89 protein-coding genes and 1 riboswitch (1 of these 90 only partly in view) are annotated in these 86,749 nt (G+C 53.9%); of the genes, 32 read left to right on the forward strand and 57 right to left on the reverse strand.

Going from position 1 to position 86,749, the window contains the following annotated elements; all coding sequences use genetic code 11:
• Positions 1-1,356, forward strand: the 3' portion of a protein-coding gene (locus AC2VLR_RS07210) for a putative bifunctional diguanylate cyclase/phosphodiesterase (RefSeq protein ID WP_486881509.1). The gene continues 1,212 nt to the left of window position 1, outside the view; the window shows 1,356 of its 2,568 coding nt (coding positions 1,213-2,568); the start codon falls outside the window, past its left edge; it ends in the stop codon at positions 1,354-1,356.
• A gap of 5 nt (positions 1,357-1,361) precedes the next feature.
• Here AC2VLR_RS07210 and AC2VLR_RS07215 read toward each other — a convergent pair whose 3' ends face one another.
• The 3 genes from AC2VLR_RS07215 to AC2VLR_RS07225 form a co-directional block, all read right to left on the reverse strand.
• Complete coding sequence (locus AC2VLR_RS07215; RefSeq protein ID WP_486881510.1) at positions 1,362-3,311, reverse strand: lytic transglycosylase domain-containing protein; 1,950 nt, start codon at positions 3,309-3,311, stop codon at positions 1,362-1,364.
• Positions 3,308-3,679 (reverse strand): hypothetical protein, encoded by a 372-nt coding sequence (locus tag AC2VLR_RS07220; RefSeq protein ID WP_215843646.1) that lies wholly within the window; start codon positions 3,677-3,679, stop codon positions 3,308-3,310. The genes AC2VLR_RS07215 and AC2VLR_RS07220 overlap by 4 nt, the downstream gene beginning before the upstream one ends.
• 115 nt (positions 3,680-3,794) lie before the next feature.
• Positions 3,795-7,121, reverse strand: coding sequence for a DEAD/DEAH box helicase (locus AC2VLR_RS07225; RefSeq protein WP_486881511.1), 3,327 nt, complete (start codon positions 7,119-7,121; stop codon positions 3,795-3,797).
• Positions 7,122-7,297: 176 nt separating this feature from the next.
• Between AC2VLR_RS07225 and AC2VLR_RS07230 the strand changes: the two genes are divergently transcribed.
• Entirely contained in the window at positions 7,298-8,749 is a 1,452-nt protein-coding gene (locus tag AC2VLR_RS07230) for a phosphomannomutase (protein ID WP_486881512.1), read from the forward strand.
• Entirely contained in the window at positions 8,742-9,032 is a 291-nt protein-coding gene (locus AC2VLR_RS07235; protein WP_486881513.1) for a hypothetical protein, read from the forward strand. Before AC2VLR_RS07230 ends, AC2VLR_RS07235 begins: the two co-directional genes overlap by 8 nt.
• On the opposite strand, the gene AC2VLR_RS07240 is transcribed toward AC2VLR_RS07235, so the two are convergent.
• The 5 genes from AC2VLR_RS07240 to bcsA form a co-directional block, all read right to left on the reverse strand.
• The gene (locus AC2VLR_RS07240) at positions 8,995-10,620 is read right to left on the reverse strand and encodes an ABC-F family ATPase (RefSeq protein WP_486881514.1); all 1,626 of its coding nucleotides are present in this window, start codon (positions 10,618-10,620) and stop codon (positions 8,995-8,997) included. The genes AC2VLR_RS07235 and AC2VLR_RS07240 overlap by 38 nt on opposite strands.
• A gap of 89 nt (positions 10,621-10,709) precedes the next feature.
• Positions 10,710-11,933: a cellulose synthase complex periplasmic endoglucanase BcsZ gene (gene bcsZ / locus AC2VLR_RS07245; RefSeq protein WP_486881515.1), complete on the reverse strand. Its 1,224-nt coding sequence runs from the start codon at positions 11,931-11,933 to the stop codon at positions 10,710-10,712.
• Positions 11,934-11,989: 56 nt separating this feature from the next.
• The gene (gene bcsS / locus AC2VLR_RS07250; protein WP_486881516.1) at positions 11,990-12,721 is read right to left on the reverse strand and encodes a cellulose biosynthesis protein BcsS; all 732 of its coding nucleotides are present in this window, start codon (positions 12,719-12,721) and stop codon (positions 11,990-11,992) included.
• Positions 12,721-14,931 carry a cellulose biosynthesis cyclic di-GMP-binding regulatory protein BcsB gene (locus tag AC2VLR_RS07255; RefSeq protein ID WP_486881517.1) on the reverse strand — a complete coding sequence of 737 codons (2,211 nt, stop codon included), beginning with the start codon at positions 14,929-14,931 and terminating at the stop codon, positions 12,721-12,723. The genes bcsS and AC2VLR_RS07255 overlap by 1 nt, the downstream gene beginning before the upstream one ends.
• Positions 14,928-17,441, reverse strand: coding sequence for a UDP-forming cellulose synthase catalytic subunit (gene bcsA / locus AC2VLR_RS07260; RefSeq protein WP_486881518.1), 2,514 nt, complete (start codon positions 17,439-17,441; stop codon positions 14,928-14,930). Before bcsA ends, AC2VLR_RS07255 begins: the two co-directional genes overlap by 4 nt.
• A gap of 432 nt (positions 17,442-17,873) precedes the next feature.
• Positions 17,874-17,970, forward strand: a riboswitch (TPP riboswitch).
• A 62-nt stretch (positions 17,971-18,032) separates the two neighbouring features.
• Between bcsA and thiC the strand changes: the two genes are divergently transcribed.
• Positions 18,033-19,919, forward strand: a complete 1,887-nt coding sequence (gene thiC / locus AC2VLR_RS07265) for a phosphomethylpyrimidine synthase ThiC (RefSeq protein WP_486881519.1) — start codon at positions 18,033-18,035, stop codon at positions 19,917-19,919.
• Between the two features lie 193 nt (positions 19,920-20,112).
• Here thiC and AC2VLR_RS07270 read toward each other — a convergent pair whose 3' ends face one another.
• Genes AC2VLR_RS07270 through AC2VLR_RS07285 form a run of 4 tightly spaced genes read right to left on the reverse strand, consistent with a single transcriptional unit; the run spans position 20,113 to position 23,827 of the window.
• Positions 20,113-20,310 (reverse strand): cytochrome bd oxidase small subunit, CydX/CbdX family, encoded by a 198-nt coding sequence (locus AC2VLR_RS07270; RefSeq protein WP_101537451.1) that lies wholly within the window; start codon positions 20,308-20,310, stop codon positions 20,113-20,115.
• Between the two features lie 15 nt (positions 20,311-20,325).
• Positions 20,326-21,459, reverse strand: coding sequence for a cytochrome d ubiquinol oxidase subunit II (gene cydB, locus AC2VLR_RS07275; protein ID WP_486881520.1), 1,134 nt, complete (start codon positions 21,457-21,459; stop codon positions 20,326-20,328).
• A 12-nt stretch (positions 21,460-21,471) separates the two neighbouring features.
• Positions 21,472-23,106, reverse strand: coding sequence for a cytochrome ubiquinol oxidase subunit I (locus AC2VLR_RS07280; protein WP_486881521.1), 1,635 nt, complete (start codon positions 23,104-23,106; stop codon positions 21,472-21,474).
• Positions 23,107-23,116: 10 nt separating this feature from the next.
• Positions 23,117-23,827 (reverse strand): MBL fold metallo-hydrolase, encoded by a 711-nt coding sequence (locus tag AC2VLR_RS07285; RefSeq protein ID WP_486881522.1) that lies wholly within the window; start codon positions 23,825-23,827, stop codon positions 23,117-23,119.
• A 254-nt stretch (positions 23,828-24,081) separates the two neighbouring features.
• Between AC2VLR_RS07285 and AC2VLR_RS07290 the strand changes: the two genes are divergently transcribed.
• From AC2VLR_RS07290 to AC2VLR_RS07305, 4 genes are read left to right on the forward strand one after another with little or no spacing between them, the layout of a single operon-like run.
• Positions 24,082-24,501 (forward strand): hypothetical protein, encoded by a 420-nt coding sequence (locus AC2VLR_RS07290; protein WP_486881523.1) that lies wholly within the window; start codon positions 24,082-24,084, stop codon positions 24,499-24,501.
• Positions 24,405-25,409, forward strand: coding sequence for a sigma-54 interaction domain-containing protein (locus AC2VLR_RS07295; RefSeq protein WP_486881524.1), 1,005 nt, complete (start codon positions 24,405-24,407; stop codon positions 25,407-25,409). Before AC2VLR_RS07290 ends, AC2VLR_RS07295 begins: the two co-directional genes overlap by 97 nt.
• Positions 25,402-26,070, forward strand: a complete 669-nt coding sequence (locus tag AC2VLR_RS07300) for an alpha/beta hydrolase (protein ID WP_486881525.1) — start codon at positions 25,402-25,404, stop codon at positions 26,068-26,070. Before AC2VLR_RS07295 ends, AC2VLR_RS07300 begins: the two co-directional genes overlap by 8 nt.
• Positions 26,067-26,543: a DUF4149 domain-containing protein gene (locus AC2VLR_RS07305; RefSeq protein ID WP_486881526.1), complete on the forward strand. Its 477-nt coding sequence runs from the start codon at positions 26,067-26,069 to the stop codon at positions 26,541-26,543. Before AC2VLR_RS07300 ends, AC2VLR_RS07305 begins: the two co-directional genes overlap by 4 nt.
• A gap of 6 nt (positions 26,544-26,549) precedes the next feature.
• On the opposite strand, the gene AC2VLR_RS07310 is transcribed toward AC2VLR_RS07305, so the two are convergent.
• Positions 26,550-27,986 (reverse strand): dihydrolipoyl dehydrogenase family protein, encoded by a 1,437-nt coding sequence (locus AC2VLR_RS07310; protein WP_486881527.1) that lies wholly within the window; start codon positions 27,984-27,986, stop codon positions 26,550-26,552.
• Positions 27,987-28,343: 357 nt separating this feature from the next.
• Here AC2VLR_RS07310 and AC2VLR_RS07315 point away from each other — a divergent pair, with 357 nt between their 5' ends.
• The 4 genes from AC2VLR_RS07315 to AC2VLR_RS07330 are packed head-to-tail and all read left to right on the forward strand — an operon-like array spanning position 28,344 to position 32,901.
• Positions 28,344-29,879 carry an OpgD/OpgG family glucan biosynthesis protein gene (locus AC2VLR_RS07315; protein WP_486881599.1) on the forward strand — a complete coding sequence of 512 codons (1,536 nt, stop codon included), beginning with the start codon at positions 28,344-28,346 and terminating at the stop codon, positions 29,877-29,879.
• Between the two features lie 5 nt (positions 29,880-29,884).
• Positions 29,885-30,388 (forward strand): hypothetical protein, encoded by a 504-nt coding sequence (locus AC2VLR_RS07320; RefSeq protein ID WP_486881528.1) that lies wholly within the window; start codon positions 29,885-29,887, stop codon positions 30,386-30,388.
• Position 30,389: 1 nt separating this feature from the next.
• Positions 30,390-32,477 carry a glucans biosynthesis glucosyltransferase MdoH gene (gene mdoH / locus AC2VLR_RS07325; RefSeq protein WP_486881529.1) on the forward strand — a complete coding sequence of 696 codons (2,088 nt, stop codon included), beginning with the start codon at positions 30,390-30,392 and terminating at the stop codon, positions 32,475-32,477.
• Between the two features lie 4 nt (positions 32,478-32,481).
• A complete protein-coding gene (locus tag AC2VLR_RS07330; protein WP_486881530.1) occupies positions 32,482-32,901 on the forward strand; it encodes a tetratricopeptide repeat protein in 420 nt (139 codons plus the stop codon).
• Between the two features lie 50 nt (positions 32,902-32,951).
• On the opposite strand, the gene AC2VLR_RS07335 is transcribed toward AC2VLR_RS07330, so the two are convergent.
• Positions 32,952-33,995 (reverse strand): complex I NDUFA9 subunit family protein, encoded by a 1,044-nt coding sequence (locus tag AC2VLR_RS07335; protein WP_486881531.1) that lies wholly within the window; start codon positions 33,993-33,995, stop codon positions 32,952-32,954.
• Positions 33,996-34,120: 125 nt separating this feature from the next.
• On the opposite strand from AC2VLR_RS07335, the gene AC2VLR_RS07340 reads away from it, so the two are divergent.
• The 7 genes from AC2VLR_RS07340 to AC2VLR_RS07370 all read left to right on the forward strand — a co-directional run bounded on the left by AC2VLR_RS07340 (position 34,121) and on the right by AC2VLR_RS07370 (position 37,054).
• Positions 34,121-34,543 carry a DUF423 domain-containing protein gene (locus AC2VLR_RS07340; RefSeq protein ID WP_486881532.1) on the forward strand — a complete coding sequence of 141 codons (423 nt, stop codon included), beginning with the start codon at positions 34,121-34,123 and terminating at the stop codon, positions 34,541-34,543.
• Positions 34,544-34,547: 4 nt separating this feature from the next.
• Complete coding sequence (locus tag AC2VLR_RS07345) at positions 34,548-34,940, forward strand: hypothetical protein (protein WP_486881533.1); 393 nt, start codon at positions 34,548-34,550, stop codon at positions 34,938-34,940.
• Positions 34,941-35,428: 488 nt separating this feature from the next.
• Positions 35,429-35,575 (forward strand): DUF2283 domain-containing protein, encoded by a 147-nt coding sequence (locus AC2VLR_RS07350; protein ID WP_486881600.1) that lies wholly within the window; start codon positions 35,429-35,431, stop codon positions 35,573-35,575.
• Positions 35,576-35,656: 81 nt separating this feature from the next.
• Positions 35,657-35,893 (forward strand): AbrB/MazE/SpoVT family DNA-binding domain-containing protein, encoded by a 237-nt coding sequence (locus AC2VLR_RS07355; protein ID WP_486881534.1) that lies wholly within the window; start codon positions 35,657-35,659, stop codon positions 35,891-35,893.
• Positions 35,887-36,195, forward strand: coding sequence for a type II toxin-antitoxin system PemK/MazF family toxin (locus AC2VLR_RS07360; protein WP_486881535.1), 309 nt, complete (start codon positions 35,887-35,889; stop codon positions 36,193-36,195). Before AC2VLR_RS07355 ends, AC2VLR_RS07360 begins: the two co-directional genes overlap by 7 nt.
• Before the next feature lie 227 nt (positions 36,196-36,422).
• A complete protein-coding gene (locus tag AC2VLR_RS07365; protein ID WP_486881536.1) occupies positions 36,423-36,671 on the forward strand; it encodes a type II toxin-antitoxin system Phd/YefM family antitoxin in 249 nt (82 codons plus the stop codon).
• Positions 36,668-37,054: a type II toxin-antitoxin system VapC family toxin gene (locus AC2VLR_RS07370; protein WP_486881537.1), complete on the forward strand. Its 387-nt coding sequence runs from the start codon at positions 36,668-36,670 to the stop codon at positions 37,052-37,054. Before AC2VLR_RS07365 ends, AC2VLR_RS07370 begins: the two co-directional genes overlap by 4 nt.
• A 42-nt stretch (positions 37,055-37,096) precedes the next feature.
• On the opposite strand, the gene AC2VLR_RS07375 is transcribed toward AC2VLR_RS07370, so the two are convergent.
• Positions 37,097-37,219: a hypothetical protein gene (locus AC2VLR_RS07375; RefSeq protein ID WP_486881538.1), complete on the reverse strand. Its 123-nt coding sequence runs from the start codon at positions 37,217-37,219 to the stop codon at positions 37,097-37,099.
• 619 nt (positions 37,220-37,838) lie between these two features.
• Between AC2VLR_RS07375 and AC2VLR_RS07380 the strand changes: the two genes are divergently transcribed.
• Complete coding sequence (locus tag AC2VLR_RS07380) at positions 37,839-38,129, forward strand: type II toxin-antitoxin system RelE/ParE family toxin (protein ID WP_486881539.1); 291 nt, start codon at positions 37,839-37,841, stop codon at positions 38,127-38,129.
• A gap of 5 nt (positions 38,130-38,134) precedes the next feature.
• Positions 38,135-38,446, forward strand: a complete 312-nt coding sequence (locus AC2VLR_RS07385; protein ID WP_486881540.1) for an addiction module antidote protein — start codon at positions 38,135-38,137, stop codon at positions 38,444-38,446.
• A 61-nt stretch (positions 38,447-38,507) separates the two neighbouring features.
• Here the strand turns inward: AC2VLR_RS07385 and AC2VLR_RS07390 are convergent, their stop codons facing one another.
• Positions 38,508-38,654 (reverse strand): hypothetical protein, encoded by a 147-nt coding sequence (locus tag AC2VLR_RS07390; RefSeq protein WP_486881541.1) that lies wholly within the window; start codon positions 38,652-38,654, stop codon positions 38,508-38,510.
• On the reverse strand, positions 38,647-39,543 hold the full coding sequence (locus AC2VLR_RS07395; RefSeq protein WP_486881542.1) for an Rpn family recombination-promoting nuclease/putative transposase: 897 nt from the start codon (positions 39,541-39,543) through the stop codon (positions 38,647-38,649). Before AC2VLR_RS07395 ends, AC2VLR_RS07390 begins: the two co-directional genes overlap by 8 nt.
• Positions 39,544-39,676: 133 nt before the next feature.
• Between AC2VLR_RS07395 and AC2VLR_RS07400 the strand changes: the two genes are divergently transcribed.
• Positions 39,677-40,240, forward strand: a complete 564-nt coding sequence (locus AC2VLR_RS07400) for a CopG family antitoxin (RefSeq protein ID WP_486881543.1) — start codon at positions 39,677-39,679, stop codon at positions 40,238-40,240.
• Between the two features lie 280 nt (positions 40,241-40,520).
• On the opposite strand, the gene AC2VLR_RS07405 is transcribed toward AC2VLR_RS07400, so the two are convergent.
• The 6 genes from AC2VLR_RS07405 to AC2VLR_RS07430 form a co-directional block, all read right to left on the reverse strand.
• On the reverse strand, positions 40,521-44,054 hold the full coding sequence (locus AC2VLR_RS07405; RefSeq protein WP_486881544.1) for a pilus assembly protein: 3,534 nt from the start codon (positions 44,052-44,054) through the stop codon (positions 40,521-40,523).
• Positions 44,055-44,056: 2 nt separating this feature from the next.
• Positions 44,057-44,620, reverse strand: a complete 564-nt coding sequence (locus AC2VLR_RS07410; RefSeq protein ID WP_486881545.1) for a pilus assembly PilX family protein — start codon at positions 44,618-44,620, stop codon at positions 44,057-44,059.
• Entirely contained in the window at positions 44,621-45,943 is a 1,323-nt protein-coding gene (locus tag AC2VLR_RS07415) for a PilW family protein (protein WP_486881546.1), read from the reverse strand. It lies immediately after the preceding gene.
• Positions 45,903-46,364 carry a type IV pilus modification PilV family protein gene (locus AC2VLR_RS07420; protein ID WP_486881547.1) on the reverse strand — a complete coding sequence of 154 codons (462 nt, stop codon included), beginning with the start codon at positions 46,362-46,364 and terminating at the stop codon, positions 45,903-45,905. Before AC2VLR_RS07420 ends, AC2VLR_RS07415 begins: the two co-directional genes overlap by 41 nt.
• A gap of 119 nt (positions 46,365-46,483) precedes the next feature.
• Positions 46,484-47,023, reverse strand: coding sequence for a pilus assembly FimT family protein (locus AC2VLR_RS07425; protein ID WP_486881548.1), 540 nt, complete (start codon positions 47,021-47,023; stop codon positions 46,484-46,486).
• Positions 47,024-47,129: 106 nt separating this feature from the next.
• Positions 47,130-48,383 carry a type II secretion system F family protein gene (locus AC2VLR_RS07430; protein ID WP_486881549.1) on the reverse strand — a complete coding sequence of 418 codons (1,254 nt, stop codon included), beginning with the start codon at positions 48,381-48,383 and terminating at the stop codon, positions 47,130-47,132.
• A 153-nt stretch (positions 48,384-48,536) separates the two neighbouring features.
• On the opposite strand from AC2VLR_RS07430, the gene AC2VLR_RS07435 reads away from it, so the two are divergent.
• Positions 48,537-49,412, forward strand: a complete 876-nt coding sequence (locus AC2VLR_RS07435; protein ID WP_486881550.1) for a crotonase/enoyl-CoA hydratase family protein — start codon at positions 48,537-48,539, stop codon at positions 49,410-49,412.
• Positions 49,413-49,429: 17 nt separating this feature from the next.
• Here the strand turns inward: AC2VLR_RS07435 and AC2VLR_RS07440 are convergent, their stop codons facing one another.
• From AC2VLR_RS07440 to AC2VLR_RS07480, 9 genes are all read right to left on the reverse strand, one after another.
• On the reverse strand, positions 49,430-51,946 hold the full coding sequence (locus AC2VLR_RS07440; RefSeq protein WP_486881551.1) for an ATP-binding protein: 2,517 nt from the start codon (positions 51,944-51,946) through the stop codon (positions 49,430-49,432).
• Entirely contained in the window at positions 51,922-53,013 is a 1,092-nt protein-coding gene (locus tag AC2VLR_RS07445; RefSeq protein WP_486881552.1) for an HD domain-containing phosphohydrolase, read from the reverse strand. Before AC2VLR_RS07445 ends, AC2VLR_RS07440 begins: the two co-directional genes overlap by 25 nt.
• Entirely contained in the window at positions 53,003-54,598 is a 1,596-nt protein-coding gene (locus tag AC2VLR_RS07450; protein WP_486881553.1) for a sensor domain-containing diguanylate cyclase, read from the reverse strand. Before AC2VLR_RS07450 ends, AC2VLR_RS07445 begins: the two co-directional genes overlap by 11 nt.
• 78 nt (positions 54,599-54,676) lie before the next feature.
• Positions 54,677-54,937, reverse strand: coding sequence for a hypothetical protein (locus AC2VLR_RS07455; protein WP_486881554.1), 261 nt, complete (start codon positions 54,935-54,937; stop codon positions 54,677-54,679).
• A gap of 17 nt (positions 54,938-54,954) precedes the next feature.
• Positions 54,955-55,413: a prepilin-type cleavage/methylation domain-containing protein gene (locus AC2VLR_RS07460; protein WP_486881601.1), complete on the reverse strand. Its 459-nt coding sequence runs from the start codon at positions 55,411-55,413 to the stop codon at positions 54,955-54,957.
• 175 nt (positions 55,414-55,588) lie between these two features.
• On the reverse strand, positions 55,589-56,083 hold the full coding sequence (locus tag AC2VLR_RS07465) for a prepilin-type N-terminal cleavage/methylation domain-containing protein (protein WP_486881555.1): 495 nt from the start codon (positions 56,081-56,083) through the stop codon (positions 55,589-55,591).
• 795 nt (positions 56,084-56,878) lie between these two features.
• Positions 56,879-57,016, reverse strand: coding sequence for a hypothetical protein (locus AC2VLR_RS07470; RefSeq protein ID WP_486881556.1), 138 nt, complete (start codon positions 57,014-57,016; stop codon positions 56,879-56,881).
• A 4-nt stretch (positions 57,017-57,020) separates the two neighbouring features.
• Complete coding sequence (locus tag AC2VLR_RS07475; protein ID WP_486881557.1) at positions 57,021-57,365, reverse strand: hypothetical protein; 345 nt, start codon at positions 57,363-57,365, stop codon at positions 57,021-57,023.
• Positions 57,349-57,573, reverse strand: a complete 225-nt coding sequence (locus AC2VLR_RS07480; RefSeq protein WP_486881558.1) for a DUF433 domain-containing protein — start codon at positions 57,571-57,573, stop codon at positions 57,349-57,351. Before AC2VLR_RS07480 ends, AC2VLR_RS07475 begins: the two co-directional genes overlap by 17 nt.
• A gap of 157 nt (positions 57,574-57,730) precedes the next feature.
• On the opposite strand from AC2VLR_RS07480, the gene AC2VLR_RS07485 reads away from it, so the two are divergent.
• From AC2VLR_RS07485 to AC2VLR_RS07500, 4 genes are all read left to right on the forward strand, one after another.
• Entirely contained in the window at positions 57,731-58,042 is a 312-nt protein-coding gene (locus tag AC2VLR_RS07485; protein WP_486881559.1) for a type II toxin-antitoxin system RelE/ParE family toxin, read from the forward strand.
• 1 nt (position 58,043) lies between these two features.
• Entirely contained in the window at positions 58,044-58,334 is a 291-nt protein-coding gene (gene nadS, locus AC2VLR_RS07490; protein WP_486881560.1) for a NadS family protein, read from the forward strand.
• Between the two features lie 176 nt (positions 58,335-58,510).
• The gene (locus AC2VLR_RS07495) at positions 58,511-58,795 is read left to right on the forward strand and encodes a type II toxin-antitoxin system TacA family antitoxin (RefSeq protein WP_486881561.1); all 285 of its coding nucleotides are present in this window, start codon (positions 58,511-58,513) and stop codon (positions 58,793-58,795) included.
• Positions 58,792-59,289 (forward strand): GNAT family N-acetyltransferase, encoded by a 498-nt coding sequence (locus AC2VLR_RS07500; RefSeq protein ID WP_486881562.1) that lies wholly within the window; start codon positions 58,792-58,794, stop codon positions 59,287-59,289. The genes AC2VLR_RS07495 and AC2VLR_RS07500 overlap by 4 nt, the downstream gene beginning before the upstream one ends.
• A gap of 100 nt (positions 59,290-59,389) precedes the next feature.
• Here the strand turns inward: AC2VLR_RS07500 and AC2VLR_RS07505 are convergent, their stop codons facing one another.
• From AC2VLR_RS07505 to AC2VLR_RS07515, 3 genes are all read right to left on the reverse strand, one after another.
• Positions 59,390-59,695 (reverse strand): PIN domain-containing protein, encoded by a 306-nt coding sequence (locus tag AC2VLR_RS07505; protein WP_486881563.1) that lies wholly within the window; start codon positions 59,693-59,695, stop codon positions 59,390-59,392.
• 114 nt (positions 59,696-59,809) lie between these two features.
• Entirely contained in the window at positions 59,810-60,049 is a 240-nt protein-coding gene (locus tag AC2VLR_RS07510) for a ribbon-helix-helix domain-containing protein (RefSeq protein ID WP_486881564.1), read from the reverse strand.
• A 190-nt stretch (positions 60,050-60,239) separates the two neighbouring features.
• Positions 60,240-60,461, reverse strand: coding sequence for a toxin-antitoxin system HicB family antitoxin (locus AC2VLR_RS07515; protein WP_486881565.1), 222 nt, complete (start codon positions 60,459-60,461; stop codon positions 60,240-60,242).
• Positions 60,462-60,634: 173 nt separating this feature from the next.
• Between AC2VLR_RS07515 and AC2VLR_RS07520 the strand changes: the two genes are divergently transcribed.
• Positions 60,635-60,889, forward strand: coding sequence for a type II toxin-antitoxin system Phd/YefM family antitoxin (locus AC2VLR_RS07520; RefSeq protein WP_486881566.1), 255 nt, complete (start codon positions 60,635-60,637; stop codon positions 60,887-60,889).
• Positions 60,890-61,003: 114 nt separating this feature from the next.
• Here the strand turns inward: AC2VLR_RS07520 and AC2VLR_RS07525 are convergent, their stop codons facing one another.
• Together AC2VLR_RS07525 and AC2VLR_RS07530 are read right to left on the reverse strand one after the other, a co-directional pair.
• Positions 61,004-61,336, reverse strand: a complete 333-nt coding sequence (locus AC2VLR_RS07525; RefSeq protein ID WP_486881567.1) for a type II toxin-antitoxin system PemK/MazF family toxin — start codon at positions 61,334-61,336, stop codon at positions 61,004-61,006.
• A 2-nt stretch (positions 61,337-61,338) separates the two neighbouring features.
• Positions 61,339-61,623 (reverse strand): hypothetical protein, encoded by a 285-nt coding sequence (locus tag AC2VLR_RS07530; RefSeq protein WP_486881568.1) that lies wholly within the window; start codon positions 61,621-61,623, stop codon positions 61,339-61,341.
• A gap of 133 nt (positions 61,624-61,756) precedes the next feature.
• Between AC2VLR_RS07530 and AC2VLR_RS07535 the strand changes: the two genes are divergently transcribed.
• Together AC2VLR_RS07535 and AC2VLR_RS07540 are read left to right on the forward strand one after the other, a co-directional pair.
• A complete protein-coding gene (locus AC2VLR_RS07535; protein ID WP_486881569.1) occupies positions 61,757-62,077 on the forward strand; it encodes a toxin-antitoxin system TumE family protein in 321 nt (106 codons plus the stop codon).
• 426 nt (positions 62,078-62,503) lie between these two features.
• Entirely contained in the window at positions 62,504-62,983 is a 480-nt protein-coding gene (locus AC2VLR_RS07540) for a tetratricopeptide repeat protein (RefSeq protein WP_486881570.1), read from the forward strand.
• Positions 62,984-62,989: 6 nt separating this feature from the next.
• On the opposite strand, the gene purN is transcribed toward AC2VLR_RS07540, so the two are convergent.
• The 3 genes from purN to AC2VLR_RS07555 form a co-directional block, all read right to left on the reverse strand.
• Positions 62,990-63,655: a phosphoribosylglycinamide formyltransferase gene (gene purN / locus AC2VLR_RS07545; protein WP_486881571.1), complete on the reverse strand. Its 666-nt coding sequence runs from the start codon at positions 63,653-63,655 to the stop codon at positions 62,990-62,992.
• Positions 63,648-64,685, reverse strand: coding sequence for a phosphoribosylformylglycinamidine cyclo-ligase (purM, locus tag AC2VLR_RS07550; protein WP_486881572.1), 1,038 nt, complete (start codon positions 64,683-64,685; stop codon positions 63,648-63,650). The genes purN and purM overlap by 8 nt, the downstream gene beginning before the upstream one ends.
• Before the next feature lie 140 nt (positions 64,686-64,825).
• Complete coding sequence (locus AC2VLR_RS07555) at positions 64,826-65,443, reverse strand: superoxide dismutase (RefSeq protein ID WP_486881573.1); 618 nt, start codon at positions 65,441-65,443, stop codon at positions 64,826-64,828.
• A gap of 314 nt (positions 65,444-65,757) precedes the next feature.
• Between AC2VLR_RS07555 and AC2VLR_RS07560 the strand changes: the two genes are divergently transcribed.
• Both AC2VLR_RS07560 and AC2VLR_RS07565 read left to right on the forward strand, forming a co-directional pair.
• Positions 65,758-66,537, forward strand: coding sequence for an HdaA/DnaA family protein (locus AC2VLR_RS07560; protein WP_486881574.1), 780 nt, complete (start codon positions 65,758-65,760; stop codon positions 66,535-66,537).
• Positions 66,534-67,472: a YihY/virulence factor BrkB family protein gene (locus tag AC2VLR_RS07565; protein ID WP_486881575.1), complete on the forward strand. Its 939-nt coding sequence runs from the start codon at positions 66,534-66,536 to the stop codon at positions 67,470-67,472. Before AC2VLR_RS07560 ends, AC2VLR_RS07565 begins: the two co-directional genes overlap by 4 nt.
• Here the strand turns inward: AC2VLR_RS07565 and AC2VLR_RS07570 are convergent.
• From AC2VLR_RS07570 to AC2VLR_RS07650, 17 genes are all read right to left on the reverse strand, one after another.
• Positions 67,420-68,172 (reverse strand): GntR family transcriptional regulator, encoded by a 753-nt coding sequence (locus AC2VLR_RS07570; RefSeq protein ID WP_486881576.1) that lies wholly within the window; start codon positions 68,170-68,172, stop codon positions 67,420-67,422. The genes AC2VLR_RS07565 and AC2VLR_RS07570 overlap by 53 nt on opposite strands.
• Complete coding sequence (locus AC2VLR_RS07575) at positions 68,169-68,711, reverse strand: PhnN protein (protein ID WP_486881577.1); 543 nt, start codon at positions 68,709-68,711, stop codon at positions 68,169-68,171. The genes AC2VLR_RS07570 and AC2VLR_RS07575 overlap by 4 nt, the downstream gene beginning before the upstream one ends.
• Positions 68,708-69,421: a DUF1045 domain-containing protein gene (locus AC2VLR_RS07580; RefSeq protein ID WP_486881578.1), complete on the reverse strand. Its 714-nt coding sequence runs from the start codon at positions 69,419-69,421 to the stop codon at positions 68,708-68,710. Before AC2VLR_RS07580 ends, AC2VLR_RS07575 begins: the two co-directional genes overlap by 4 nt.
• A 4-nt stretch (positions 69,422-69,425) precedes the next feature.
• A complete protein-coding gene (locus AC2VLR_RS07585; protein WP_486881579.1) occupies positions 69,426-70,583 on the reverse strand; it encodes an alpha-D-ribose 1-methylphosphonate 5-triphosphate diphosphatase in 1,158 nt (385 codons plus the stop codon).
• The gene (gene phnL, locus AC2VLR_RS07590; RefSeq protein ID WP_486881580.1) at positions 70,561-71,277 is read right to left on the reverse strand and encodes a phosphonate C-P lyase system protein PhnL; all 717 of its coding nucleotides are present in this window, start codon (positions 71,275-71,277) and stop codon (positions 70,561-70,563) included. Before phnL ends, AC2VLR_RS07585 begins: the two co-directional genes overlap by 23 nt.
• Positions 71,274-72,107 carry an ATP-binding cassette domain-containing protein gene (locus AC2VLR_RS07595; protein WP_486881581.1) on the reverse strand — a complete coding sequence of 278 codons (834 nt, stop codon included), beginning with the start codon at positions 72,105-72,107 and terminating at the stop codon, positions 71,274-71,276. The genes phnL and AC2VLR_RS07595 overlap by 4 nt, the downstream gene beginning before the upstream one ends.
• Positions 72,101-72,922, reverse strand: a complete 822-nt coding sequence (locus AC2VLR_RS07600) for an alpha-D-ribose 1-methylphosphonate 5-phosphate C-P-lyase PhnJ (protein WP_486881582.1) — start codon at positions 72,920-72,922, stop codon at positions 72,101-72,103. The genes AC2VLR_RS07595 and AC2VLR_RS07600 overlap by 7 nt, the downstream gene beginning before the upstream one ends.
• Complete coding sequence (locus AC2VLR_RS07605) at positions 72,912-74,033, reverse strand: carbon-phosphorus lyase complex subunit (RefSeq protein WP_486881583.1); 1,122 nt, start codon at positions 74,031-74,033, stop codon at positions 72,912-72,914. Before AC2VLR_RS07605 ends, AC2VLR_RS07600 begins: the two co-directional genes overlap by 11 nt.
• Before the next feature lie 3 nt (positions 74,034-74,036).
• Complete coding sequence (gene phnH, locus AC2VLR_RS07610) at positions 74,037-74,594, reverse strand: phosphonate C-P lyase system protein PhnH (protein ID WP_486881584.1); 558 nt, start codon at positions 74,592-74,594, stop codon at positions 74,037-74,039.
• Positions 74,591-75,058 (reverse strand): phosphonate C-P lyase system protein PhnG, encoded by a 468-nt coding sequence (phnG, locus tag AC2VLR_RS07615; RefSeq protein WP_486881585.1) that lies wholly within the window; start codon positions 75,056-75,058, stop codon positions 74,591-74,593. The genes phnH and phnG overlap by 4 nt, the downstream gene beginning before the upstream one ends.
• Positions 75,059-75,238: 180 nt before the next feature.
• Positions 75,239-76,627: an MFS transporter gene (locus tag AC2VLR_RS07620; RefSeq protein WP_486881586.1), complete on the reverse strand. Its 1,389-nt coding sequence runs from the start codon at positions 76,625-76,627 to the stop codon at positions 75,239-75,241.
• A 91-nt stretch (positions 76,628-76,718) separates the two neighbouring features.
• On the reverse strand, positions 76,719-79,061 hold the full coding sequence (locus AC2VLR_RS07625; RefSeq protein ID WP_486881587.1) for a TonB-dependent receptor: 2,343 nt from the start codon (positions 79,059-79,061) through the stop codon (positions 76,719-76,721).
• A gap of 52 nt (positions 79,062-79,113) precedes the next feature.
• Entirely contained in the window at positions 79,114-81,183 is a 2,070-nt protein-coding gene (locus AC2VLR_RS07630) for a phosphocholine-specific phospholipase C (RefSeq protein WP_486881588.1), read from the reverse strand.
• Positions 81,184-81,270: 87 nt separating this feature from the next.
• On the reverse strand, positions 81,271-83,370 hold the full coding sequence (locus tag AC2VLR_RS07635) for a phosphocholine-specific phospholipase C (RefSeq protein ID WP_486881589.1): 2,100 nt from the start codon (positions 83,368-83,370) through the stop codon (positions 81,271-81,273).
• Positions 83,357-84,136, reverse strand: coding sequence for a tetratricopeptide repeat protein (locus tag AC2VLR_RS07640; RefSeq protein WP_486881590.1), 780 nt, complete (start codon positions 84,134-84,136; stop codon positions 83,357-83,359). The genes AC2VLR_RS07635 and AC2VLR_RS07640 overlap by 14 nt, the downstream gene beginning before the upstream one ends.
• A 13-nt stretch (positions 84,137-84,149) precedes the next feature.
• Positions 84,150-86,492, reverse strand: a complete 2,343-nt coding sequence (locus AC2VLR_RS07645) for a TonB-dependent receptor (protein WP_486881591.1) — start codon at positions 86,490-86,492, stop codon at positions 84,150-84,152.
• Between the two features lie 63 nt (positions 86,493-86,555).
• Positions 86,556-86,749 (reverse strand): ExbD/TolR family protein (locus tag AC2VLR_RS07650; RefSeq protein ID WP_486881592.1); only part of this gene is annotated, 194 nt, incomplete at its 5' end.

The raw sequence follows: 86,749 nt of genomic DNA on the forward strand, positions 1-86,749 counted from the left end.
CTGGTGTTTCATGATGTGTCGCAACGTCGGCAATTGGCAGAGCAACTTGCGCATCAAGCGGGTCATGATTATTTGACTCAATTACCCAATCGGCTACTGTTTCAACATGAGTTGGAAAAGATCTGTCAGCATGATGGTCGAGATCAGCGAAAATTTTATGTGGCCATCCTTGATCTGGATGGCTTTAAGCAAGTCAATGATCTATTTGGGCACAATAGTGGAGATTTGTTGCTGAAAGCCTTGGCGAAACGTATGAAAAGGCTTTTTGGTAAGGATAATATCATTGCCCGTCTAGGCGGCGATGAATTTGGTTTGATTCTTCTTTCCCCTCTCGATAAACCCGTCATCGAATCCATGTTGGCTCAGGCTTTAAGAAAAATTACTGATCCGGTAGAAGTGCTGGGCAGCCTGGTCACTGTGTCGGCAACCATTGGTTTATCAACTTTTCCCGAGGATGCAGACACTCCCGGGCAGTTGATGCGCCTGGCTGATCTGGCGATGTATGCAGCCAAGGCGGCGGGTCGCAATACTTTTGCTTTTTATGACGAGGTTCTGGAAGCGCGTCAGCAAGCCATTGCTGAGGGGGTTCGCCTTGCCGAACAAGCGCTGAAAGAAAGCGCCCTGGTGCTGTGGTATCAGCCCCTGGTGGCCTTGCACGGTCCGGTGCTCGGCGTGGAAGCCCTGTTACGCCTGGATAGGAGGGATGGTACGCTACTGAGCCCCGAAACTTTTTTCAGTGCGCTGGATCATCCGCTGCTGGCAGGGAAAATCGGGCGTTTTGTGCTGGATAGTGCCATCCATCAAGGACTACTTTGGTTGGAGCTAGGGATTCGGCTGCGGATAGGTATCAACATTAGTGCCCGGCATTTGCTGGATTCCAGCTTTATGCAGGATATGCATGCTGTTCTGGAACGTTACCCCGATTTTCCCCGTGAATTGATTGAACTCGAAGTGACGGAAAGTGCACCGATGCTGGATTTCCCTTCGGCTATCATGACCTTGCAGGCCATTAATGCGCTGGGTATCCACATTGCTCTGGATGATTTCGGGACGGGTAATGCCTCACTGACCTATTTGCAGAGATTACCGGCGCAAACCATTAAAATTGATCAGAGTTTTGTGCGCGATATTCTGGTGGATGATAAGGATTTGGCCATTGTCACTGGCGTCACCTCTACCGCCCAGGCGTTGGGGATGGAAATTGTGGCGGAGGGCGTGGAGACTCTGGAACATGCGCGCAAGCTGGAAAGGCTGGGGGTGAATCTGCTGCAAGGTTACGCCATCGCCAAACCGATGCCGGCTGCAGCCATTCCTGATTGGGTACGCTGCTACAAACCGGTACTTCTGGACAATTAACATGCCTATTGCGCGGGTGCCAGTTGCCAGTGAGGCCAGATATCCTGAGCCCGATGTTCGAGAATGGCGGCATAGATGATGGTGTTGGTGAGCACGCTCTGCACATAATGGCGGGTTTGCTGATAGGGGATGTTGGCGGTAAATATGGGGCCTGCCCAGGGGCCTTGGGTCGGTCCTGTCCAGCTTCTCAGCCAGCGTTTGGGGGCTCCGGGGCCGGCATTGTAGGCGGCTGCAGCCAGTAACTCCGAGCCGCCAAAGCTTTGTTGTTGCAGGCTGAGATAATTGGAACCCAGTACCAGATTCCCCCGGATGCTATGCAGATCCGCATTGGCCGCAGCGGGAATGTGGGATTGCAGCCAGGCGGCTGTAGCCGGCATGACCTGCATCAATCCTTGTGCGCCGACATCCGAACGGATCCCAAAAGCAAAACCGGATTCCTGGCGAATCAGTCCTGCCAGAAAAGCCCGATGCAGTCCGGTGCGTTGGGCGGCAGTACTGATTTCCCCGGCGTAGGGGAGCACATAACCCTGCCGCCAATCCCCGCCATCCGGGATGAGGCTGCTGGCATGAATGCCGAGAAGCCATGCCTGCTGCTGGAAAGCCATGCGCGCTGCCGCCTGAATCTGGGCAGGATCAGTAAGAGACTTCAAATAATGATCCCACGCGCTCAAGGCATCGTAATACAGTCCCAGCTGATAGAGTTTGATGGCGGCCCGCTCCGAATCATTTTCCGGCAATGCTACCAAGGCCACCGGCTCCAGCTCGGGAGTTGCCCGATCCAGGCGCAGGGATTGTCCCAGGGCGGCCATGGATAATTGTCCGTAATATGTCCAGGGTGAAGCGAGGGTGGAAAATTCTGCCTTGGCCTGAGCGATCTGCCCCATTTTTTGATGGGCTAGCGCATTCCAGAACTGCCACTGCCGATCCTGACGTTGCGCTGTATCCATGAGGGAGAGCGCCGAACTGACCATGGCCCAGCGCCCATCACGAATGGCGGTACGGATCATCCAGGCCAGCACCTCAGGGCGCGGGTGAAACTGCGGGTCTATTGTATAAGCCTGCTGATACCATTGACCGGCATCAGGGCGAAAAGATTGGGTTGCCTGAAAGGCAGACTGATAGAGAACCCCTGCTTTTTGGCGGGCATCCAGGGTCTGGAGTTGCGCGACATATTGCACGGCCTGATCGGGTTGCTGGGCTGCCAGACGCAATAAGGCCAGTTCCAGCAGCCGGGCGGGAGTTGCCGGCCAGGGGCCGCTGCCATATTGCTGGATTTGGGTTTGAATCCATTGCTCCGGTTGGTCAATGACGGACACGAGTTGTGCTCCGCCACGACCATTCAGGTAGGGCGCAAACTGGCGGGCGGCCGTAAAAGCCCTGGCTGTAAACATCTGTTGCAGGCGTTGCCAGAGCTGTTCCTGGGTAATCAGACCCTGCTGCAGGCTGTCGCGGGCCATGGCATTACAGGCATGGTTATTGGCCGGAGCGCTACTCCATAAAAAATAAGGAGAAACGACCGCTGTGCTTTGCAAGGCGGGGGCGCGGAAGGCGTCACAGCGCAATTCAATGAGATCCGGCTTGCTTCCCGACTGATAAACCGTGGTAAAGTCATTCCAGTCCTGACGATGGGCCAGTTGGAGCAGCCATTGCCGGCGCAGCAAGTGGTGAGCCACACCGTCAGGAAACTGCGCGGAATATTGCAGATATTGTTCCTGAGTCAGGGTGTTGAGACGGGGTTGCAGGGACCAGTAACCCACCCAGGCTCCCATATAGGTATTTGCCAGTGCCGGAAAAGCCGCTGCTGCAGGGAGATAATTGCCCTGGGCAAAGGCCTGAGCGGCGCTCTGCAGCAAGGACTCCTGGCTTGCCGAAAGAGGGATGTGATCAGCGATCGCGTTGCTGGACAGGGCCAGCATTCCTGTTGCCAGCAGCCAGGGAATCAAGCGATTTTTCATGATTGTTTTTTGATATGCAGCCAGCGGCCCAGATGTTTGGCCAGTGAATGAGAACGTTGCGGATGATCTTTGGCCAGCGGGCCTACATGCAGATTCAGGGGTTCGCAGTGATCCTTGCCGTGACAGATGACGCCGTGGGAGTCGCAGTTTTCACCGGCCTTTTTTAAAATCTGCACCATCTTGGCTTCAGCCTCGGCACCGCAGCGACCATCATACTGAATCAGCACCAGATGTTTATCCGGCAGCACCTCCACATGCCCGCCCATTTCCTCAAAAAATTTGAGTTCTGCCAGAGCCGAGTCGGTAACCCCATGCAGGGCACCGCTGATAATGAAGCGATCGCGACGATGTTCTTCTTGCTGGTTCATGTCTGTTTCCTGATATTTATGAGGGATGGATCACTATGAACAATCCCGGAAATAATGTACCTGCCCCCCATTATAGTGCCATGAGCGGATCTCGTCAGAAAGTTTTCATGGATTTTTAGCGGCTGTTTTCCGGCAAGGGGGCCAACAGTGAAGCCAGGTCTTCCGGACCAAACTGCAATTTCTCCTTGCGCGCCTTGTCCAGTACGCCGGATGCCAGAATCGCTTTGCGCTCCTGTAAAGCCAGGATTTTTTCTTCGATACTCCCCGCTACGATCAGCTTGTAGACAAATACCCGGCGCTGCTGACCAATGCGATGGGCGCGATCGGTGGCCTGATTTTCGGCGGCCGGATTCCACCAGGGATCATAATGAATCACGGTATCGGCGGCCGTCAGATTCAGACCCACGCCCCCCGCCTTGAGGCTGATGAGAAACAGGGAAACCTCGCCGCGCTGAAAGCGATCGATGGGTGTTTTGCGGTCCTGGGTGCTGCCGGTGAGTTGCACATAGGGAATATGTATTTTATCCAGACGCGCACTGATCAGAGCCAGCATTTCCGTAAACTGGGAAAACAGCAAAATCTGTCGGCCTTCGGCCAGGAGTTCGGGAATCATCTCCATGAGCAGGGTCAGTTTGGCGCTTTCCTGAACCTTGCGGGCTTTTTCACTTTTGAGCAGGCGCGGGTCGCAGCAGACCTGTCGTAATTTGAGCATGGCGTCGAGAATGACAATCTGACTGCGCTGGAAACCCTTGGCAGCAATTTCCTGGCGGATCCGTTCGTCCATGGCGCTGCGCACCGTTTCGTAGAGATCGCGCTGGGTACCTTCAATATCCACCGAACGGATAATGATGGTTTTTTCGGGTAGTTCCTGAGCAACTTCTTCTTTTTTGCGACGCAAAATGAAAGGACGGACGCGTTTGGCGAGCAAGCTCAAACGGTCAACATCTCCATGTCGTTCAATGGGATTACGCCAGATTTTCTGGAAGCTGGGCAAATCCCCCATGAATCCCGGCAGGAGAAAGTCAAACTGCGCCCAAAGTTCACCCAGGTGGTTTTCCAGGGGCGTGCCGGTCAGGGCCAGGCGGTGGTGAGTGGGTATTTCGCGGATAGCCTCAGCGGCACGGCTTTGGGCGTTTTTGACCATTTGCGCCTCATCCAGAATCAGCAGATGAAACTGCTGGGCTTTGAGCAGGTCAATATCCCGCCAGACCAGCGGGTAGGTGGTCAGAATCAAATCATGATGCCCCATTTCCCGAAAAAGTCCCAGCCGTTCCTTGCCGTGCAGGGAAAGCACCCGCAATGCCGGGGCAAAGCGTTCAGCTTCTTCCCGCCAGTTATGAATCAGCGAGGTGGGCATGATGATCAGGGCCGGATTTTGCAGGCGTCCACTTTCTTTTTCCAGCAGGATATGGGCGAGAGTCTGAGCCGTTTTGCCGAGGCCCATGTCGTCAGCAAGAATGCCGCCGAGATCGTGTTCTCGTAAAAACTGCAGCCAGGCCAGACCTTCCTGTTGATAGGGCCGCAAAGGCAGAGCAATACCCTGTGGTGCCTCGACGGGGGGGATTTCGCCACTCTGGGGTAGGCGCTGGCTCAGGCGGCGGATGGCTTCCATACCTTCACTGCGCCACTGATCCATATCCATGTGGGTCAGACGCGTAACATCATAGGCGGAAACCCTTAAAGGACCGGCAGTTCCCAGACTGAAAAGATCAATCAGGGTGCCGACCAGGGGTTTGAGACGATGCGCCTGGGTTTGAATGGGTACGCCCGAGGGGGTATGTAAGTGAATGCTTTCCGTATCCGGGATGCTGCTCAAGCCTCCGGGGCTGAGCCAGCGCCCGTCCCGGGCAAAGAGAGCGCCGAGCAGGGGGGCCAGCGCCAGTCTTTCTCCTTCAACCACAATACCGACATCCAGGCCCAGCCAACCCGCTTCTTCTCCGTCAACCTGCATGTCCCAGGCGTCAATCTGCAAAAAGTGATGACGAAAACCTTCCGGCCAGCGTACTTCCCAGCCGTACTCGCGCAGCATTTGCACCCCTTCCTGCATGAACTCTGTCCAGTCATCTTCGCTCGCCAGTCCGTATATGTTTTGCGGAAGTAAAGACAGACTATGAAAAAGACTGGCCTTGGCAGCTTTCATGCCGGTTTTGGCGAGGATTTTCAGAGCATTTTTTTCGCCTTCCCGATCCCGTTGAACCCGCACGGTTTCACCATTGTCCAGGGTCTGGATTTCACTGTCGTCATCCACGGCAATTTGGGCAGGGCCGTAAATAAAACTAGGTTGCCCATAATCAAAACGACAACTGGAACTCCACAGACTGGGGTACTGGCGATAGGACTGCATGCCCATCAACGACAGGGTGTCACAGTATAGCTGGGGCTGGAGCGGTGCATGAATGACCGGAAGATCTTTGATGGGGTCTACAACTGGCGCCGGCAGATCCGGGGCCGATTCTTCCAGGAGATTGCGGAGCAGGGCGGCTTCCTGGATATTGAGGGGAGGAGCCTGCAACAAGTCCTGCAAAACCGCCATCTTGATGGGCGTATCCACGGGCCCGATCTCCAGATTGTCACTGTCCAGATACCAGGGGGTATCCAGGGCCAGCAGTACCAGGGCGGGCGGCTCGGTGATCAGTACCGGAAATTGCTCGCTGTCTTTGGAGCCGGTTGCTTTGCCTGTTTTCCAGATGAGTTTAGCGCTGCGAAGATCCCCCATCCGTAGTGGTGAAGAACCGGGTTTATTCATGAACAGACGTTCGCTGGCGGCCAACATGCTCAGTGCCGCGCTGCCATGACGGGGCCCCAACATGAAATGACCGCTGCGACTGGCGTAAATGTCTTCGATGAGCAGGCGGCGGATGGCGGCCTGATCCGTTTCATCAAGAAAGCTGGGCGGACGCCGCAGGGCTGGCTCAAAGTTGCTCCACGGGGTGAGCTCATTACAAACGCCCTGTTTATTGAAGCGGGCCTTCAGACAATAGAGGATAGGGCCTTGCTGCAGATGTCCGCGTATTTCGAGAATCCAGTGCAGGCGATAGGTGGTACTCGGGATTTTGCGCGGTGGCGGATGCAGATGCGAACGCAAAGCGCCCAGCCATTGCATGACATGGGGCCTGGGACCATCGACGGGTTGCAGCGTACCGCGTTCCTGCAGGTAGGCCAGCAAAACGGCCGCCACATGTTTACAGTGCCTGCCGACCGGGCAGGTACACAAGCTGATGAGGGGGCCCTGGCTGAGGTGAATATCCACCCGATAGGGGATACGGGCGCTACCCTGAACCTGGGCACTGAGTTCCGTATCGGTAAGGCGTTGCAGATGCTGGACTGCCTGGCGGTAGGGGAGTGCCTTGCGGATCTCCTGCTCGCCCAGCCAGTGCCTGACGGTGTTTTGATCGTAAGTATCCAGGCTGGGAGCCATAGCAGGAGCATGGTGCCAGTTCATCCAGTCATCATTATGTGCCATGAGCGAAAGCGAAAATTTCTTGTGAAGGCGAAACCTTCATCATACACAGGCCGGACCGGTCTGGGGAGGGGGTGGTTATATCGTCATGGCCCTGAACTGGTTATCATGCCCATAAGTCGTGGAAATTTAGTCGCGGAAAAAGGAGCAGAGGGGATATGGCTGCATTTGGCACCAGCGGGTTGCGGGGATTGGTGAGCGATTTGACAGACCAGGTGGTTTACGTCCATGTGCGGGCCTTCCTGCGCTATCTCCGCGAGATCGGCGAGTATCACCAAGGTAATCAGGTCATTTTGGGCGGAGACTTGCGCCCCAGCACGCCCTGTATTCTTGCTGCCAGTTGGGCAGCGGTGCTGGCTGAGGGCGGGTTGCCGCAATTCGCTGGCTATTTGCCATCTCCGGCTCTGGCTTATGCCGGTTTGTCGGCCGGTGTTCCGGCACTGATGGTCACCGGCAGTCATATTCCTTTCGACCGCAACGGCATCAAGTTCAATCGTCCTCACGGCGAACTGATGAAAGCTGACGAAGCCGGTATTCTCGCTCAGGACATGCAGGTGGCTCCGGGATTGTTTACGGAGGCGGGGAGCTTGCTGCAGGCGCCGCATTTGCCGGAAGCGGATGCCCGTTATCTGCTGGCTTATCAGCAGCGTTATCGGGATTTTTTTGGCGAGGACAGTCTCGCAGGGCTGCGGCTCGGTGTTTATCAGCACTCCGGGGTGGCCCGGGATCTTCTGGTGGACTTGCTCGAGGATCTTGGCGCTGAAGTGCTTCCTCTGGGGCGTTCTGCGGACTTCGTGGCGTTGGATACGGAAGCCCTGCGCCCTGAGGATACGCTACTAGCCCGGCAAGCGGTGCTCGAACATCAACTGGATGCCTTGCTGACTACCGACGGAGATGCGGATCGTCCCATGATTGCCGATGCCAGTGGTCGCTGGTGGCGGGGGGACGTGCTGGGCGTGCTGACGGCCCAAGCCCTGGGTGCCCATAGTGTCGTCACGCCCGTCAGCAGCAACAGCGCATTGGAACGTGCGCAACTATTTGCCCGGATTCGCCGCACCCGCATTGGTTCACCCTACGTGATTGCGGCCATGCAGGAGGCGCTGGCTGCCGGGGAAGCGCCGGTGGTCGGTTATGAGGCCAACGGCGGGTTCCTGCTGGGTAGTCCCCTGCAGAGGCATGGTCATACCTTGCAGCCCCTACCGACCCGGGATGCCATTCTTCCCATGCTTACCGTGCTGACAGCGGCAAAGGAGCGCGGCGTGGCCCTTGCAACGCTGTTGGAGAGTCTGCCGCCGCGTTTTACGGCCAGTGACCGTCTCCAGAATTTTCCGGGCACTCTCAGCCAGCAACATCTGGATACCTTCAATGGCGACGATGAGAACCGCAATCGGTCAGCATTTAATCAGTCTTTTGGCGCAGTGGCCGGCCCTGCCCGGAGTATGGATCGCACCGATGGATTGCGGGTGACCCTGCAAAACGGGTCCATCATTCATCTGCGCCCCTCAGGTAATGCTCCGGAACTGCGTTGTTATACCGAAGCGGATTCTGCTGAGGAAGCCGAAAGAATGCTGCGTGCGGCTTTGCAGATCATGCAGGACTGGCGTGTTTAAGGCATGGCCGCGTTTTTCCCGGACCGGATGGGTGTATGCAGGGACCGGGTTGATTATTTTCGACCTGCTCCTGATGGTCGTTCGTTATCTGGGGGTGGTCTTCAAAACCAATGCCGTCGCCGTGCTGGCAGTACATCATGGGGTGGATGCTGAAGCCCAGAGCCTGTTGCATCTGGCCAATATCCTCAATATGGTCCGCTGGAAATGGATCGGCGGCATTTTCCTGCTGGGGATTTTTCTACTGGTTATCGGCTTTTCACGCCCTTTTTTCCGGCGTCACTGACACTGATCTGGCTCAGCAGATAATCCTCATAACTACCCTTGAAATCTTCAATCCCCCGTGGCGTAAATTCAATAATGCGGGTAGCCAGGGAAGAAACAAATTCCCGGTCATGGCTGACAAATATCAGGGTGCCGTCAAATTTTTCCAGCGCATTGTTCAGGGATTCGATGGATTCCATATCCAGATGATTGGTCGGTTCATCGAGAATCAACACATTGGGTTTTTGCAAGGTGAGCTTGCCGAAGAGCATCCGGCCCTTTTCGCCGCCGGATAGCACCTTGACCGAACGGCCCACCTGATCCTGGCCGAAAAGCAGGCGGCCGAGCACGCCGCGAATGGTCTGATCGTCGTCTTTCTCACTCCGCCATTGGCTCATCCAGTCGAAAAGGGTCATGTCCCGGGCAAATTCCGGGGCATAGTCCTGGGCAAAATAACCGATCTTGACATTCTCCGCCCATTTGATGACGCCGGCATCGGGTTGTAATTCGCCCATCAGGCAACGTAACAAGGTGGTTTTCCCCAGTCCATTGGCGCCGATGATGGCCACGCGTTCACCGGCCTCAATATGCAGGCGCATTTTATGGAAAAGATGCAATTCTTCAAAAGATTTGGATAAATCCTTGGCATCCAGGGCATAGCGATAGAGCTTGCGCTCCTGCTGGAAAACCAGATAGGGATTTTGCCGACTGGACGGTTTGACTTCTTCCAGCTGGATTTTTTCGAGCTGGCGGGCGCGGGAAGTGGCCTGTTTGGCCTTGGAGGCGTTGGCCGAAAAACGACTGACAAAGCTCTGCAGTTCCGCCATTTTTTCTTTTTTCTTGTCATTATCGGCCAGGAGTTGCTCCTTGACGAGGGTAGATGCACGCATGTATTCATCATAATTACCGGGATAAATGCGTAATTCGCCATAATCCAGATCAGCCATGTGGGTGCAGACACTGTTCAGAAAATGCCGATCATGGGAAATGATGATAATGGTGCTGGGGATGGTCGCCAGTAATTCTTCCAGCCACTGGATGGTATGAATATCCAGGTTATTGGTAGGCTCATCCAGCAGCAGAATATCAGGATCTGCAAACAATGCCTGAGCCAGAAGTACGCGCAACTTCCAGCCCGGAGCCACAGCCGACATCAGGCCGCTATGCTGTTCCAGAGGAATGCCTACTCCAGTCAGCAACTCACCAGCCCGGGCTTCTGCCGAATAACCCCCCAGTTCAGCAAAGTCACTTTCGATATGGGCGACCGCCATACCATCCTCTGCATTCATTTCGGTCAGGGAATAGAGGCGATCACGTTCCTGTTTGACTTTCCAGAATTCGGCGTGCCCCATCATCACGGTGTCGAGCACAGTAACATCCTCAAAAGCAAACTGATCCTGCCGCAGCTTGCCCAAGCGCTCGCCGCTGCTCAGGCTGACATTACCGGAGCTGGGCTCCAGATCGCCGCCGAGAATTTTCATGAGGGTAGTTTTACCGCTGCCGTTGGCGCCAATCAGGCCATAGCGATTGCCGTCACCAAAATCCACGGACACATTTTCAAACAAAGGCTTGGAACCAAACTGCATGGTCAGTTGATGGGTGCTGAGCACGGCAAACTCCAAAAAACGGTCATGAACGGGCGGGATGATAACACTGAATGGTTAGTCTATTGCTACTTCCTCAAGAAATGCCTTCAGATCTATTTGGCTGAAGTTTTTGGGTGAGACCACCAGGTACATAGAGCCCCATTCTTGCCGAAATCAAAACTATGGCTGAGATAGCCAAGCGCAAAAAGGGCCAGATTCTGATCGTAATAATAGCTAGGCGTACCTAATAATCCCGTGCCTGGATTTTGCGCTTCCTGTACTCGCTGCAGTTGTCGATTAAATGCGGACTGGTCATGCTCTGCTGCCAGATAAGGGAGCAGAGCGGCGGAAAAGCCGACTGGCCCTGTGCCCTGTGTTTTGCCGTTCGCAGCATCCACTGACAAGGGCGGAAGCCCATGTTGCTGTAAAAATGTGTGCATACCCGGCAAGGCGGCGAGTATTTCCGGTCCAAAAGGGGTTTCTTCTGTCGCCATGCCTGCCCATAGATAGACGCGGATGGCATTGTAACTGCCTTCACCACCTTGGGGCGGCACAAAGAAATGCCGGCCATTGTCGAGACCTATCCAATCCGGCGCAAACCCATGGGGAGAAATGGCATGTAAGAATTGCGGTAACTGCGAAGCCATCTGCTGCCAGGGTCCCTGCGGGTCCGCTTGGGCTAAGCCGAGCAAAAGGGGTAAGGGTAAGTAGCTGGGATTGAATACATATTGTTCTGCTGCTAGGTGGAAGCCAAAATAGCCAGGCAACAACATCGGCGTGTAACTCAGATGAACGCTGCGATCGTTAACACGACTGGAAAAAGAAATGGTGACTACTTCTTCCCTGACTATGGTCTGCGCCAAGGTCAGGCCTAAATCGGTATAATCTGACCGGTGCCAAAGTTTTCCGGCCTGTATCAAGGTATATGCCAGCCAAAGATCTGCATCGGCGGCGGAATGCGGGCTCAGCAGCATCCATTTCCCATCGGGATTCTTTCCCCATAACCAGCCGGGCAGTTTGGGTCCCAGTTGACCAGCGGCAAGATTATTGTTGGTCCACGAAAGAATTTTGGCAAACTGTGCAGGTTTATTGGCGACTAGAGCGAAGAACAACGCATAGGATTCCCCTTCCGAAGTGCTGTCGCCGTGCTGGTGGAAATCAATGACGCGGCCCTGATCGTCAATGAAAATATGCGAATAGTCTGACCAGAAGCTGCGCCAATGGGCCACTGAAATGGTTACCAAAGGTGTAGGCAAGATCATGGCTTGAGTACTACTGCTCATCAGTAAGCCCGCACAAAAAAGTCCAACGCCAATCCGGATCCATTTTTTATCCATTGCTACCTCCCGGATGGACTTGTCTTCCCTGTCAATCAATCCCTCCCCAATATCAGTTAAAAAGTTTTGCTTAATGATAGCGCTGCATAACCCACATCGGGCAGATTTTTTTGACGCTGCAGACCGCCTTCGAGTGTGACTCCCCATCCTGCGGGTAAACTGGCATCAACAAAGGCTCCATACTGCCTGATGCTGTAGGTTCTGCCCCCGGAAGGAATGAATTCTGGTCCCAGATGCAGCCAGGGTAGTGCGGGTATTCCCAGTCGCATTCGCGACCAGTAGGAGCCCTGACCAAAAGCATAACTACCTATTCCAGAAAAATAAAATCCGTTGCCCAGGGGTAAATGGACCTGCAATTGCGGTATGAAGGTGACGCTACTCTGGAAAGGACCACCCGCAGGAATGGCGGGGGTCAGGGAAAAGTACTGATAGGCAACGCTTCCAGAAACATTGAACTGCAGTGCTCCGGCGGCGAAGGCATAACCTAATCCTGCCGAAATGCCGGGGGCTTGCGCGTGAACCAGGACGCCGACTCCGTCAGCACTGCTCTGATATTGATATTGCAGATAACTGGCGAAACCCTGGACATAGAAGCCTTGACCGAGGCTTCCGCCAGCAATGGGTTGAATCCAACCCAGATAGTTGTAGGAGCTTTGTGCAGAGCGCTGTACGCCTCCCAGCAGCAAGCTTTGTGCTGCGGCGCTAGCCGGAGCCAGGACCGTGAGGGTGAACCCCATGATTAGGCACATCCGGAACAGGCGAGTACGAAAGGAGTTGGAGTTCGTCATTATCTACCCCCGGTTTTGGAGCCTTCTGACTGAATCGCAGACTCTTTAGGCAGACGATGATAGCGTCTACGCACCATTGCATAGATCAATGTCGAGGCCAATGCCGCGAGTATCAGCAATATGAGAATTGCCCACCAGAGGTGGCGGCTTGCCCAGACACCTATGCCCCCACTGGTCCCAAAGGCGTAAAAAGGATCGTTTTCCATAGCGATGGCATGGACAGTTCTTCCATGGTTTTGCCACCAATCCGTGAAACCCCGCAGTTGTGGCCAAAGTCCGAACTGAATGAGGGAATTGATGGCCTCATTCAGAGTATCATCATCCAATGCCGAAAAAACGATGAGGGGGTGCCCATCGTAGCTGGAACTGAAAGCCAGTCCCACGTTGGCCAGAGAAAAGTGATAATGATTTTGCTGATCTTCGCTGTTTCCCGGGATATCCTGCAAGGTACGGGTGAATCCCCAGTCGGGACCACCCTCGGCTGGATCGGTCAAGCCGAGATGTGTCAGAAAGGAATGGGGTAATTGGCGCAGAGGTGCCACAGCAAGAATCGGTCCCTGACGTAAATCATCCAGCCCTCCGGTATGCACGGAGAATGAAGTACCATAGCGTTGGGCGGTCTTGCCGATCAAAGTGGCCATGGCTGAGAGAACGCGGTCTTTGGCCATGGTAGGTACAAATAGATTGACTGTCTGGTCTTTGTTTGTGCCCAGAGTGCCTGCCGTGCTCAGCGCGGTCAGATCGAAATGCCGCAAGGTATTGCCTCCCTGCCAGGTAAAGCTGGAGTTGGCAAATACACTGAGTTGCAGATTGGCACGTTCGGCATTAAAAAGAAAATCATGTGTTGCTGCCGGTATCAGATTAGGAACAAGGGTAAGTGTGTTCCAACCGGATTTCACTTCAGTGCTGGGGATGCTGACGGCATACTTCAGATATTTGCCGCCGGTTAAATCATTCAGTGGAATCGAACCTTCCAGAGCGCCGTTGAAAAGCACATTGACATCCGAAGTGGGGGACATGCCGGCCGAATAAACCAGATTCAGACTTAATTCTCCATCCCGCTGCCAACCGCCATTCCAGATTTGCATACTCACTGGTCCACTGAACCCGTTCAGGGTGGTAGTCTTGAAACCTGCGGCCAGAAGTGGAAAGCTGGTTGCTGAAAAAGGAGCAGCCGTCAGGGGAGGAAATGCCGATCGCCCGGAATTCTGCGAGGTCTTTACGGCCAGTTCAGCGACGGATGGGTAATGCAACTGGATATTGGCAAAGTTTTTGGCTGCCATCAATACTTCTCCTGGATCTGTACCGGTCAGTATCAGGATATAGTGGTGGGAATGACCGGGAAAATGCCGAACCAGAATCGTAGCCTTGCGAATTGCTGGAGTGCCTAATTCCTGCAACACCTGCGCCAATTCAGATGAAGTACCAATGAGCAGGGCGCTGCGGCTTTTGGCAGGTAGGTCTTTAAACACGGCATCCAGAGGTTTTTGTGCGGTACCGAGGAAGGTTCGCAAGGAATTGACCTGAATGCGGGTGGGCAGAAACTGATAGCGAAGCCCAATACCCTGGGCGGCATAAGCCAGAGCCTCTATATAATCAGAAGAGTGCATGCCATAGATGGGAACGACCGGAGCATAATCGAGGGATGCGCGGTCAAACAGCCAATCCAAATGGTCGAGGCGGGGTTCAATACTCTTGGGTGTGCTCTGATAGCTGAACAGAGAGGTTCGTGGATCAATTTGTATCCAGTTGGATTCCGAATCCCCCGCTACGCCTACAAGTTTGAGGACCAGCGTATGAAAACCAGCATCCAGATGCTTGGTGGGAATGGCAAACTGGTTATCAAGCTCACTGTTAGGTTTAAGTACAACCTGTGCTATCACCTGGTCATGGGAGACTGCCTCCAGCAGAACCGAACCATTCATTCCCTGGGATATGCGTCCCTGCAGAGAGACCTGGATTTGACTGACATCTTCTCCATAAGGCACGGAGAAGGGGATTCGCACTGTCGCTCCATGACCCTGCAAGCGGATCGGTTCCTTGTTGCCGATAGTGGTTGCAAATGGCAATGCTACCGGCCTGTTCGCTGTGGCTGCATTAGTGGATGAGGTACTCGCAGTCGGTGCACCAGTGGCAGCCAAGACCGGCCATGACCCGACGGAGAAAAGCAGGAAACTGACTAGCCAACGTACAATGATCGGTTTGATCATACCAAGACCTCTTCGGGGAGATGGGATGGTTTGTTCCAGGTCGCTTGCTGCTCTGGCATATCGGGTTCAATTGTCTGGGTGGCAGGAAGTGATGGTGCGGGAAGTGCCAGCGTCGATGCCAATTGCTGCTGCCGGTTTTTCTGCCATGATGGCAGCCATTTGCGTGCGCGAAGTAACACTGAGGCCAAGCTTTGCCAGCGATCACCCAGTGACAGATTGCTCAGCAAATGCCAGAGGTGCCTGATGCCATAAATCATCGCCAGCCGGATGAAAAGTAATAATGCGCCAATGATACTGCGCGACCGACGCCGCGATTTGGCCAATTCGACCAGATCGTCGCTGGATCCGTAGGCAATGGCCACGGCGGTCATCGTATCTGCAGCAGAATTGGGTGTATAGCGCACTGAGATGAGCAGTTCCTTGCCGGCAACCGCATCTCGCAACCCGCTGATTTTTGCATGCAACTGTTGGCCCTCACCAAAGTCGAGTATGAGTGGAGCGCCCAGCTGAATGGTGCCGGTATGACGGTCGATAGCCAGTGCTGCACCACGCCAGGAGAGATCAACGGTATGCGCGGGAATTCTATTACCCGCAGCACACTCCAGGGTCAGGGATTTTCTCAGGGGTACCCGCGCCGAAGAGCGTCGTTGGGGCTTTTCATGAGTAACGCCCAGGACAGCAAGGAGAAACAGGGTATCTAGTACGGCCCAGAATAGGACGAATATGATGGCGTCAATACGTGCTCCTGGTTGCTGGAGGAGGTTTATTCCGCGAAAGATGGCAAGCATGTTGACGCCAAGCAACAGATAAAAAGGCCAGGATAGAACTGACAGAAAATGGCGATCCAGATACTCGCCTTTGGGCGTCACCTTGAAACTGGGTGATTTGGGCCGAAACAGCACTTTGCTCATTGACATTGCGATGAAAATGCTTTGCAAGGTCTCATAGACCTGGGATATGAATGGCCAACGTACCCGCCGATAATAATGCTGAGCAACCAACAACGAGCTGAGTAGATAGGGTGCCAGATAAACCATGAGCTGTGATGGTGTGGTATGACAAAGTGTTACCCCAAAAATCAAATAGGCTGGCGGTGCCAGTAACAGGGCCAGTCGAGAATAGGCAAACAACCAGTACACGATCAGGTTGGTGTACAGTAACTTTTGAATCGTGCTCAAGCCTTTTTGCAGCCAGGGATTCTTGAGTAAGAAAATCTGTAGCATGCCGGTGCCCCAGCGAACCCGCTGAACAATCATGCCGGTGACGGTCTCAGGCTGCAGACCACTGACCATGGCCTTGTTCAGGTACAAGGTCCGATAGCCGAGCCGCATCGCATCAATGGTGGTTTCGGCATCTTCAGTGATGGTCTGTCCGGCAATTCCTCCCAGGGATTTCAGCACAGGTGCTCGCAGGACCGCCGCCGATCCACAAAAATAGGAGGTTCCCCAGAAGTCCAGCCCAGGTTGCATCACCTCATAGAATAATTCGTTTTCACCAGGTCCCATCGGCAGATCCAGATTTTTTTCGATGGGATCCTGGCTAACGAAATTGTGAGGGGTTTGAACCAGAAATAGTTTGGCATCGCCCAGGAAAAAGGGAACGGTGTTACGCAGAAAATCCCGAGTGGGAATGTGGTCGCAATCGAGAATGGCCACCAGATCTCCATGGGACTGAGCCAAGGCATTATTAATGTTGCCTGCTTTGGCGTGTTCGTTAGCCACCCGGGTCAGATAACGGGCTCCATATTCAGCGGCCAGCCTTGCCAAATCGTTGCGCCTTTGTTGGGCGGCCTGGGCCTTTTGCGGATCATTCTGTTGGCACTTCTTATCGGTACCTCCGTCATCAAGTATCCAGACAGTGAAGCGGCTTTTGGGATAGTCCAGGTTGACCGCTGCTGCCAGAGTCGGAATGATCACTTCGTATTCTTCGTTGTAGGTCGGAATAAATACATCCACGCTCGGGCAGTCTTCGTCATGTACAGGCAAGGAGGGGATTTGGTGTTCGATGGGGTGAATGTTCACCAGATGATTGAACATCAGCATGATGAATCCGTAGGATTCGGCCAGCAGCAGGATCAGTCCTGCAACTTCACTGACTGCACCATAGCCTGTGGGCATGGTCTCCGTTGCCCGCCAGTAGAGATATCTCCAGCCAAAATAGGCACTGGTGAAGATGATTGCATAGCGGGCCAATATTTGGCTGGTCCTGCTCGGGTTCCAGAGGTCCCAATTGTAGAGCAGAAGCATGATGGCCACGAGAACCCCGGAAAGTATGAGTTGCTTATCGAGCTGAATCTGAATTTCAGCAAGGGATACGACCAACAACAGGATCATTCCAATCATTGCTGCGGAACCCCACTGAAACAGTTTTTCAAAACGGATCTGCTGCAAGTTGCTGTCACCAGGAAGCATCCATGAACGTACAGAACCAATCTGCGAAGCAATGCCGCGCCGAAGTTGTCGCAAAAGGCTTTGTAAAGGCTGAAACAGTAAGGAAACCTGTATTCGCATGATAACCATCTCCTCATTGGGGTGGGTTGGAAAACAGTAGCACAGCAATATTTCATTTGTATGACACTTGATAAAATGCAACCTTAATATCAATGTGAATCATGCAATCTATAGCAATAATCATGCCATAATATAAGATGCAAAAATAACGAAATGAAGTTAAATAAATATTACACAACATTGGTAATATTTTGATTAATAAAGATACGGTCTTGGATATGTGAGAACTTTAAGACGCACCAAATTGGTGATGCCATGAGATTTTGCACCAATAAAGCGCGAAGCGTGAAGGTATTTTGGGGATTGCTATTACGCCTTGGAAAAAACAATAAAACAAATTTCCAAAATACCTTTTGGTTGCTGACCGAGAAGCGTGAGTGCCGAGATGAATGCTTGACAGTCAGGCATGCCATCCTTTAGTTTGCACAATAGTATCAACGCTAGGGGCGTCTGCCAGGGGGCAGGCTGAGAGGAACCCTTGGAACCTGATCCGGGTCATGCCGGCGTAGGGAAGCGCAGCAGGGCAGTGTGCCCGCGTTTTCTGTCCGGATCAGATTTCATGCAGCAAAGTGGAACATGGAGGAATACGCAATGGCTACACGTCCTACGGATATGAGCAATACCTTACAGGAAGCATCCATCACCCTTGGCCCCATTCCGGGCTCCCGCAAAACCTATCTGCAGGGTGAATTATATCCGGAATTGCGTATCCCTTTGCGGGAAATCCAGCAGACCGACTCCCGTAACCGCGATGGCAGTGTTGTGCATAATCCCGCCATTCCTGTTTATGATTGTAGCGGCCCCTATACGGACCCCGATACATCCATTGATATTCATGCCGGGCTTCCGGCTACCCGCTGGCAGTGGACGGCGATGGATACCCCTCTGGAGCATCGGCCCGAACCCAGTTCTGCCTATGGTCGTGCCCGTCTGGCAGATGCCAGAACAGCTGATCTGCGCTTCCAGCAGCGTCGGGAAATCCGCCGCGCAGCCGAAGGCGCCAATGTTTCCCAGATGCACTATGCCCGGCGCGGTATCATCACGCCCGAAATGGAGTTCGTCGCCATTCGCGAAAATCAGGGCCTGGAAAAATTACGGGCTAGTCATCCTGAACTGTTTCGCGCCCATCGTGGAGAGTCCTTTGGTGCCCAGTTACCAGAGCGGGTGACCCCGGAATTTGTGCGCGATGAAATTGCCCGGGGTCGGGCCATCATTCCTGCCAATATCAATCACCCGGAACTGGAGCCCATGATTATTGGCCGTAATTTTCTGGTCAAGATCAATGCCAATATCGGTAATTCGGCGGTGACTTCCTCCATTGCCGAAGAAGTGGAAAAAATGGTCTGGTCCATTCGCTGGGGTGCAGATACAGTCATGGATTTGTCCACCGGCAAGCATATTCACGAAACCCGCGAATGGATCATCCGTAACAGCCCGGTACCCATTGGCACAGTGCCCATTTATCAGGCCCTGGAAAAGGTCGATGGCAAGGCCGAGGATCTCACCTGGGAATTATATCGGGATACCCTCATTGAACAGGCCGAACAGGGTGTGGATTATTTCACCATCCATGCCGGTGTGCTGCTGCGTTATGTGCCGCTGACGGCGAATCGCCTGACCGGTATCGTGTCGCGTGGCGGTTCCATCATGGCCAAATGGTGCCTGGCCCATCATCAGGAAAGTTTCCTCTATACGCACTTTGAGGAAATCTGCGCAATCATGAAAGCCTATGATGTCAGTTTTTCCCTGGGCGATGGCCTGCGTCCCGGTTCCCTGGCCGATGCCAATGACGAAGCCCAGTTTGCCGAATTGCATACTCTGGGAGAATTGACCCAAATCGCCTGGAAACATGACGTGCAGGTGATGATTGAGGGCCCTGGTCATGTGCCCATGCAGATGATTCGCGCCAATATGGACGAAGAGTTGCAGCATTGCTACGAAGCACCTTTTTACACCTTGGGGCCGCTGACCACCGATATTGCCCCCGGTTATGATCACATCACCAGTGCCATTGGTGCGGCCCAAATCGGCTGGTACGGTACCGCCATGCTCTGCTACGTCACCCCCAAGGAGCATCTCGGTCTGCCCGATAAAAATGATGTACGGGAAGGCGCCATCACCTACAAGATTGCTGCCCATGCCGCCGATCTGGCCAAGGGACATCCCGGTGCCCAGGTGCGGGATAATGCCCTGTCCAAGGCACGTTTTGAGTTTCGTTGGGAGGACCAGTTTCATCTCGGTCTCGATCCGGAAAAAGCCCGGGAATACCACGACGAAACTCTACCCCAGGAAGGCGCCAAGGCCGCCCACTTCTGTTCCATGTGTGGGCCGCATTTCTGTTCTATGAAAATTACCCAGGATTTGCAGGAATATGCCCGTGGTCAGGGGGCAGAAGATCTGGAAAAAGCCCGTGCCCAGGGTTTGCAGGAAAAAGCCGAAGACTTCCGGAAGTTGGGGAAAAATATTTATCTGCGCTGATTGTGAGGGCTTTCTCAACAGCAAAGGCCCGGAATATCCGGGCCTTTTGTATAGGGGGCCGGACAGATTCCGGCCCACAGCAAGTCTCAGAACCGCTTGCGTGTATAAAAATACGCGATAACGGTGATTAAAAAATAGACCACAGGTAAAAAGAATATATAGTCTTCCAGATGCATCTGCAGGCTCCTTAGTGTCAATGGCCGGTTTTACCCTGGCGCTCCCCATCCTGTTTTTCGTACATGACCGCGCCGGCGACGGCAATCAGCACAATCATGGTTGTCCCTACCAGCCAGGCAAAGTACCAGGGGCCGTAGTCACCGGTAATCACTGCCAGAAACAGGGATAAGGCCAAAATCAGCGCCATCCCGGCAAAAGTAAACAGATTTTTCATGGTGCAATACCTCCCTTAATAGGCATGATCATCAGCGGGATCCGGTTTGATGACCTTGCCGCGCATGACCCGAAAACACCAGGTGGTGTAGGAGAGAATGGTCGGTACAAAAATGACCGTAAATATGGTCATCCAGATCAGGTTGTAACGACTGCCCGAAGCATTCCAGATGGTCAGACTCTGATTGAGATTGTCTGATGAAGGCATCAGGAAAGGGAACATGGAAGCAGCCACCGTGCCCAGAATACCAATCCAGGCAATGGCGCCCAGCCACCAGCCGATGATCGGCTTGTTGGCGCGCAGCATCAGGGCACCCAGAAGCATCCCGGCAATGGCTATTAAAGGCACAAGCCACAAAATCGGCTGGGCCGCGTAATTATCCAACCAGGCACCGGATACCAGATGCACGACCTGACCACTCACCGCATTGGCGGGCATGCCCGGATCACCACTGATCAGGCGATAACCAGGCATACCGGCAATCATGAAACCACCGATCACAAAAAGCACAATCGCCACCAGCCCGGCCGTGCTGGCATAGTTGCGCGCACGGCTGGAGATGGGGTCGGTACCTCGCAGCATCAGCATGGCTCCACCCTGATAGATAGACATGCTGACTGCCAGCAGACCACTGAGAATGGCAAAGGGATTGAGCAGATACCAGATAAATGACTCAGTCTGATAATACTGGCCGTCCCAGCCAAAATGAAAACCGACGCCTTCGAGAATGTTGCCGATGGCCGCGCCATAAACAAACATGGGCAGAAAGCCGGAGACCAGAAACACCCAGTCCCAGGAGTCCCGCCATTTGCTGGTTGCCACTTTGGAGCGATATTCAAAAGCCACCGGCCGGAGAATCATGCTGAACAGCAGCAGGATCATGACAATGTAAAACACCGAAAAAGAAGTGGCATAGAGCGTAGGCCAGGCGGCAAAAATCGCCCCGCCCCCGAGAATGAACCAGACCTGATTGCCATCCCAGTGCGGGCCGACCACATTCAGGGCCTGGCGGCGTTCGCCGTCATTTTTGCCGACAAAGCGCAGCAGGGTGCCGACGCCCATATCCATGCCCACCATGATGGCAAGCCCCATGAGCAGCACGCCCAGCAGCACCCACCACAATACTTTGAGTCCGATATAAAGATCCATAATGTTGACTCCTTATTGCTTGTTCAGGCTGGGTTTGGCGAAAGCAGGCTGAGCTGCCATACCACCACCGGCCGGAGCCTTGTCATGCCCGTGATGCGAACTTTGCGGGCCGAGCCGGGCATATTTGAACATCAGATACATCTCGGCGGCGATGAAGGAGCTATAGAGCAGCACAAAGCCGATCAAGGAAAAAATCATGTAGCCGACGCTATGACTGGAGGCAGAAACAAAGGTCGGTAGCATGTTGTACACCGTCCACGGTTGCCGGCCATTTTCGGCGGTAATCCAGCCGAACTCGCAGGCGAACCAGGGCAGGGGAATGCTCCACATGGCCACTTTCAGCAACAGGGGATGTTTTTCGATATCATTCTTGAGGCTGAAATAAGCCGCAAAGGCGAAAATGGCGAGCATGATGAAACCAAAAGCCACCATGATGCGGAAAGCCCAGAATTCTACCCAGACATTGGGAACGGTTTCCTGCGCGGTTTTGTCCACCACGCTGGTCATATTGCCGGCATCGACCTTTTTCAGATCCTGATCGGGAGCGTACTGCATGGCCAGGAAGCCGTAGCCCATATCGGCCTGATATTGTTTGAAGGTCGCCAAAGCCTGCAGGTTGCTGTGGTCATGATTGTATTCCTTCAGCGCCACCATGGCCTTGATGCCATTGACCACCTTGGGTTTGGCTTCATCCACCAGTTGATGAATGCCGGGAATGACCGTGTCTTCGGAATGGGTCAGCAAAGGCGTCAATACATAGGGAATACCTATTTCGAACAGGTTTTTCCCAGCCGTCTTGTCTGGAAAGGCAATCAGATTCCAGGAAGCGGATGCCGTGTTGTAATCGGTGTTCCAGATGGCTTCCATGGCCGCCACTTTCATGGGTTGGGCCTTGGCATCAATAAAGCCCAGGGCGTCACCCAGGGTGACTACACCAATGGTGGAAATCACGCCGAAAACAGCCGCAATACGGAAGGAGCGCAGGGCGATGTCCTTGCGCTTGTTGGTGAGCAGGTAAAAGGCACTGATCCCCATGACGAACATGGAGCCGGTCACAAAACCCGCGATGGAAGTATGGACAAACTTGGCCTGGGCATCTTCATTGAATATCAGTTGCACAAAGCTGCTGAATTCCAGGCGCATGGTGTTGGGATCAAAGGTGCCGCCCCGGGGATCCTGCATGAAACCATTGGCAATCAGAATCCATAAGGCGGAGAGATTGGAGCCCAGTGCCACCAGATAGGTGACGACCAGGTGAGCCTTGGCACTGATCCGATCCCAGCCGAAAAACATGATGCCCACAAAAGTGGATTCCATGAAAAAGGCCATCAGCCCTTCAATGGCCAGGGGTGTACCAAAAATATCGCCCACGAAATGCGAGTACATGGACCAGTTGGTGCCGAACTCAAATTCCATGGTGAGGCCGGTAGCCACACCCAGGGCAAAGTTGATTCCGAACAGCTTGCCCCAGAACTGGGTCATTTCCTTATAAATGGGCTTTCCGGTGATGACATACACTGATTCCATAGTGGCCAGGATAAAGGTCAGGCCCAGAGTCAGGGGAACAAACAAAAAGTGGTACAGAGCGGTAAGCGCAAATTGCAGGCGCGAAAGCTCGACCACCGTGGGATTGATTAACATATCCATGAACATCCTCCTACAAAGAAACCGGAGCGTTACGATCCGGACTATAACGGTGCACCTCTTCATCCGGTGCCCCGGGGTTTTTTACAGCTTGACTGGTGCTGAACAGTCGGGAGTATTTTTCAAACATTTCCCGATGCCCACGTTTGTTATGGAACCAGTGGTCTTTGCGGCGGATTTCTTCAACGCTGGTCAGGCGTCTTCCTTTATTTTCCAGACCGGGATAAACCAGAGTTTCTCCCGGGAGAGTCATCAATTGCTGAGTAATGCTTTGATATAAGATGCGTGCGGCATCGCTGCTGGGACAGGGCAGGGTACTGTTGACCAGCAGGGTCTTGCCGGTGAACAGGCGGTCTTCCCAGTAGTAAGTCACTGCGCAAGGGCTGTGTCCCGGCGTATGCAATACCTGCAGGCTTTGCTCGCCAAAATAGAGAATGTCCTTGTGGCGCAGACGCAGATCCAGAGCCGCATCCTTAGTGCTTTCGTGGGCGACCATGCGGGCAGCGCTGCCCGATTTCAACTGCTCACCGGCAATAAGCTGCTCCGCATCGTAATGGGTTTGCAGGATATAGGTCAGGATTAACCCCCGTTCATCGATGAAACGGGTCATGCTGTCCAGAAGTTCTGGCACCGGATCAATGATAACGGCCTCCCTGGTGACGGGATCGCCCAGCAGATAACTGAGTGTGCCTTTGTGCGTATGGCAGAGTTGTCTGAAAATCATGGGTTCCATCCTGAGTGGTTCACGAACACGCAGTATCAGCAAAGTCCGTGCCATTTTCAGATGTGTATATGCCAATATTTTTATAATTTAAAAGTATATACTATTCAAATGGTTAATTATTTTCAAAAACTTTGAAGGTGAAGCCGGCGGAGATCAGCAGGCAGCCATGGCTTGGCCAACTGTCAAAATTGACATAGACGATCTGGCAGAGACTGCTACAATTGTCAGGGCACACACCGGATTGTTGAGGGTTCATGACCGATTTGCTCAAGCAATTACGACCGGAAATGACTTCATTACTGGATTGTTTTAGTACCCCGGCAGTCCTCTTATGCAGTGATTACACGGTCCTGGCCGCCAATCAGGCCTATCGACGGACTTTTGGGGATGGCAAACCCCTGCAAGGACGGCGTTGTGCCGAAATCATGGCGGAGGCAGGATTTTCCTGTCAGCAGAGTGGCAATCATTGTCCTCTGGATACCTGTCAGCAGACGGGTGTGGACCAGCATGTGGTGCATACCCACAATGTCGGTAACACCCGGATTGATTTATATCCCATCCGCAAGAGCGGGCCGAAGTGGTTTACTTTCTGGAACTGCTCAATGTCGTCCCGGGTGATGCCGCCCGCGTCGCACCGGCCATGGTCGGACAATCACCAGCCTGGCGGGAAATGATACGCCTGATCAGGCGGGTAGCACCCGGCGAAGCGGCTGTGCTGCTGCTCGGGGAATCCGGAACCGGTAAGGAACTGGCCGCAGCGGCTGTCCATGAGGCCAGCACCCGGCATCGCGGTCCTTTCATTACGGTAGACTGCTCCGGTTTGCCGGAGACACTTTTTGAAAGTGAACTATTCGGCCATGAAAAAGGGGCATTTACGGGGGCACACACACGAAAAACCGGTCTGGTGGAGGCAGCCAACGGGGGTACTTTGTTTCTCGACGAAGTGGGTGACATTCCCCTGAGCCTGCAGGTGAAGCTGCTGCGCCTCCTGGAAACCGGGACGTTCCGCCGGGTCGGGGGAGTAGAGCCGCTACGCTCCCAATTCCGGCTGATTTCCGCCACCCACCGCAACCTCGAAAAAATGGTGGCTGAAGAACGCTTCCGGCAGGACCTTTACTATCGCATCAACACGTTTCCCATCACTTTGCCGGCTTTGCGTGAACGTCTGGACGACATTCCCCTGTTGGCCGAAGCTATCCTTCAGCGCATTCCGGTGGCCAAGGGCTTGCAGTTGCATCCGGAAACCCTGCAGTTACTGGAGCGGTATGCTTTTCCGGGAAACATCCGGGAGTTGCGCAATATTCTCGAAAGAGCCGCATTGCTGGCCGAGGAGCAGTGGATTCTTCCCCGGCATTTACCCCCGGCTTTGCAGCCGGCGCCATCCCTCCCCCAAGAGGGCGCGCAGAAACTGCCCGGAGTGGACGCGCTGGTGCCTCTGGCAGAGCTGGAAGCGCAATATTTGCGCTGGGCACGGGGTACTTTTCCGGGCGATCGACGCAGTCTGGCCGAGCGTCTGGGTGTCAGTGAACGCACCCTGTATCGTAAACTGGATGCTTTGAAGGAGGCTCATCCCCATGAGTGAACACATCTGGCCGGAAGGCTTGTGGATTCGTCCCGCCCGTGAGGAAATGGCACCCTGCATTGTGTTGCTGCATGGTCTGGGAGCTTGCAAAGAGGATTTGCTGCCTCTCGCAGAACATATGGACCCCGAGAAACAATTTCGTTGGGTCATCCCCGATGCGCCAGTGCAGTCCGTTACCCTCAACGCCGGGCGCAAAATGCGCGCCTGGTATGATATTTACGGTCTGGGTCAGGATTCGGAAGAAGATGCTGCAGGCATGCAAAGCATGGGGCAACGCCTGGCTTTGTTGCTGAATCATGAAAAAGCCGACGGCCAGCCCCTGATCCTCGGCGGGTTCTCACAGGGTGGAGCGATGTCTCTCTATCTGGCTTTACATCAGGCTTATCCCTTGGCCGCCGTGCTGGCTCTCAGCGCCTATCTGCCGTTACGTCAGCAGCTTCCCAGAGCGCAACAGTCTGTCCCGATTTTTTGGGGGCATGGCCGTTCCGATCCCGTTCTGCCATTGCATTATATGGAAATTGCTCGACAAATCCTCGAATCAGAGGGGTATGTGCTCAGTACGCATACCTATCCCATGGATCATCATATTTGTGCGGATGAACTCGCGGATGCACGGCAATTTGTGGACAATATCCTGCCGGATAATAAGGTAACATCATGAATACTATATGGATTGAGCAGTTTGTGCATATTCTCGCGGTGATCGTCTGGATTGGCGGTTTGTTTTTTGTGACGATGGTACTGGCCCCGACCCTGAAAAAGGAAATCAGCCAGAACAGCACGCGCATTGCCCTGATGCATGTGTTGCTGCGGCGTTTCTTTTTCTGGGTGCTCATCGCCTCGCTGTTGCTACTGTTGACCGGCTACAGCATGGTATTTGTTTTTTATGGAGGTTTCGCCGCTCTGTCTGTTCCGGTATGGCTGATGGTTGTTCTTGGCACCATCATGGTCATGATTGTTTTGCACACCTTTTTTGCGCCGCTTAAGCGTTTGCGGCGGGCAGTGCGGGATCAGGACTGGCAGGCAGGCGCCAAGGCGCTGGGACAGGTGAGAATGTTGGCTAACATCAATCTCAGCCTGTCTTTTGTGGTCATTCTGGTAGGAATATGGGGCGTGTTCGGCACGCCCTGGTAAAGTACCTTAAAGCGCGTCGGTAGGTTCGCCGGTACCAAAAATCTGTGCTTCCAGTCCCCAGCGGGCCGCCAGCGTTTCGGTAGCGTTGACCAGTTCCTCGGCGCGCGAGGGATGGTTGACGCGGGTTTCGGCAATGCGGCGCAAGGCCTCCTCACGATTGCCACTATTGGCGAGGAGATGAATCAGTTCCCCGGCATCCCGGCCGACAATTTCGCCTCCCAGTAATTCACCGCTGTCCATGTCCGCCAGCAACCGCACAAAACCGGCGGTGTCATCCTGCCCCAGGGCGCGAGGAGAAGTCTCAAAGGCAGCAAAGCCCACGGCTGGCTCAAAACCCTCATCCTCGGCCGTATCTTCATCCAGGCCAATGCGCGCCAGTTCCACGGCGGAATACACCAGTTCCGGTACCCAGGCAGGATTGCGTGCAGTTTTTTCCTCGCTGAGCAGATTATGAACGATGATCTGTGCATCGCTCATGGCCTGATTGGCATTCATGATCGGCCCCACCACATCACCCAGTGCGAAAATGCCAGGCTCTGCGGTTTCCAGATAAGTATCGGTTTCCACAAAGCCCTGTTCATCCAGTTGAACGGCTGTGTTTTCCAGGCCCAGTCCCTGGGTGAAGGCCTGCCGCCCCGTGGCAAGCAGCACCCAGTCGCCCTGAACCTGCCGTCCGTCTTCCGCAAATACGGACACTCCCCAGGCGTCCTCTTCAATGCGGCTCACCCGGAAATGTTCCTGGGCCTGAATGTCGAGGGTATGGAGAGCGGCCTTCAGAGTATCCTTGGCCTGGGGTGAATACTGGGTATGGGACAGGGAAGGGGAGTTCACCAGCCACTGTACTTCCTTGCCCAGTTGCCGGAAAATATAGGCAAATTCGGTGCCGATGACGCCGCCACCGATAAGAATGACGCGTTTACCGGCAGGGGCAGCGTCGTCGTAGAGCATATCGCTGGTGAGTACTTTCCCGGGGATGGTCTGGATGCCACGGGGCAGTGCGGGCGTGGAGCCCGTGGCGATGATGCTGTAGCGAGTCTGTATCTGCTGGGTTTCACCATCATGACCATGGACAACGATGGTCCGTGGATCCTGAAAACTGCCGAGGCCATCCAACAGTTGTACGCCCAGTCGCTTGAGGTAATCGACATAACTGCTGCGTACCGTTTTTACAACCTGATGCTGATGTTCCCAGGCTTGGGTCATGTCCCCCGCCAAAGCCGGACCAACAACCCCGCGTTGCGCATAATGCCGGCTTTGTTCAATCCACTTGGCCGTTTCGTGCCAGTCCTTTTTAGGTACACACCCGCGATTGAGGCAGGTTCCACCCCAGGTGGCGCTTTCGACAATGGCCACCTTCCGGCCACGTAAAGCCCCCAGCACCGCTGCCCGATAGCCGCCGGGACCGCTGCCAATAATGGTGATATCTGCTTGATAGTTTTTCATAAACTCATCCTTTTCATGTGCTTGAAGCTTTTTTCAAAAGCTGGTTATGAGCTTCGTGGAGCCCATAAATAATGCTGTTGTTATTCAGCGACGCCATCATATTTGTTATGACCCTGCTCACTAGGCCCCGGTTACCGCACCAGTTTAACAGGATTTGACGATAAATTAATATTTTCAGACTGTTGCATTCTCCCGCTCAAAACATGGGATTGCCTGCATGACGTTTCGCGGCATTGTTTGCGGGCAATTCTGGTGCAGCACGTCGGGCTGAAGCGACAGATTGACGGAGATAAATTTAATAAATTCATTTTTAACAGTCAGTTAAAATATTGGCATGGGCTTTGCTTTATGGCTGGTATGCGTAAATATCCTCATCATATATCCCCTGTGAAGCTTGCTTCAGCTCTGTTGCTCGGCCTGACTGGCTGGGCGTTTAGTGCTGTGGCTCTGGCTGGCGATTTTAACATGCAGACGGTGGAGTCCAAGGCCTCCAGGCTGGTGGAACGGTCATACAATCCCAAGCCCCTGCCGATTCCTGCCTTCCTCAAAAATCTCACTCCTGCACAATATAGTCAGATTCAGGATACTTCACCCCTCTGGCAAAATGACAATACCCCTTTCCAGGCGCAGTTCTACCTGCCGGGTTCCTGGTTTCATCAGCCGGAGATCATCCGGGAAGTGATCAATGGTCAGGTCCGTACCATTCCCTTCAAGCTCAGCGACTTCAGCTTCGGCGATCTCAAAGTACCTGCAGATCTGCCCAGCGATCTGGGTTATGCCGGTTTTCGTTTGCTGGCCCCCCTCAACACGCCGCCCAGTTACAACGAATTTATTTCCTTTCTGGGGGCGACGTATTTCCGTGCGGTCGGGAAACACGCCATCTATGGCACTTCCGCCCGTGGTCTGGGGATCGATACCGCCCAGCCTTCCGGTGAAATTTTCCCGTATTTCAAGGAAATCTGGCTGGAAAAACCCAAAGCCGGCGCTCAGGACATGGTCGTATATGCGCTCATGGACAGTCCGGTTGCGACCGGGGCTTATCGTTTCACCATCCAGCCCGGCGACAGTACCACTGTACAGGTTCAGGCGACCATCTACCTACGCAAACCGGTGCAGGTTCTGGAGCTTGCTCCCCTCACCAGCATGTACTGGCATGGGCATGGTCGCGGCATTACGGCCGGAGACTGGCATCCCGCCCAGCATGATTCCAGCGATCTGGTCATGGCGGATGGTAATGGCGAATGGCTGACCCGACCCATTGATAATCCGCTGCAGATTCAAACCACGACCTACAGTATGGACCATCCCGTGGGTTTCGGGTTGATTCAGCAGGATCGTCAGTTTTCCGCCTATCAAGGTATCGAAACCCAGTATCAGCGGCGTCCCAGTGTCTGGGTGCAGCCGGTGGGTGATTGGGGGAAGGGACAGGTACGCTTGGTGGAGCTGCCTACCAATAACCGCGACATGGATAATATTGATGTGTTCTGGGTGCCTGCGCAGGAACCCGCCCCGAAGACCCCCCTGCATTTTGCCTACAACCTGCGCTTCTTCCTGGATAACCAAGGCTTGATTCCCTTGGCCCATCCGGTGGGTACCTATCTGGGTGATGACCCCAAAACGCCCGGGGCGCGTACGGTGGTGATTGATTTTGCAGATGGTGCGCTGACAAATCTGCCCGGCAGCATGCCCATTGTGGCGCATCTCAGTGCTGAAAATGGCGGCAAGGTGCTCAGTCAAAAGCTGGAATGGGACGCCAAAGCGCATTTTTGGCGGGTGATTGCAGTCATTCAACCCCAGCCGGGCACCCCGAGTAATGTACGTTGTTATTTAACCCTCGATAAGCAGGTGATGACCAATACCTGGACTTATCTTCTACATGCGGCAAAGGAGTAGGTGTCATGTTTAAAGATGAATCAAGCTACAGCGTCAATCCTGCGGGCGAAGGCTTGCCGGCTTGGTCAGCAGAGGCCATGGTCGTCGCCCACAGCGCACCGGTTCTTGTCCGTATGGAGCGTTACCTGGCGCGACTGGCGCTCACCGACGCCCAGCGCTTGTGGATCCGCGCCCAGGTGGTCACCCAGATGCAAGAAGTGACTGCAGACCAGGATGCCCTCTCTGCCCGGGCTTTTGCCAGTATGCATCAAGCGCTGGCAACCCTGGGTGATGGTGACGAGTTGGATGCCCGGTTGGATCTTTCCCTGAATATCCCGGTCAATGGGTCTCAGGATTTACATTCCTGCCGTTGGTTGCGGCAGCAGGTGGCTCCAGCCATTCATCGCAGTACGATGGCCTCTCTCCCCATGGATCGTTCCTGGCTGAGCGCGGTGTCCCGCCTGTGGCAAATGCTGTTCAGCCGCAGCAAGGTGCTGGTCAGTCGTCGCGTTCTCACTGGAGAGGCCTGAATTGATCCGTACCCCGGCCCGGCCGTGGGAAACCATCAGCCGCTACCGACGCTATTGGCTCAGTGCTTTTATCATTTTCCCGGCGTGCAGTGCCGGCTTGATGCTCGATCAGGTATTGGCTGATCGTTTACCCCTCTGGCTGGAAATTCCGACCCTTCTGATTTTTTCCATGCTCTTTGCCTGGATCTCCGCCGGGTTCTGGACGGCTCTGGTTGGCTTCATTCTGCTCATGAGCGGGCGCACGGATACCGCTCCCGGCAGTCCGGAGTTGCGTCTTGCGGAACCCAATCCGCACAATAAAGTGGCTATCCTCATGCCCATCTACAATGAGGAAGTGGAACGTGTTGCCGCAGGCTTGCAGGCGACTTTCAAATCCTTGCAACGCGCCGGGGCTCTGGCCCATTTTGAGTTTTTTTTGCTGAGTGACACTCGCATTCCGGATGTCTGGCTCCGGGAAGAACTGGTCTGGTCGGCTCTTTGCGAATCTCTGGATGCCTTCGGTAAAATTCACTACCGGCGGCGTCCTGTCAATAACAAGGCCAAAAGTGGCAATGTCGCCGATTTTTGCCGGCGTTGGGGACGCGATTACGAATATATGGTGGTCCTCGACGCCGATAGTGTCATGAATGGCGAAACCCTGTACCGGATGCTGGAAATGATGGAGGGGAATCCTCAGGTGGGGATTATCCAGACCCAGCCCGTCGCGGTGAACCGGGAAACGCTCTATGCGCGTCTGCAGCAATTTGCCCAGCATTTGTACGGGCCGGTTTTCAGCGCAGGATTACGTTTCTGGCAGTTGGGTGACGGCCATTATATCGGACACAATGCCATATTGCGCACGGCACCTTTCACCGAATATTGTGCGCTACCGGTGCTGCCCGGACGGCCGCCCCTGGGGGGTCCGCTGTTAAGTCATGATTTTGTCGAGGCGGCCCTGATGGCTAGAAATGGCTGGGAAGTCTGGTTTGTGCCCAGTCTGCCCGGCAGCTATGAAGAAGTGCCACCCACCCTGATCGATGACCTGAAACGGGATCGGCGCTGGGCCCAGGGAAATATGCAGCATCTACGCCTGCTGGCGGGAGAGGGGTTGCGCTCTGCCCATCGCTTTTTATTCATCAATGGTGCCATGTCTTTTCTGGCTGCACCGCTCTGGGGATTGTTTCTGATTCTCGGCGCTCTGGGCTCCCTGCATTGGGCCGGGGGTGGAAATGACGATACGGTCACCCCATTTCATTGGGGAAGCAGCATCGATCCACTGCCTTTCTGGTTGTTTGGCGTAACGGCGGTTTTGCTGCTCTCCCCCAAGTGGATGGCTATTCTCTGGGTGGCCCGTCAGCCGGGCCGACGTCAGCAGTTTGGGGGTTTGTTTCGTCTGATTCTCAGCATGTTGATGGAAAGTGTGTTTTCCGTGCTGATGGCCCCCATCAGGATGGCTTTTCACAGCCAATTTGTAATTCAGACGCTGTCGGGAAAAGGCGTACGCTGGGGGGCTCAGGTGCGCGGTGATCAGGAAACCAGTTGGCCTGTGGCCTTGCGGTTTTTTGGTTGGTGTTCTGCCCTGGGATTGGTGCTTGCGGTAGCCCTTTACCCTTTTTTGGGATTCTGGCATTTTGTCTGGCTGGTGCCGATTTTGGGGGGGCTGATGGCCGCCGTACCCTTGGGTGTCTGGACCAGTCGGCCCGGTTTGGGACGCTGGGCACGCCAGCACCGCCTGTTTGTGATACCGGAAGAAGTGCTGGTACCCGAAGAGTTGCAGGCCCTGGATAGTGACAGTGTGGCTTATCTGCCCCATATCGAGGGGGACGCCTTTGTGCAGGTCGTGGTAGATCCGCGCTTCAATGCCATTCATAGCGCCCTGCAGCGCAATCGCACTGGATTATGGCCGCGCGCGGCCAGCCTCTGTCACAAGGCGCTGGAAGAAGGTCCGCAGCAACTGAGTAACCGCGAGCGGAATATTCTTTTAAGTGATCGTAATTCCATGCTGTCTCTGCATCGTGCCGTATGGTCCATGAATGACCGGAAACGCTTGACGGCCTGGGGCCTGGAGAGTGACGATCAGGATGAGTTCATCCACGAAGCGGGGCAGTAAGACCATGGCAAAAAACGGGGAAACGCTGGATCTCATGGCGTTGGCAGGTATTCGTAATGACCTGGAAGACATGCGCGCGCGGGCACAGGCGGGAGATCCGGTCGCCCAGTTCAACATGGGTGTAAAATACGCCGAAGGTATCGACGTTCCACAGAATTATCAGGAAGCAGCGCGCTGGTACAGCGCTGCTGCAGACCAAAATGATGCGCCTGCGCAATTCAACCTGGGGCTGCTGTTTTATCAGGGGCAGGGATTGCAACAAGACCTGCCCAGCGCCTACGAATTGTTCAGCCTGGCGGCTGCCCAGGGAGATACCCGCGCCCAGGCGGGCATGACCGCTATTCTCAGTGAGGTTTCAGCAGAGCAGGCTGAGCTGCTCATCGCCCAGTTCGGGCGGGGTGATCAGGGATCCAGCACTCATTGAATAGTCAACAGTCAACCTGAGAGGACTGTTGACACGAAAAGGTGCCATTCCTAGCGCCGGTTGCGGATTTCCGATAAACGCTCGGTATGTTGGCCTTTCCCACCCAGATAACCCGGTACAATACTTTCAATAGCGGTTGCCTGGATGCCGAACACTTCCTGCAAGTCTTTTCTACTGCAGATGTTATCTACAGACAGGGATCGCAAATTATCACGGGTCAGCACCTTGCCGGGAAGTTTTTCCATCACCCCGGCCTGCAGGTCGCCGAGCAGGGGACAGAGGGGGATCACCTTGCGGTGGGTGCCGATCAGACTTTGGGTATAAGCAATCAGCTCTCCCAGGGTGTACACCTTGGGGCCGCAAAGATCATAGGCTTTGCCATAGGTTTTTTCATTGTCGATAGACTGCACAAAAGCGCTGACCACGTCCTCTATCCATACTGGTTGCATTTTTGCTTGGGTACCAGCCATGGGCAGGAAAAAAGGGATGTTGCGCAGTAATTGCGCGAAGCGGTTGAAAAAGCTGTCGCCTTCGCCAAATATGATGGAAGGACGGAATGAGGTTACCTTGAGTCCTCGTCCCCAGAGCAGTTTCGGGCCATTCAGATAATTGAAGTAGCCATTTTGGGCGCTATTCTCACCAGACTGCCGCACAATTTCTTCACCAATACCTTTGGAGCGCAAATAGGCACTAGGTGCAATGGGATTCGCCCCCAGAGCGCTCATGTGCAGAAGGCGGGGGATGCCGAGATGCCCGCATAAATTGGCGACGCGACGGGGTAATTCGATATGGTTTTTTTCAAAATCGCCGTGGCGTTCGGGCGGGTAGTCTGTTCGCCCGGGGCGGTTCTCGTTAAGAATGCCCACCAGATTGATCACCACATCCCGTCCCTGCAGTTGCTGCTCCAGGGCGATGGACTCATGCACATTACATTCGACCACTTCTACCTGTGGCAGAACCAGCAGATTTTCGCGGTTACGCTCACGATTGCGGGTCAGAATACGGACTTGATGTCCTTCCTGACTAAGCCTTTCCGCCAGATGTCTGCCGACAAAACCCGTGCCACCCAGAATACAGATCTTGTGTGTTGCCATGCGCTGGTACTCCTCCGCAAATTATCCATGAGAGCATAGCACAGGTTACCGGCTCCGGAAGGTGCAGAAAGTTTGAATCAGGGCATGAAGGTAGGCTATAAGGAAGGCCTGTTGAGGAGATTGCGATGGCAGAATGTTCCATGAACAAAGGCGTGCGTCGGGGTGGGCAAATCGCCGCTCTGGGCGCTTTGATTGTCGCGTTGGCCATTATTGCCGGCGCAATGGGTGACCATCTGGTGGCGGGGCAGGTAAGTAAAAGCTCTCTGCATGTCTACGATATTGCCGTACATTTTCAGGTGTACAACGGGCTGGGGCTGGTGTTGGCGGGGATCCTGATACGTTTGTGGGGTACCCGGCGCTTGCTCTGCCTTGCGGCTCTACTCATGGCCCTGGGTGTGTTACTGTTCTGTGGCGGCCTTTATATGCTGGTCATCACAGGTCAGCAATTCTGGGCCATATTCGCGCCCTTTGGGGGCACAGCCTGGATTGTAGCCTGGTTGTTGCTCGCGCTGGGGCTCTGGCGCGCATCTGCACAAATCAAGGAATAAAATAATGTTGATAGCTAAAAATGACGCCTATCATAAACAACTGGATTTTGCCGATGCCGAAACCGGCGATGTGTTCTGGGTCGTCGAGCACGTTCCCTACAGTGGTACTATCAAGGGGGTGCAAAAATACACGGTTACTGAAATCCAGTCAAAATGGGTGCTTTGCTTGTCTGATGCGGGTAAAAAGCTGAAAATAAAACGCAGCATGTTGCAGGAAAACTGTTACCTGGAAAACGACCCTTACTTTGCCGAGATCAAAAAAACTTTCGCCATCAGTAGTCAGGTAGAAATGGTCCGCAAGCTGGTCAAAGATCATGAAAGCCGGGATTTTGATCAGGAAGTAGTGGATGCTATTCTTGCTTGGCAAAAAAGGGTAATAATGCGCCAAGAGCAGTGATATGCCTCCATGGACAAGCCTGCAATCTGCAGCCTATGCTTGAGCAGAAGCCAAGAGGTAAGGTTGTCATTCAGATAGAACGCCATGTACATTTTTTTTCGCAATGCTCGACATCAAAATCTATATCTAGGTCAAAGTGATTGCCCTTGATGCTCCAGAAGCATCCCAAGTAAAACGCCTGGGTTTTCTGCGTGGACAGATTCAGGTGCCCGATGATTTTAATACATTGGCTACGGATCAAATCCAACACTGGTTTGAAAGCGGAAAATGAAGTTACTGCTGGATACGCATATTCTTATTTGGACGGTAGCCAGATTTTCAGATTTGGTTAGGCTGGTTTAAATATCTGCTCCATTCCCAGCCTGTAAGAGGTTAATTCGGTGTGCTTACCGTGCTTTATTTTCCGAATTCTGAGGGAACCCCTATTTCGACAGGAGAATGCCATGCTAGTACGGGTAGATAGAGAAGCTGATGCGGTGTAACTGGAACTGACCTCGGTGCCCATTCATGAAAGTGAAGAAGTAGCCGATGGCATTATCCTGGACTACGATAAAGACGGTAATATCGTCGGCGTAGAAATCCTGGACGCCTCAAAAAAAAGCCACCAGATCGGCGCAGCGTTCTTCCACCTCTAGGCCACCGGCAGTCCTGGCAGATTCTTGCGCTCATTATTACAATGTTATAACATTGCAAGACCATATCATGAGAGGTGCTATATGCGTACCAGCATACGGAAAATCGGTAATTCGCGCGGCATTCTCATTCCATCGGCGTTTCTGACCGAATGTGGAATCGGCGACCATGTGGACATTTGCATGGACGGTCATTCTCTGCTTATTAAACCGGTACAAGAGCTGCGTGCCGGATGGTTTGCGGGGTACCGCCCGGAAAATGACGTGGAGCCGTTGTATGACTTGTCCGTGGATGAAGGCGACAAGGACTGGACATGGTGAAGCGTGGCGAGGTGTATTGGGTGAACATCGATCCCACTGTCGGTACGGAAATCAGAAAGACGCGCCCGGCGCTGATTGTCTCACCAGACGATCTCAACGACACCTTGCCCCGAGTCATCATAGCTCCCCTCACCAGCGGCGGACAGCGACTAGGTTGCCGCCCCGAGTTAGACTTTGCGGGTAAGTCTGCGCGCATTCTGCTCGATCAGATCCGCAGCATCGACAAACGCCGTCTATCCGGGAAAATAGGCGAGATACCGATTACCCTATGGCATTCTGTGCTTATGGAAATGCTGAGTTAAAACTGCTAAAGAAAGCGCGCTGCGGTTTCACACCATGTGTCCGGCCCAGACTTCCAGCTCTGTATTGCGCCGGTGTTCCTTCTGTCAGCACCTGCAGTCGGTCTAGTCCGCGCAGAATAAGCTATCAGCACACTTGCGGCCAGATGGGTATCGCCACCCTGACGGGTATGCTTGCACTCTGATCTTAGCCAGACTAGACTAATTGCGGTTTTTTGGAGATTGTCCCAATGCCGACCATCAATATGTTACAAGCCAAATCCTCTCTGTCGCGTCTGGTACAGGCCATCGAGCAGGGGGAGGAACGCGAAATCATCATTGCCCGCAATGGCCGCCCGGCGGCGAAGCTGGTAGCTGTGGATGTCGCGCCTGCCGGTCAACGGCTCGGTATCGCCAAAGGAAAATTCGAGGTGCCGGACGATATCGATGCATACAACGATGAGCTTACCCATCTTTTTCGAGGCAAAGAACCATTTTGAATCTGCTGCTGGATACCCATGTAGCCCTATGGGCAATCACCGACAGCCCAAAACTATCCCGGCAGGCGCGAGAACTGCTGCAAACACCACAGGCGAGCATCTGGATCAGCGTTGCCAGCGTATGGGAAATCGCCATCAAGCATAGCCTGGGTCGTGGCGATATGCCCGTATCCAGTCAGGACGCCGTGCGCTATTTCCGAGAGTCTGGTTATCGCTTCCTGACCATCGAAGCTGAACATGCCTTGGCGTTGGAGAGCCTGCCGACCCATCACCAGGATCCTTTTGACCGTATTCTCGTAGCCCAAGCGATGGTCGAACCGATGCACCTCCTGACCCATGATGCTACGGTGGCACTTTACAATGATACCATCCTTAAAATTTAAATAGCCGCCGTAGCTTCATGACCAATACCGAGAAGAAGCCGTTCAGGCGTCAGGAAAAATCTGCTCCAGGCCGATACCATCCAGCACCTGCTCAGCCCAGGCTTCCAGTTCTGTGGTGCTGGCAGCTTCCAGGCGGGCCTGAATCCGGGGGGGCAGGGGGCCCAAAGCGCTTTTGCAACAAGCGGCTTAACATGAGCTGTTCGCCGCGCTCCATCCCTTGTTGCATCCCGCGTTCCATGCCCAGCCCGTAAGAGGGTAATTCGGTGATCAAGACTTCGCTCAACATGGTCTGTTCCTCCTTCTGTTCCACCTCCAGGCCCAGGAGGATGCGGGCAATATCCAGGGTGATGCGCTTGCGCAACTCATTGGATGCTATATCTTTTCCTGCATGGGGGCTTCTGTTGCCATTCTGTTCTACGCCGAATAAGGCATCAGCCGATTTGCGGCCAGGGATTTTCCATTGCGCGGATATGCGCTAGGCTGCAGCCCCGTACAGATTCAGTTCCAAGTAACAAGCTATCGAAACTCCAGGCACAAGACTTAAACTGATCCGCAAAGTTCCGCCCGCGTCGTCAGCAAAAACATCCGACCCATAATGGCATCCAACAGGAGCGCCGAACGACCTGACGCTGCCGGTTTTATGGATTCAGTTTATCTGTATCCGGGAATGAGATGATATGCGGGTATAGCAGGCAGGGTTGGGATGGCGGTGTTATCCCTTGCGGGCTGGTAGTCTATAAACTACACTTAAATCATGGGAGCTGATGCCGTTAACCACCATGTGATGGAACTCCAGCAAACCGGGATATTCCGGAAATGGTGGATGAAACTCAAGGATGAGCGTGCCAAGGGCCTCATTGCTTCTCGGCTAAGTCGTCTGGCTTACGGTCATGCGGGGGATGTATCCCCGGTCGGTGACGGCATCAGCGAATTGCGGATACATCATGGCCCCGGTTATCGCGTGTATTTCCAACAGCGCGGTCATCAAATTATGGTCCTGCTCTGTGGTGGCGACAAAAGCACACAGGATAAGGATATTGCCCGCGCTAAGCGGATTGCAAAGCAAGTGGAGTGACGGATATGACAGAAAAATTGACCTCTTTCGACCCTGCCGAGGGGCTGACCTCTGAGGAAGCTATCGCAGCATTTATGGCCGACGCCTTCGAGTCCGGTGATGTGGGCTATGTTGCTCATGCCCTGGGTGTGGTGGCCCGTGCCAAGGGCATGACCCAGATTGCCGAACAGACCGGGCTTTCCCGAGAGCAGCTATACCGGTCGTTTAGCGAACGGGGTAATCCTACGCTCAAGACAACCATCGCGGTGATGAAAGCCTTGGGAATCGCTCTGACCGCCAAGGGGCGATATGCGTACCCGCATACGGAAAATCGGTAATTCTCTGCTTATTAAACCGGAAATGCTGAGTTAAAACCGCTAAAGGAAGCGTGCTGCGGTTTCACAGCATGTGCCCGGCCCGGACTTCCAGCTCTGTAGTGCGCCGGGAGTGCCTTCCGTCAGCACCTGCATCCGGTCCAGAATATACCGGCAACAAGCGTCTCATCATGAGCTGTTCGCCGCGTTCTCCCTTGCAGCAGTCAGGCATCAGGAAAAATCTGCTCCAGGCCCAGCCCATCCAGCACCTGCTCAGCCCAGGCTTCCAGTTCTGTGGTGCTGGCAGCTTCCAGGCGGGCCTGAATCCGGGGGGGCAGGGGGCCAAAACGCTTTTGCAGCAAGCGGCTCAACATGAGCTGTTCGCCGCGTTCCATCCCTTGTTGCATCCCGCGCGTCAGGCCTTGTACCATCCCGCGCTCCATCCCGCGCTCCATCCCGCGTTCCATTCCCAGCCCGTAAGAGGGTAATTCGGTGATCAAGACTTCGCTCAACATGGTCTGTTCCTCCTTGACGACTTCGTACAAATTGCGGTTGCTCGACAGAATCTCCAGCATTTTCAGATAATCCCGAAAACGCGCCGGGGTGCCTTCCGTCAGCACCTGCAACCGGTCCAGAATATACCGGATGACCGCCCGTGGCGAACGATCCTGAAAATCGCATAAAACCGCCAGCACCAGGGCATCGGGACTGTCCTCGGCCAGCAGGCGGGCGCAATCCACCCGATGCATATCCACGATTTCATACTGATAATCCAGCCCCGTCTGGCGCAGACCTGAAGCCATCCGCAAAGGTTCCTTGCCAATATACAAGAGCACCTGGCGGATGTCCTCATCCGAGCATTGCAGGCACAGATCGCTGCGATAGCGGAGCATCCGGCAGGGCATTTGCCCGTCGTTGCCGTTCTGGACCTCGATGTGCAGCAAAAACTGACCCGCCGGACCGGCCATGCGTGCCACCAGATCCGCGCGCCGCTCCTCCACCCGGGGATGGCTGCTTTCCACGATCTCGGCCTGTTCCACCTCCAGGCCCAGGAGGATGCGGGCAATATCCAGGGTGATGCGCTTGAGCAAATCCTTGGATACCACATCCTTTTCCTGCATGGTCTGCCCTCCGCTACCCCGCTACGCGCAGAATAAGCCATCAGTCGGATTGCTGCCAGAGGTTTCCATTGCGCTGATACGCGATGGACAGCAGCATCTTTGACCTTGTGGTATATGTTGGTAATATACGTTTATGGATATTTGGGCAGCAAAAGTTGCAGGCTTTGATTGGGATCAAGGTAACTCACGTAAGATCGTGGAAAAACATGATGTTAGCCAATCAGAAGCGGAGGCCGTTTTCTTTAATGAACCGCTTTTGGTACTGCAAGATGCCAAACACAGCCACGCAGAAATCCGTTACCACGCACTGGGTAAAACCGATGATGCTAGGTTGCTCCATATTACTTTCACGTTGAGACAAAGCGGTACCATGATTCGTGTGATTTCTGCGCGGGACATGCACGCAAAGAGAGGACCATTTATGAGCAATCTGAGAAAGACGCCTGAATTCAAAGACGAAGCCGAAGAAAGGGTGTTTTGGGAAAATCATGACTCTGCTGATTATCTGGACTGGAGTCAGGCTCAACGTGCCTCTTTTCCCAAGCTGAAACCCTCTACCAGAACCATATCATTGCGTTTGCCCGAAACTTTGCTGGATCGCATCAAAATTGAAGCAAACAAGCGCGATATGCCCTATCAATCACTCATCAAAGTGTGGCTTTCTGATGACGTCAACGAAAGTCGCCGGACGGACTGAGGCGCTTTTATAGTGATTCAATCCCTAAAATTTAAATCGCGGCTGTAGCGCCTTAGCCATTGCCAAGGATAAGCCACTCAGGCGTCAGAAAAAATCTGCTCCAGCCCGAGTCCATCCAGCACCTGCTCAGCCCAGGCTTCCAGCTCTGTGGTGCTGGCAGCTTCCAGGCGGGCCTGAATCCGGGGGGGGGCAAAACGCTTCTGTGCAGCAAACGGCTCAACAGGAGCTATTCACCGTGTTCCATCCCTTGTTGAGTGACAAGCAATTCAACAAAATCAACTTAATAATTCACTACTCGCCATCCTATTACCTTTACCGAGCTTCCATTTTGATAGAAGGCAGGGAACTGCCCAGATGTGCCAGGTTTACCCGCAGCAGATTGAATAAGGGTTCTGCCGTTGGTTGATATAATGGTAGGCGTATATGCAGTACCGTACCCGATGAGAATGGGGCCAGTTGTATTGCTATTGTTTAGTTCAAAAACACCTGATGGAAAGGCCCCATTTATAAGCTTATAGAAATAGTAATAAGCAGAATTTTCACCGCATGTATCCGCTGCAGGACTTTTAGTAACCGGAGCGATAATTGCCCCGTTGTTAATGGCAATAGGTGCAGACAAGACTGAGGAGCTGGGCATTGCAGGTATAGACGGGGAGGTGTCTGTACCTGCATAGGTTGTGCCGCCTCCCGTATAGCTGGCCCATAAGGCTTGCCAGATAGTTCCTGACTTCTGAAATACGGTGAACCCATTAGGTCCTTGCACGGTAAGGTAATAATTGCCTAAATAGTAACTGGTAGTAATATATTGCGCTATGGTGCTTAAACCGGAACTGCTCGTTGCCCATGGTGCATATGATGCGGCTGCCGTACTGGTACTTGTGCCAAAGCTGGAAGCAGTAATGATTGATGAAAAACCGCTCAATTGCCCAGATGTTGTGGTAGTGCCGGAAATCTGGGGGATGATGGTAACCGGCATGGAGTAAACATATCCATTAGAACTGCCAATATACAGGTTGTTATTCGTATCAATGCTTAATGCACTGGAAGCAACAAAAGGCAGTTGATCATGAAACGTTGCCCCTGTACCCACGTTTACGCCGACCAGGTAACTCGTGGTAGTTGAGTTTATGTTTTGGTTAACCACCCACAAGGCCCAAGTCTGTCCAAAATCATTGCCAGTAGTAGTGACTTGGTAAAAAACCGGTGATTGAGAAATAGGCTGGGTAAAAGAAGCTCCAAGATCATTTTCGGAAACCACTTTAGCCAAGCTTGCAGTGCTCGTACCAGTCAGTTGAAGATCGTATAATATACCCCCACCCAAGGCGCTACCAACAACATACGTATGCCAATTCCCGTTGGCGTCAGTGGCATCGATGGAAGCATACCCACCTTGCATGCTTTGTCCACGCCAAAAGGTATTATAGTTTTTGAGCTGGTTTAACAAACCATAAGGCACCCAAGCCCAGGACAAGGTGGGTGAACCGCCCGTAGCCCCATTATAGCTGATACCATAAAGAAAACCATTATTGGACGAAAACACAACCTGATTTTTTCTGGTAGAGTGGTTGTTTGCAAAAGTCGTATACGTATTACTGCCATTATCAGCAGAAAGCAAAACAGAATTGTCCGGTGGCAGGATTATTTGTGGCGTACTGGTAGTCGGAAGCCCTAGAGTCCAGTTTGCTGCCCTACCACCAAGATAAGCGCTGTTCGTGGATGCAGCAGGATTGATGGTGTAATTGGCAATGATGCTCGGCGTCAAACCACTGGGCAGGTTCGAACCAAAAGCGGCTGGATAGGAGCTTGCCGCAGTGGATAATGCAATGGCCGAACCTGATACGATGTTACCGCTTGAGCTGGTTGGCGCTGTGGTATAAACCAGCGGGCTGGAACCAGAAACAGCAGTAGATATGACGGTATTGGCATTCCAGACTGCGCTCGAAGTAGCTGTTGCCGTAACTCCGGTTGTGCTAAACGGAAAGGCATACAAATTGCCTTGCCCAGTACTTTTATTGATGTTTTCTTGCACAAATTCTAGAGAGTTATTGGTAGCGGTGGCTGTAGAGGCAATCGGTGAGGTAATGGTGTTGCTCAGAATATTCGCAATAATGGAAGACAAGGCCGAGTTGAGTTCTGATGTGGATTGCGCAGAATAGTAGTAACCTGTACCGCCCGCTTGAGCAATAGCGGTCAATATGGCTTGGCCATCAAGCGCCTCACTATTTTGAGCGCCACTTTCTGCAGTATTGGGATTGACTGCTGATCCCACACCCAGAACATAGGTTTTTATACCCGCCTGATTTAGTGCAGCCGCTTGTTGGATAGCTTCTACAGCCGCTTGATTTTGGTTGGCTGAGGTGCTGGCTGTAGACGCAGTAATATTGTTAAAACCGAATGTTGATGCTGCCTGACTTCCCAAAGGCGGATATATGTGGCCGTTCAGTCCTTGGGTGGGCTGACCGTTGGTAATGAGGATAACGTACTTCTGACCACATGTAGAAGGGGGTGCAGATGACCCAGTACTATCATAATAATCTAATACTGTTTTTAATGCGCCTGCCATGGGGGTATGACCAGCGCCAGCCTCAATAGGCACAAAAGATTGGGCATAATCAAAACTGCTGGCTGGATTTATCAATGGTGCCGGTGCTATTGCGTTGGCGATTTCAGTTAATGCATTCAGTGAACCTATTTTTGCTATTATCTTACCTTGCGGAGTTGAGTTTGTTTGTTTTATTACCGTGCTCCCAAAAAAAGCATATCCACGCGCCGCTGTCCAGACTTCCGGTGTTTGTGTTAAATAACCTGGATTTGATGGACCGAAAGAGTTTGGCCCGCTTTCGTTAAATGTTGCCGCGTTATAAATTGATGTGGGCGCTTTGTAGGTATATTGGTAATTATTGTAATAATAATTGTAATAAGTTGGGGTGGTAAGTTGTGTTTTATAATAATTAAAGTTATAACCTAGTGCGCCGTAATAGTTGTAATATATATTGTTCCCAGAAAAAAAAGAAGAGTACAATACGCTGTTAATCATTGGGTTATCGCTGCTATCGCTAATGTTTAGATACTGATCATAATAACTTGGTGAATTTGTGTAGTTGTAGTGGAGAAAAAAATAATAGCCTATATTCTGACAGGAGCTAGAGTTATTGTTATAACAGGGATTTTTAACATATTGGATTCCTAAAGTGCCATCAGGTTTTGTTTGTGAAAAAGAGTTTGAAGTTAATCCATTTTCAAACATATAATAAATAGATGAGTATCTGTCATTCAAATTACCAGAATATTTATAATCTTCTAATCCAAACTGAATGCTATCCGTATAGTTCACATTACCAATGATGTTGGAGACAGCCTGTTTGGCAGCATTCAACATCGATGGGCTATTATCGAGATACAAGTTGTATCCATTGGAGTTAATGTTATTACAAACACTGATTGCCGGTGCGGTAAAGCCAGAAGTATTGTTGCAGTTAACTGTATACGGTACTTGGCTGTTTGCAGACCCATAAGCTATAGGAGCAGAACTTCCAGACTGATAATTGACGGGTGAAGAAGAGTTATTGTTTTCCGTGACGATACCTGAACCCGTCATGATCGCTCCAGATAGTCCGGTAGTAGGATCCTTGACTACGCCAGCCATACCTTGCGAGTTATCAATGATGATCATCACCTGTGGCTGACTGCCGGCAGGCGTGTTGTTAATGGTGATGCCGGACTGTGGCGGTGTGGCCCAAGCGCTTAACGGGAGCAGAGTGATAGCACTCATTAACAGAGTGGAAAGGGTTTTATTTCGAATTATTTTTTTCATCACTATTTCTCCAGATTCGCCTGTATTGTCACACCAAGGCCTCCGCTATTGGCATTCTCGGCGTGTACATAAGCAATATAATAATATGTGCCATTGGATGTATTCGGTCCAATCGGATAGACAACGTAGTACACATTAAAGTTAAAATTTCCATAGTTAACTGGTGTTACCCCACAAGTGTTCTGGTTTGCACAGTTTTGCCAAAAGCTTTGTGCCGGTGCAGTTGGTCTGGTGTTGCTGGATGTGGGCACTGCATACCAGGGGCCTGGACTTGAAGTGGGCGGATTTGCGGCTAAAGTTGAAAGTAGATTTTTTGCATTTTGAAGACCTATTTCTGTTGCCTCCTGGGCAGCATTTTGTACCGCCAGATTGCTAGCGATGAGGGTGTTGTTCTTGTTGAGGTACAAATAGGCCAGCAGCGCCAAAGTTATAGCAAATATTAAAACCAAAACGACGACCAGTATTGCACCGCGCTCATCTTGTTCAGAGGGTTTTGTGCGCTTTGAATTTCTGTCCGAGCATCTAATGAGCGACTGTAAGCTCACGAACCTTTTTGTAAAAATCATTTATTGCTCCAATATTCCATTACGCACGGGTATTACTGTCTGGAACAAGTGGTATTCATAGTGTCGGCAGTTACCCTGCAGGCATCCCGGCCCACCGTAGGTCGGGACCGGGTAGGTGTTTCCAAGGATTGAAAAAGTCGCCGGACTAAGGCTGTTGGGCAGATAGCGAGTGCTGCGGATAAGCATGGCAAGCTGCACAGCAACGATAGTATAAGTGCTGGGTGAATATCCGCCGGAAGTCGAGTATTCGCCGGGCGATATCCAGGTAGGACCATTCGTGTTATTTGCGCTGCTGACCCCGTATTGAATCTGTAAATCGACTACACCGGAAGCCAGCGCTTGGGGAGCGGGATTGGCACCGGAGTTGGTTGTGTATTGCGTCAGATATAATGTAGGAGTTCCAGACTGAGTGGAACCCGGGGGGGTATCCAGAATCTGAAATTGATTTACCACGAAATCTGCATTGCCCAAGTCATAAAGAGGCGCATTAGTAAAATCCCCTGCTGAAATTGTTGTGCCGGTAACTGCCGCTATTTGAGAAAAAATTTGATTGGTATTGATGTTGGCGCAGGAAGCCCCGCCGGAATTCATTGTGATGGTGCCATTACCACCGCCATTACCACCGCCATTACCACCGCCATTACCACCGCCATTACCACCGCCATTACACGAGCCAACACCACCCACTGTGGTGATTTCACCAAAAATACAGGTGCCTCCACTGTTGGCTGGAACTATTAGCGCCATGTCGCCAGGATTCAACATGCTGCTACTATTTACTTGTAGGTTCGCAGCGTTCAGGTTGGGTATACTTGCAACCGTTGTTGCCGGTGCACCCCCAAAGCTGCCGCCACCAATGACTGTACTGAAACTGTAGGTGCCGCCAGCGGTGTATCCAGTACTTTGTACGGAAGCGGTGATTGCTGTTAGTAATAAAGGTGCCGCACCGGTATTTGAATATCCTACTAGCCCGTTGGGACACTGGCTAATATTTGGCAACCCATACCCTGCCGACTCGATGGCCTGGCGCATGATGGCCAGGGCGTTGCGGCCCCGCTGCCACATTTCACCATTGGCAGATTGCTGACTCGCGCTTTGGCTGGTGTTCAGAAAAAAACTGAAGATGGCCGTGGCCAGCAGGCCGACCACTACTAGGGACACCAGCAACTCCACCAGGGTGAGGCCATTTTCTTCTGCCGCGCTCCATGAAATGGCGTTTTCTGGATTGCCGATGGCCTGATTTCTGCTGGTGGCGTGGGGGAGGAGGGGGAAGTGTTGCATGTCAGTAGCCCACGATAGTTTGCGTAGTGTAGGTCTGCCCATTACCCCAAGTTACCGAGACTGTGGCAGAACAGGGGCAGGTTGTGGTGCCGTTCAGCGGGGTTACGGCAAAGGTCACCTGGGCTTTGGGTGGCATACCGTAAGCGCTCATAACCTGTGAAACAGGTTTAAGCAGGGAATTACTGGCCTGACTGGCGCTCACCGTTGCTTTATCGAAGCTCAAGGCATTGGCACCATTAGCCCGCAGCACGCCCACGGCACTCTGGGCGATTTCATAGCCCGAGGTCAGGTTCTGGTTCTGGGCGGACATGGAAAAGCTGCCCAGAAACAGGCTCAGGATTCCCAGTGAACCAATGGCGAAAATGGCCAGGGCGGCCATCGCCTCTATCAACGTCAATCCAGTCTGGCCGGAAGCTGAAAGCTCTACGCTGCCAGCGCCGGTCGAAGAATCCCCAGACCTCATACCCAAAGTCTCGAAGTCCAAAGACTCCAAACCCAAAGATTCAAGACAATTTGTTCCGCTGTGCTCCACGAAACTACGTTTTCGGAGGCCCGTTGTGCAGATATTCACAGCGCGCGCACTCATTGCAGGTTACACACGGTACTGCCAGAGCCGCTGGTAGCACAGTTGCGGACATTGCCCGCGCCGCTGAGCAGGGTCAGCCAGTAACCATAGGTGGCGGCATTCTGGCCCGTATTGCCAAAGGTGACCGCTGCGCCGCCGATGGTGTTGCCCGAGTGATAGACCATGCCGGTAGGCGTGATGCTGACGGTCGAACCCGTAACCACATTGCACACAGTATTCGGATAGCGGCTGGCAAATTCACTGCTCGTCATTTGCGGTACCTGCTGCTGGACGTTGGCTGCCTGCGGTGTGATGGTCCAGGAGCAACCACCTGTAGTAGCCCCACTTTGCACGGTAACCTGCACCGGATACCCGCTGCGGATGGCATAGCCTTCCGCCCAGGCCATGTCCTGTTGCAAATGCCCGGAAGCCGCCTGTATGTTGGCGCGAATCATCCAGATGTTGTACTGGGGGATGGCCACGGCAGCGATGATGGCCATGATGGCGATGATCACTATCAATTCGATCAGGGTGAAACCAGTTGCATCCTGTTGCACCAGTCCATCCCCGGCAGATTTTGGCACAGCCCCGGTGGACCGGGTGCATTCAAGGCTATGGCGGTACGCCTTCCATTGGCGGGAAGCGCAGGGCAGCATCCAGCCCTCACCCCCCATGCGTCACCACCGCGCCCATCTTGAAGATGGGCATGTACATGGCGACTACCAGGGTGCCGACGATGACGCCCAGTACCACCATGATCATGGGTTCCATGAGGGTGCTGAGGCGGTTGACGGATTCTTCCACGTCGTTCTCGTAAAAGTCGGCGACCTTGCCGGACATGGTTTCGATGGCGCCGGTTTCTTCGCCGATGGCGAGCATCTGGGTGGCCATGATGGGGAAGACGCCATCGGTCTTGAGGCGGGTGCTGATGCGCCCACCGGCGGCGACGTCATCCCGGGAGCGCAGCACGCTTTGCTCGATGATGACATTGCCGGACACCTTGGACAGGGTCCCCAGGGCTTCGAGAATGGGTACGCCCGCCGCCTGCATGGTGGACAGGGTGCGCATGAAACGGGCCACGGCCCCCTTCAGCAGAATATCGCCCAGCACCGGAATTTTCAGGGCAAAGCGGTCAATCACCGTCTTGAAAGGCAGGCTGCGCTTGTAGGCAAAAATAAATAGCCAGACCGCCGCAATGGGCAGGAGCACGACGATATACCAGTGACTTTTCATCCAGTTGGAAATATTGATGACAATCTGGGTGAGCAGGGGCAGGGTGGCACCGAAGCTGCTGAACAGTTGCGAAAACACCGGAATCACGAAAATCATCAAAATGACTACTACCACGATCATCACGGTGATGATGGCCGCCGGATAGAACATGGCGGACTTGACCTTTTTGTTGAGGGCCAGAGTTTTTTCGCGATACTCCGCCAGACGCAGCAGGATGGTATCGAGAATGCCGCCCTGTTCGCCGGCAGCAATCAGCGACACAAACAGGCGGTCAAAATACTTGGGGAAATGGGCCATGGACTGGGACAGGGATTCGCCTTCTTTCAGGTGCTTGAGAATGCCCTTGAGGAGTTTTTTCATGGGCGCACCTTGGGTGGCGGTAATCAGCAGTTCAAAAGCCTGCACTAGCGGCACCCCGGCATTGATCATGGTGGAAAGCTGGCGGACCATGACTACTAGTTGCGCTTCTTTGATGCCTTTTTCCCCAAACAGCGGTTGCGGCACTTTGCGCACGGTCACCGGCACTAACCCCTGGCGACGCAGGGCAACCCGCACCACATTGGCACTGGCGGCGTTCATCTCGCCTTTTTTCTTGTCTTTGCCGCCGGGCAGGGTGGCCTCCCAGACGAAGTCATAAGTCTTCGCCTCTTTCACCGCGCCCTTTTTGCCTAGTGCTGTTGCCATTGCGTCACCTGATTCATCCTCAACACCTCCACACAGTTAGAACATCCCCGCCATTTTGCAAGTATCCCGGCTGAAAAGCATTGCTAAGCGCTGAAAAATTCGCCACATTGAGAGCGCCGTCCAGCCCATAAACTTGCTTAATTGGAGCCGAGAATGAACAGCATACCCCAGCCCTTGCCAAACTGGATTGCTCAAGGCGATCCGCAATATCAACAGCTGCGCACGTATTATGATGCTACTTATCAGACCATGTGGTATTACCTGAAAGGCCACCCACGGCCCTGTTTTACACCGACTCTGTTGAAAGAAATCCAGGATTTCTATACGCAAATTCGTGCGGAAACGACAATGACTGAAGGGCGTGAGATCCATTTTCTGGTGGCTTCTTCTGATGTTCCCGGGGTTTTCAACCTGGGTGGCGACTTGCATTTGTTTCGGCAACTCATTGCGCGGCAGGATAGGGCAGGTTTGCTCAGCTATGGCGTAGCCTGTATTGACGCCCTGCATACCAATATCACCCATTTGCATGAAGAATTGACCACGATTTCCCTGGTGCAGGGCGACGCTCTGGGTGGGGGCTTTGAAAGCGCACTTTCCAGTAATGTGTTGATTGCCGAGCGCAGTGCCAAAATGGGTACGCCCGAAATATTGTTTAATCTTTTTCCAGGGATGGGAGCCTATAGTCTTTTGCATCGTAAGATCGGCATGGCCGCTACCGAAAAATTGATTTTGAGCGGGCGTATTTACACGGCTCAAGAACTTTATGAAATGGGGATTGTTGATATTCTGGCTGAAGACGGAGCAGGGGAGCGGGCGGTTTACGCTTATATCAAAAAACATTTGCAGGCGGCTAATGGTTATGCAGCAATCCGACGCGTGCGAGACCTCTGTGCACCGATCAGTTATGAGGAACTGTATGCGACGGTAGAAATCTGGGTAGATGCCGCTTTGCGACTTTCCAGTAAGGATTTGCGCATGATGGAAAGGCTGGTGTCCAGGCAATCTGCACGCCATGCAGAGATGGTCTGAATGAACGCTATCGCGCTTCATCGTATCTGCCGCTGACCGTCGAGGTAGCTGGTCAGCGCCTGACAGGTTTTGTGAAAAGTGCGGCGCAGCGCGGTGGTGATCTGCTGGATTTCGGGGCCGGTCATTGCATAGGGTTTGAGGGCCTCGGCTTGCAGGCAGTTTTCCAGCAGCTGCCGGGCACCCATTTGCAGGCTGCTGCCTTTCAGGGCGTGGACGGCATCCTGATAAGCCGGGTAGTCCTCCTGCTGCATGGCCGTTTGCATCGCCTCCAGCAACTGCGCACCATCGTGGGCAAAATCCTGTATGATTTCCGCCAGAAAATCAGTGCCTCCCAAATTCACAATGCCCTGTAACACCGGCGGCTCTATCAGCGCTCCGGGTGCCAGGGGTGCCGCTTCGCCGAGGCTTTTTTCTGGCGCGCCCAGCAGGGCATTTTGCGTCTGGCAGAGACAGGCAATGCTATCCAGCAGTTGCCGCGCATTGACGGGTTTGGTGAGGTAGGCGCTGGCCCCCGCTTCCAGGCAGGCCTGCATGGATTCGGGGGTGGCATCAGCGGTCAGCATGATGACAGGTACCGGCTGGGCGGTTTCCATCATGCGATAGCATTTTAATACTTCCAGCCCGCCCTTGCCGGGCATGTTGCGGTCGAGAATCAGCAGGTCCAGATGAAAACTGCTTTCGGCCAGAATATCGAGGGTTTCTTCGCTATCACTGGACACGCGCACCTCATGACCGGCCTGACGCAGCAGTCCCTGCACCACTTTCTGATTGATGAGATTATCTTCCGCCACCAAGATGGAGAGCCCTTTTTTCCCCTGGCTTTGCTGATAATGGTCATGCAGTGAGACAATATTACTGCTGGTTTTGGTATCGGCAGTATCCACATTATGGACCAGATGAAACAGGGTTTTTTTATCGATGGGTGTCGTTAATGACGCGCTGAAACCCAGGTCCTGAAAATAGCGGTCAAAGGTCAGGCTCTGGTCATGCACCAGAATCCAGGGAGTGTGGCCTATCAATTGTTGGTTCAGGGCTAAACGCGCCAATTGGTCGGGAGCCATATCCATCAGATGCTGATCGACAAATACCCGGCTGAAAGGCTGCCCCTGATTTTTGGCCCGGCGCAGCAATTCCAGCGCCCGATGCGCGCTTTCGGTATGGGCGGCGGGGATATTCCAGGTTTTCAAGGTATCCCCAAGAATGCGCCCCGAGGCTGACGGAGCAATGATTAAAGCCGATATTGGCGTATCCCGGCCGGCGAGGGGACTCTGCAGCTTTTCCGGATGCTCTGCGGCTTGCAAGGGCAGTTCAAACCAGAAGCGACTACCTTTATGGAGGATGCTTTCCACGCCTATCTGCCCGCCCATTTTCTCGACCAGTTCCTTGGCGATGGTGGTACCCAAACCGGTCCCCTCCTGATGCTGATTAAGGTTATCGGGTGATTGGGTAAATGCCTCAAAAATATGTTCCTGGGCTTCCTCGTTGAGCCCGCAACCCGTATCGATCACCTCAAAACGCAGCCGAACCTCGCGATGGGTGACGGGCAAGCGGCGCACCCGTATTTCCACCCCGCCTTTTTCCGTGAATTTGATGGCGTTTCCGATGAGATTGTAGAGCACCTGCCGGACGCGGCGGGTGTCGGCACGCAACAAATCAGGGATGGACTCGGACACCTCCCAAACCAGATACAGACCTTTTTTCCGGGCCAGTATCAATAGTGCCGAACAGGATTGATCCAGCAACTGACGCAGACTGAAATCCACCGGCTGCAAGAGCATTTTTCCCGCTTCGATTTTGGAGATATCCAGTATATTCTCGATGAGTTCCAGCAAGGTCCGGGAAGAATTCTGAATCAAGTGGGTAATTTCGACTTGTTCTGCGGAAAGGGAAGTTTCCTGCAGTAACTCACTCATACCCATGACCCCATTCAAGGGCGTGCGTAATTCATGGCTCATTTTGGCCAGAAACTGGGATTTAATGAGACTCGCCTTGCGGGCCTCTTCAATGGCCTGATTCAGGCGGGAAATGAGCTTGCTCATATACAAAAACAAAACCCCGAAAATAATCAGGGTGGCGACCAGCGCATGACTGTTGCCGGTCCAGAGATGCCGGGGATCGAGAATGACCAGAATACCAATCAGGCTGATACCCGTGGCGGCGACGGCGTAACGGGTTCCAAAGCGAAAGCCATTGCCAATAATCACCCAGGGATAAATCCCCAGCAGGGGCAATCCGGCAATGCCTGCGCTTTCTAGAATCAAATACGTGGCAATCCCCACATCCAGGCACATGCCGAGCATGCGGCGCAGAGGGGAAGGTTGAGGCCAGATCCGGAAGCTCGCAATAATCAGCAAGGCGGAGGCAAAAAAGCCCAGAGCCGCCTGATTCAGTATATGCATGCCATCCGCATGATTGAACCAGGTGCCATACGGATAGGTATAAATATAGGCATACAACACCACCCCCATCAGCAGACGGATACTGGCCTGCTCCTGCTCGTTACCGGGATTCAGTCCGGGGCGTGGGGCGCGCATAGCATCCTCTGAAAGTGCAGAATCTGATCATATTGCGCAAAAAATGCCTGCATACAGCGGGGGTCAAAATGGCGGCCCGTTTGTTCGTGAAAATACTGCTGTATGGCCTCCTGACTCCAGGCGCGCTTATAAGGTCGTTCCGAAGCCAGCGCATCAAATACATCGGCAATGGCGACAATGCGCGCAACCAGTGGAATTGCCTCCCCCTGCAAGCCGTGGGGATAACCACTGCCATCATATTTTTCATGATGTCCACCGGCGATTTGCGCCCCCAATTGGATATAGGGGGAATGACTGTCGGCCAGGATATTCTGGCCGATCTGAGCATGGGTTTTCATGATGTCAAATTCAGCCGCTGTCAGCTTGCCGGGTTTCAACAGAATGGCATCGGGAATACCGATTTTGCCGATGTCATGCAAGGGAGCCGCCAATTCTATGCGCGCACATTCCTCGGCGGGAAGCTGTAATCCTTCGGCAATAATCCGCGCATATTTACCCATGCGCATGATATGACAGCTGGTTTCGTTGTCGCGGTACTCGGCAACCCGGGCCAGCAGGGACAAGGTTTCCTGCTCGCGCTGGCGAATTTCGGCGGTGGCCATGGCTACCTGATTTTCCAGCCAGTAGGAACGGTCCCTCAGCAGTTTTTGCTGGGTCCGCAAATGCAGCAGGTTGCGACAGCGGGCCTGACACTCCACCGCATCCAGAGGGCGGGTCAAAAAGTCCGTCGCGCCCGCTTCCAGCGCCTGATAGCGCACGGCCATGTCCTGTATCACTGTAACAATCACCAGGGGCACATCCTGGCAACCCGGCGTGCTGCGCACCTTGTGGGTAAACTCCAGGCCATCCATGGCGGGCATTTTATAATCCACCAGAATCAGGTCGGGAATGTATTGCTGGATACTGTCGATGGCTTCCCGGGGGTCTGCAAAGCAGTCCACCCGCAAATGGGGAGAGACATCCCGGATGATTTTTTCAAGAATCTTGCGTCCGGTAGACTGGTCATCGACGATGAGGACGCGGGTCTGCAGGGATGCATCTGATGCGTTGTACCGATCAATTTTCATCTTCATCACTCCCCAATGGCGATGTTCGGGTGATCTCTGGATCTCGGGCTTTTCCGGCGTCAGCAGGACGATCTTCCACGGTAAACAGCTCCCAGTAACGACTGCGCTGGCGTTTATTGGCCTTGGCGCGGTATAGGGCCTGGTCCGCATAACGCAGCAGGGTGTCAAAATCACTGGAAAAATCGGGGGAATACAAACACACCCCCATACTCAAGCGCACCCCCACCACCTTGCCGCTTTGCAGATGGATGGGTTCATTGACCGCCAGCTCGATTTTGATAAGGAGCATTTCCAGTTCTTCCAGACTGTGGAAGCCCTCGATGAGCAGCACAAATTCGTCGCCCCCCAGGCGGGCCACATAATCACTGCGCCGCAAGGTGCTGTGCAGGCGGCGGCCAATGACCCGCAACACATGGTCCCCCGCTTCATGGCCATACAAGTCATTGATGGGTTTGAAATGGTCGAGATCGATGATGCAAATGGCCAGCGATCCGGCATGGCGCTGCACCCGGGGCAGAGTGACCGCCACCTGATCCATCAGCGCGCGGCGATTACCCAAACCGGTCAGGCGGTCGTGGCTGGCTTCGTATTCCAGTTGTTCCCGCGCCAGCCATTCCTGGGTCACATCGCGCTGAATCCCCACATAATGGCTGATTTCGCCGCTGCGCTGATAAATGGGGATAATGCTGAGATGGTTCCAGAAAGTCTGGCCATCGCGACGGTAATTGAGCAGGCGGCCATTGAAAAACCCCTGACCGCAGAGCGCCCCGTCAATGTCCGCCAGAGTGCGCGGATCGGTGCGCGGCCCTTGCAGATGATGCAGCCCGTAATGGCTGATTTCCGCCAGGGTATAGCCGGTCATCCGGGTAAAGCTGGCATTCACATACAAAATCCGCCGTTCGGCATCGGTGAGCACCACCCCGTCTTCGCCGGATTGCAGGGCGGTCCCCAGTAACAACTGATGCTCGCGGGCCACCCGTTCGCGGAGAATGTCCACCCAGTCTTCCAAGGCCTCGCTGACTTCACGGACGATGCTTTCCAGCACCAGCTGGCAGTCCCGGGGAAAAGCCTGCCTGTCCCGCTCATAGAGCACCAGCAAGGCCCAGGGGTGATGATCGCGATGCATGGGCAGCACCGCCATGGAGCGCAATTGAAAAGGCCGGAGGTTATTCTGCCAGGCCGCCCGCAGGGGCTCTTCCTGAAAAGGTTCGTTGAATAGCGGAACCTGTTCCTGCCAGACTTTGATCAACGGGCCATGATCGACCGGAAGCCCCGTCCGTCTTTCCACAAAGCTGTCGAGATAGGCGGTGTCACCCGCATCCGCCAGGGTGCGGAGACTGCCGTCCGCCTCTACCCGGCAGACCCAGGCCAGCTTGACGGGGGTACACTCTACCGCCAGGCTGCAGAGAGACTCCAGCAGGAGGTGTTCCTCCCGGGTGTGGGCCATGATTTCGGTGACGGCCTTGCGCAAGGCCAGATACTGCCCGAGGCGGGAGTGGGGGTCGGCTTTACCGCTCTCCAGACGTGACCATAGCCGCCGCCAGGGGGAGCGGGGAGGACGGGGACTTTGCGGATCACGAGACATGATTCAGCGCGGGCAGGGCACTGGCGGGCCGGGTCGGCAACCCGCACGATGCTGCCTCGCCGCCCGCCCGCTGCGCCTTCAGGCGTGCCGGACCACGTGCTGCGGGCTGTTGGCGGCAGCCTGGCCCTGACTGCGGCGCAGAGCATAGATGGCCTGCAGTTCGCTGCGCACTACGTTCAGTTCCATGTCGATACTCGCCACCGGCGCCCCCCGTTCTTCGCGGCGGTGCAGCAGGTGGTGGCGGAGCTTCTGGAGGGACTGGATGCGTTCCTGCCGTTCGTTTTGCAGAAACTCACTACGTTCGTTTTGCAGAAACTCACTACGTTCGTTTTCGTTCATGGTCGTTCTCCTATACGTTAGGGCGTTACTTTCCCGTTTTGGGTGATGAGGACACCGCTACCCGTGGCAGCGGAAGGAAAACCAGCAGCACTGCAGGCCCGGCTGATGACAGTACCGAGATTGCCACTGCAACCCGTGGTCTTGACCATCACAAATACTTGCTGGGGGGCCGACTGGCTGATGGTGCTGGCACTGATGGCCACTTGTCCGCAGGCTGAAGCGCTGGCGCCGGTCACAAAAGCCGGGGTGCCCGTGCCATACACCGGGTCCGCTACGTCGTGGGCAGATTGGCCATTGAGGGTACTGTAGATGTTGGTATTGACGTCGTTATTACTGGCGGCAAAGGCATTGGTCACCGCATCCACCGCCATCTTCAGATTGCCTGCCACCGTTTGCGCCTTGGCGGTTTCGATGTAGGCAAAATATTGGGGGATGGCAATGGCCGCCAGAATGCCGATGATGGCAATGACGATCATGAGCTCGATCAGGGTGAATCCCCTTGAATATGGGGCTGCCTGCGGGGCTGGAACCAGCCCTTGGTCGGTCTGGTGGCCCGGTAGTTGTTTTTGCATGTTTGGGGACCTTTCCGAAAGGGTTCTGGGGTTACAGAGCACTGTCCGAAAGGGGCACCCCCCGAGGGGGTGCAAGTTTCTAACTGCCGGTATATGTCAAGGTACCGTTTCCATCGATAGCGGCAGTGCAAGAGGTTGTTGCTGTACCGCAGTTAGTAATGCCTGCTGCTGACAGTGCGCTGGCCGTTGCTGCGGCAACGCTACCACTACCAAACTTTAGGACAACGGATAAGACACTAGTGGTAGTGCCGGTCAGATCAGTAGGTGTGTAGTCGGTGTTATTAGTCGCGCCACCTGTGCCCCAAGTTATACTCGCACCATTTGGCATGTTACTGAATAAGGGTGCTACTGTTGTTTGACCAGCTTGTGCTGCAGCAACTGCTGCTGCAGCCTCGGTCACTGCCTGATGGAAATCTTGAGAAATCGTTGTGGCCTTAGAAGTAACGATATACTGCTCATACTGCGGAATAGCGATGGCCGCCAGAATGCCGATGATGGCAATGACGATCATCAGTTCGATGAGGGTGAAACCGGCTTCTGCCGCGCGCTTGGCTTGCTGTACTTTCATGCTCATGAGTAGGCTCCTTGTGAGTTAAACTTGTTCGGACAGCGCGGGTAGCGCCGTACGCGATTTATAGAGCATGATTCGTGCCAGTTTTTCAGGTGATCGTGCTTATTATGCGGTAACGCATTGTTACTATGATGATTACACATACTTAACACGGCGTTTCCCAGGTTTCTCCAGCCCCTTGCCAGCCGTTATTAAGCCTGCCATCCAGCTCGTTGCGCCTGTTTTACGGCGCCAAAGCCGCGCCGGGCCGAAAATGGCGCGTTATTTACGGCGCCATGCCCGTTTCGCGCGGAAAATGTCGCCCTTTTTACCGCGCCATTCCCACCGGGCAAAACAGCGCTCACCCCGGTGGAAATTCCGGTAGCCATAGCCGCCAAATCCATTTATGCTTGAAAGCAGTGTCCAGGGACATGCAACATGATAGAAAACATCGAGAATCCAATACTGTAACATCTACTGGAACATCTGCGGGCCATTCGTGCCGATCAATCTTCCGTGCGCGAAGATATCCGTGAGATTAAATCACGGCCGACCAGCCTGGAACGTACCATGGCTGGGAACTATGCCGATATTTCCGACCAGCACGCCCGATATGACCGCATCACCGAGCGACTGGAACGTATCGAGCGCCGCCTGGAGTTGTCCTGAACAGGAAATGGGCCATGTGTATTTCCGTGATTGCAACGGGTTCATAGCTCCCCGTTCTCGATCATACGGATGAGTGTTGAAATGTCCGCGCCGTAGTTCTTTGCCACATACTGGATGCGCCGCCACCGCGCTGGGTCGATTTGATCCCGTTCATGATGACGGCTCCATTCCGCTGTCGTGGCTTCGATCTGCCTCGGGGCGAGGGAGAATGGCTTCTGCATCCGGGTGGCAGCCGGCGAGGAAATCCATCATTTCCGTGGCGTCCTTCGAGAGATAGAAGCGCAGCATTTTTTCATTGAACTCCTGCGCCTTGGCAGCGGGCACGCTGATGGCGTCGATGCCGTGAGACATGAGGACGCCGTGCATCATGAATCACATAACACGCTTTTTCACAAAGCGGGAATTCGCTGAAAGTCGGGATGCGCAAAAATGTGACGGTTGCTGAGGATTCAGTGACAGCCAATTTTATGGGTTCTGCCATGGTGGCGATAGTTTCTGGTTTATGCGCTTTTGCCAAAGCAAGAAGGTCTTTGTCTTTCGTGCCGCTCCAACCCATCTCGTAAACGGTGAAGGAATTCAGCGGCAGCAGTGCTCTTTTCATGGATTTGGGAATACACTCGTCAAGCAGCAGCTTCATTGCCACTCATAATTTCCGAACGTAACACTTCTAGAAGTCCGACAGCCTGATCGTGAGTGACTGCAGGGAAGTCCTCCAGAAAATTCTGCAAAGTAGATCCGGATTCGATGTAGTCCAGCAATGTGCCAACCGGCACTCTGGTCCCGATAAACACAGGCGTGCCTCCAAGAATTTCGGGGTTTTTTGTGACAATCTCGGTGCTTGTCATACGATGCTCCTGATCGCTGAGATAGAAATGCTATGCCCTCATGCTATAGATGCCTTGTTTTTAGTGCAATAAGCTGAATCACACACCATGGATTTGTCATGGCCCCCGGTGTCAGAGTCGTTGTGCAAATACGCCATTGGCGTATATAATGAGAAGCATGGAATTTATTGAAACCCCGACATTCACCCGCCTACTTTCCGGTCTGCTGTCGGATGACGAGTACGCAGACCTTCAGAATGTCTTGGTGGAGAACCCGGAACGGGGCGACATACTCAAGGGTGGCGGTGGAATCCGTAAGATGCGTTACGCGCTGCCCGGGCGCGGCAAGAGCGGCGGGGTTCGGGTGATCTACTACTGGCTCCGGGACGATGGGCAGATTTACATGCTGCTGATATATCCGAAGGCGAAGAAGGATAATCTGACCGACCGGGAAACCGCCTTGCTACGCGAATTTGTGAAGGAGTTATAAAATGGAACAAGCATTATTTGATGACTTGGTGCAAAGCCTGAAAGAAGCCAAGGCTATTGCTCGCAAGGAAGCGCCCGCCTCGCGCCGGATCACGGTAACAACGCCGGACGCCAAGGCGGTGCGTGAGCAGCTTGGGCTGTCACAAAGTGAGTTTGCCCGGTTGATGCAGGTCAGCATCAAGACCCTGCAAAACTGGGAGCAGCATCGCCGCAATCCGACCGGCCCTGCGGCCGCCTTGCTCAAGATTGTGCGTACTGCGCCGGATGTGGCGCTCAAAATCCTACACGCCTGATAAAACCAACCTTGAAAAGCACGGGATTGATTTTGTGGATGCATCCGACAGGTGGCGGGGCCTATGTAGGTGGGGAAGATGCCCGATGAGAATATGACGAACCACGCTACATTAAGCTAGAACCGCCTTGAGCTGTACGGCAATCTGCCGTATCATTGCACCAGGAGGACAACACCATGGCTGCATCTACCGTTTCTACCGCCCGTCTCGAAGCCCGAATCAGCACCGATCTGCATGCGATGCTCAAGCGTGCCGCCGAACTTCAGGGGCGCACCATGACCGATTTCGTGGTATCTGCAGTGCAGGATGCCGCGCAACGCGCCATCGAGCAGGCCGAAGTGGTCCGGCTCTCGCTGGCCGATCAGGAATGCTTTGCACAAGCGTTGCTGTCGCCGCCGCAACCGGCCCCGGCCCTGGAGCGTGCCTTTGCCCGTCGCAGCAAAATCTTGCGCGCTGAATGAGTGGCGCACCGTTCCGGCTCGCACCGCTCGATGCTGCTCATGATCGCGCCGGGTTCAATTGCGATTCCGAACCACTGAATCGCTACCTGCAAGAGCAAGCCACCCAGGATATACGCCGCCGCGTGGCCGCCTGTTTCGTGGCATTAGCAGACGGGCAGCGCATCGCGGGCTACTACACCTTGGCATCGGCAAGCCTGCTGCTGGCCGATCTCCCGGCCAGCACGGGCAAAAAGCTGCCGCGCTATCCGACCGTGCCCACCGTTCGTATGGGCCGTTTGGCGGTCGATCAGGCATTCAAGGGGCAAGGTCTTGGCGGGGCACTGCTGGCTGATGCGCTTGACCGGGCCGCCCGTTCGGAGATTGCCGCCTTCGCGCTGATGGTGGACGCCAAGGACGAAGCGGCAGCGGTTTTCTACCGGCATCACGGCTTCATGGCCTTGCCAGACTCGCCGCTGACCCTGTTCTTGCCACTGGCAACCGCCCGGCGTTCGTGAAACTCGCCGTTCCAGGCCATTTGTCATCTTTTTTTGTCCGCTATTCCATCCGGGTATTGCCGACTTGCGTGGTGGACAAGCTGTGGACCGGTATAGGGCGTCAAAGCGCCTCGGCGCAGAAGGTGGCCGGTGTGACGATGCGCGTGCGGCCGATGCTGCCACGTTGCAGTAGTCCGGCGCGACGGTCGCCGGTCACCAGGTAATCGGCTTCGCCGGCCAGTGACATTGCCAACAGGAAGGTGTCGTTCGGATCTTCGGCAGCGACGCCGTCCGGTAACGGAGGAAGGGTGTTCAGCACGATGGCGCGCTGAATGTGGTTGATCATCGTGCCGACGCGATGTGCGGGCAAAATGGCCTTGATTTTCGGGTAACGGCTCACGCGGCGCAGTTCGTCGAGCTGTGCCACCCCTGTTACCAGGTCAAATCGTGCCGCAAGCCAGGCGCGATAGAGGATGTCGGGGGGGGCTGTGCGATGCAATCAGCGCGGCGAGCAGCACATTGGTGTCGAGAACGACCCGCATCAATGCTCACGCGCCCACTGCACCGCCTCGTCGATGAGATCGTTCAGTTCGGCCTCGCCCATACCGGCCGTTGCGGCCTTGGCTTGCTCGACAGCCCGCTCAAACAGGTAGGCGCGCACCGCCTCCTCGATGAAGCGCGACAGGTCGCCCTTGCGGCCGCCACCTTGTGCGGCGATGAACATGCGTACGGACTGATCCACCTCCGGCGATACGGCGATATTCCAGCGCACGGTATTCATGATGCCCTCCGAAACCTGTGTTTGTGTACGTAGGTGTATACGCCTCATCATCTGCGCTGGCAATGGGCCGTTACAATGGGCACTAAAGCCAGCGCTCGCCTGGGCATACCGCCTTGCATGACCGCCAACGTTCACAAGGTGAGACTGTGAAGATCCCGCAGTAAAAAATCGCTTTAGCCGGGTTGTGGTACTATCCTGCCGCTACGGCATCGAGTTTTTCCAGGATGTGCAATGCCGCCTGGGTATCTCCCTGCGCGGCCAGTATCTGGAAACGGCGTTCGATATCCATTTCGGTGAGCATTTGCGCCGACCACTCGTCAAAAAGTTTGTTCACGCTGACGCCCTTCATACGGGCCAGGGCTCTGATTCTTTCCGCTTTGTCGTCCGGTATCCGAATTGTCAATGTGCTCATTTGAAGACCTCCAGGCACTCCGAAGTAGATGGAAATCCTCCGGTCAGTGCATGCCTTAAGGCAGCCTGAGAGGCACCCCTTCTGATCGCATGGCGGCAACAAAAACATTCGTGTCAATAACGAGGCGAACGTAGTAACATTTCTACATCAATCCAGCATACGAGGGTGCTGCCATGACCATTACCACCATATCCAGCCGCGAGTTCAACCAAGGGGCCAGCGAGGCAAAACGGGCCGCAAACAATGGGCCTGTTTTCATCACAGATCGAGGCAAGCTGGCCCATGTGCTTATGCGTTTTGAGGACTATCAGCGGCTCACAAAGCAGCGGCGTAACATTGCCGATGCGCTGACTATGCCGGGTATTGCCGACATTGAGCTCGATCCGCCACGTGTGGACATCGAAACTCGACCGGCTGATTTATCGTGATGTTTGTTCTCGATACCAACGTCGTGTCCGAACTGCGCAAGGTGCGGCTTGGTAAGGCCGATACGAACGTGATGGCATGGTCGGAAAGCACGGAAAACAGGGAGTTCCGCCACATCATTGGTCCTGATTCAAACCATGAAAACGGGCAAAGGCCACACTGACGGCCTGCATGCTTGCGTCATCGATGTTGCCGATTCTCTGACCGATCTTCGATTTCGGTACGGCGGCGGGTTTGTCGACCATTACTTGGGATGTTTTTTGCAGGCCGTTGGCTGCGTCGGGTTCGACCGTGATCCGAAACAGCGGCCAATCGTGTAACTCGCTGGTCAGGCGCAGCACGGATAACGATGCCAGAGCGGCAAAAGCATCATCTTGCATGACCAATGCCGGACGGGGCTTGCCATAGTCACCTTGCAAAGCGATTGTGATGATATCGCCGCGCTTCACTATCATTCGTCCATAAACGCTTCAAGGTCAGATTCCAGTTCTTGCATGACGGTATGCTCGTCGCTGTTTGGATTGCTGGCGGCTGAGGCCGCTTCCAACGATTGGCGGCGCGCTTCTGCTTCAAAATCCAGTCGGTGCTCCGCTGCTACGCGGTCGCGGGCTAATTCACGCAGCAATTCGCCCAGAGACTGGTGGCGCTGTCCGGCTACGTTGACCAATTCGGCTTTAAGGCCATGATCAATACGGAATGTTACCGTATCACTCTTGGATGTGATCATACCAGGCATGGCGTTCTCCATGTAAGACGATTATGTCTTACATAGTGTAACCCATCGCGTCTGGTGGATCCAATTCTCTGCGGGCCAGTCGCATTGTACTTTGGGGGTGGCTTTTTTATTCACAGAAGGGATATATTAGGTCATGCCTGACAAGAAGCTGATTGATGAGGTGCATCATATCGCCAAGAAGAGCGGAAACGGGAAGCTGCGCCGAGATGTATGGATTGATGAAAAAGGCGAAGTGACACGATACAACCTGGCCTATATCAACCATGAGATCTGCGCGTTAGATAATGGTCGGGTAGTGGGATATGACAATCAGCATGGCTACCATCATCGCCATTATTTCGGGGATATGCACCCGATAGATTTTGTGAGCTTTGAAGACATTGAAGCATGTTTTGAAGCCGATTGGATAGCCTTAAGGGGGATATGGGCGGCATTAAGGGGGATGGCGCGCTGAATGTGGTTGATCATCGTGCCGACGCGATGTGCGGGCAAAATGGCCTTGATTTTCGGGTAACGGGTCAGGCGCCCAGCAGTTTGACTTGTGATGAATAGCGCATGGCCGTGCTCCAGTCTCTTGAGTGAGACTGAATATAGTCTTTTTATGGACTTGCGCCAAGATGTGAATGCGGCCTTGGTGATTTTTTATCATAAGTGTGCGGTGCGTGAGCAGCTTGGGCTGTCACACAGTCCCATACATTCATGCGCGTATGCGGCGCGATCCTTGGTTCGGTCCATAAGAGGCCACGATACGGCTGATCGCCAACAGCGGGACGCACTCCGAGCTGTTCGAGTAGCACAGCAAACTGAGAAACGCGCGGTCGAGGGAATGGGTAGTTTTGCTATACTGGTTACACGTTTTCAGAAAAATGGATAAGGGCTTATGCGGCATCTGATCAGTACCCAGACAGCGGCTCTGTTGACGGGCAAGGCCATGCGCACCGTACAGCATTGGGTGGCCGACGGGGGCGTGGAGAACGTGGCCGTAGAGCGGCGCCGACCCGGTATCGAGCGCGACCGTTCGCTGGTGTCGCTGGAGGATCTTTCCACCCGCATTCCCATTGCCCTGACCCCTGAGCGCATAGAGGCCATCATGCTGGCCAATGCCGGGGAGCTGGATGCCATGCTGCAGGTGGGGCTGGAGTTTTTTGCCGGGCAGGAGCACAAAATCGCGACGGAATGGTTTCATCTAGCGGCCAAAAAAGGTCAGGTGGATGCCATGGAGTGGTTGTCTGTCTGCTATCTGAACGGTCAGGGCGTTGCCGAAGACCCCGCCGAGGGGCTGCAGTGGTTGAGCAAGGCCGCTTCTCTAGGGCATCCAGTGGCCAAGGTCAAGCTGCAGGCGCTGGGCTTTGTTTTGTAAACCGTATCAGCTGACGCTTTCCAGTTGCGGATGAATGACGGTGTTTGCCGGGGCGGGGAAAGGGGCTGACCAGCGTACCCGACCTGATTCCAAGCGGCAGCGCCCGCTGAGGATGGCCGCCAGCGCCTGGGGATAAATCTGGTGTTCGGCATCCAGGACGCGGGCGGCCAGGCGGGCGGGGTCATCATCGGGGAAGACGGGGACGGCGGCCTGGACAATGATGGGTCCGGCGTCCAGTTCTGGGGTGACGTAATGGACCGTGGCACCGTGCCAGCACACGCCCTGTTCCAGGGCGCGGGTATGGGTGTGCAAACCGGGAAAAGCGGGCAGCAGGGACGGGTGGATATTGACCAGGCGGCCCAGATAATGCGTCACAAAAGGGGCCGTCAACTGGCGCATGAAACCGGCCAGTACCACCAGGTCCGGGGCATGGGCGTCGATGCTCTGGCGCAGGGCCGCATCAAAATCTTCGCGGCTGGCATAGTTGCGGTGGGCGATGATCTCAGTAGGAATGCCTGCCTGCTTCGCCAGGGCCAGCCCGGGAGCCTCGGCGCGATTGCTGATGACGCAAACTATTTCGGTATCGACTATTTGCCCGCTCTGACAGGCGCGGAGGATGCTCTGCAAATTGCTGCCGCGCCCGGAAATGAGCAGGACCAGTTTTCTAGTCAAGATATACGACTCCGGCATCCTCCTGTCTGGAGGCCAGCTGGCCGATGATGAAGCCCTGCTCGCCGCTGGCCTCCAGGGACTCCAGGGCGCTCTGCCGGGATTCCCAGGGGACCATGGCGACCATGCCGATGCCGAGGTTAAATACCCGCCGCATTTCTTCCATTGTGACTTGCCCTTGTTCCTGTAACCATCCGAACAGGGCGGGAATGGGCCAGCTTTTCGGATCGATGTGGGCGCTGAGGTGGGTGGGCAGGGAGCGGGGCAGGTTTTCGGTGAGGCCACCGCCGGTGATGTGGGCGAGGGCGTGGACGGGGACGACTTGACGCAGATTCTGTATGGCGCGGACATAAATGCGGGTGGGCCGCAGGAGCAGGTCCACCAGGGCTTCACCCTGAAGCTGGATGTGGGCGTGGGCGCCGCTGCGCACCAGTATTTCACGAATGAGGGAGTAGCCGTTGCTGTGGGCACCCGAGGAGGCGATGCCGATGAGGGCGTCGCCTTCCTGACAGGCGGCGCTGCTGAGGATTTCGCTTTTTTCGACAATGCCGACGGCAAAGCCGGCCAGATCGTAATGGCCGCCGGGGTACATGCCGGGCATTTCGGCGGTTTCGCCACCAAGCAAAGCGCAGCCCGCCTGCCGACAGCCTTCGGCAATGCCCGCGATGACAGTTTCGGCGACCTGGGTGTCCAGTTGCCCACAGGCGTAGTAGTCCAGAAACCACAGAGGTTCGGCACCGGAGACAAGAATGTCGTTGACGCACATGGCGACCAGGTCAATGCCGATGCCGTCATGCTGCTTGGCTTCGAGGGCGAGCAGGAGTTTGGTGCCGACCCCGTCGGTGCCGGATACCAGGACCGGCTCGCGGTAGCCGCCGGGTAATTCAAACAGACCGCCAAAGCCGCCGAGGCCGCCGAGTACGCCGGGACGCTGGGTGCTACGGGCCAGGGGTTTGATCCGGTCCACCAGCGCATTTCCTGCGTCGATGTTGACTCCTGCACTGCGATAACTCAGTGGTTTTGGGCTGTCCACAGCATCTTCCTCCGTTGATTTCCGGTCATGTTAGGGGGGCATCTGGCGGCTGTCAAAAGAAAAGAGCGGCAGGGCCGCTCTTGATAGAAAACCAAGGGTGACGCAGCCGTTGACTGCGTCGGGGGTGTTGCAGAAGCCGATTAGAAGCGCTTGAAAATCTGACCGCTTTTGGCAGCCTGGAAGCGGGCTTCCACAATGCTCCAGTTCATGTTTTTGTGCAGGGCAGCCAGATAGTCGCCACGGCCCAGGGCTTTCCAGTCCACCATGTAGGCGTGCTCCCAGACATCTACGATCACCAGCGGTGCGAAACCTCCGACATTTCCATTTTCATGAAACTGAATGAAATGGTTGTTGATCTGCCCGGTGGTGCCGTCGTAGTAGGCGATGGCCCAGCCAATGCCCCGGCTTTTGGCGGCGGCCATGAGGTCTTCGTGCCAGGCTTCGGCGCTACCGAACTGTTCGGTAACCGCAGCCTTGAAACCGGGAGCCTGATCCATGCTGACGCCGGGTTTCATCTGGGCAAAGTAGTATTCGTGCAGCACCATGCCGTTATATTCGAAGCCGAAACGCCGGCGCCGGTCGGCATAGGTCAGGGAGGCGGTTTTGCCGGCAGCCCGCATTTCTTCCAGTTCTTTATGCAGGGCGTTGCTCTGGTTGACATAGCCGGTGTACAAGCCCCAGTGATCGTTGATCTGTGCGTCGGAAATACCGTCCAGGCCACTGGGCTTCAATTCTTCACGTACTGTGTATTCAGACATTGCTTACTCTCCTGCTTGTCGGATGAAAGGAATCTCTTAGATTGTAGTCAGTGGCAGGGGGCGCTGCAAACGACCTGATGGTCGTCTGATGCAGTGGCTGATGTTTTCGGGGCATCATAGAGCATCAGAATATGCTTGACAGGTCCTGGCCCCTTGCCTAGCTTCTTGCCCATGCTGAAGCGTGAATCCTGCACTTTCGTGTTCCTTGATGGCTTGCCCATGATGGCATGGCCGTGTTGCCTGCCCGATGACGATGGCGGATCATGCGTCGCTGACGGCCATTTCAGAGACGGCGCAGGGTTTTTGTCCGGTCAATGGGTGCCGCTTTGCTGATGGATTCACCGGGTCAACTGCTGCTGCCCTTGGGCTTGAAGACGGCGTGTACTCTGGATGCGTTTCATGGCGCGGCCAATGGGGCGGCGCTGGATGCGGTGCGCAGTCTGCTGCAGCAGCCTTCACCGGTTTTTGGCCTGTATCTGCATGGACCGGCGGGGGTGGGTAAAAGCCATCTGCTGCAGGGCGCGGCACAGGCGGGTACGGGGTGGGTGCCTTATCTGGACTGTGCCGAGCTGGGGCGCGGGGATGAGCGGGGTAATGCAGCGGGGGTTGGGTTGGGAGATGGTCTGGGGGCGCTCTTGTTGCCTGATGCTTTTGTCAGCCTGGTCAATGCGCCCCTGCTTTGTCTGGATAATGTGGATACCTGGGCGGGCGGGCAGGATTACGAGCAATTTTTGTATGCGCTGTATAATGCGCGTTTGCAGCACGGGCGCCCGTTGTTGCTGGCGGGGCGGGAGTCGCCCCGGCAACTGCCCTGGATTTTGCCCGATTGGGCCAGCCGGGTAACAGCCTGTCTGCAGATGCCCCTGCGCTTGCCGGACGATGGCGAGCGCCTGCGGATTTTGCAGGCGATGGCTCTGCGCCGGGGGCTGCGCATGGATGAGGAAGTGGCGCGATACGTGTTGCGCCACCAGACCCGGGACATGGGCGCTCTGGATATTTTGCTGGAAAAACTGGACGCCCTCAGTTGGGCGCAGCAAAGGCAATTGACCATTCCTTTTGTCCGTCAATGTCTGGAGACGGAGGCCGGTGCGTGACCCCTGAGCAGAAGCCGGGCCAACAATGTTTCAAGCAAAAAGGAGATGGGCCACGCCCCCGGCCTGCGCCTCGGGCGGGACTGCTGCTGCGTTTGTTTTTTCGGGTTTATCGGGCCTGGCATGGCTTCTGGAAGGATGACTGCATCGATCGCGCTGGTCTGCTCTCCTACACCACTTTGTTTGGTCTGATTCCTCTGGCAGTGCTGGTGTTCAGTATGTGGAACCTGGTGGGTTTCAGCGTCATTCATCGCGCCCAGGTGGACCGGCTGATATTGCGCAGTTTTGTGCCGCAGACGGGCTATACCATTTTGCATGAAGTCAATCTGCTCGCCGCCAGGGGCGCACAACTGGGGCTCTTGGGCGTGTTGGGCCTGTCGCTCACTGCCGTGTTTCTGTTGCACGCCGTGGAGCGTCATCTCAATGCCATCTGGGGGGTGCAGCCCCATTGCTGGTGGTGCCGGATTTTACGTTATCTGGCCATGCTGGTAGTGGCGCCGTTGAGCGTGGCGCTGCTTCTGCCTCTGCTGGGTCCACTCCAGCCGCTGTTGCGCTTTCTGGGAGATATTCCGGTACTGCCGCCGTTTTTTAGTCATCTGCTGACTTTTTTGGTGGTGACCGTGATGATGCTCTTGCTCTACAAAATCCTGCCCGCTGCATCGCCGCGCTGGCGGGATGCGTTGCTGGGGGGCATTACCGTGGCGCTGCTGTTTGAGCTGGACAAGTTCGGGTTGTCGGCTTATCTGCGCTTTTCGACTTTTGAAACGGTGTACGGCGCACTGGGGGCATTCCCGGTATTTTTGCTCTGGCTGTATGTGGCCTGGGCCAGCATTTTGTTCGGCGCGGAAATGGCGGAGGCGGGGGTGTATGCCCGGGAAGATCAGGCTAACCCGGCTCGTACACCAGCCGCACCCGTGCCGACGGATAAATCACCGTAGAAAATTCAATGCCCACCCCGTCACTATCAATGTTGACGTTTTCACAGATAAAAACCGTTTCGCCCTTGTCGAGTTTCAGGAGCTGACGATCCTGGGCAGAGGCTGAAGCCGCAGAAATGGTGGAGCGCATCCGGGTGTAATCGTACACGCCATGGAGGCGCAGGGATTCGGTGATGCCCCTCCCGGCCCGCAAATCTTCCACCAGCGCCAGGAGTGCCTCGCCAAAAAACAGGTGTCTGGCGATGGAGATGGGTTCTTCTCCTACCAGCCCCAGGGTTTTGACCATGGCTACCCGGGGATATTCGGGAAAAACGCCATACTGCTGAATGCGCGGCAACTCCGGCAGATCGGCCAGAGGGAGAATTTCCGCTTCGAGAATCTGGTTGTGCCCCGGTTTGTTATATTTTTTGACCCATTCGGAAAAACGCGGACGTTCTACCAGTTCGTAGTCAAACACATTGTTGGCGACAAAAGTGCCGCGCCCATGCTGAATACGCACTTTACCCAGGGCCGCGAGTTCCTGCAGGGCGCGGCGCATGGTATGGCGGTTGACGCCGTAGGCTTCGGCCAGGTCCGCTTCGCCGGGCAGCTTTTGATGGACGACGAGCTCACCGGAATCGATGCGCGCCTGGAGATCATCGACGATTTGTTTCCAGATGGTGATGCCGGGGACAAAGTGCCCTTTTTGGGGATGTATCATCTGACTTCCAGTAGGCTCTGCAAGCTTTGCACACATTGCTTGATCGCTTCTTCCAGCGGCCCATCATTATGGATGCTGGTCATGGGCAGGTGTTCCGGCAAGGACACGCTGCGCTCGATTCTTTCCTGGATGGATGCGGGGCTTTCGCGGTGGCGTTTTTCAAGGCGGCGACGGATTTCCGTGGAAGAAGCAGTGATATATAAAACATGTCCCCCATATTCGGCAAGTAGCTCATGGAGCACCGTGCGAGATACATTGGCGATGAGGATCTGCACAGCGGGATGTCCGGGCTGCATTTCTTCGCGGGGTAATCCGTAGGACAACTGGTGGGCCTGCCAGGTTTTGGCAAAATGACCAGAGGCCGTGAGCTGCTCGAAAGTTTCTGTGGAAACGGGGATTTCTCCCGGCTGGGGATAGTCGCGGGTGACCATTCTCCGGGCAAAATAAAAGCGGGAGTCGTCTTTCAGCAGCGCCGCTGCGCCACGAATCACCGAGTCTTTACCGGCTCCGGAAGGACCGGCGATGAGGACCAGTTTCATTCGGGGCCTGATGCGAGCCCGGGCGCGAGCTCTGATGCGAGCCCGGGCGCGAGCCCTGATGCGAGAGGTACGCGCTGGAGGAGGGTAAAAGGGGCATCGGGGTGGCTTTCACAGAGGACGGCCAAGCTGCGGACCAGGCGTGGCTGCGCCGGCAGATCGCCGAAATAGCTTTGGGCTGCTTCCAGCAGGCGACTGTCGGATTGTTGGTCACTGAGGGTCATGTGAAAGATGAACTCCTCAAACACATAAGGATAACCCCATTGCTCCAGATATTGGTGCTGGCGGTCATGCTGCAGTTTCCGGCTTCTGGCGGCGAGTTCGTCCGCAGTGTAGGGACGCCGCCAGGGTTCGAGGCTGCGTACACAGGTGTCTGCGAGTCGGGCCAGTTCCGGTGAGGCCTGACTGAGGCGCAGGGCGACAAAGCCTTCGTCCTGGGTGTATTGCAGCGGCGGCAGGGTAAAAGCGGGAAACGCAGCCAGCTCCCTGCTCAGAGCCTGGACCAGACTGTCCAGGTCGCCCTGCAGGGGCATGGGGGCCTTGATGGTGGCATGAAAACCGTAACGGCTGGCGCGCCGCGAGGCTTCGGCAAGGCCAGCCACGGCAGGGCGGAGACAAGGCAGAGTGGTTTCGGGATTCCAGCCCAGCCAGCGACAGCCCGCCTGCCAGAGGGGGTCGTCGGCTTCCGGCAAGTAATAAACGGCGACGCGCATGGCTTCAGGCGATCCTTTCGCCGGCTTTCCAGACGGCGCGCAAGTGGGGGAGATCGGCAGCGCTGCCGACCCGGAGCAGATCACCGCGCAAGCCGACGGCGATGGCGCCGCGATCTTCCAGACCGAGCATTTGCGCCGGAGCGAGGCTGACCATGCGCAGCGCGCCGGGCAGATCGGTCAGGCCCATGCGGGTCAGGGCAAAGGCGGCCTCCAGCAGGGCATGGGGCACATAGTCCGAAGCCAGCACCTGCACCAGTCCAGCCGCGACCAGATCTTTCACCGCGACATTGCCGGAATGGGAACCACCGCGCACCACGTTGGGCGCACCGGCTACCGTGGCCATGCCGAGTCGGCCGGCTTCCTGAGCGGCTTCCATGCTCACCGGAAATTCGGCGATGCGAATACCTTCTTTCGCATTGCGCTGAATTTCTTCGGCAGTACGGTCATCGTGACTGGCGATCTGCAAATGTATGCCCTGCCTGGTGGCCATTTCCTGCAGGGTGTGCAGGAGGTAATGGCGGTTTTTTTCACTATAGGTTTCGCGGCGTTGCTGGGATTCCTGAATCATCTGCTCCAGTTCGGCTTCGCTGTAGCCATCGCCGCGCCGGCTTTCCCGGAATTTGTCGAGATTGGCGTGTTGACCAACGCCGGGGGTATGGTCCATAAGGCTGATCATGTGGACCGGCGCTTGGGCCATGGCGGTTTCAAATAATGCCTGCATGTTGGGGGTGGGCAGTTCACAGCGCAGATGCAGCACATGGTCGGAACGCAGCAGACCCTGTTTTTCCAGAAAGGTGAGATCGACAATGGCATCGCGGAGGGTCTGAATACGCTGGCTTTCAAAACCGGCGTCGCCGACACAGAGTGCATCGGCGACGGTGGTGATGCCTGCCGCCGCGCACTGGCTGTCATGGGCCAGAAAGGCCGAGCGGGACGGCCAGCGGACGTTGCTGCGCGGTTGTACCTGACGTTCGAGGTTATCGGTATGAACATCCACCAATCCTGGCAGTAACCAGTCGCCTTGCCCATCTTCGCTGCCGGGGCGGGGGCGGGGGTCTTCATCCAGAGCGACAATGGTGCCATTCTCGTCCAGTTCGAGGGCACCGTGGACAATCCGATCTGCCAGCACCATGCGAAAATTACTGAAGGCCAATGTTTTCATGGGAAAGCTCCGATAGGGATGGGATGAAATATTGCCGGTCGGCGACCTGCCGGACCATGGCCGGGTCATGAAAAACGCCCAGTACTGCCCGCCCGGAGTGCTTGGCCTCCATGATCAGTTTTTGTACCACAGCGGCATTGTCACCATCCAGTGAGGCGGTCGGTTCATCCAGCATCACCAGAGGGTGCTGGCCGACAAAAGCGCGGGCCAGATTGACCCGTTGCTGTTCTCCTCCCGAGAAGGTGGCGGGGGGCAATGAATGCAGATGGCGAGGCAGATTCAGGGCGCTGAGCATGGCTGCGGCACGCTCCCCGGCCATCTGCTGGTCCAGGCCTTGCTCCATCAGAGGCTGGGCAACGATTTCCAGGGTGGATACCCGGGGAATGACCCGCAGAAACTGGCTGGCGTAAGCCATGACATGGCGACGCAGGGCGAGGATTTGTTGGGGGGAACTTTGGAGAATATCGACCATGCCCTGCCCGGTGCGCAGCCGTGCCGTGCCACTGTCACTGCGATAATTGCCGTAGAGGGTACGTAACAGGGAGGATTTACCGCTGCCCGAAGCGCCGGTTATAGCCACACATTCCCCCGCAGCCACAGTGAATGTGACCCCCTGCAAAACCGGTAAATGCCAGCCGCCACGCAGGTGCAGGACGAATTTTTTGCCGAGATTTTCGACTTCGAGAATATTCATGCCGGGAGTACCGAGCTGACCAGCAATTGGGCGTAGGGATGCCGGGGGTCATCCAGCACCTGGTCGGCCAGCCCTGCTTCGATGATTTCGCCCCGGCGCATGACGGCAATGCGCTGAGCGAGGAGGCGGGCCACGGCCAGATCGTGGGTGACCAGCAGCACCGCCATCTGCTCGTTGCTGACCAGTTTGCGCAGCAGATCGAGCAGGGCGGCCTGCACCGACACATCCAGGCCGCTGGTCGGTTCATCCAGATAGAGCAGGGCGGGTTGACTGATGAGGGTGCGGGCGATCTGCAGGCGTTGCAGCATTCCTCCGGAAAAAGTCTCGGGTAAATCATCGAGACGAGCCGTGTCGATTTCCACTTTTTCCAGCCAGTGCCGGGCTTCCTGGCGCAGGGTGGCATAATGCCGCAGGCCCATGGCCATGGGCCTTTCGATGATGTTACCGCCGGCGCTGATGGCCATGCGCAGGGCATCGCGGGGGTTCTGGCAGACATATCCCCAACGGCTGCGCTGAAGCTGGCGGAGTGTCTGCTGGCTGAGGCTTGCCAAGGGCTGGAGCCCGGCGTTGCCGATGGCGTGTACGCTGCCTTGGCAGGGTTGCAGGTTGCCGTAGAGGAGGTTGAGCAACGTGGATTTTCCGGAGCCGCTCTCGCCGACAATGGCGAGGACTTCACCGGGGAAGACTTCCAGGGAAACATCGCGCAGGACCATCTGGCTGCCGAAGTGAAAATGCAGATTTTGCGCCACCAGAACGGGGCCGGGAGCTGAAGTTGACGCAGCGGCGGGTGCGGGGACTGGAGTGGTTGCAGGGCTGGAAGAAGTCAGCATGCGCGTTGCTCGCAATAGTCCGTATCAGAGCAGATGTATTGCCTGGTCCCTTTATCGTCGAGAATGATTTCATCCTTGTAGGAACTGCTGGACCCGCAAATGGCGCAGGCTGCCTGGGCCTGCACCGGCGCAAAGGGGTAATCGTCAAAAGCCAGCGGCACGACCCGGGTGTAGGGAGGGACTGCATAAAGACGTTTTTCCCGCCCCGCGCCAAATAACTGCAAGGCGGGGCTCATGTGCATTTTCGGGACATCGAAGGCGGGGATGGGGGAGGGTGACATCAGGTAACGATCATGCACCATGACCGGATAGTCATAGCCGATGGCGACTCGCCCGTAGCGGGTAATATGGTCGTAAAGCTGCAAATACATCAGGCTGTAATCCCCCAGGGCATGTAACATCCGGGTTTCGGTACGGCGCGGTTCCAGTTTGAACAGTGGCTCGGGCATGGGTACCTGATAGACCATGATCTGCCCCCCTTGCAGGGCTGTTTCGGGAATCCGGTGGCGGGTCTGGATGATGCTGGCCAGGCGCGTTTTGGTCGTGCTGGCCACTCCCGCCACGCGCGCAAAAAACTGGCGGATGGATACCGCATTGGTGGTGTCGTCTGCCCCCTGGTCGATGACCTTGAGCACATCGTCTTTGCCGATAATGGCGGCAGTGAGCTGGATGCCACCGGTTCCCCAGCCATAGGGCAGGGGCATTTCCCGGCTGGCAAAAGGAATCTGATGACCGGGAATGGCGACAGCCTTGAGCAGGCTGCGACGAATGGCGCGCTTGCTCTGTTCATCGAGGTAGGCAAAATTATAGTCCATCGGAATGCTCCGTCGGGGTATTTTTCGGATGCGCGCGCAGCGCCCGCAGGGTGGCTATTTCACTCTGAAAATCCACATGATGAGGAAGCTTGAGATGCTCCACAAAACCGGTGGCTTCGACATTGTCACAATGACTGAGCACAAATTCTTCATCCTGGGCCGGTGCTTGGACTTTTTCTCCTAATTCCGGGGCGCGCAAGGCCCGATCCAGCAGCGCCATGGCAATGGCCTTGCGTTCATTATGTCCGAAGACCAGTCCGTAGCCCCGGGTAAAGGTGGCTTGTTCCGGTGTGTCGCCGTGGAACTGATTGATCATCAGGCATTCGGTCATGCTTATTTGGCCAATGCAGATAGTGAAACCGAGTTCCGGAGGGGTGATTTCCACATTCACGCTACCCTGACGAAGTTCAGCAATAAAGGGATGATTCTGCCCGTAACCGCGTTGGGTGGAATAGGCCATGCCCAGCAGAAAGCCTTCGTCGGCACGCGCCAGGGTTTGCAGGCGCTGCGCACGGCTGGCGGGAAAGCCGGGAGGAGTCTGGGTGATGTCGCGGTTTTCTTCTGTCGGTGCGGCGGTGCTGGTTTCGATGAAACCTTCCTGTTCAAGGAGTTGCATGACCCCGGAATGCCTGGTTTCTGCTGCATCATCTTCGGACTTGACGAATGGCTCGGCAGCGCTTTGCGGCGCGGGCAGATGCTGGAAATAGCCGAGCAGGCGATGGGAGTAATCATAAGTAGCCCCTAACTGCTGGCCGCCGGGAACATCTTTGAAGGCGGCAGAAATATGGCGTTGGGGCTGGCTCTCCGACAGCTTGAGGGGCTCGGCATCGAGAAAACGGCTGAGGGTGGCCCGGTATGCGCGGACGATGAACACCGCTTCGATACTATCCCCCTGAGCCTGTAACAATGCCCGGGCGGCAATGTCGCGATCATAGAGAGAGGCTTCCGCCATGATGCGATCAATGCCCAGACGCAATTGCTGGTCCAGTTGCAGTGGAAGCTGATCTACGGGCGTATCGGAAGCGTTATTTTTGGGATAAAGCGTCTCTGCGATAAGTTGATGCGCAGCGCCAATGGCCCGGGCACCGCCTTTTACGGCCACATAAGACATGGATTATGCCTCCTCTAAGCGGCAAATGCTGACGGATCGGGGCAGACAAAGGCATTGTTCCCGGCAGCACAATATCAGGTCCACGCCCCGGGGATACAGGGACTGCTGTTTCTGCCAGAAAGGGAGGAACCCTGCGCCCAGATCGGGGGCGATGCTGCGGGTGCTGACGATGCCCGGCCCCGTGAGTTGCAGGGGCTTAGCAGCGTCCAGACTGTCCAGTTCAAGGATGAGGGTTGCGCCTTGCTCGGGTTCTTCTTCGCTGCCCATAGGCACCGGGGTGGATTCCCAGTCCCAGTGTTTTTCTGTGCCCAGCACAAAATGCGCCGCATCCATGGAAACCATGGGGGCATGGCAGTGGGTAGCCAGCCAGGGCGATACCGCAGCGCACATGCCTACGAGGGCAACAGGGCTGCCCGCATCCATTAGCGTCTGACAAATGGCGGCACAAGCAGGGGACAGGGGTGCGGGGGCTGAATGAGCAGGAATGGTCGCGATTTCGCCCGGTGCAGACATGGCAGTGAGTAAGGTTCGGAAAACCTGCTGTTGCTGTTCTGGATTCATGTGCGCATGTTTTCCATGCTGAAAAAACGGACCTGGGTTTTCTGCATGGCGGTCGCAGTGTCCTGTTCCCGTTGTATACGCTCCTGACGCAACTGGTTGATGTTTTCCCAGTATGTGGCGTAATGGTTCGGATCCTGCAACAAGGCATCCCAGCGGGCCGCCCAGAGGGCAATTTCGGGTTGCTGCCCCAATATCCAGGAAACCCCCACATGACCGTGGCTGTCCTGGACCCGGCAACGGGTGACGCTGCAATCGCCCACCGGAAATGTGCCGCCGCTACCGGCAATAGGACCATGAATCAGGATGGTGCCGATTTCCGGGCCTTCGAGGAGCTGATAGTCAGGCCATGGAGTTACGGTAGCCGCCATGGCCTGCAGCGTTTTCAGGCTGGATTGGGCGAGTTCGCTTATCCAGAGGGCGCGCTGGGGGCGGGAGGCTTGTTCCTGCTTGGGTTTGTTATCCATGCTGTCCCGTAAGTCATATAGACAACTATATCTTATCAGGAAGGAACAGCCTGATCAAACACCGTAGGCTTCTTCGCATCTTGCTCCAGCGCTGCGGTGACGTAAGATTAAGTTGCGGGTCGGGGCTTTCGTTAACTCCATGGTTGCCGCGCCTTGGCCCTGGTCTGGAGCGCCGTTTGATCAAGCAGCCGATTGCAGGGCTAGTTCTTCTTTGCTTGTACTGATTTCTTCCAGGCTGCGGTTGCCCGGTTCCATATTTTTTCCTAACAGCAAGGTGACCATCAGTCCCAGCAGTGCGGTCGCGGCAAGAATCAGCATCAACCAGCCATCGCCAACCGCCGCATGTACCGAAGGCAGCAGGAAAACCGAAGTGGCAGCGGCCACCCGCGAACAGGCCGTCGCCAGGCCGTGGGCGGACGCCCGCAAATCCGTCGGAAATAATTCCACCGGCAAAAACCAGGTCGTTGAACCCGGCCCGAAGTTATTGGCAAAGGTATAGCCGAACAAGGCAATGGCCAGTAACCAGAGAGGCGGAGCCGTAAACAGGGCTACCAGGCCCAGGGTTCCGAGAAACAGGACATCCAGGGCGAAACCGATGTTCTGGGGCATGAGTCGCCCTAATCTGCGGGTGGTCAAAGCCAGCAGGGCGATGCCTCCCAAAGCCACCAGATCAAAAATGATGTTCCATATCAGCGCCGCCGTGTGGGAGTGAACGCCAAAACTGCCGAGGAGCGTAGGCAGATAAATAATCAGGCCGTATCCACTGATATCCATCATCATCCAGGGAAGCAAAATCAACAGGGTCCGGCGCAGCCAGGATGCCTGAAACAGGGTGGCCCAGGCACGCAGCGGACGTTCGTCCTTTTGCTGATCCGCCATGGCCGCACGTAAAGTACCCTCATCCACGCCTGGAGAAATCTGGCGCAGGACGCGAATCGCATCCTCCGGCCGATTGTGGGCAATGTACCAGCGTGGCGTTTCCGGCAGATTGCGACGTAACCATAGTACCGCCAGCGCTGGTAGAGCGCCGCTGATGAACATCCAGCGCCAGGCATCGGGCCCGGTTTGTAAGAGCAGCAGTCCGACGACGGCGGAAACTGCTGCACCGATCATCCACAGCGTAAAAGCCCAGGAAAGCCCACTGCCGCGTTGCATTTTGGGCATGAATTCGGCGATATAACTGGAGCTCAGCGGATAATCCATGCCGACGCCAATGCCAAGCACAAAACGCAAAACAATCAGAGAGGTGACATCCCAGGCAAAACCAGAAACTATGGCCGCTATAAAAAATGTGGCGACATCAATCAGATAAAGCACCTTGCGACCGAAGCGATCTGCTATGCGCCCACCAATCAGGCCACCCAGCGCCGCTCCGGCAAGGGTCGCAGCCCCCAGTAGCCCCATTTGGGTGGGGCCAAGATGCCACTGTGGCTTAAGCAGAAGCAGGGCCACGGCAATGATGGAAAGGTCATAACCATCCAGAAAAATTCCCAGCCCCGCCGCCATGACAATGCGCCGATGCCGGGAATTGATTTTGAGGTTATCGAAATGGGTATGGATTGCTTGCATGGGGAATCTCCTGCATAAATAATAAAAACCCTGCATCACGAATCGAAATGCAGGGCTACGCGATCACCAGAAAATACGTTAATCAGGAAGATTAAAAAGAAGCAGTAATGGAGGCATATACTGCTCTAGGAGTGCCAGGACTAGCCAGAATGCTTCCCTCGCTGCCTGCTCCGTAATTGCCGCCCGCAGAAACATATCCCTGGACGTTGTATTTGCGGTTCAGCAGGTTATCCAACATGAGCGAGACGCGCATCAGTTTAAGGCCGGGAATATCGTGATCAAACATGGTAGTACGGGCAGATAATGACAAATTCACCAGATTGACTGCAGAAAATGGCAATTGTAGTGTCGTTGGCGAAGCAGTGATGTCACTGGACAAGTAGGTTGCTGACTGATAGTTATCCAGCGCCCTGATACTCCACAATGTCTGGTCAGCATACAAGCGGTATCCCAAACCGAAATTGATGTTATAGGTGGGCAAACCGGTGACTCTGGCACCATTTACGGCCTGACCTGCTGCATCTACCGTATTTTCTGTTCCATGTAATATGCTTCCCAATAAGCGCGCATTGAAACCTAAGCGTTGCCCATAAGCTAACAGAAAGTTTACGCCATTGATGGTTTCATTGGCGGGTTCTACAATAATATTTTGTGACTCTGCCTGGGTAATCTGAACTGCCAGATCACTGAGCTTCTGGTGCACAAATGAAACCTGACCTTCCAATGGCCCATGCACATACTTTAACCCGGCCATCAGGAAATTGATTTTTGCAGGCTTTGTCGGAGCAATAACCGGATGCGATGCACCCTCTCCATAAGCACTATCTATTTGCGTTTGATAATTTTGTGACCATGTTCCGAAGGCGTGGAGCGACGGAGTAATGGTCGCATTAATGGCGACGCTGGGTGCAAGTTTGGTAAAGTTTACGGTATCACCGGGAACCTTGGGGAAATCTCCGAGAGTATCACCGGGATACAAGTCTTCAGCTGAAACAGAGGTCACATTATTCACTGAAATGTGATAATTGATGAGATTAAGGCCGGGAGTTATGGAAATAAATGAGACAGGGGTGATTTTATCTTGCAGAAAAGCGCTGGCTGCACTCCAATGATCATGATCATCACGATAATAAAGCGGGTTGTTACTGCCTAATTCAAATCCTGGTATAAATGATGAGTATCCCGCAAATGCTGAATCATAGGTGGTTTGCTGGTAATAACCACCGACATCAACTTTATTATAGGGGAGGTCAATAGTGAAATCACCACGATACCCAAAATTTCCTGATGAAGTAGGATAGTATTCCGTATTCAGTTTCGGAGCCATGGGGTAATTATCTACCCGGACTTTAAGACGGTTGCCGGCACGATACCAGACCGCGTTATGAAATTTAACATTTTTGGATAAGTCCGTGGTGAGTTTTAAATAACCCAGATAGGTAATATATTTTTCATGTTTTCTCCAGAGGCCGCTGGAAGGGGTGTAGTAAAAACCAGAGGTAACCTGACTCAAGGCGGGGCCTTCCACGCCATTACCATTAACGGATCCACCTGCAAATGGATATACGGGGATCAGATGTGGACGATTTTCTTCGGTATGATTGAAGTAAAATCCCATGGTGAATTTACCATCCTGGTATTTTTTTTGTGTTTTGATAAAAATCGCGGAGCTCTCGGATGGGCCGGTGAGGGAAGGGCTCACACGCGCCTGTCCTGTTCTCGTATAACCTCCAGCGATATAGGTTTTCCAGCCATCCATTGAACCGGTGGAAATGCCCGTACTCGCATTATAAGCATTGAAGCTGCCAGCCCCGATGTCCACAAAAGCCGCTGGCTTCTCACCCGATGATTTCGTCTGAAAATCAATGGTACCCCCCATGGAATCGAACCAGTGCTGTTTGGCAGTGCCAGGTCCATAGACGACATTGATACCGGAAAACATCGAAGAAATTGGAAGTTCTGCTGTAGAAAATCCATGATAGGAAGCTAATGGATTATTCAAAGGTATTCCATCCATAAGCACCTGATTACCATTCATTTCCGCCTGGCCTGTTTCATCAAAGCCAATCTGAATACCATTCAGTCGAATTTGATATCTGTTTGCTCCGCTGGAAGTGCCAGTACGGCGCGCCTGGAAGCCGGGAGTGGTAGCAGCAATGGCTTCTACGATACTACCACCCGAGAGCGTGTTATCTTCAATGTTCCGCTGAGATATATGTACTTTTTGTACTGGTGAGTTAAGATCAACTTTCTTTTTATTGCCCTTGTTTTGCTCTGAAGTACCCGATGCCTGGCCATTGACTTCACCGACATTGATGGCTGGAGATGTTGTTATGTTATCGGCATAAGCTGTTGATAAATCGCTTATGCCGATAACTCCTGTAGAAAACAGAGCTATGACTAATGCTTTTCTGGATAAAAAAAGATGCTTCATAAATTCCTCATGTAGATCATGGTTGGGTGCGATAAAATTACTTACTTCTTAATTAAATTAATACTGGTTTAATATTTGCCGGATCAGAAAAACTTACCTCTCCTGTTTCTATGTGTCCGGCAAGACGCCAAGTATGCGTCTCAGTTTTAATTTCCAGATCATACCAATGGTGACTTTTTGCTAATGGCCAGGTAATATGAGCGCTTGAACCTCTATCCAATTTCAAGAATATTGATGCCTGACCGTAACTACAGTCACTAATGTGTACAGCCTGAACGTTTGAGCTGTGATTGTGAAAATGAAGTGCAATATCTCCATTTTTTTGGGGTGATTCGTCTATTACTAACCCGGTTGGACCTGTGCCAGATAGTTTGCGCACATATCCATCTGGCCCGTACAATGTAAAAGCCAGTTTATGATCTTTGGGGATGATTATTTCATCCTCAAGATGATCATGACTACCAACGGTATAATGGTATGGAAGCTCGTAGCTGGCATCCCAATATGCGGTACAGACTACCCCTATTGGAGAGGAATTATGTATTTTGAGCTGGACTCCATTTCGGGTTGCTTTCAGTTCCACTCTGGTATTGTAGTTAATTGGTCGCCGCCGTCTCAGCGCGCTTTCTTGCGGGTGAATAGCTAAAGCTTGTTCCTCAGGCACCACAGGAGCTGGCAAAGTAGACTCATGATGAACAGTCGCTACATAGTTTGCCGTGCTGGGCAAAAAAACCTGACGTTCATCTGGTCGTGTGAAGTCAAATGCAGAAGTCAGGTCTCCGCAAACAGCACGTCGCCAAGCGGCAATATTAGGTTCATTCACCCCAAAGCGTTTCTCAATAAAACGAATGACAGAGGTGTGATCAAACACCTCGGAACATACATAACCGCCTTTGCTCCACGGTGATATGGCCATCATTGGCACGCGAGGTCCAAGTCCATAAGGCAATTGATCGGGACTATAAAGTACCGGCCAATCTGCTTTGACACGATCGTGTATCATTCCTTCTGTACTGATAGTTGATTTCCCCGGGCGAACCGGTGTTGGTGGCTGTGGGGGTGGCACATGGTCAAAAAAGCCATCATTCTCATCGTAGTCCAGAATCAGGACAGTCTTGGCCCATACATCTGGATTACCCGTCAATGCGTCCAACACTCGTGCAATATACATTGCACCATATGCCGGAGGATAAGAAGGATGTTCGCAATAGCCTGCTGGCGTAACAATCCAGGATACTTGTGGTAAGCGATCATGCAACACATCATCTCTGAGTGTTTTGATACCACCTTCAGTGACCGCTCTGCGATACAGCTCAGAATTGGTCGGTGCTTCTGCAAAGGTCTTGAAATACATCAGCGCATTATCACCATAACATCCGGTCATAGGATTATGGTTGATCGTATGCAATTGTTCTTGGTACACCTTCCAAGATATGCCCGCATTTTGTAGACGTTCTGCATAAGTTGGCCAAGTAAATGGCTCGGTTTTATGGTAGCCATTAGGACCATTGCCAGGCCAATAATTAGCATCATCAATTAATGGTCCGCCATTTTTACCATCAGGATCTATAGTGCCGCTGAATAACATACAACGATTGGGTTCAGTGGGTCCTGGAATAGATGCAAAATAATGGTCACAAACCGTGAAAGCATCAGCAAGAGCATAATGAAAGGGAATATCCTGGCGCTGGAAATACCCCATCGTCATGTCAGTTTTATTCAATGGCCAGGCGTTCATGAGGCCACCGGCAATGGCACCATGTTGAGAAGCCCAGCTATGATCAAGATCTTGTATGAATTGCGCAGAGGTTTTTTGTGTATTCAGATGAAAAGGAAGAATATATTTACTCGGGTCGTTCATGCGCCCCTGGAACCAGACTGGTTTGCCGTTTGGTAACGTCAGTGGAAATCTATCGTTATATCCTCGTACACCATTGAGTTGGCCAAAATAATGGTCAAATGATCGGTTTTCCTGCATAAATACAATAATATGTTCTACATCTTCCAGTGTTCCAGAGCGATTGTTTGCTGGAAGCAAGGCTGCTCGGGAAACAGAATTTCCTAGAAATGCCGTAAGACTTACTCCAATGCCTATATTTTTAAGAAAATCACGTCTTTTCATTATGATCTGTCCCTTTTCGAGCTGGCTTTTCAAACTTAATATTCATCTGTTTTTCCATTGATTCCAGAATATCTCAAATAGCCAAACTCAGAGTTGCAGGACGGGTTGCTTATTGGCCGGGTCTGTTTTGCTCATGTGACCAGTCTCCACATGACCAGCTAAACGCCAAGTGTGGGACTTGTCCTTGATCTCAAGATCGTACCATTGGTCACTGGCCGTAAGAGGAAAATCCATTGTCTGTAACGCATTAGCGCCCAGGTGCAGGTTGCGGGGTTCGCCGCCATAGGCCTTATCATGGATTTGAATCTGCCGAGAATCCTGGCCTAGGTTATGTAGAACGATTCGGATGTTGCCATTGCGCAAATATTCTTCTGTCACCATCAAATGACTTTGACCTTGTCCTTGCAACTTGCGGATGAAGCCATTGGGTCCGTGGATTGTCATAGCCGCAGGAACGTCATGAGGCCAAGTGATATGGTCTTCCAGGGAATGCCCTTTACCGATAGTGTAACGTTGTGGAAGTGTTGTGCTGCCATCCCAGTATGCCCAACAACAAATTCCAAGGCTGGAGGGGTTCTGGCAATGGATGCTGTAACCTTTCGAATCGGCTTGTATTTGTAAAGCTTGTCGGTAGTCGATAGGCATAGCCGGGCGTTGACCGACTTCTTGGGAGATGATTTTATCCTGTGACCCTGCAGTGGGTACCTGAGGTAGAGGTAACTCGGTTACGGAACGTTCCACCAGTGCAAAATTGTTGGTCGTGCTGGGCAAGAAATATTTACGCAGATCCGTTCGTGAAAAATCGAATGCGGAGGTCAAGTTACCTGCCACAGCACGACGCCAATCGGTAATATTGGGTTCTGACACTCCGAAGCGTTTTTCAACGAAGCGAAGTACAGAGGTGTGGTCAAAAACTTCGGAACAAACCTTACCGCCCCGACTCCAGGGAGAAATGACGATCATCGGTACCCTTGGTCCCATACCATAAGGAAGATCATCGGGAAGAAACAGCGGGGCCTGCCCTGGATTGACCATATCATGCACTTCGCCCGCCGTGCTGACCGTGCTCTTACCCGGGCGCACTGGAGTCGGAGGTTGGGGAGGAATGAGATGATCGAAAATGCCGTCGTTTTCATCATAATTCAGGAAGAGCGCCGTACGTGACCAAACCTTGGGATTGGCGGTCAGGGCTTCCAGCACCCGGGCAATATAGACTGCTCCGTAAGCAGGGGCATAGGAAGGGTGTTCTGTATACGCAGCCGGAGCCACAATCCAGGAAACCTGCGGAAGCTGATCATGAAGGACGTCCTCACGGAATCTGCGTAAGCCGCGTACAGATATTCCGCGCTTGCGCAAAGGTGAATCGTTAGAAGCATCTACATATTGCTGAAACATTTGCAACGGATTGTCGCCGTAATTACCCTCGAAGGGTTTTTCAAAGCTCAGATTGGTACCTTCCTGATAGACTTGCCAGGTAATACCAGCTTTCTGTAGTCGCTCAGGGTAAGTGGGCCACTTTACCGGCGGGAATTTTTTCGGATCTGTAATGTAATCGTTGTTATTGATCAGCGGTCCACCTCCCTTGCCGGAGGGGTCCACCATTCCAGTCCACTGGTAAGCACGATTGGGGTGGGTGGGACCTGCCAGAGAAGCAAAATAATGATCACAAACCGTAAAAGCATCTGCCAGCGCATAGTGATAGGGGATATCCTCCCGCAGATAGTAACCCATCGTCCGATCTGTCTTCGCCAGCGGCCAGGCATTGAAAAGACCACCAGCGTTGGCCGCGTGGGTGCTATACCAACTATGATCCAGATCGCCGATCACCTGCGCCGAGGTCGTTAAGGTATTCAAATGGTAAGGTAAAATGAAGGCACTGGGATCGCTTAGACGCGGTTGTGCCCAGATATTTCGACCGCCGGGTATGGACAATGGGAAGCGATCATTATAGCCCCGAACCCCGGATAAATGTCCGAAATAATGATCGAATGAGCGGTTTTCCTGCATAAAAATAACAATGTGCTCAACATCTTCAATGCTTCCACTGGCTGAATAGGCAGGTGTTGCCAGGGCGCGTTGAATGGACAAAGGTAAGGTAGCTGTTACTGCACCCGCCACAGCAAGGGTTTTGAGAAAATCGCGGCGGCTGTAACCATTATTTCCATGATTCATGTTATTTACCTCCATTAGACAAAGCTTTCAAAGCTGCGACGGCCTCTGGATACCCTTTTTGGGCGGCCTTTTGCACCCAGTGTAGGGCCTCTTTGGGGTCTTTTTTGACCCCATAGCCCTTGCTATAAGCGAGATAAAACAACATGTCGGCATAGGGATCGCCCTGGGCTACCGCTTGTCGCAAAGTCGTGAAAGTTTCTGCATATAACGCTTTGGCCTTCTCTTGATTCTTGGGTACACCCCAGCCCTTGGCATAGCTTTCAGCCAAGTAGAAAACGTCAGGAACAATTTCTTTCACGTCTTCGGCATATCGCGCCCAATAAGACGCCTTTACCGGGTTGGCCGCTAAGCCAACAGCGCCATTGAGGTACATCACTCCCAGTTCTCGCGCCGCCCAGGCGTTGCCCTGTAAAGCCGCCCGGGTGAGATAAATGAGTAAGTTTTGAGTGTTATTCACCGAGGGGCTTTCTTTACTCAAATACTGGGCAAGGACTTGGCTTGCCCAACCGCTGCCCATCCCGCTGGCCTTCTCTAGCCAGGGTTTTGCTTGGAAAGAGTCAGATTCGCAGACCCAATAGGCAGCTAAAGCAACTACTCCCTCATATTCACCTTTCTCAGCACTCTGCTGGATAGTTGCCAAAGCAGCCGCATTCTGTTGTAGGCAAGCCATGGAAGCCTGGGCCAATGGCCCTTTCCAGCGTTCCGTAGCGGCATGGATCGGGACCAGCCCTAAGGTGAGATATAAGGAGCCCAAAAAAACGAGAGTGATTGACTGGCGCATTTTGTTTCCTAGCTCAGAACTTGACATTGATTCCGCCGAATACCTGCAGCGGTGCGCCGGCATAAGCAAATAGTGAGGGCTGCTCTGTGGGATCGTAGCCACCAGTAGCCAGATAAATGGCAGACTGGTACTTTCTATTTAACAGATTGTAAATGCCAAAGGTAAAAGAGGTTTCTTTAACTCCGGGAATCAGATGGTTCAGCGCCACTGTCTTATAACTTGTCGATAAGTTAACTAGATTGTATGCATCGACGGTTTGATTGGTCGGGCCGCCAGAAACGTTGTCATATAAGGTTTGTCCGCCAGAATATTGATCGGTAAGTGTTGGTTCGATCAGCCCGCCAGGCACCCTTATTTTATAAGAGACTGAAACATTAAAGGAATAATGTGGAATCCCTGCCAGTCTTCTGCCATTAAATGAAACACCGCTATTGTTATGATCGCTGGTATAATAGGAATGTTGTACATTGGCAGAACCGTATAAATACAACTGCCATATCGGCTTCCATTTTAAATAAGCGTTTACACCCTGATATACCGCATTTCCAAGGTTATAACCCGAGGCATTGAACTGCGTAATTGATCCTGACACTCCGTTGAGTACATTCGTCAGATAGTCGTGATAGTAGTTTACTCCAGCATTTAGAGCTTTATCATGATAGCGTAGACCAATTTCATAATCTTCTGCCTTGGTAATGGGGATATCGGCAGCATTAATCTTAATATTCTGTAAATAAGCACCATAGGCCAGATCGGTTTCATTCTGATAAGTGGTGCTATAATTAGCATACGCAGACACATTATTTGTCACTTTATAATTGATCCCGACAGATGGTTCTAGACGAGTAAAGTTAGTTTTTGCGCCAGGGGTGGCCGTAAGATAATGCGCTTTGGTATCTGGGTTCTCCAAGTCACTCATTGAGGTATAGAAACCAGCAAGGGCTAGCCCAGGTGTGATACGTAGATGCCCAGATAACAGTTTTATCGTGTCCTGGGCAAATAAATTGCTGAAGAAACTATTTATTTCTACGTTGTTATATACGTATGGATTTTTTTGAGATGTGCCTAAATACGGATTCCAAAGATCTTCGTTGGTATTATATTGCTGATATGACAACCAGCCGCCCAAGGCAACATCGTTGTAATGGGAATGCAAGGTCACATCAAGTCTATCTCCATAAGAGTTATTGGTTGGTGCATAATGCTCTGCAGCTTCAGGATTATAATCAGTAGCTCCGTAATTGAAGTAGGCCTGATGTAAACGATAGGCATGGCGGTACCAGGGGGTATTCTTCAGGTGCCATCCACCGCCTAGATCAAATAGTTGCTGCGAATACAGAATCCATGAGTCAACGATGTCATCTTTGTACCAAAGGTCGGCAGACGGAACATAGTAGAATCCACTGGTTTGCTGGCTCAATAATTGCCCGGGTTTGCCATAGCCATTTACGCTATAGCCTGGAATGGGTGTAACAGGAACTGTGAGACTATGGGTGGCATCGGATTTTTCATAATAAAATCCCAATGTAAATAAGCCATTTGAAAAAGGGTGGGCAGTCTTCATATAGACTGCCCATGAATGCTGAGGCCAAGTACTGGGTCCTTGGAAAAAAGAGTTTGCCGCTGTATATCCTCCAGCCAGTACTGTTGACCAACCATAAAATTCCCCTGTATTTAACGAAAAGCTTGCCGTTTTGCTGCCATAACTTCCAAATGAAAGATTCACTTTGGCATTAGGTCGCTTACTGGGCTGTAAAGGTACAAAGTTTATGGTTCCCCCCATGCTGTCATACCATCGAGTCTGGGGATTGCCTGGCCCATAAACAATATTTACACCATGAATCATGGTTAATAGAGGTATCTGGCTGGAATTCCACTGCCCATCATTGGTAATCTGATTGTTCATGGGGATGCCATCAAACAATACACTGATTTGATTTCGATAAGTATTACCACTCCACCAGCCTATACCCATCCCATTGATGGTTATATTGTATCGTCCAGATCCATTCTGGGGGTTTTCACTCATAATGTGCACACCCGGTGCAGTGGCCAGCAATTCCGCAACACCGGAATTGGGACTAACCATTTTCTTATTTTCTTTAGTAAGCGTAACTACAGACTGCGTTGAATTGAAGACCTGCTTATTGGTCAATGTCTGATGTAGGGGAGCAGTTTTTTTATCATACTTGCTGATAATTTTTGCAGAACTAGAGCTATTTACCTCGCCAACATTAACTGCAGGCATGGCGTTGTCGTCAGCATCACTGGCAACTGCCTGGTTGGACAAGATAAAACCACTCCCAAAAATCACTGCACTTAATACTGCCCGCGATACATAAGACGTTTTGCGCATTTTAGCTCCATATCGTAGTGGGGTGTGACAGAATCAAACGAATTCATTTCCATTGGTGCTTTGCTATTTCGTTTTCGCAGCAATCCCAATATCACTGACGCCCGCCTTCTGGCAGCGGTCCATGACATGGATGAAATCCTGAAAAGGCACGCCTTTGTCGGCGGCGATGGTGATCTGGGTTTTGCCCGGATCGCCATCACTGGCGAGCATTTGCTGCAGGGCATCCAGATCATAGTGATGGCCCTTCACATTGACCG

The sequence above is a fragment of the Acidithiobacillus sp. TH-A117 genome (assembly GCF_057473465.1).

Bases quoted from the DNA above. Each gene is read 5' to 3' on its own strand.
- nadS (WP_486881560.1), top strand. From the start codon at position 58,044: ATGGAACAAGCATTATTTGATGACTTGGTGCAAAGCCTGAAAGAAGCC.
- cydB (WP_486881520.1), bottom strand. From the start codon at position 21,459: ATGGATCTTTATATCGGACTCAAAGTATTGTGGTGGGTGCTGCTGGGC.
- AC2VLR_RS07220 (WP_215843646.1), bottom strand. From the start codon at position 3,679: ATGAACCAGCAAGAAGAACATCGTCGCGATCGCTTCATTATCAGCGGT.
- AC2VLR_RS07475 (WP_486881557.1), bottom strand. From the start codon at position 57,365: ATGAAGCTGCTGCTTGACGAGTGTATTCCCAAATCCATGAAAAGAGCA.
- AC2VLR_RS07515 (WP_486881565.1), bottom strand. From the start codon at position 60,461: ATGAGCACATTGACAATTCGGATACCGGACGACAAAGCGGAAAGAATC.
- phnH (WP_486881584.1), bottom strand. From the start codon at position 74,594: ATGAATCCAGAACAGCAACAGCAGGTTTTCCGAACCTTACTCACTGCC.
- bcsA (WP_486881518.1), bottom strand. From the start codon at position 17,441: ATGCGAATACAGGTTTCCTTACTGTTTCAGCCTTTACAAAGCCTTTTG.
- thiC (WP_486881519.1), top strand. From the start codon at position 18,033: ATGGCTACACGTCCTACGGATATGAGCAATACCTTACAGGAAGCATCC.
- AC2VLR_RS07335 (WP_486881531.1), bottom strand. From the start codon at position 33,995: ATGGCAACACACAAGATCTGTATTCTGGGTGGCACGGGTTTTGTCGGC.
- AC2VLR_RS07575 (WP_486881577.1), bottom strand. From the start codon at position 68,711: ATGAAACTGGTCCTCATCGCCGGTCCTTCCGGAGCCGGTAAAGACTCG.
- AC2VLR_RS07290 (WP_486881523.1), top strand. From the start codon at position 24,082: ATGACCGATTTGCTCAAGCAATTACGACCGGAAATGACTTCATTACTG.
- AC2VLR_RS07440 (WP_486881551.1), bottom strand. From the start codon at position 51,946: ATGCGCGCCCCACGCCCCGGACTGAATCCCGGTAACGAGCAGGAGCAG.
- AC2VLR_RS07555 (WP_486881573.1), bottom strand. From the start codon at position 65,443: ATGTCTGAATACACAGTACGTGAAGAATTGAAGCCCAGTGGCCTGGAC.
- AC2VLR_RS07420 (WP_486881547.1), bottom strand. From the start codon at position 46,364: ATGAGGTCTGGGGATTCTTCGACCGGCGCTGGCAGCGTAGAGCTTTCA.
- AC2VLR_RS07535 (WP_486881569.1), top strand. From the start codon at position 61,757: ATGCCTGACAAGAAGCTGATTGATGAGGTGCATCATATCGCCAAGAAG.
- AC2VLR_RS07225 (WP_486881511.1), bottom strand. From the start codon at position 7,121: ATGAACTGGCACCATGCTCCTGCTATGGCTCCCAGCCTGGATACTTAC.
- AC2VLR_RS07435 (WP_486881550.1), top strand. From the start codon at position 48,537: ATGAACAGCATACCCCAGCCCTTGCCAAACTGGATTGCTCAAGGCGAT.
- AC2VLR_RS07340 (WP_486881532.1), top strand. From the start codon at position 34,121: ATGGCAGAATGTTCCATGAACAAAGGCGTGCGTCGGGGTGGGCAAATC.
- AC2VLR_RS07495 (WP_486881561.1), top strand. From the start codon at position 58,511: ATGGCTGCATCTACCGTTTCTACCGCCCGTCTCGAAGCCCGAATCAGC.
- AC2VLR_RS07390 (WP_486881541.1), bottom strand. From the start codon at position 38,654: ATGCCTGACTGCTGCAAGGGAGAACGCGGCGAACAGCTCATGATGAGA.
- AC2VLR_RS07430 (WP_486881549.1), bottom strand. From the start codon at position 48,383: ATGGCAACAGCACTAGGCAAAAAGGGCGCGGTGAAAGAGGCGAAGACT.
- AC2VLR_RS07285 (WP_486881522.1), bottom strand. From the start codon at position 23,827: ATGATTTTCAGACAACTCTGCCATACGCACAAAGGCACACTCAGTTAT.
- AC2VLR_RS07360 (WP_486881535.1), top strand. From the start codon at position 35,887: ATGGTGAAGCGTGGCGAGGTGTATTGGGTGAACATCGATCCCACTGTC.
- AC2VLR_RS07230 (WP_486881512.1), top strand. From the start codon at position 7,298: ATGGCTGCATTTGGCACCAGCGGGTTGCGGGGATTGGTGAGCGATTTG.
- AC2VLR_RS07270 (WP_101537451.1), bottom strand. From the start codon at position 20,310: ATGAAAAATCTGTTTACTTTTGCCGGGATGGCGCTGATTTTGGCCTTA.
- AC2VLR_RS07605 (WP_486881583.1), bottom strand. From the start codon at position 74,033: ATGTCTTATGTGGCCGTAAAAGGCGGTGCCCGGGCCATTGGCGCTGCG.
- AC2VLR_RS07415 (WP_486881546.1), bottom strand. From the start codon at position 45,943: ATGGGCAGACCTACACTACGCAAACTATCGTGGGCTACTGACATGCAA.
- AC2VLR_RS07305 (WP_486881526.1), top strand. From the start codon at position 26,067: ATGAATACTATATGGATTGAGCAGTTTGTGCATATTCTCGCGGTGATC.
- AC2VLR_RS07405 (WP_486881544.1), bottom strand. From the start codon at position 44,054: ATGAAAAAAATAATTCGAAATAAAACCCTTTCCACTCTGTTAATGAGT.
- phnL (WP_486881580.1), bottom strand. From the start codon at position 71,277: ATGAATATTCTCGAAGTCGAAAATCTCGGCAAAAAATTCGTCCTGCAC.
- AC2VLR_RS07255 (WP_486881517.1), bottom strand. From the start codon at position 14,931: ATGATCAAACCGATCATTGTACGTTGGCTAGTCAGTTTCCTGCTTTTC.
- AC2VLR_RS07400 (WP_486881543.1), top strand. From the start codon at position 39,677: ATGGATATTTGGGCAGCAAAAGTTGCAGGCTTTGATTGGGATCAAGGT.
- AC2VLR_RS07465 (WP_486881555.1), bottom strand. From the start codon at position 56,083: ATGAGCATGAAAGTACAGCAAGCCAAGCGCGCGGCAGAAGCCGGTTTC.
- AC2VLR_RS07380 (WP_486881539.1), top strand. From the start codon at position 37,839: ATGGAACTCCAGCAAACCGGGATATTCCGGAAATGGTGGATGAAACTC.
- AC2VLR_RS07310 (WP_486881527.1), bottom strand. From the start codon at position 27,986: ATGAAAAACTATCAAGCAGATATCACCATTATTGGCAGCGGTCCCGGC.
- AC2VLR_RS07510 (WP_486881564.1), bottom strand. From the start codon at position 60,049: ATGAATACCGTGCGCTGGAATATCGCCGTATCGCCGGAGGTGGATCAG.
- AC2VLR_RS07640 (WP_486881590.1), bottom strand. From the start codon at position 84,136: ATGCGCCAGTCAATCACTCTCGTTTTTTTGGGCTCCTTATATCTCACC.
- AC2VLR_RS07365 (WP_486881536.1), top strand. From the start codon at position 36,423: ATGCCGACCATCAATATGTTACAAGCCAAATCCTCTCTGTCGCGTCTG.
- AC2VLR_RS07500 (WP_486881562.1), top strand. From the start codon at position 58,792: ATGAGTGGCGCACCGTTCCGGCTCGCACCGCTCGATGCTGCTCATGAT.
- AC2VLR_RS07300 (WP_486881525.1), top strand. From the start codon at position 25,402: ATGAGTGAACACATCTGGCCGGAAGGCTTGTGGATTCGTCCCGCCCGT.
- AC2VLR_RS07570 (WP_486881576.1), bottom strand. From the start codon at position 68,172: ATGATACATCCCCAAAAAGGGCACTTTGTCCCCGGCATCACCATCTGG.
- AC2VLR_RS07585 (WP_486881579.1), bottom strand. From the start codon at position 70,583: ATGAAAACATTGGCCTTCAGTAATTTTCGCATGGTGCTGGCAGATCGG.
- AC2VLR_RS07485 (WP_486881559.1), top strand. From the start codon at position 57,731: ATGGAATTTATTGAAACCCCGACATTCACCCGCCTACTTTCCGGTCTG.
- AC2VLR_RS07595 (WP_486881581.1), bottom strand. From the start codon at position 72,107: ATGCTGACTTCTTCCAGCCCTGCAACCACTCCAGTCCCCGCACCCGCC.
- AC2VLR_RS07560 (WP_486881574.1), top strand. From the start codon at position 65,758: ATGGGTGCCGCTTTGCTGATGGATTCACCGGGTCAACTGCTGCTGCCC.
- AC2VLR_RS07645 (WP_486881591.1), bottom strand. From the start codon at position 86,492: ATGCGCAAAACGTCTTATGTATCGCGGGCAGTATTAAGTGCAGTGATT.
- AC2VLR_RS07395 (WP_486881542.1), bottom strand. From the start codon at position 39,543: ATGCAGGAAAAGGATGTGGTATCCAAGGATTTGCTCAAGCGCATCACC.
- AC2VLR_RS07280 (WP_486881521.1), bottom strand. From the start codon at position 23,106: ATGGATATGTTAATCAATCCCACGGTGGTCGAGCTTTCGCGCCTGCAA.
- AC2VLR_RS07480 (WP_486881558.1), bottom strand. From the start codon at position 57,573: ATGACAAGCACCGAGATTGTCACAAAAAACCCCGAAATTCTTGGAGGC.
- AC2VLR_RS07460 (WP_486881601.1), bottom strand. From the start codon at position 55,413: ATGATCGTCATTGCCATCATCGGCATTCTGGCGGCCATTGCCATCCCC.
- AC2VLR_RS07410 (WP_486881545.1), bottom strand. From the start codon at position 44,620: ATGATTTTTACAAAAAGGTTCGTGAGCTTACAGTCGCTCATTAGATGC.
- AC2VLR_RS07530 (WP_486881568.1), bottom strand. From the start codon at position 61,623: ATGCCTGGTATGATCACATCCAAGAGTGATACGGTAACATTCCGTATT.
- AC2VLR_RS07345 (WP_486881533.1), top strand. From the start codon at position 34,548: ATGTTGATAGCTAAAAATGACGCCTATCATAAACAACTGGATTTTGCC.
- AC2VLR_RS07470 (WP_486881556.1), bottom strand. From the start codon at position 57,016: ATGCTGCGCTTCTATCTCTCGAAGGACGCCACGGAAATGATGGATTTC.
- bcsZ (WP_486881515.1), bottom strand. From the start codon at position 11,933: ATGGATAAAAAATGGATCCGGATTGGCGTTGGACTTTTTTGTGCGGGC.
- AC2VLR_RS07455 (WP_486881554.1), bottom strand. From the start codon at position 54,937: ATGAACGAAAACGAACGTAGTGAGTTTCTGCAAAACGAACGTAGTGAG.
- AC2VLR_RS07450 (WP_486881553.1), bottom strand. From the start codon at position 54,598: ATGTCTCGTGATCCGCAAAGTCCCCGTCCTCCCCGCTCCCCCTGGCGG.
- AC2VLR_RS07215 (WP_486881510.1), bottom strand. From the start codon at position 3,311: ATGAAAAATCGCTTGATTCCCTGGCTGCTGGCAACAGGAATGCTGGCC.
- phnG (WP_486881585.1), bottom strand. From the start codon at position 75,058: ATGGATAACAAACCCAAGCAGGAACAAGCCTCCCGCCCCCAGCGCGCC.
- AC2VLR_RS07630 (WP_486881588.1), bottom strand. From the start codon at position 81,183: ATGAAAAGACGTGATTTTCTTAAAAATATAGGCATTGGAGTAAGTCTT.
- AC2VLR_RS07625 (WP_486881587.1), bottom strand. From the start codon at position 79,061: ATGAAGCATCTTTTTTTATCCAGAAAAGCATTAGTCATAGCTCTGTTT.
- AC2VLR_RS07540 (WP_486881570.1), top strand. From the start codon at position 62,504: ATGCGGCATCTGATCAGTACCCAGACAGCGGCTCTGTTGACGGGCAAG.
- AC2VLR_RS07600 (WP_486881582.1), bottom strand. From the start codon at position 72,922: ATGGACTATAATTTTGCCTACCTCGATGAACAGAGCAAGCGCGCCATT.
- AC2VLR_RS07330 (WP_486881530.1), top strand. From the start codon at position 32,482: ATGGCAAAAAACGGGGAAACGCTGGATCTCATGGCGTTGGCAGGTATT.
- AC2VLR_RS07355 (WP_486881534.1), top strand. From the start codon at position 35,657: ATGCGTACCAGCATACGGAAAATCGGTAATTCGCGCGGCATTCTCATT.
- AC2VLR_RS07580 (WP_486881578.1), bottom strand. From the start codon at position 69,421: ATGCGCGTCGCCGTTTATTACTTGCCGGAAGCCGACGACCCCCTCTGG.
- AC2VLR_RS07620 (WP_486881586.1), bottom strand. From the start codon at position 76,627: ATGCAAGCAATCCATACCCATTTCGATAACCTCAAAATCAATTCCCGG.
- bcsS (WP_486881516.1), bottom strand. From the start codon at position 12,721: ATGACGAACTCCAACTCCTTTCGTACTCGCCTGTTCCGGATGTGCCTA.
- AC2VLR_RS07635 (WP_486881589.1), bottom strand. From the start codon at position 83,370: ATGGAGGTAAATAACATGAATCATGGAAATAATGGTTACAGCCGCCGC.
- AC2VLR_RS07445 (WP_486881552.1), bottom strand. From the start codon at position 53,013: ATGAAAATTGATCGGTACAACGCATCAGATGCATCCCTGCAGACCCGC.
- AC2VLR_RS07320 (WP_486881528.1), top strand. From the start codon at position 29,885: ATGTTTAAAGATGAATCAAGCTACAGCGTCAATCCTGCGGGCGAAGGC.
- AC2VLR_RS07520 (WP_486881566.1), top strand. From the start codon at position 60,635: ATGACCATTACCACCATATCCAGCCGCGAGTTCAACCAAGGGGCCAGC.
- AC2VLR_RS07315 (WP_486881599.1), top strand. From the start codon at position 28,344: ATGCGTAAATATCCTCATCATATATCCCCTGTGAAGCTTGCTTCAGCT.
- AC2VLR_RS07385 (WP_486881540.1), top strand. From the start codon at position 38,135: ATGACAGAAAAATTGACCTCTTTCGACCCTGCCGAGGGGCTGACCTCT.